Raw genomic sequence first — 86,012 nt, forward strand, 5'->3', positions numbered from 1 at the left:
CGCGACTCATCGGGCATCGACACAGGTGTAACCCATGACGCGACTCATGTGTCACCTATGTCGTGAACTCACACACCCTTAGCTCCACCCGAGAAATCGCCGCTAACCCGGCTTCGGCGGGTTGGGGTAATCGCCGTCCACGCGTAAGCGTGGGTGGAACAACTCGGCTTGCCGCTCCGCGGCGCCCGCTCACATCAGCGGGGGAAACGGCAGCAGCCAGATCACCGAAGGATCGACGCAGCCCCGGTATTGCGGACAATACGATGCCACCGAAGCGCCGACGAAGAAGCCGGCTTGCCGCCTTGTCGAAACGTTCAGCTGCGTATCCTTCATCACCTTCAACGCCAGCACGCTGGAGTCTTGGCCTCTATCAAGTCCGGTGCATACCGCGTGGCCGTGCGCAATCGTGGTGCCCGGGTCATCGACGGCGATCCCGTAATTCTCAAGGGCCGCGATGAAGGCATCATCGGCTGGATCTGCCGATGCTGAGGCTGCGGGAAGCAGCATCGCGGCGGCCAGCACGAACGCGCCGACTTTCGACCACTTCCCAGGACCGACGTTCATCTGGTCGAGGCATCCTCTCGGTGTGAGGCGAATCGGCTACTACGCAGTCGTGCGATCTCACTGTCCGCTCCGCGCTGAAGCGCGTGGTAGGGCCCAAAGTCCTCCGCCGCCGGACCCTCCGTCGCATTCCGGCACCTCGGCAACGACTGTAAACAACAGGCTTTGGTTGACTCGAGCCAACCCGGCCGCGTGCCGATATGCGCTTCTCCTATGGACGGCACTCGACGCGTTTTTGGGGAGGGCTGAACGGGGAACGCCTCGCGCTACAGCCCACTTCTTGAGCGGTGCGGTCTGGCGTCGGGTTGTTCCTACAGGACTCGGTTCAGCCCCTCCAACGTCGAGTCTGCTCCGCGGGCGGCCGCCGACCGTAGACGGCGAGCGGGACCGTTCACTTTCTGGCGGATTCTTCGTTTCCTGGCCCCCGACGCAACGGGATGACGGCGCGGCACCTCGTCATGGGTGGGTGACCAGGTACGTTTCGTTGTCCAGGTCGGCGGTGAGTTCGTGGATGTCGAAGGGCCGGTCGAGCCGGGCGTGCAGCGCCTTCGGGTCGATCAGAAGGCTGATCTCGGCGGTCTGGCGGGCGAACATCCGTCCGACGAGGGGATAGATGCGGCGCATGATCGCCCGCTCGGCAGCGGTGCAGCGCGATGCGCAGTAGCCGACGTGTCCAATCTCGTCGGTCAGGATTTCGCTGTAGAGCAGTTCGATCCGCTCGGCGACTTCAGGTTCGTCGCTGAAAAGTTCGATGCCGACGCGGCGCAGTTCGTCGAACATGATGCAGCCCGCCATCTCGCCGGCCCCGACGAACAGAAAGCTCAGCCGTTCGGGTAGGAACACGCCGGTTTTGACGAACTGTCGCATGACGAACGGGGGCGGGGCGACCTGAAATGTCAGGTCGAAGATGTCGAGCGCATACGCGAGCAGCCGGGTGTGGTAATGCTCTTCGAGTTCGAGGTAGACGTTCTCGGGCGGCACGTCATGACCGCTGTTGCGCCCGTAGGTTTCGCCGAGTCCGACGCCGAACCGTTCCGCCTGATTCAGCTTGGCGGTTGCCAGCAGGAACAGCATCTTGCGGTCCAGGCCGGGCTCCGGCCGTCGGCGGCGCAGGTTGCGAAGGAATGTCTGTTGATCAATCGGGTGGGCCGACCGGACGGGGTTCGCTTCAAGTTGGTGGAAGAACCGCTCGCGATTGGCTAATCGTCGATTGAGTAGGTCGGCTTCACCGTCGCGCCTGGCCAGGAAATCCCGGTAGCCCTCGATGCCCGTGCTGTTCATCGTTTCTCCATTCCCTTGACAATCGTTGAAACGTAACGACTTAACAGCGCGGGGTCGTGTGACCCGGTCGCGAGGAGCGCGAACAGCCCGGTGAGAAAGAACACTGCGAGTTCCGTGGCATCCGCGCTCGCCGAGACTTGCCCCGCATCTCGCGCCCCGCTGATCACGTCGATCAGAAATTCCGCGAGCGGGTGTTGCGCCAACTCGTCTTCAACGGGACGTGACGACGAGAAATGCAGTCCGAGCATGTCCCGGAATATGGCTGCACCTAAACGACTTTCGGCATCGAGTACGTGCCTGACGATTTCCGAGAGTATCGACGCCAAATCACCCTCAGCGGCACCGAGTTCGCTGACGATTCGAGCCTCCTCGTCGCGCTCCAACTCGGCGAGCACGTGCTCCTTCGTCGGGAAGTGAAAATAAAACGTTCCCCGTGCCACGCCTGCCGTGGCTGCGATGGCACTGACGTCGGCGGCGGCCAAACCGCTCTGCCCGATTTCGGCCAGCGCGGCGTCGAACAAGCGCGCCCGGGTTTCGAGTCGGCGGGCCTCGCGAACGCCACCAGAAGGCGTTTCGGTCGCCGACGAGGCGGGCGATGACCCCATCGACGCACCCTATGTCTTTCGCTGACAACCGTCAATGACGACCGTCAGCGAATCGCGGGTGGGCGCTTCACTCGTCGGCAAACGCGGGCGCCAGGAACCGCTGCAAGACCGTTCGTTCGATGAGGCTGTCCGTGAGCGGCCAGTAGGCCAGGGACACGACCACGCGAACGATCCACTGGGCCGCCTCCGGATCGTCGGTGATCCCGGTGAGTTCCGCGGCGAGATGACTGAGCACCGGCGAGGAATGCAGCTCGCCCAAATCCGGCGTGCTCCCCGGGCTGAGCATCAGTCGCCGCAGCGGGTCCGAGCGGATCTGTTCGAGCGCGACCGTGACGGCGGTGAGCACGCGGTCGGGGCCGGTGAGCCCGTCCACGGCGTGCCGAACCGTCTCGATGATTCCGGCCGACAGGCGGATCAGCACCGCGTCGCGGATCTGGGCCTTGCCGCCCGCGTAGCGATAGATGGTCGCTCTCGAGCAGTGGACCCGCGCCGCCAGGGCGTCGATATCGAACGCATCCAGCCCCTCGCGCACCACGAGGTCGGTTGCGGCAGCGTAGATGCGGTCCGCGGCCGCGGACCGGCGGTCGCCACCGAGGACCCAATCATGGCCGGCCATGGGCCTCACTCCCTTGAGTTATCGGGACAGCGCGTTCTCACAAGTGAGACGATCTCGGCCCTATGTTCCAGCATTTGCGCAGCTACCTCAACGCCGGTGAGACGGCGGCCGTGCCATGCCAGCGCCTCGGATCGCAACTTTCGGCACGTCCATTGACGGCCGATGTCCCGGCGACTCAGCGTTGAGTCATGGATTCAAATGCCGGCGGTCTCGGGCTCGCGCTGTTCGACGAGCAGTTCATCCAGAACCCGGAGTTGCTCTACCAACGGATGCACGAATCCGGACATGTCCATCGCATCGGCGATTCACGGTTCTACGCGGTCAGCAGTTGGGCAGCCGTGAACGAGGCGGTCGCACGCTGCGCAGACTTCTCGTCCAACCTGACGGCGACGATGATGTATCAGCCCGGCGGCGCCGTCACCGCCTTCCACATCGGCGAGCTCGGCGGACCCACTCAAGCGTTGGCGACCGCTGACGAACCGGTTCATTCGGTGCATCGAAAGGCGCTACTGCCGCACCTCGCGGCGAAGCGCATCCGCGCCTTCGAGCCATTCATCGCCGACACCGCTGCCCGCCTCTGGGATCGCCACGCGCGAGGCGGGCGCATCGAATGGATGAGCGCGATGGCCAACCGGCTACCCATGATGATCGTCGGGAGGATTATCGGCGTCCCCGACGCCGACATCGACAAGATCATCCAATGGGGTTACTCCGCCACCCAGGTGGTCGAAGGGCTGGTCACCCAGGATCAGATGGATGCGGCCGGCGTAGCCGTGATGGAGCTCAGCGGCTACATCACCGAGCGGTTCCAGCACGCTGTAGGTGACCCACAGGACAATCTGCTGGGAGACCTCGCCGCCGCCTGCGCCTCCGGCGAACTGGACGACCTGGCGGCGCTGGCGATGATGATCACGCTGTTCAGTGCCGGCGGTGAATCGACGGCGTCCCTGATCGGTTCTGCCGCTTGGGTATTGGCGACGCGGCCGGATGTCCAGCAGCAGGTGCGCGAGCGACCGGATTTGCTCGGGGCGTTTCTCGAAGAGGTGCTGCGCTACGAACCGCCTTTCCGGGGCCACTACCGGCACGTCGTCCACGACACCGAACTGTGCGGCGTCGAATTGCCGTCGGGTTCGCGGCTGCTTCTGTTGTGGGGGGCGGCCAACAGGGATCCGTCCCACTTCGACAACCCCGAAGAGTTTCGACTGGATCGGGCTGCGGGTAAGGGCCATATCAGCTTCGGCAAGGGAATCCACTTCTGCGTCGGAGCGGCGCTCGCGCGCCTGGAGGCGAACATCGTGCTGAGCCAACTGCTCGCGCGGACGTCGAACATCACGGCCGCCGACGTCGGGAAGTGGCTCCCCAGTCTGCTGGTGCGGCGCCTCGAACGGCTGGAAGTCGCGTACGCGTAGGCGCGATTGCCCGTCACTTGACGCGGGTACTGATCCCTTCGAATCAGTCACGAACCCGGAAGGACCGCATGCCGACGCGCGAGGGCAACGCCACCGACGGCCTCCTGCAAGAACTTCTATGGGCCTACGGGCCGTGCGGACAGGAAGCCGAGGTGCGCGCGGTATGCGCGCGCGAGCTGCAGCCCGTCGTCGACGACATGTGGACCGACGACGCGGGCAACCTGATCGGGTACATCGCCGCCGACCCTCCGCGCGACGGCACGGGGCGCGGGCATCGGCACCGGGTGTCGTCGGCGGCCGAACCCGGCGTCGCGACCCGCGTCATGGCGCACCTGGACGAGCTGTCCATGCTGGTCAAGCGGGTGGAGCCGGACGGCACGCTGCACGTGACGCAGCTGGGCACGATGTATCCCGGCAACTTCGGTCTGGGGCCGGTCGCCGTGCTCGGCGAGCACGAGACGCTGACCGCGGTGTTGACGCTGGGCTCCGAGCACACCACCCAGGAGAGCCAGCGGATCTGGCAGACCAAGCCCGACAAGGGCGACCGCGCGCTGGACTGGGACCACGTCTACGTCTTCACGGGTCTGAGCACCGATGAGCTGGAGGTCGCCGGGGTGCGCGCGGGCACCCGCGTGTGCGTCGACCGCAGCAAGAGGACGCTGGTCGAGTTCGGTGGCTACCTGGGCTGCTACTTCCTCGACGACCGCGCCGCGGCGACCGCACTGCTGCGCGCCGCGCGCCTGTTGCACGAGCGCGGGCAACGGCCCGTCGACGACGTCTATTTCGTGTTCACCACCAACGAGGAGATCGGCGGGGTGGGGGGCACGTACGCCAGCGGGTCGTTGCCCGGCACGCTCACCCTGGCCCTCGAGGTCGGTCCCACCGAGCGCGAGTACGGCACCAGGGTCAGCGGCGGCCCGATCGTCGGCTACAGCGACGCCTTGTGCGTCTACGACAAGGACGTGGCCGACCGGCTGATGGGCATCGCCACCGAGTTGGGGCTCTCGCCGCAGCCGGCCGTGCTGGGCGCCTTCGAATCCGACGCGTCGCACTCGAAAGCCAACGGGCTGAGCCCGCGCGCGGGCCTGCTGTGCGTGCCCACGCTGAGCACGCACGGTTTCGAAGTGATCCCGCGCAGCGCGATCGACGACATGGCCTCGATCATCGTCGAGTTCGTGCGGCAGCCCGGCGCGCATGCCCGAGACGAAGACTAACGCGGCCCCAAGATTTGCCTGAACATTGCCTAAGAGGCGCGTGGCGGCGCCCGGCGCGTCGGGATGCCCGTCCTACGGTCGACGGATGAACATTGACTACTACCTGCAGAAGGTGCCGGTCGAGTCGGTGCGGCCGGGCTTCGCGCTCGCGATCGGCGACGGCGGTGACTACCGCCTCTTCCGGGTGGAATGCACGCAGATGACGCAGCGCAGCGGTCAGCCGGTGACGTTCACGCTCACCTCCGAGGCCCCGGACGGCGGCGCTCCCTTGGTGCTGGAGTGCGAGGCGGGCACGCCGGTGGTCCGGGTCCTCGGGGTGTGCAAGGCGGCCTCCTAGCCCTGCGCGCGGACAGCCGGCTTCGTCGCGGCGATGAACTGCAGCGCGCGCTGCGTCTGTTGCTCGATGTCGACCAGCCCGGCCGACGAGAACAGGTCGACGAAGGCGTGCCGGTCGAACATGGAGAGCCCGATGACGCGGGCGCCGGCGGTCATCGCGTGGCGGATGCCGGGCATGTCCGGGACGTAGCTGGTGAGGACCGCGATGCGGCCCCCGGGTTTGAGCACCCGCAGCATTTCGCGTGCCACGCGGAACGGTTCGGGCATCAGGTACAGCGCGCCGAAGCAGCAGACCGCGTCGAACGTCGCGTCGGCGAACGGCAACGCGCCGGCGTCGCCGCGCACATAGCAGGTCCGCGGCGTGCTGTTGTCCAGCACGGCCCGCGTGAGCATCGGCTCGGAGATGTCGAAGCCGACCGCGAGTCCGCCATCCGGTAGTTGCCCTGCCAGCGAGCCGGTGAAGTTGCCTGGGCCGCAGGCGACGTCGAGCAGTCTCGCGGCGGTGGACAGCCGAAGCGCCGATGCCGCGCGCCGCTGCTCGGCGCCCGTGGTGACGCCGCTGGCCACGTAGAACGCGGCGGGGCGCCACAGCCGCTCGTAGACCGTGGCGACCAGGGGGCTGTTCATGGCGCGCTGCGCGACCGTCGGAGCCGGGGAACTCGTCGATTCGCCCAGTACGTCCAGGAATCCGTGCCGTGCCGCGGCGGGCTCGGTGAGCAGACCCCGGGTCAATTCGACTGCATCCTGGCTCATTTCGTCGCTTTCGTTCGGGCGTGCACGGGTGGGGATAATCCGCAGGTGAATCCCCATTTTTTCGCCGATCTGGCTGCTACGCTAAGGCTCTTCGTGGGAGGCGACGCAGTGGGGGCCTGGGGCAGGCAACGGATGGGGTGAGCACGTGACGCACCTTTCGGCGACGATCGCGGGACGCGCGTCGGCCGGCTGAGCGGATTGCGTTGACAGTGCAACCCTTGCCCCGGCCCCGAATCCGCGCCCGTGCGCCGCTGCGGATCTCGTTCGCGGGGGGCGGCACCGACGTGCCGCCGTTCCCGACCACCGAGGGCGGCTGCGTCCTGTCCGCCACCATCGACCGCTACGCGCAGGGATCGCTCACCCCGCGCACCGACCGCATGGTCACGATCGAGTCGGTGGACTTCAAGACCACCACCGAAATGAGGCTCGACAGCGAGATCCTCTACGACGGCAGCCTGGATCTGATCAAGGCCGCCGTGCGCAGGTTCGGCAGGGAAGGCACGGACGGCTACGACCTGGTGCTGCGCTCGAGCGCTCCGCCGGGCTCGGGGCTGGGCTCCTCGTCGACGATGATGGTGGCGCTCACGGGCCTGCTGGCCGAGCACTACGGCGTGCCGATGGGTGAGTACGAGACCGCGCAGTTGGCCTGTGCCATCGAGCGTGAGGACTTGGGTATCACGGGCGGCATGCAGGACATGTACGCCGCGACGTTCGGGGGATTCAACTTCATCGAGTTCACCGACCGCGTGATCGTCAACCCGCTGCGCATCCGCGACGAGACCGCCTTCGAACTGGAACTGAGCCTGCTGCTGTGCTTTACGGGCATCACCCGGGACTCGGCCCGGGTCATCGAGGACCAGACCCGGCGGGCCACCACCGGCGCCGACGACACCCTGGCGGGCCTGCGCGCGCAGAAGGAGCTGGCGGTGGCGATGAAGGCCGCCCTGCTGACCAACAAGCTCAACGATTTCGGTGCGCTGCTGGGCGAGGCCTGGACGCAGAAGAAGCGCATGTCGCCCTACATCACCAACGAGCGCATCGACGAGCTCTATGACCTCGCCCTGAAAAACGGCGCGCTCGGCGGCAAGATCACCGGCGCGGGCGGCGGTGGCTACATCCTGCTGTTCTGCGACTTCGCGAAGAAGCACCGACTCATCGAAAGCCTGGAGTCGGCCGGGGCGACCATCACCGAATTCGCCTTTGAGAGCAAGGGATTGACCACATGGCAGGCATGAGCACCTCGGACGTCGTCGCGCCGAGCGTCGAACTGGTCCGGGAGCGATTGGCGGACACCATCGCGGTGAAGCAGCAAATGCTGTCGGGCGGGATCGCCGCGCAGACCGTCGAGATCGCGCGACGGATGGTCGAGTCGCTGCGCTCCGGTGGAAAGGTGATCTTCTTCGGCAACGGCGGATCGGCGCAAGACGCGGGACATCTGGCCGCGGAGCTGATGGGCCGCTTCGCCTTCGACCGCCCGGGCCTGGCCGCGATCAGCCTGCCGGACGCCACGGCGGCGATGACGGCGATCGGCAACGACTATTCCTACGACGAGGTGTTCGCCCGGCAGGTGCTCGCCGCCGGCCGCGCGGGCGATGTCGTGGTAGGCCTCACCACGTCGGGCAACTCACCGAACGTCGTCCGCGCGCTCGAGGCGGCCGCCGGCGCCGGGATGACGACCGTGGCGCTCACCGGTGCGCGTGGCGGGAAGGTGGCCGAGGTCGCCGAGTTCTGCATCCGGGTCCCGAGCGAGGACACCGGGCGGGTCCAGGAAGCCTGCCTGCACCTGGGCCACTCGATCTGCGAGATGGTCGAGGCGGCGCTGTTTCCCCGGCCCCGCTGAGGCCGTCGCGGTATGGCCGACTTCCGGAACGTCCGCACCGTCTTCCTGGACCGGGACGGCACCCTCAACGTCAAGGCCGCCGACGGCGAATACATCAGGGCGCCCGGGGAATTGGTACTGCTGCCCGGCGCGGCGAAGGCGGTGGCCGCCCTGAACGCGGCGGGCCTGCGCACGGTCCTGGTGACCAATCAGCGTTGGTTGTCCGAACCGGCCGCGGACGCGGCGCGGTTCGCCGCCGTCGAGGACCGGCTGGAAGAGCTCCTGGCGGACGAGGGCGCCCGCCTGGACGCGGTGTACCACTGCCCGCACGCGGCGGCCAGCTGCGACTGCCGCAAGCCCGGCGCGGGCATGTTGCTGCGGGCGGCGCGCGAGCTGGGTTTCGCGCTGGCCGAGTCGGTGATGATCGGGGACAGCGAGACCGACATGCAGGCGGGCCGGGCGGCCGGCACGGCCACCGTCCTGCTCCGCGCCGGTGACGCGGACGCGGAGGGTGCCGACGCGGTCGCCGACGATCTGGCCGCCGCCGTGCGACTCATCTTGCGCGCCAAGAGTTCTCGTTTCGCCTGAACCGTTGCGCCACCGAGCGAATCAGCAACGCGAGCGCGAACGGCAGGTCGTCCCGAAGGTACCTGCGGGCGAGGCGCCGCGGCTCGAGCGCCAGCCGGTGTACCCACTCCAGTCCCAGCCGTTGCAGCACGGGCGATGCGCGGCGGACGATCCCGGCGGTCATCGCGATGCCGCCACCGCAGGCGAGGCACCAAGCGCCCGGAAGTTCCTCGCGCAGCAGCTCGATGAGGCGCTCCTGCCGGGGGAAGCCCAAGCCCACGAACACCAGATCTGGTGCGGCGGCCGCGACGGCGGCGACCACGCGGCGGGCCCCAACGTCGGTCTGGTCGAAGCCGAACTCCGGCGAGCACGTCCCGGCGACGCGCAGGTTGTCCGACCGCGCCACGAGCGTCGCGGCCGCCCGCTCCGGCACCCCCTCCGCGCCGCCGAGGAGGTACACCGACTTGCCTTCGGCGGCCGCCGCGGCACACAGCGGAAAGATCAACGACGACCCGGCGACGCGCTCCGGCAGCCGGTCACCCTGGGCGCGCGCCGCCCACACCAGCGGCATCCCGTCCGCGACCACGACGGACGCGCGGGCGATCAGGTCGGCGAGTTCGGGGCTGCGGGCGGCCGCACGGGCCACATCCACGTTCACCGGCACGATCGAGCCGCCCCGGCCGGCGGCCCAGGCCGCCCGCACACCGTCGACGACCTGTTGTTCGGTCACGGCATCGAACCAGAGTCCGCCCACCCGGACCCTGCGCGGCCCCGCGCCGGTCGGCCGCGGTGAACTCCGGTGGGGTCGGTTCACCCGCTCATCATGCCCCGCGGCCGCGGGGACCGGCACGGCCGACGCGCGCTCCTTGCCGCAGCCGGAACCCAGCCCATAACCTGGGCAACATCCGACCGCGGCCGGGGGAGTCGGGCCCGTCGCGGTAGACGACGGCGACGCAGGCGGGCAGGTCATGGCACAGCGGCGGTCACCGGGGCGCGCAGGCCCGCGCCGCGACGGCGTGAGCGGCGGACTATCGCGGTGGCCTTGACCGGCGCGCGCGCGGACGAGCTGGCGGCGATGGACGTCTTCGAGGGATGTCCGATCGCCGATCTGGAGCCGCTGGCGGCGTCGCTGCAACCGCTGAGCGCCGCGGGCGGCCAGGTACTGATGCAGCAGGGCGAGCAGGCCGTCTCCTTCCTGCTCATCTCCTCGGGCATCGTCGAGATCACCCACGTGGGCGACGACGGCGTGATCATCGTGGAGCACGCCTTTCCGGGGATGCTGATCGGGGAGATCGCGCTGCTGCGTCACATCCCGCGGACCGCGACGGTCACCACCGCCGGGCCGCTGACCGGGTGGATCGGCGACAACGACGCCTTCGTCCGCATGGTCCACATACCCGGGGTCATGGAGCGGCTGCTGCGCACTGTGCGCCAGCGTCTCGCCGCGTTCATCACGCCGATCCCCATCCAGGTCCGCGATGGGACCGACCTGATGCTGCGACCGGTGCTGCCCGGCGACACCGAGCGAACGGTGCACGGGCACATCCAATTCTCCAGCGAGACGCTCTACCGGCGGTTCATGACACCGCGACTTCCCACTCCGGCGCTGATGCACTACCTCTCGGAGGTGGACTACGTCGACCACTTCGTCTGGGTGGTGATCGACGGCGGCGACCCGGTCGCCGACGCGCGCTTCGTGCGCGACGAAGGCGACCGCAGCGTCGCCGAGATCGCGTTCACCGTCGCCGACGCCTACCAGGGCCGCGGTATCGGCAGCTTCCTGATCAACGCGCTGTCCATCGCCGCCCATGTCGCCGGCGTCGAAAGGTTCTCGGCGCGAATGCTTTCCGACAACCTGCCGATGCGCACGATCATGGACCACTACGGCGCGATCTGGCAGCGCGAGGACATCGGCGTCATCACCACCGTCATCGACGTGCCGCACCGGCGTGACCACGGTTTTCGGCGCGACGTGGCCGCCCAGATCGAGCACGTCGCCCGCCAGATGATCGAGGTGGTCGGCTGAGCCGGCGCCTTGTGCTACCAACGAGCATGCGGCCGTTGCGGTTTGGTGCCGCGACCGGTCCCGCGCTGGCGTTGCTGCTGCTGGCCGCGTGCGCTCACCCGCCCGCGCCGGCCCCACCGCCGACGCCCACCACGGCGCCGGCGCCGACGGCGGTCAACCCGGCCAACATCAAGCGGGTGGTGCGCGAGCTGCCGCCCGGTTACGAGGCGACCACGGGGATCCCCGGCGGGGCGTCCCCGCAGGTGATCTGGAGCCTGGGGCCCGATGCTTCGGACAGCAAGGTGAGGCCGCCGCAATGCGGGGTGCTGGCCGACCCCGGGCAGGGACATGACGGGTCGGCGCAGGGGGTGTCCGCCTCGGGCAGCGGTGGCATCGTCGACGCGGTGGTGGTGGCTTTGCCGGCGCCGGTGGTCCGGCCCGACGACGTGGTCGCCGGGTGCGGCCAGTGGACCATGACCGCCGGACGCAGCACGGCGAGCGTGCATCTCATCGACGCCCCACAGGTCGAGGGCGCCCAAACCCTCGGCATGGTGGCCGACGTCAAGTCGTCCGTCGAATCGGGCACTCAGATCGATTCGCGCACATACACCTTCATCGCCTACCTGGGCAACTTCTACGCGTTCACCACGCTGACCACCGATCCGGGTTCGGTGGTGCCCGCGCTGCCGCCGCACGTCGCCGCCGATCTGCTCGTCAAAACGGTGTCCACGTTGCGCAGCTGACGCGTCGGCCTTGGGTAGATTGGCCACGGTGTTCAAGGTGGCGGTCACGGTCGCGGCGGTGGGTGTGCTCGCCGGATGCTCGTCGGGGGACGCTACCTCGGCGAAAGTCGACATCAAGAAGGTCGCCGACGTGAAGTCGAGCTTCGGGCAGGATTTCAAGGTCACCGACATCGGTGAGCGGGGGATCGACCCCAAGGTGCTGTCCGGCCGCAAGCTGCCCGAGGGCCTCACCTTCGACCCGGCCAACTGTGCCAAGGCCGCGATGGGGCCGCAGATGCCCCCGGACCTGCAGGGCAACATGGCCGCGGTTTCCGCCGAGGGCAAGGGCAACCGATTCGTCGTCATCGCCGTGGAGACGTCAAAAGCCTTGCCGGTCAACGACCCCGGTAAGGAGTGCGCCAAGGTGGCGTTCACCGGCCCGCAACTGCGCGGCGGCATCGAGGTGGTCGACGCGCCGCGGATCGACGGGGCCCGCACGCTGGGGGTGCACCGCGTCCTGCAGGCGCTGGTCCCCGGCGGGCCCCGCACCGGCGAGCTCTACGACTATTCGGCGCAGTTCGGTGACTACCAGGTGATCGTGACCGCCAATCCGCTGGTGGTCCCCGGGCAGCCGGTCGCGCCGGTCGACACCCAGCGGGCCCGCGACTTGCTCGTCAGCGCGGTGAAGTCGGTCCGCGGCTAGGCCCTAACGCACACCGCGGGGCCGGAACTGGATGCTGACGCGCGGGCCCACCGGCGCCGACGTCTTGGGCACGGCATGCTCCCAGGTGCGCTGGCACGAGCCGCCCATCACCAGCAGGTCGCCGTGCGCCTGCGGCAGCCGCAACGACGGGCCCCTAGAAGGACGTGCGCGCCGCCGCATGGCGAAGGTGCGGGTGGCGCCGAGGCTGACGATCGCCACCATGGTGTCCTCGGAGCTGCTGCGGCCGATGGTGTCGCCGTGCCAGGCGACGCTGTCGGAGCCGTCGCGGTAGCAGCACAATCCGACCGTGGTGAACGGCTCGCCGAGCTCGCCGGCGTAGATGTCGTTGAGCCGGCGCCGCAGCCTGGCCAGCAGCGGATGCGGCGGGTCGTCGACGGTCAGGTCGTGAAAGCTCACCAGCCGCGGGACGTCGACGAACCGGTCGTACATCTGGCGGCGCTCCTCCCGCCAGGGCACGGCCGACAGCAGGCCGTCGAGCAGGTCGTCGGCGTCGGTGAGCCAGCCCGCGCGGATCTCGATGAAGGCGCCGTCACCGAGTTCTCTGCGCTCGGTGTGTGCGAACAGGGAGCCTTGTACCGCGATCTCCACGGCGGCCAGTCTATCGCACATCCGTTCGATGAAGGCGGGACCGGCCGTCCGAGCGGCTACCGTTTTCACTGTGGGTGTGGTTGAGCTGGGCACCAATTCCGAGGTGGGCACGCTGCGGGTCGTGATCCTGCACCGACCGGGCGGCGAGCTGCGGCGGCTCAACCCGCGCAACATGGATCAGCTGCTCTTCGACGGGTTGCCCTGGGTCGCGCGCGCCCAGGACGAACACGACCAGTTCGCCGCGCTGCTGCGGTCACGGGGCGTCGAGGTGCTGCTGTTGTCGGACCTGCTGGCCGAGGCGCTGACCCACAGCGGGGCGGCGCGGATGCAGGGCGTTGCCGCCGCGGTCGACGCGCGGCGGCTCGGAGCGCCGCTGGCGCAAGCACTTTCGGGCTACCTGCGCGGACTGGACCCGGGCAGGCTGGCGCAGGTGCTGATGGCCGGCATGACGTTCAACGAACTGCCGTCGGACATCCGGACCGACGTGTCGCTGGTGCTGCGCATGCACCATGGGGCGGACTTCGTCATCGAGCCGCTGCCCAACCTGGTGTTCACCCGCGACTCCTCGATCTGGATCGGCCCGCGGGTGGTCATCCCCACGCTGGCGCTGCGGGCCCGGATGCGCGAGGCGTCGTTGACCGATCTGATCTACGCGCATCACCCGCGGTTCACCGGGGTGCGGCGCGCCTACGAGTCGCGCACCGCTCCGGTGGAGGGCGGCGACGTGCTGCTGCTCGCTCCCGGTGTGGTCGCGGTCGGCGTGGGCGAACGGACCACCCCGGCGGGCGCGGAAGCGTTGGCCCGCAGCCTGTTCGACGACGACCTCGCGCACAAGGTGCTCGCCGTGCCGATCGCGCAGCGGCGTGCGCAGATGCACCTGGACACGGTGTGCACGATGGTCGACACCGACACCGTGGTGATGTACGCCAACGTCGTCGACACGCTCTCGGCGTTCACCATCGAACGCACGCCCGCCGGCGTGGCCATCAGCGACGAGGCGCCGTTCCTGGAGGCCGCCGCCAAGGCGATGGAGATCGACCGGCTGCGCGTGATCGACACGGGGCTGGACCCCGTCGTCGCCGAGCGGGAGCAGTGGGACGACGGCAACAACACGCTGGCGCTGGCACCCGGCGTCGTGGTCGCCTACGAGCGCAATGTCCAGACCAACGCCCGCCTGCAGGACGCGGGCATCGAGGTGCTGACCATCGCGGGGTCCGAACTGGGCACCGGCCGCGGCGGCCCCCGCTGCATGTCCTGTCCGGTCGCCCGCGACCCGCTGCGTTAGATCGCTTGCGGCGCCGAGATTGCCGCCATGGTCGTCGCCGGGGGTCGAACCACAACCCTCACGGCAATCTCGGTGACGAACGGCGGGCCAGCGCCTCGCGGGCCCGTTGGACGATGGCGCTGGGACGGTCCTCGTTGATGACCCTGATCACGGTCCAGCCGAGGCTTCCCACGATCTCGGCCCGGCGAATGTCTTTCACGTACTGGCCGCGCGTCAGCGAACCGCCCGCTATCGCTTCGCTTCCGATAAGGGCCCCCGCCATGCGCTCATCATCGACGTCACGACCGATGGCGCGTCCACATTGCCGCCAGGGTTGTGGACAGCGCGCAAAGCACAGCCATAGGGTCAATCTCGGCGGTGAACGGCGCAGGATCAGCGCCAGCTGGGCAGCCAGATCTCCATGTCCCAGGTCTGCTGGGAGATCGGCAGCCCGGTGAGCACCGGGAACAGCCAGGCGAAATTGGTCACCACCAGCGCGACGTAGCAGCAGACGGCGATCAGCCCCAGTGTGCGTCGTTCCGGGCTCAGACCGCGGGCCCGGCCCGGCGGGTAGAGGACGTCCCCACAGATCAGGGCGATCCCCATCACCAGGAACGGCGCCATCGTCGACGCGTAGAAGAAGTACATCTGCCGGTCGATGTCGGCGAACCACGGCAGCCACCCGGCGCAATAACCGGTCAGCACAACGGCATAACGCCAGTCGCGGCGGACGAACGCCCGCCAGCAGGCGTAGAGCAGGACCGGCACGGCCAGCCACCACATGGCCGGCGTGCCGACCAGCATCTCCGCCTTGACGCACGACTGCCCGCCGCACCCGGAAACGTTCTGCTGATCGATCGCGTACAGCACCGGCCGCAACGACATCGGCCAGCTCCACGGCTTGGACTCCCACGGGTGGTGATTGCCGGCGGCGTTGGTCAGGCTCTTGTGGAATTGAAAGGCCTTGGCGGTGTAGTGCCACAACGAGCGGATGGCGTCGGGGAGCGGGACCACCGAATGGGGGCCGATCGACTGACCGACCTCGTGCCGATCGATCGCCGTCTCCGACGCGAACCACGGCGCGTAACTGGCCAGGTACACCGCGAACGGGATGAGCACCAGCGCGTACCCGGTGGGGATCAGATCCCGCCGCAACACCCCGGCCCACGGCCGGGTCACCTGGTACTGACGCCGCGCCGCGACGTCGAACGCCAACGACATGGCGCCGAAGAACAGCACGAAGTACAGCCCGGACCACTTTGTCCCGCAAGCCAATCCAAGCAGGACGCCCGCCGAGAAGCGCCACCAGCGCACCCCGAGTCGCGGACCCCACACCGTCTCGGCGGCGCGCCCCTCGAGCAGCGCGACGTGCATGCGCCGGCGCACCTCGTCCCGGTCGACGATCAGCGCGCCGAACGCCGCGATCACGAAGAAAGTGAGGATGCCGTCGAGCAGCGCGGTCCGGGCGGTGACGAAGCTGACGCCGTCGCAGATCACCAGCACGCCGGCGATGGCGCCGACCAGCGTCGAGCGGCTGATCCGCCGGACGATCCGCGTCACCAGCACGACCAGCACCACGCCGAGCAGGGCGCCGGTGAACCGCCAGCCCACGCCGTTGTAGCCGAAGATCGCCTCGCCGATCGCGATCAGCTGCTTGCCGACCGGCGGGTGGACCACCAGGCCGAAGCCGGGGTTGTCCTCCACCCCGTGGTTGTGCAGCGCCTGCCAGGCCTGCGGCGCGTAATGCTTCTCGTCGAAGATGGGCGTGCCGGCATCGGTGGGCGAACCCAGGTTGAGGAACCGGCTGATCGCGGCCAGCACGGCGATCACACCCGTGACGACCCAGCCGCGGATCTGGTCGGTCGGCCCGAAGTCGGCCACCGGAATCATCGGTCCCGGGCTGACGACGGGCACGACGCGCTCCTGGCCGGCGACCGGGGGTTCGCGGGGCGGGGCGGACATCGGTGTCGATCGTAGGCTGTCCGTCATGACCACTGGCCGCCTGTTGCTGGGCGCGACCCCGTTGGGCCGGCCGTCGGACGCCTCGCCCCGCCTGATCGACGCGCTCGCCCACGCCGACGTGGTGGCGGCCGAGGACACCCGGCGGGTGCGGACCCTGGCGAAGGCTCTGGACGTCACCATCGGCGGCCGGGTGGTCAGCCTGTTCGACCGGGTCGAGGCGGCCCGGGTGGAGCCCCTGATCGCCGCCGTCAAGGCCGGCGCGATCGTGCTGGTGGTCAGCGACGCCGGGATGCCGCTGGTCAGCGACCCCGGCTTCCGGCTGGTCGCGGCGTGCGTGGAGGCCGGCCTGCCGCTGACGTGCCTGCCCGGGCCGTCGGCGGTCATGACCGCGCTGGCCGTGTCCGGCCTGCCGGCGGAGAAGTTCTGCTTCGAGGGATTCGCCCCCCGCAAGCAGGCCGCGCGGCGGGCCTGGCTGGACTCGCTGGCCGACGAGCGGCGCACCTGCGTGTTCTTCGAATCGCCGCGCCGGCTGGCCGCGTGCCTGCGGGACGCCGTCGACCGGCTCGGCGGCGGACGCCGGGCGGCGATCTGCCGGGAACTGACCAAGGTGCACGAGGAGGTGGTGCGCGGATCGCTCGACGAGCTGGCGGCGTGGGCGGACGACGGGGTGCTCGGCGAGATCACCGTGGTGCTGGCCGGTGCCACCCCGCGTGCCGACCTGCCGGCGCTGGTGGGGCGGGTGCAGGAGCTGGTCGCCGGCGGCGCGCGGGTCAAGGACGCCTGCGGCGAGGTGGCCGCCGCCAACCCGGGGGTGCGCTCGCGCCAGCTCTACGACGCCGTCCTGCGGTCGCGCCAGGCGTGAGGGGTCAGCCCGCCGAGAACGCGGCCGCGATCCGCGGCTGTCCCACGATCGGAGAGGCCTTGTGCAGGCATTCGGCCCATTCCGCGTCCGGATCGGAGTCGGCGGTGATCCCGCCGCCGACACCCAGCACCGCGCCGCCCGCGGCGTCGAACTCGACCGTGCGGATGGCCACGTTCAGCTCGCACCCCGCTACCGGTGAAGCCAGACCGATTGCGCCGCAGTAGATTCCGCGACGGTGGGGCTCCCATTGGGAGAGCAGCTGGCGGGCGCGGTGTTTGGGTGTCCCGGTGACCGAGGCGGGTGGGAAGGCGGCGTCCAGCAGCGCGGACGTCGGCAGCTCGACGGGGACGCGCGCCGACACGGTGGACACCAGGTGCCACACTCCCGGGGCGCGTCGCACCACCAGCAGCTCGGGCACGGTCACGGTGCCCACGACGGCTACCCGGCCGAGGTCGTTGCGCACCAGGTCCACGATCATGATGTTCTCGGCTACCTCTTTGGCCGACGCCCGCAGCGCCGACGGCCAGGCATCCAGGGGCAGGGTGCCCTTGATCGGGCTGGAGGTGACCAGCGTCCCGCGCCGCCGCAGGAAGAGCTCGGGGGACAGCGACGCCACCGCCCCCCACGCCCCGGCCAGGTAGGCCGCCCGCGCCGGGGAGGTGCGGGCGATGCCGTCGGCGAAGAAGTCCAGGGGGGTGCCACCGGTCGTCCCGGTGAATTGCGTGCACACGCAGGCCTGGTAGATCTCGCCGGCGCGGATGGCCTCCAGGCAGTTCAGCACGCCGTCGCGGTGGGCCGCCCGGTCGGCCGGGCCCCAGTCGATGCGGCAGTCGCGCGCCGGCGGCGGCCCCGCCGCAAGGGCGGCGGCCAGCCAGTCCGGCATCGGTGCGCCGGACAGGCTCTCGTACCACCACCGGCCGTCCCGGTCGCGCCGCAGCACGCAGTCGGTCCAGCCGCCCGCGGCTTCGGGGATCCGGTTGGGCTCGCCGTCGGCGCCGGGATCGGGATAGGAAAGGTAACCGATCCAGCCGCCACCCACGGCTTGCGAGTCGATCGATTGCGGGCCGAGCTGGGCCGCGAAGGCGGCGTCGGGATCGACCGGCTGCACCGGCACGCTCGGCGCGATCACCGCCAGGGCGCCGAACCATTCGCCGGTCAGCGCGGCCGGCGGCGGCAGACCGAGCCGGGCGGTGGCGTCGCCCACGGCGCGCAGCACCGCGGGTGCGGCGCCAAGGTCGCCGAGCCGGTCGATACGCACCGCCCTAGCTTGACAGAAGGGCGCCCGCCTAGCCGCGGCTGACGTCGCGGGCGGTCGCCAGGGCCGCCAGCTTGTCCGGATTGCGCGTCACGTAGAAGTTGGTGATCTTGTCCTCGACGATCTCCAGCGTGATCACCCCTTCGAGGCGGTCGCCCAGGTAGAGCAGCACGGCCGGCGCGCCGTTGCAGGTCACCATGTCGATGCGGAACTCCGCGAACTCGCTCGCCTTGCGGAGCAGGCCGACGATGGCCCTGGCCACCCGGTCGGCGCCCACCACCGGCCGGCGCGCCGCGGACACCTTGCCGCCGCTGTCGGCCGTCCACGTGGCGTCGGGGGCCAGCATCGTCATCAGCGTCTGCACGTCACCGCTGGCCGCCGTCTCGAGGAATTGGGCGGTGAGCCGCGCGTTGCGCCGGGGGTCGGTCGCCTCGAACCGCTTCCGCCGCGCCCGGACGTGTTCGCGCGCCCGGTGCGCCACCTGCCGCACCGTGGGCGCCGGTTTGCCGACCGCGTCGGCGATCTCGCCGTAGTCGAAGCCGAACACCTCGCGCAACACGAACACCGCCCGCTCGTCGGGGCTCAGCGTTTCCAGCAGAACCAACATTGCCATCGAAATCGATTCCGCCAGAACCACATCCGTTGAGGCGTCCCGCTCGTCGAGCAGCAGCGGCTCCGGCAGCCACGGCCCCACGTACTCCTCGCGCCGGCGCGCGCCGGCGCGCAGCGCGTTGAGCGCCTGGCGGGTCACCAGCTGAGCCAGGTAGGACTTGGTGTCGCGCACCGTCGACAGGTCGACCGCCGCCCACCGCAGATAGCTGTCCTGCAGGACATCGTCGGCCTCGGTGGCCGAGCCGAGCATCTCGTAGGCGATGGTGAACAGCAGCGGCCGCAGCACGGTGAACCGTTCGGCGTGCTCTTTGCCGGCGGGCGCGCGCGTCATCGCAGCGCGATCTCGGCGGGCGCCTGCGCGGGCCGCCTGCCGCCCTTGAGCCAGCGGTAGGAGCCGGGCTTGGCGGCCTCGCGCCGGATGCCCCACAGCGTGGCCTTGCAGATGGCCTCCTTGATGGACGCGGCTGTCCGCCCGCCCAGGGCCATGTTCACCGGTGTGTCGTCGGTGCGCGCCAGCTGCACCGTGCCGTAGGTGCGGCCCAGGCTGATGCACTGGCCGACGAACGCCTGGTTGAGCCGGGCCGGAGCGGTCCCGGTGAGGCGGCTGAGCACGGTGTCGGCGGCTTGGGCGCCCAGCGGTCCGGCGGCCTGGCAGCTCATCCGCAGGGGCTGGCCCGACGGTGCGGCCGCATCGCCGGCCGCGACGACGTAGGGGTTGTCGATGCTGGTCAGCGTCTCGTCGGTGAGCAGTCGGCCCAGCGCGTCGGTGCTCAGCCCGCTGCGCGCGGCCAGGTCCGGCACGGCGAATCCCGCCGTCCACACGGTCGCCGCGCTCGGCAGCACGGCTCCGTCGCCGAGCACCACCGCGTCCCACCGCACCTCGGCCACCGTCGCCGATTCCAGCACGTTGACGCCGAAACGGCGCAGGCGCTTGGCGACGGAACGCCGGCCGCGCCGGCTCAGCGACGGGCCGAGCGCGGCGCCGCACACCAGGGTCACCTGCCGGCCCCGTTCGGCCAGCTCGGCGGCCGTTTCGATGCCGGTCAGGCCGCCGCCGACGACGGTGACGGGCGCGGCCAGCGGCAGGTCGGCGAGCGCGTAGCGCAACCGCTGGGCGCTTTCCAGGTCGGCCGTGGAGTGCGCGAACTCGGCGAACCCGGGCACCGCGGCCGGTGCGGCGCCGGTGCTGCCGACCGCGTAGATGAGGTAGTCGTAGCCGAGCTCGCGGCCCGAGGACAGCAGGACGCGCCGGTCGGCCGTCTCGATGCGGTCCACGGTGTCGACGACCAACCGGATCCCGTCGCCGAGCAGGGTCGCGTAGTCGGCGGTCGCGGCGCCGGTGTCGGCGACCAACTGGTGCAGGCGTATCCGCTCCACGAAGAGGGGGCGGGGGTTCACCAGGGTGACCTCGACGTCGGGACGCTGCCGCAACCGGTTTGCGGCCAGGGTCCCGGCGTATCCGCCGCCGACCACGACGACATGAGTTTTCTGGGCGGCCACCTCGGTCATTGCTGTCTCCTGTTCTCACGGGTCTGATGCCCTTGAGACACCGCGGCCCGGTCGAGCGTGACAGGCCCGCAAACATTGTGACGCGCCTCACGGGCGCCGCCAGCCGGGTCGGCCGCGCTGCGCCGGAGCGGGGAAGGGGCGGGTCGTGCGTGCTACGCTGCGCTACGCCAATTCGTGACCAGCCCCGCGTCGGATACACGCACCAGATAACCCAGGCAGTACGGGGCCACTTCAGTGTGCAACGGTGTGTGTTGGGAGAAGCAACCGTGAGGACGAGGAAAAGCGCGCTGGCCGCTGTCGTGTGCGCGGCGGTGGTGCTGAGCGGATGCGGTGGCAAGAGCGATCCCGGGCCACTGTCGGCGATGGTCAGCCCGGCCATCCCGCCGAGCGCTCAAGAGATCCCCAACCCGCTGCGCGGCCAATACGAGGAAGGCTTGAATCCGCTTTTCCCGCAAGGTAATTCCGCGCAGCAGCGGTACGCGGCCTGGCCCGCCTCCTACGACGCCAGCCTGCGGGTCTCGTGGCGCCAGTTGCAGCCCGTCGACCCGCGCACGCTGCCCCCCGACGCGCCCGACGACCGCAAGTTCGACTTCAGCGCGATCGACGACGCGCTGGCGAAGGTCGGCAGCCGGAACATGCGGCTGATCCTCGGCGTGTACACCTACAAATCCTGTTGCAACGATTCGTATCCGAACGCCACCAACATCGCGATCCCGGACTGGATCCGCTCCGCCGCCACCACCTACCCCGCGACGTCGAACAGCTCCACACCCGGTGTCGTGCAGGTGGTCCCGAATTGGAATGACGCCGACTACCTCAACAACTTCACCCAGCTGCTCGCCGCGCTGGGCCGGCGCTACGACGGCGACGAGCGCCTCAGCGTGTTCGAGTTCTCCGGGTACGGCGACTCCGGCAGGACCAGCCTCACGTACCTGCGCGACGCGCTCGGCGCGCCCGGACCGGCGCCGGACGACAGCGTCTCGAAGTTGGGCTACTACAGCCAGTTTCGCGATCAAAGCATCACCAAGGCGTCCATCGGGCAGCTGGTCGCGGCGAACGTCGCCGCGTTCGGCCATACGCAGTTGGTGGTGACCGGGGAGAATCCGGAGATCGTCCGCGAGTTGTTCGCCGACGACGTGACGAAGAAACTCTCCGCACCGGTCGGCATCCGCGCGGACTGCCTTGGCGTGCAGGCCCCCCTGCCGGAATGGGCGGAGTCCGGCGACTCGCACTACGTGCGGTTCAACGACGCCGTCGTCAGCGCGATCAAGCAGCGGTTGGCCTCGGCGCTGGTGGTCAGCGAGTGGTGCCCGCTGCCGAACGGGACCGACCCGCGGTCGTACTACGAGAAGGCCCTGCACGACGTCGTCCGGTACCACGTCTCGATGACGTCGAGCGCCAACTTCCCCGACCGGGATGCGACGTCGGCGATGGACCCCAAGCTGTATCTCCTGTGGGCCAAGGCGAACACCTCGGCCGGCTACCGGTACTCGGTGGAGGCCAAGCCGGGCTCGCAGTCGATCCAGGGCAAGGTGGCGGCCATCTCCGTCGTCTGGACCAACTACGGTTCGGCGGCCACCACCGAACGATGGGCACCCGGCTACAAGCTGGTCGACTTCTCCGGAGCTGTGGTCCGCACGATTCCGGCGACGGTCAACCTCAAGACCCTGGTCCACGACGACTCCAGCTCGTCGCGCGAGGAGGCGGTTCCCGAGTCGTCCACCGAGTCCGTGCACGTCGACGTGACCGGCCTGGTGCCCGGGCACTACACGCTGCGCGCGTCGGTGGACTGGCAACAGCACAAGCCCGGCGCCTCCCACGTGGTGAACTACACGCCGATGGCGCTGGCCCGCGACGGGCGCGACGGTTCCGGCCTGTACCCGATCGCCACCCTCGACATCGCGAGCGACGCGGCGGCCGGCGGGCCGTAGCCCCCGATGACGGGCCGGTGACCGTCGCGACCGCCCGTTCGCGCCGCAGTTGGGCCCCGCCGGAAGTTGTTCGTTAGCCCGGTTGGGACGGGTGCCGCGTGGTAGGTTTTGCTGACCAAAACCGATCGTGACCTGCCCCGGTCCGAATCCATCCGACAGCCACACCCGCGAATCGAAGGGGTCCGTCGGCGCGCATGGGCGCGCCTCCGGCGGGGTTCGTCATCACGACCGTCCCCCGATCGGGCAACCGTCACCACGGTCGCCGCCCGGTGGGATGTATGCCCGTATCGGAGGAGACCGTGTCACGCAGCCTGGACCTGGTCGTCACCTCCGTCGCCACCCAGTTGATGGAGGCCACGGCCGCGACGGCCATCCTGGTGAGCGAGAAGATCCTCGCGCAACTCGTCCAACAGTTCGACGTGGACGCCAGCTTCCTGCAGCACCTCGACCCGCACACCCGGACCCCCGCGCTGGTGGCCGAGTGGCCGCCCCGCTCGGACGCCGCGGACCCGGATCCGACGGGCTTCGCTCAGCTGGACCTCGCCGAGTCGGTCCTCGCCCAGTGCGGGCACGGGCACAAACCGGTGGTGATCCGCCCCGCGCAGTCCAAACGCTATGTCCGGCGCCGGCTCGGCGGGGCGAAAGCGGCCGCCTCCCCCTCCGTGGCGGCCGCACCGCTGGTCTCGGGCGAGACAACCATCGGCTTGCTCGGCTTCGTGAAGTTCGGTGCCCGCAAGTGGGAGCAGGAAGAGATCAACACGCTCGAGGCGGTCGCGGCGCTGTTCGCACAGCTGCAGGCCCGCATCGCGGCGGAAGAAAAGCTGCGTTATCTCGCCGAGCACGACGATCTGACCGGCCTCTACAACCGTCGCGCGCTGGTCGCGCACCTGTCCGGACGGCTGGCCACGGGATGCCCCGGGCCCGTCGCGGTGATGTACCTCGACCTCGACCGGCTCAAGCCGATCAACGACTACCTCGGCCACACCGCAGGTGACTGGTTCATCCGCATCTTCGCGCAACGCATCCGGATCTGCGCCCCCAACAGCACGATCGCCCGGTTGGGCGGTGACGAGTTCGTCGTCGTCCCCGACCAGCCGATGTCGCCGGAGGCCGCGGAGTCGTTCGCCCGGCGCCTCTCGGGGATGCTGTGCGAGCGGCTGGCCATCGGCGGCCACGTGATCAGCCGCACGGTCAGCATCGGCCTGGCGGTCGGCGAGCCGGGAAAAGACAACTGCACCGACCTGCTCCGCCGCGCCGACGAGGCGGTGCTGACGGCCAAACGCGGCGGCGGCAACCAGATCGCGGTGTCCACCGACGACATGTCGCTCAAACGCGCGTTCCGCAACGACATCGAGCTGCACCTGCAAGGCGACATCGGCAGCGAGGCGTTGCTCCTGCACTACCTGCCCGAGGTCGACCTGTCGACGGGCGCCATCGTGGGCGCGGAGGCGCTGGTGCGCTGGCGGCACCCGATCTGGGGTCTGCTGCTGCCCGACTCCTTCATCGGCATCGCCGAGTCGACCAACCTGGCGGCGGAGTTGGGCCGCTGGGTGATGCGCACCGCGTGCGCCGAGTTCAGCAGCTGGCGGGCCAAGGGCGTCGGCCAAGGGGCGGTCATGCGCATCAACGTGTCACCTCTCCAGCTCATCACCCGGGGTTTCGTGCGCGACGTCGCCGACACCATCGACGAGTTCGGGCTCGACGCCGGCTCGGTGTGCCTGGAGATCACCGAGCGCGCCGTTGTGCACGACATCGACACCACTCGAAAGACGTTGGCGGAGCTCAAGGAAGTGGGTGTCCAGCTGGCCATCGACGACTTCGGCACCGGCTACGCGGTGTTGTCGCACCTGAAGTCCCTGCCGGTCGACATGCTCAAGATCGACACCGGGTTCGTGCGCGACCTGGGTAACAACGCCGGCGACCTGGCGATCGTTCGCGCCATCATCGGCCTGGCCGAGGCCTTCGGTCTGGAAGTCGTTGCCGAGGGTGTGGAAACACCTTTGGCGGCAACGACTTTGATTCAGCACGGGTGCCGCCGGGCGCAGGGTTTCCTGTTGTCGCGTCCGGTTCCCGGCGATGCGATGGAAGCCCTATTCGCCGCGCGCTGGCTGTCGATGCCTTTTTTGGCCGACCGCAAGGCGTTGCCGACGGGCGGCATCTAGCATCGCACCGATGGTCGCAACATGGAGAACGGGCGCGGCGCTGCTCGTCGCGTGCGCGGTGACGCTGTTGAGCGGATGCGGCGGCCACAGCGAGCCCAATCCGTTGTCCCCGGTGGCCAGTCCCGCCATACCGCTGGGCGTGCAGGAGGTGGCCAATCCCCTGCGGGGCCAATACGAAGACCTCCTGATGCCGCTGTTCCCGCAGGGCAATCCCGCGCAGCGACGCTATCCGCCGTGGCCCGCGTCCTACGACGCCAGCCTGCGGGTTTCGTGGCGGCAGCTGCAGCCCACCGATCCGAACACCCTGCCCCCCGACGCTCCCGACGAGCGCAAGTTCGACTTCAGCGTGATCGACGACGCGCTGGCGAAGCTGGCCGCACGCAACATGCGGCTCACCCTTCGCGTGTTCGCCTACAGCTCCTGCTGCGACGTCACCTACGCGAACAACACCAACATCGCCATCCCCGATTGGATGCGCCCCGCATCCACCACCTACACCGGGCCGCAACGATACTGGTGGACCCCCGGGGTGGCGCAGGTGGTGCCGAACTGGAACGACCCCGGCTACCTGAACGCCTTCGGACAGCTGCTTGCCGCGCTCGGCCGCCGTTACGACGGCGACGAGCGGCTCAGCGTTTTCGAGTTCTCCGGCTACGGGGACTTCAGTGAGAACCACATCGCCTATCTGCGTGACACGCTGGGCGCACCGGGCCCCTCACCCGAGCAGAGCATCGCAAAGCTGGGTTACTACAGCCAGTTTCGCGATCAGAGCATCACCAAGGCGGCCATCGGCCAGCTCGTCGCGGCGAACGTGAGCGCCTTTCCCCACACCCGGTTGGTGACCACCGCGCTGAACCCGGAAATCGTGCGTGAGCTGCTCGCCGACGATGTCACCAAGAAGGTGTCGGCGCCAGTCGGCATCCGCTCGGATTGCCTCGGTGTATACGCGCCGTTGCCCGTTTGGGCAGAATCCGACGGCTCGTACTACGTGCACACCAAGGACCCACTTGTCGACCGGCTGAAGGACCGGCTGGCGTCGGCCCCGGTGATCAGCGAGTGGTGCCAGTTGCCCGACGGCACCACTGCGCGCTCCTACTACGAAAAGGGCCTGCGCGACGTCGTGAAGTACCACGTGTCGATGACGTCGAGTTTCAACTTCCCGGCCGTGGATTCTGCCACCCCGATGGACCCGGCCCTGTACCTGTTGTGGGCGCGAGCCAACGTCTCGGCCGGTTATCGGTACTCGGTGGAGGCGCGACCGGGATCGGAATCGTTTCGCGATCGCGCCGTGACGATATCGGTGGTGTGGACCAACTACGGCTCGGCCGCCGCGGTCGAGAAATGGGTGCCCAGCTACCGACTCGTCGATTTCTCCGGCGCGGTGGTCCGCACGCTGCCGACCGCCGTGGCGCTGAGCAAGCTGGTCCCGTCCGGGGAGGGCGCCGGCGATCACCCCGCCCCGGCGTCGTTCACCGAATCGGTGACCGTCGACCTGGCCGGGTTGGCGCCAGGGCACTACACGCTGCGCGCTTCCGTGGATTGGCAGCAACACAAGCCGGACGCGTCGCACGTGGTGAACTATCCGCCCATGCGGCTGGCGCGCTCCGGACGCGACGAATCCGGGGGGTATCCGCTGGCAACCCTGGACATACCACGCGACGCCCTGACTCCTGCCCCGCCCCGATGATCATGGTCGCCAGCAAACGTATCGACAACGCGTTGCAATCGGGACAACGCCGCGTGGCCATCCTGCATAATGTGCACTGGGCTTTGCGCGGCGAGTGTAAAGCAAATCAATTCGGCGCTATTCGCGTGGCGTCGGCCCAGAAAGGTTAGTGGATGGATTTCCGCACCTTTGTCCGCACTCTCGTCACCCACTGGAAGCTCGCCTTGGGGGCGTTACTGGCGTGCACGATCGGAGCCGCGGCCGTTACGGCGTTGCAGACGAAGCATTACCAGTCGACGGCCACTATCCTCATTTCCTTTCCGGGCGCCACCGACCTCACCGAGTTGTACAACGGCACGCTGACCGCGCAGGAACGGTTGTCGTCCTATGCGCAGATCGCCGGCGGACGGACGGTGGCCGAGCGTGCGATCAATCAGCTTCAGGCCCCGATGAGCGCCGACGCCCTGGTGAGCCAGACCCAGGTGAAATACACCGCCAAATCCATGCTTTTCACGATCACCGTCAAGGACACCGACCCCAACCGTGCCGCGGCGCTCGCGGGAGCGATGGCCGACCAGTTCGCCGCGCTGGTGCCGACTCTCGGTGCGACCACGGGCCCCAACGGCCGGACCGTGCCCGCGCTCCCCGGCTCGCGGCCCGACGTCGGCGAGCCGAATCCGCCTACCACACCACCGTCGGAAACCCCGGGCCAACCGGTGGTCAAACCCATGCCGTTGGCCAGGGCGAGGGTGGTGGAGGCGCCCCGGGTGCCCGATCACCCGGTGACGCCGGTGCCCGTGCGCAACATGGCGATGGGGTTCATCGCCGGGATACTGCTGGCCATCGCGGTGGCGGTGGCCCGCGAGGCCAACGACCGCACCGTGCGTTCTCGGGCGAAGCTGGAACAGCTTTCGGGACTGCCCACCTTGGCCGAGCTCCCCGGCAGGCGCGGAAACACCCCGCGGTTCGGTGTGGACTCCGCCCTCGACGACGCCGTGCGGGGGCTGCGCGCCCGGCTGCTCAGGGCGGTGGGGCCGCAGGCCCGCCGGATCCTGGTCACGGCGCCGTTCGGTGGGGAGGGAACCACGACCACGGCGCTGAACCTGTCGCTGGCACTGGCCGAGATCGACGAAGACGTCTTGCTCGTCGAGGGCGATACGCGCCGGCGTGTGATCGCCGGTCTGCTGCGGGTCGAATCGGGAGAGGGGCTGGCGAACGCGCTGGCCAATCCCGACAGCGCCGCTGAGGTGGTGAAGCCGACGCCGATTCCCAAGCTGTTCACCCTCGCGTCGCGCTCCGCCCGCCGCGAAACCCCGCCCTGCAGCGCGTTTCTGCCCGAGGTGATCGACCGCGTGCTGCTGGATCTGTCGTCACGTTTCGACCGGGTCGTGGTCGACGGCCCGCCGGTGCTGGCGACGCCGGACAGCGGACTGCTCGCCGGCGCCGTCTCGGCCACCGTGCTGGTGGTGCGGGCACGCCGGACCACCGCCGACGAACTCACCGACGCGCTGACCGCTCTGCGCGCGGCCGGCGCGGAGGTGGTCGGCACCGTGCTGACCGATGCCCGGCCGGCCCTGCACATCAGGGCCGCGGCCAAGACCTACCGGGCGAAGGTCAGCGGGCCGGCGTGATCCCGTATCTGCCCGGTCGCCATCGCCTCGCGGTGGATGGCGTGCTGCTGGCGGTGTTCCTGTTCGGGTGCTTCGTCTTTGGCGTGCTCGCGGTGCGGCGAACCACCGAGGGCGCGTTGCTGATCGCCGCGACGTTCTGCCTGGTGCTGTACTGGGTGAAGCGCGAGGGGATGGCGGGGGTGACGTTGTTCTTGGCGTTCGCGGCGCTGCCCGAAGGCCTGCACGTCGGCAAAGTCATTGGGCCGGTGGCGATCTACGCGTATCAGGTGCTCGCGGTGCTGGCCATCGGCTACCTGATCCCGGTCGTCAAACCCCGGTTCGGGGACTTCTGGCTGCCGGCGATGTTCGTGTTCACCGTCCTGTACTTCACCGTGGTCGGCTTCCAGCTGGGGCACGACCCCACGATGATCCTGCACGAATCGACCACCCTGATCGAGATGGTGATCGGGTTCGTGCTGGCGCTGTTGATCGTGTACGGCGGGTACCTGCGGTTCTGCGTGCGCGTCATGGTGGTGACGCTGTGGTTTTCGGCGGCCATGGCGATTTTCAGCTCCCTGCACGCGATCCGGCTGGCCGGGCGGGCCGAGAGCCTGGAGGAGGCGACGGGCGCCGGCCAGGCCCTGCGCATCGTCCTGTCCACCCAGACGCCGGCCACCGCCACGCTGACCGCTCTGGTTGCCGCGTCGATCGTCGGCCGCGTCCGGCCGATGGCGTACCTCGCCTTCGGCCCGCCGGCGCTGATCATTTCGCTGCTGGCCTTCTCGCGGAACACGCTGATCGCCGTGGCGGTGGGCGCCACCGTCGCGTTGTTCGCCAATTTCGGTTGGCCGGCCCTGCGGCGTTCGGCCGCCGTCGCCGCGATCAGCTTGGGCGTCTTCGCGCTGACGGTGCCGCTGTCGCTGTTCGTGCTGCAGCATTCGGAGGCCGGGTCCTGGCTCAGCGACCAATTCACCGCTTTCAACCAGCGGGTGCTCGGCGGCGTCTCGGCGAGCGCGCTCGCCACCGACGAGTCGACGCTGGACAGGCTGCGGGAAAACGCCCGCCTCAACGCCGCGATCGCGCAGGCGCCGCTGTTCGGCCACGGCCTCGGGTATGCCTACCAGCTGCCGTCGGGCAACGATCCGAAGGCGTTCGCCTGGACGCTGGGACCGACCTACTCGCACCTGTTCTACCAATGGTGGGTGGCCAAGGCCGGGGCAGTGGGCATGGCGGCGTTCGCCTGGCTCGCGCTGACGCCGGTCGTCAAGGCGCTGCGCTGCGCGTCGGCCCCGGCGAAGATCAGCGCGGCGGTCTGCGCCGGCCTGCTCGCGATATCCGCCCTGTGGCCGCTGCCCGAAATGCCCATGGACGCCCTGGCTTTGGGTATGGCGCTGGGGACGGCCATGGGATTCGCCGGGCTGCGGCGCAGGAACTCCGAAGCGGGCCACCCGGGCGACCGCAGCGTGCCGGAGCCGGCCGCCGACCGAAAATGATTGCGGTCATTCACGTCGGGCCCGACATGTACAGCTTCGGCGGGACGCAGTCCGTGATCCGGGTCATCCGCGACAACATGATCGGCGCCGACCAGATCCGCGTGCTGTCCACGTGGAACGGGCGCCACCACGCCAGGAACCTCGTGCTCACCGTGCGCGCGGGGGCGGCGCTGGCCCGGGCGCCGCGCGCGAGCATCGTGCACTTCCACTTGTCCAACGGTGGCGCCTGGTTGCGCGAAGGACCGCTGATCCGGCTGGCGCGGGCGCGCGGCTTCCGGATCATCGTCACCATCCACGGCTCGGACTTCGCCGAGTTCGCCCGGTCGCGCCCGCGTTTCGTGCGGTCCACGCTGAGCAAGGCGGACCACATCATCGTCTTGTCGGAGGAGGCGCGCGCGGCCGCGAAACGGGTGGCGCCCGCGGTGCCGGTGTCGATCGTGGCGAACCCGGTCGCCATCGACCGGGACGCGCCCGGCGCCGGTTCGACACCGCCGGTGGTGCTGTTCGCCGGCACCATCGGGCGGCGCAAGGGTGTCGACACGCTGGTTGCGGCCTGGCGGCAGCTGCTCGCCGAGGGCATCGAAGGCCGTTGCCGCATAGTCGGTGTCGTCGACGACTACACGCCGCCGCCCACGGAGCGCCTGACCGTCGAGCCGCCGGTGCATCCGGACCGGGTCCGCGAGCTGATCCGGTCGGTCCGGGTGGTGACGCTCCCGTCGTTCGCCGAGGGCATGCCGATGATCCTGACCGAGGCCCTCGCCGGCGCGCGACCGTTCGTGGCGACCCCCGTCGGCGGTACGGCCGAGATCGCCTCGGACCCGGGCATGCTCGTACCCGTGGGCGACGCGCCCGCCCTGGCGGCGGCGATCGGCCGGTACCTGCGCGATGCGGACCTCGCCGAGCGTGACGGGCGCCGGGGTCAGGAACACATCGCGGCGACGCGGAGTCCGCGCGTCATCGACGCGGAGCTGCGCCGGATCTATGAGGGCTGCAGTGTTGGGGCGGGTTGAGCTCGCCGGGCCCCGGCTGAGCATCAGCGCGATGGGCTTCGGATGCGGCGGTCTGATGCAGTCACCGTCGCGCAAGGAACGGATGGCCGTGCTGGGTGCCGCGGTGGACAACGGGATCACCCACTTCGACACCGCACGCATGTACGGGCTCGGGATGGCCGAGGCGGAGCTCGGGGTGTTCCTGCGCACGGTGCCACGCGACAGCGTCACCGTGGCAACCAAATTCGGCATCGATGTGGGCGGCCTGGCCCGGCGGCTCGGCCGGTTTCAGGCCCCGGCGCGTGCGCTGCTGCGCCAGGCGCCGGCGCTGCGGCGCGCGGTCAAGCGCCGGCAGGCGACGCCCGGGACCGCCCGCGTGTACGACGCGGCCGGCGCGGCGCGCAGCCTCGACGAGAGTCTCGCGGCGCTGGCCGTCGACTACGTCGACATCTTGTTCCTGCACGGTCCCCGCCCGGGGGACACCGTCGCCGGTGCCGAGCTCCGTGACTTCTTCGAACGCGCCCACCGGCAGGGCAAGATCCGCGCCTGGGGTGTCTCGCAGGACGAGGGGCTGGACACGGATTTCGCCGCGGCGTTCGCGCCCGCGGGCGTGAGCCAGGTTCGCGCCGACCTGCTCCACCCCCCGCCGCGCCCGGCGGATCTCGCGTTCGGGGTGCTGCAGAGGTCATACGTCGCGCTCTCGGCGGCGCTGCGCTCCGACCCGGCGTTGGCGCAACGCTGGCGCGAGGCCCTCCAGCTCGACCCACTGGCTCCCGGGGCGCTGCCCAAACTGATCCTCGGATCGTCAGCCGCCGCAACCGGTTGCCGCGCAATACTTTACAGCACCACCAACCCGGGACGGGTCGCCGAAGCGGCGGGCGCCGTCGCGTCGCCGCCGGACGCCGCGACGGTGGCGCGGTTCCTGGCGCTGGCGGCGGAGGTGGGCGGGGGTGCCACCGCGTGATCCGTGGGCCCCGCGAGTTCGCCCCGAACGCGACGATCGAGACCGACGTCGTGGTCGTCGGGGCCGGCGCGATCGGCATCGCGACGGCGCTCGAGCTCGCGCGGTCCGGTGTCCAAGTGGCGCTGATCGAAAGTGGGCTGGAGCGCAAAAGCCAAGCGGCGCAGGAGTTGTCGACCCTCGCGTCACTGCAGGACGACGAGCTCCATGCGCACAGCGAGCTGATGATCCGTCGGCAAGTGGGCGGGACCACGGCATTGTGGGGCGGCCGATGCGTCATGTTCGATCCGATCGATTTCGAGGACCGCCCGCTCACCGCGCAGGCGCCCTGGCCGATCCGCTATGAGGACGTCGAGCCGTACCTGCAACGCGCGTGCGATTGGGCCGCGTGCGGGAGGGCGGAGTTCAACGCGCGCGACGTCCCGGAGCTGGCGCAGACCGACATGGTCGCCGGGCTGCCCGATGGGGACGTGCGCACCACCGACCTCGAGCGCTGGGCGCTGCCGACGCGTTTCGGCCGCGAGTACCGGACCGAGCTGCGCGACGCCCCCTGCCTCACCTTGTGGACCGGCCTCACCTGCACCGAAATCGTGACGACGCCGGCCGGTGACCGCGTCGACCACCTCGTGATCAAGACGCTCGACGGGCGCCAGGGCAGGGTGGTCGCCGCGGACTACGTCATCGCGACCGGCGGTCTGGAGGCCACTCGCCTGCTGCTCGCGTCGGACCGCCACCATCCGGCGGGCCTGGGAAACGGGGGCGGCCATCTCGGACGCTGGTACATGTCCCACGTCGAAGGCAGGGTCGCGCGCGTGCAGTTCACCACCGATCGCGTCCTCTACGCCTACGAGCGGGACAACGACGGGGTGTACGTCCGTCGGCGCTTCACCCTGGACCCGCGGCTGCAGCGCGAGGCGGCCATGCTGAATGCCGCTGTCTGGCTGGTCAACCCGCCGATCAGCGACCCCGGCCACGGAAGCGGGATCCTGTCCGGCGTTTACCTCACGCTGATCTCCCCGGTCGGCCGTTTCCTGCTCGCGGAGGCGATCCGCGCAAAGCACACCGAGACGGACGGCCCGCCGCGGATCCTCGCGCACCTGCGCAACATCGTGCGGGACCTGTTCCCGTCGCTGCGGTTCGCGCTCACCTTCTCCTACGCCCGGTTCCTGCGCAGGGGCCGTAAGGCGCCGGGCTTCTTCGTGAAGAGCGCCGACAGCCGGTATCTGCTGCACTACCACGGCGAGCACCTTCCGCACTGGGAGAGCCGGGTCGAGCTCGCCGACGACCGCGACGCCCTCGGCATGCGCAGGCTGCGCACCCACATCCACTTCTCGGACGCCGACTACCGGAGCGTGCGCGCGGCCATCGCCACGATCGATGAACACCTCCGCCGGCACGGCGTGGGACGCGTGGAATGGCTGACCGACGACGTCGAGGGGTCGGTGCGCGGGTTCTTGGGCGGCCACGCCGGTTACCACCAGGCCGGAACGACGCGCATGTCGACCACCGAAGAGGGCGGCGTCGTGGACCCGCACCTACAGGTTCACGGGGTGCGCGGGTTGTACGTCGCGAGCACATCGGTCCTGCCGACGTCGAGCCAGGCGAACCCGACACTGCTCGGGATCGCGCTGGGCGTGCGGCTCGCCGAACGCCTCGCCCGCGCCCGAACCCCTTGCGCCGGTCCGGATTCCAGGACCGCATGAGCCGTCAGCGCCGGCCGGCCAGCACCTCGGCGATGACGTCCAGGAAGCGCTGCGCGACGATGTCGACGTCGCAGTGCTGCGCGTAGTGGCCCGCCGCCTGGGCGCCGAGCCGCGCCGCGACCGACGGGTCGGCCAACAGGTCGAAAGCGGCCGCCAGTCCGGCGACATCGTCGACACCGATCGGGGGGAAGCCCGGTGGCTGGTACTCGGGCAGGGCGCCGGCGGTGGACACGATCGGCATCACACCCAGTTGCATCGAGAGCACCTGCACGCCGCTCTGTGACGCCCGCCGGTAATGGCACACCGAACCCTTCGCCGCGGCCAGCGTCGGAATGACGTCGGCGTAGCGGTAGCTGCCGTTGCGCCAGCGCGTGTGTTCGGGCAGGGCGCCGGCGTCCAGCGGCCCGTCACCGATGAGCACCAGGTCGTCGCCGCGCCAGCCGCCGCCGGCGAGATGGCGTCGCCACGCCTCGAGCACCACGTCGACGTTCTTGTACGGGTTGAGCCGGCCGAACATGACGAAGTCGCGGCGCCCTTCGGGCCCGACGAACGGTGGAATCCTATGCGGGTCAACATCACTGGCGAGCGGCACCACATGCACCGGTGTGCCGGCGACGTCGCGCCGCGCGGAGACGGCCGTCGCGACGTAGCGGCTGTAGGTGACGGTGGCCGCCGAGCGGGCGCCCCAGCGGTCGAATACCGCGCGTTCGTAGGGGGGGACCTGCTCGCCGGGATCGTGCGGCTGGTCGTCGTGCACCACCTGGATGCGTGGTGCCCGCCCGGCCAGCACGATCCAGCGCGGGTCGCGCACGATCTCGGCGATCACGACGTCGGGCGCAAAGCGGCGGATGCGGCGCCACGCCTTCACGGTGGGGAGCCAGGTCGCGGCGGTCTTGAAGCGCGGATCGAGTACCAACTCGTAGTCGCGGGCGGCATCGGACTCGGGGTGCCGATCCGAGGTCACCAGCAACACCTCGGCGCCCCGCCGCAACAACCCCTCGGCCTGCACGCGCACCGCCGGTCGCGTCCAGGGCGAAAGCCACAGCACCCGGGGAGATTTCATAGCTCGTCGTCGGCCTCAAGGAAGATGTCGGCGTCGCTCCACATCCGGGTCTGCAGCGCGCGTCGCGGCACGCCGGCGAGCAGGGCGGTGACACGGGGCGAGGCAAGCAGCCGCCACGCCAGCGGGTTGACCTTCGCGCGGGTCCAGATGTGCAGCCCCATGCCGCCGAGTTGCCACCACCGCGTCTTCGAGGTGTGGAACTGCATGCCGAATCGCTTCCCGATGAACTCCAGCGTCGATCTCTGGTAGAAGGTGATGTGCTGGCCGGTGGCAAAGGCGTAGTACATCCAGTCCTGCGGGGGCGGGGGCCCATCGAACAATTCGGTTGTGAAAACGATGGTGTCGGTGCCCGTGGTCTGAAGCAGCTCGGCGACGAAGCCGATCGGGTCCGTCAGGTGCTCCATCACCTCGAAGGCGGTGACGACGGTGTACGGGGGTCCGGGGCCGGCGTCCGCGTCGAAGCCCTGCGCGGTCAGGTTGGGGGAGTGTTTGTCGGCCCAGTAGTAGTCGAAGCCGATGTCCCGCATCAGTCGCGTGTAGACGCCGTAACCCCCGGCCGCGTCGAGAAACCGGCCGCGGTGATCGAAGAAGAAGTACAGCAGCACCGACATGGCCCGGGCGAGATACTGATTGCGCCACAGCATGGTGGTGTCGGCCGCCGCGATGGGACTCGCATAAGCCTCGTCGAGCCAATACGGTTCCTCGGTCTGCAGGCCGCCGCAGTTGTCGCAGAAGTAGTACTTGCAGTCGTATTTGGTGAGGACTTTGTGGGTGAACGCCAGGGTGGTGCCGGAACTGCAGATGCGGCACAGCACGCCCATCAAATCCTCCCGCGCATGTCCCGCGCCTCGAGCAAACACCAGGACAATGCAGAACCTACGGCACTTTCGGTGCTGCGGGCAAGCGAATCGGCAGCCGATTTCGGTGCGGACCGCCGTTGTGCACCACCGTTATTCAGCGAACGTGGGGAATGCTCGGCTATCGCCGTGATAGTTTCTATCTCCCATGGCCAGAAGCGCTACACCGCCACCGAAAGAGACGCTCCGGCAGAAGATCCGGCGCATCCTCGGCACTGAAACGCGGGACCAGCTCAAGGATCTGATCCTTTTCGACCATTCCCAGTCGCTGAAGGCGAACCATCCCAACCCGCTCAACCGCGCGGGCAAGAAATGCTTTTCGGCGACCGACGAGGACGGAATAACGCTGGAGATCCTGCGCCGGATCGGCCGGCTCGACGACGGCGTGTTCGCCGAGTTCGGCGTCGGCGACGGGACCGAGAACAACACACTGATCCTTGCCGCACTGGGCTGGAAGGGCTTCTGGGTGGGGGGACAGGACCTGGCCGTCACCGTCGAAGACCACCCGCGGTTCACCTACCAGAAGGCGTGGATCACCGCGGACAACATCCTTGCGCTGACCCGCTCCTGCCAGCAGAGGATCGACGCCACCGGAGTCGACGTGATCTCCCTCGACCTCGACGGCAACGACATCTACCTGGTCGAGAGGCTCTTGGCCGACGGCATCCGTCCCAAGCTGTTCATCGTCGAATACAACGGCAAGTTCCCGCCGCCGGTGCGGTTCCAGATCGCCTACGACCCCGATCATGTCTGGCAGTCCGACGACTACTTCGGGGCATCGCTGAGCAGCTATGCGGCGCTGTTCGCCCGCTTCGACTACCGCCTGGTGTGCTGCAACTCCCACTCCGGTTCCGACGCGTTCTTCATCGACACCGCCCTGTCCGGCTACTTCGCCGACGTGCCGACGGACATCGAGGAGATCTACACCGAGCCCAGGTACTTTCTCTACGGCGGCTTCGGTCAGCACAAGACGTCCCTCCGCACGGTGGCGCAGATCCTGCGCCCGCGTCCCGAACGATGACGCGTCGGGACGAAAGCCGCGGCCTGCGAAGCGTGTTCACAGCACCGCGTTGATCGCTTCCACATAGGCGTCGGTCATCGCCTCCACCGTGTAGTGCTTGCGCATCCGCTCGAAGCCACGGCGCCCGACCGACGGCAGCGCGTCGGGGTTCGCCAGTATCCGGGCCAGGCTATCCCGCCATCCCGACACCGACACGGGCTCGACCAGGAAGCCCGCCCTGCCGAAGTCGAGCATTTCGGGCACCGCGCAAACCGCCGATGCCGCAACGGGAACCGCGCGTGCCATCGCTTCGAGAATCACCAGCGGGAACGCCTCGGACCGGCTCGGGACGCACAGCAGGTCCGCATCCGCCAGCGCGGGACCGGGGCCCGCCGACCAGCCCCGCCACTGCACCCGATCGCGCAACCCGGCGGGTGTCTGCCGTTGCAGCCTTTCCCGATCCGGGCCGTCACCGAAAATCGAGAGCCGCCAGGGCATGTCGGGAAGGTCACCGAGCGCCTCGATCAGCAGGTGCGGGTTCTTGTGCTCGACGATGCGCGAGAGCATCACCAGGTGCAGGGGTTCACCGGCGGCCCGGACGTGCGGGGCCGGGTCGCCGGTGAGGGCGACACCGTTGGGCGCGACGAATCGCCGTCCCCGCAGCCGATGCTGGGCGACCAGCATGTCCCAGTGCCGTTGCGCCAGAACGATGAATCCGTCGGAGCGGCGCATGGCGGCGGTGAGCGGCCGCGAGTAGATCGGCCGATCCTCCTCGGGCGGAACGTGCGGCGCGACCAACCAGCGCCGGCCGGCGGCGGCCGCGCGCCACAGTGTCGCGAAGCCCGCCTCGGTGTTGGTGTCGGCGGTGATGAGCACCGCCGGATCCCCGGGGATGTCGACGGCCGGCGCCCACCACGGCTGGCGCACCACCCGCACGGTATCCGGGATCTCGGAGATCATCGGGCCGAACCGCTGCACGCAGACGATGGTGACGGGGTAGCCGCGACGATCCAATTCCGCTGCCAGCAAAGCCTTTTGCCGCTCGGCGCCGCCATAGACCAGGCGGTTGGTGGTGATCACGATCGAGGGCAGGTCGTCGCGCCGCCCGGCGTCAGCGGCCCGTCGCGTCCCGCGTCGCGCCCTCCCCGGCAGCGTGGTGCCGGCCAGGTACGCGTCCGCGTGGTGCACGCTGTGCTGGTGCTCGAGCAGCAGCGCGGTGTTGGCTCGCACCAGGTCGCTCACCCGCCGGCGGTGGGCGGCGGTGCCCGCGGCGTCGTCGAGGCCCGAGCGGTCGACGCCGACTTCGTCGGCCAGCAGCAGCCGCCAGCCCGCCGCGCGGGCCCGGGCCTGCCAGTCGGCTGCCGCACCGAAGCAACAGAATTCCTCGTCGAAGCCGCCGACGGCATCCCACGCCGCGCGGTTGATCGCCAGGCAGCCGGCGTCCAATTCGCCCTCGACGGACTGCGATTCGGCAGGCTGGCGGGCGTACAGGCGCGCGATCGGCGTGCCGCGCCGCGCGTACCGGTGACCCGCGGCCAGCTCGCGAACCAGCGTCCGGCGGCGGGTCGCAACGTCCCACGGCGCCCAGCCGGGTGCCGTGTCGTCGCGGGCCATCGGCGAAACCGCCGCCACCCCGGGCCGGCTCAGCAGCGCGCGGGTGCGGGTCAACGGTCCCAGCAGGCGCGCTCTCGCGTCGAGCAGCAGCAGATCGGCGCCGCCCGGGGCGTGCTGCACCAACGCGTTAAATGCTTCGGCGCAGCCGAGTTTCACCGCCCCCGACACCCGGTGGACTCGCGGGTGCCGGGCGGCCGGCCCCGTCACGTCGCCGCAGTCGTGGACGTAGACCGGCAGGTCGGGCAGCCACTCGGCGACGCCGGCCAGGCACGACTCCAGCGCGTCGTGGCCGCCGGTGGCCACGATCAGCACGGCCAGGGGCCGCTCGGGCGGCAGCTCCGTCGTGCCGCCGGCCGGAACCTTCAGGTACTGCCGATCCAGTTCACGCTTCATGCCGCCAACTGATTCCGGCGCAGGGCGGCCAGATCCGACCAGCGCAGCGGGCCCGCCGCGGCGCTGGTGAGCAGGTAGGCGACGGCGGCGGCGGCGAGGACGAGGACCACGTGGTGACCCCAGAGCAGCAGCGTCACCGCGACACTCGCCGCCGTCGGGATCGACACCCGCAGCAAGAACGTCACCGGTGTGCGGTAACCGCAGTGGCGGCGCAGCCACCAGCTGCTGACCACCATGTTGAAGAACTCGGTGCACACCAGCGCGACGCCGGGTCCGACGGCGCCGAACCGCCCGGCGAGGGCGAGGTTGAGCCCGACGTTGAGGACCAGGGTGGCGATCGTCAACCAGAACAGGATCCGCTGGTGATGGCTGGCGACCAATCCCTGACCCAGCGTGCCGCTGACGAATCGCAGGGCCGCCGCGACGAACAACAGCGCCAACGTCGGCGTCCCGCGGGCGACGAACGCCTTGTCACCGAACAGCGAGATCAGCGGTCCGGCCAACAAGGCGCCGACGACCGCGACGGGAACGGCCACGAAGTACATCAGCTCCACGCTGCGGCGCAGGAACCGGGCGAACGCGGCGACGTCGCGTGCGAACAGCTCGGTGGCCGTCGACAGCGTGGACTTGAGGAACACCAGTGACACCACGATGGTGTTGAACGCGATCGTGAAGGCCAACCCGTACACCCCCACCTCGGAGTGGGTGCTCAGCAGCGACAGGATGACCCCGTCGGCCCGGCAGTACAGGAGCCCGACCACCAGAAACCCGATCAGCGGCAGGCTTTCCCGCAACAGGTCGGCGGCCTCGCGCGCTGCGAAGACCGGTCGCACCGAGATGTGCCGCATCGCCGCGGTGCCCTGGATGAGCAGCGCCACGGCGGGCGGGATGAGTTGGGCGACAGCGAACCAGATGACGTCCGCCCGCGTCGCGACCAGGAACGCGACCATGACCAGTGCGCCCAGCCGGCCGGAGAAGTCGGAGATGGCCACCGCGGAAAACCGTACGGTGGCAAGGAACACCGGTTCGAACCGCGTCACCATGGTCTGCATCAGCAGCGCGCCCGACAGCACCACGAGCATCACGCGGACGTCGGCGTCCCGGTAGATGAGCAACCCCGACCCGGCCGCCAGCAACGCCAGCGGAACGCAATAGATCAGGGCCAGGCCGCTGTTCACGCGCACCAGGCGCTCGAGGTCACCCTGACCGGACGTCACGCGGCGCACGATGACCGTGGCGATGCCGAGATCGGCCAGGCTGGTCCACATGGCGATGAAGAGCACCGCGATGGAAAGTTGGCCGTAACGGCCCGGGCCCAGGTAGCGGGCGGTCATCGCGACCGACACCACCGAGGCCAGCATCCCCAGTGCGCGGGAGACCAGTTGAATCGAGAAGGCGTGAGCCATTCGCGAGAGCGGCACCGACGGGACGACCGCCTCGGGCGTCGTCGGCTCAGTCATGACTCCCTAGTATGCGCCGTGACTGGTGAGAACGGCCTTGATCGTCTTGGCGATGATCATGAGATCACCCGACATCGACCAGTTGTCGACATACGACAGGTCCAGTCGCACCGACTCTTCCCAGGAAAGGTCTGAGCGGCCGCTCACCTGCCACAGTCCGCTGACGCCCGGCTTCACCAGGAGCCGGCGCCGCACATCGCCGTCGTAGTTCTCGACCTCGCGCCGCAGCGGGGGGCGCGGCCCGACGACGCTCATGTCGCCCCTGAGCACGTTGATGAACTGGGGCAGTTCGTCGATGCTGAACCGGCGCAAGATCCGGCCGACCGGCGTGACCCGCGGGTCCTGGCGCATCTTGAACAGCACCCCGCCGGCGCCTTCGTTGAGCGCCAGCAGCTGATCGAGCTGGGCGTCGGCGCCGACGGTCATCGTCCGGAACTTGAGCATCGTGAAGGGCTTTCCGTCGATGCCGATCCGTTCGGACGGGTAGAACACCGGCCCCTTGCTGGTGAGCTTGATCGCGAGAGCGGCCGCGATGAGGATCGGCGCGGTGGCGATCAGCGCCGCCAGTGAGAAGACGAAATCGAAGACCTGCTTCTGGAAGCGTTGCGTCCCTTCGTATTGCGGCTTCTCCACGTGCAGCAGCGGCATGCCCGCGGTGGGGCGCAGCGTCAGGCGCGTTTCGGCGACGTCCATCACCCCGGGCGACACGACGACGTCGACGTCCATCGTCTCGAGCTGCCACATCAGCTCCCGGATCCCGTGCATCCCGAAGTGATCGGTCTGCGTGACCGCCACGGTGTCCGCGCCGCAGCTGCGAATCGCGTCCGCCACGTGGGCGACGTCACCGAGGATCGGGACCTCGCGGCCACCGATGGTGAGGGTGCTGCCACGCGGTCGCCCATAGCCCGGAATGCAGACTCCCACCACGACATAGCCGTCCAGCGGGTTGCGGGTCAGTTCGCGGGCCAGGTGGGTGACCGCCTGGCGATCCCCGATCGCCAGGACCGCCGTCTGGCATTGGCCGCGCCCCCGCAGGCGGCCGACGTGCTTGCGCCACAGGCTGCGGCTCGCCAACAGGCCGATGGTCCCGACCGGAAGCGCGATCGCCAGATACCCGCGGGCCAGGTCGACCTTGGCGAGCAGCGTGACCATCGCGATGATCCCGAACGTCCAGAATGATGCGCTGCCGATCCGCCGGTACTCGTCGATGCCGGCGCCGATGACCCGCGGCGAGCGGGTTTGGAAGACCGTCAGCGACGACAACCACAGCGCCGCGAACAGGAACGAGAACAGCGTCATGACCACGTCCGAGTAGCCCGAAGTGTTGGCGATCTCCCCGAAGCGGACGTACTGGGCCAGCAGCACCGACGCGCACACGATCAGCGCGTCGGTGATGCGCAGATGCTGCGAATACCGGTGCTGCCAGCGCCGGATGGGATTCGCGACGGGGGAGGGCGCCGGGGCGGCGGCGACCGGCACTGGGCTCGGCCGGTGGTGAGTCCACGACGTCATGGCGGCCGGTCTGCGCTCGAGCGGTCCCGGTTCGACGTGCACGACGTCCACCAATTCCTGGGTCATCAACTGGTTAGACATGACGCTGCTCTCCCGATCGGCGTGAAGCTCGGCGTTCGCGCGGGCCAACTGGCGTCCCGCTCGGAGATGACGGTCACCGGCAGCGGCCACGCGATCCCGAATTCGGGGTCGTTCCAGTGGAATCCCTGCTCATCTGACGGCGCGGGCTGGCCGCTGACCTGATAGCTGACTTCGGTGTTGTCGATCAGGGTCTGGAAACCGTGCGCGACGAACGGCGGCAGGAACAGCGCCCGGTAGTTGTCCGCGCTCAACTCGACCATGACGTGGTCGCCGTAGGTCTGCGACCCGGGCCGGATGTCCACGGCGACGGCGGCGATGGCGCCGCGGGTACAGCGGACCAGCTGGGTCTGCGCGTAGGGCGGGGTCCGATGGTGCAGACCCCGCACGGTGCCGCGGGTGTAGTTGAAGAAGATGTTCGTCTGGGTGACGTCGAAAGTCAGCCCCCGGCTGGCGAATTCGTCTGCGCAGAAGGACCGCGACGAGAACCCGCGGTGGTCGCGTTGGGGCTCCAGGTCGATGATCGTCACGCCGGCGATCTGGGTGGGCGTGTACTTCACTTGCCGATCCTTCCGCAACGGGCCGCGCCCATGGACTGGTCTGCGTTCATGCGATGGCCTACGCGTATCCACCGGACGGCGGGCGCGTCATCACGGTCGGGATGACCCCGTACCGCGGCCCGAGGTTCTTGCCCGACGCGGCGACCAGGCGCGGCAGCGAGCCCATGATGCTGGGCGGCGTGTTGGCGCTGGCGAGGCTGATCGTCGGCAATGCGGACGCGGCGCTCTGGGCCGCCGGGATCACGCTGGTCCAACTCGCCGGCACCGCCAGCGGGCCCAGCGAGGCCGCGCTGCCCAGGCTGCCTATCACGCCCGACCCGAGTGATCCGATGGATCCGAGCGCGCCCGCGCCCGTGCTCGCCGCGCTCGCCGCCCCCGCGGCAGCAGTGCCCGCGGCCTGCATCGCCCCGTTCGCCAGGCCCTGCGCGGTCTGGGCCATGCCGAGGATGGAGGACATCCCGTATAGCGGCGTCGCGCCCGCCATGAAGTAGGTGGGAAGCGAGCTGGGCAGACTGGACACCAGGCTGTTCATCAGCGACGAAGCGGCCGAACTGGTCGCCGTGCCGGCCGTGCCGGCCGCGCTGCCCGCACCGGCACCCGCCTCGCCCAGCGTGACGGTCCCGGCGGTCATCGGCGACGAAAGCCCTTGCAGGGTGGTGGGCACCGACGACATCACGTGCGAGAGGGACGTGTGCGTCGCCGCCAACGTTTCCGCCTGGGCGACCGCGCTGCTCTGGCTGGCAACGCCCGCTGGGTTGGTGACGTCCGGCGCCGGGCTGAACGGGGTCACTTCGCAAGCGACCGCCGAGCCCGCGGCGTACTCGTACATCGCCGCGGCGTCCTGCGCCCACATCTCGCCGTATTCGGCCTCGGTGGCCGCGATCGCCGCGGCGTTCTGGCCGAAGAAGTTGGTGGCGACCAGCGTCGCGAGCTGAACCCGGTTGGCGGCGATGGCCGGTGGGGGGACGGTCATCGCGAAGGCGGCTTCATACACTTCGACGGCGAGTCGGGCCTGACCGGCCGCCTCCGCCGCCCGTGCGGCCGCCCCGGCGGTCCACGCCATGTAGGGGGCGTAGGCGGATGCCATGGCCAACGACGACGGGCCCATCCAGCGCCCGGTCGTCAGGCCCGCGATCACCGTCCGGTAACAACTTGCGGCGGAATGTAATTCGGCGGCAAGGCTGTCCCAGGCCACGGCGGCGGCCACCAGGGAAATCGGGCCGGGGCCGGCGTACATCCGCGCGGAGTTGAACTCCGGCGGGAAGGCACCGAAATCGATCACGTCACGCCCCGGCCTTGCGGGCGGCGCGAGTCGCCGCGCCCGAACGTCCGCACACTGGGGCAGGGGCGTGAGCGGACGTGGCAGCGGCGGCGTACTCCACCGCAGGTAACCCGGGATTAAACATACTAAAAGTATGCTCTGGTTGGCCGTTGCTTGCTAAGAGTATTTGGCCCGCGACCAGGAAGGCACATGGTCCCTTCCTGGGTGTTCTACCTGCTGGCGCCGCCAGCCCGCGTGGCCTCGTGGTCACGACCGGCATGTGCCTCTCCTTACGCCCTACAGGTGGCCCGGCATCGGGGTGTATCGGCTGCTCAGATGGTCGAACGGGGGAGTCTGTGCAGCGCTCGCCTACAAACTGACACCTTGATAATAGCGCAGAAAACATACTAATAGTCTGCAAAGATCCTGTGATCCGCACTACAGGTATTTGCGGCCGCGTCAAGCGGGAGCCTCCGGCTGCTAATCTCGGACTTGGCCAAGAACTGCCGGGGGTGGCCGGTCGGTGTCGTTTCAGACCGTCTGAGAACCGAGGTGTATGCCCTGCTCATCAACCTGATGGGGAACGACCGGGTCAGGGTCGTTACCCCTGGCAAGATCGCTCGCGACAGCCACGGTGTCGGCGCGCGAACCGGCATCACTGCCGGATTCGAGTCTCCGCCCCACCCTCGCGGCCTGGCGGCCGAACCAGAGTTGAGCCGGCACGTCCGATGACGACCCACTCGGGCGACGGGCGCGCCGACGCGACGCGCCGACAGATACTGCGGGCCGCCTCGCATCAGTTCGCGCGCCGGCCATACCACGAGGTCGGTCTCGACGACATTCTCGCGGAAGCGCAGCTGACCAAGGGCGCGATGTATTTCCACTTCAAGTCCAAACACGCCCTCGCGGCCGAACTCATCGACAAGCAGATCGCCGCGGCCACCGTCGCGGTGGGAGACCTGATGACCAGGGGGCTTTCCGGTCTGGAAACCCTGATCGACTTCTCGTATCTGATCGCCGTCCAGGACATCAAGACCGATCTGGTCAGGGCCGGCCTGAACCTGATCGAGTCGGTCGGGTCGGCGGAGGGACTGCGGGACACCTTGATGAACGGATGGGTGAACGCGCTGTCGGGGGTGGTTCAGCAGGCCATTGACGAGGGGGACATCGACGGCCAATGCGAGCCCCACGACGTGGGACGCCTGATGGTGTCCCTGCACATGGGGCTGCGGAAGACCAGCAATCTCGACGAGCCGGAACGATTCCTGCTCGACCTGGAGAGATGCTGGATGCTCATCCTGGGCGGAATCCTGCGACCGGACCGAGCCGATTACTTCCGCCAATTCCTAAGGCGGCGTGCGGCGCTCGCCGTCAATGCCGGATCGACCGGGGAAGATTCGCCGTAATTCACGCGGTTGGCCACACCGCCCGCCCGCCCTCGCGTCGGCTGCTAACCTTGGACGCCTTGGCGGTCGATGTGAGGCCCAGACCGACGGCTACGCGCATCCGACGCGACTCCGGAGGTGTAGAGACAGTGGCGCGCCAGATCCGATCCGAGGCCACTCGGCGCAAGATCCTCGATGCCGCGATGGAGGTGTTCGGCGAAGTCGGATATGCCGCCGCCGGCTGGGGCTCGATCATCGAGCGGACGGGGATGACCAAGGGCGCCCTCTACCACCACTTCGATTCCAAGGAATCGCTGGCGTCCGAGATCCTCAAGGAGGGCTCCGACAACCTTCTCACCGCATTCCGCAACGTATGCGGGTCGTCGTCCCCGGGACTGGAGAATCTGCTGCACGGCGCCTTCACCATCGTGGAAGTGCTGAACTCGGACGAGATGGTTCGCACGGCCGAGCAATTGGCCTCTGCGTTAAGCGGATTGAACGACGCCGCCGCGAGCTTCTATGCGAACCTGGCGGCGTCGATCGAAGAGCAGGCCCGGCGGGCGATCGGCGAGGGTGACCTTCGCAACGACGTCGACCCCCAAGTGCTCTCCGAGTTCCTCGTCGGAGCCATGTTCGGAACGCGGTTGGTATTCAACGCGATAGCTCGCCGCGACGCCGGCCGGCCCATCGCCGGCGACATCGCCGGGCGCCTGCGTCAGATCCTGGAACTGCTGCTGCCCGGCACCGTCACCGACGCGTCGCTTCCCTACTTCCGGCAATACCTCGGTCGAGAAGTGATGCGCCATGCCCCGAGCGCCGCGCCGCGCGCAGACGCCGACACCGAGCCCCTCATCGGATAGACCATCCAACCGCCGAGGTTCGGGCCGGATGTGCCGCATCCTCTTTCGCGGTCGTCCAGACGGTGGTTCGATAACCGGGCTTGACGCGCTTTTGACGATGCATACTGTTCCGGTGATGTACCCGAGACGCCTGGGCAAAGCGGTGGCGCTGGCCGCCGTCTCCGGATTTTTGGTGATGAGCGCCCCGGCGTCGTGGGCCGCGCCCGGCGACCCGGTTACGGCGGCGGACTCGCCGACCCTGTCGCTGACCGACATCGGGTCCGCCCCCATGCTGGAGTTCTGGGGCCTGACGAGCAGCCAGCAGCTGACCGTGCCGGTCTTGCACGGGCTGACACCGACAGCGCTGAACGCCACCGTCGAACTGCCGATCAATCTGCGGTCCGGGTTGCTCACCGTGACGCAGGGGGAGCGCACCATCGCGCGACTGAATCTGCCGTCGGCCGATCAGACGCCGATCGTCATCCCGCTGGCGGGCGCGGAGATCAACGACAACTGGCTGTCGGTGACCCTGCGTTCCTACCTGGTGCCGTTGGACGGATACTGCCTGTACCCGGAGAGCCCGCTGCGCCTGACCAACGGATCGATCACCTACACCGGGGTCGAACTGCCGCCCACCACCGTGGCCCATTTCCTGCCCCCGGTGCTGCGGAAGCTGTCCATCTATCTGCCGCAATCGCCGTCGCCGAACGAGTCGGACACGGCGATCCAACTGGCCGCGGCCGCGGCCAGTCACTACGGCAGACAGACGCCCGACATAGCCGTGATCCCGCTGGCGGACGGGCAGGCGGCGCCCCCGGGGCCGCCGCAATCACTGGAACGCCAGATCGTCGTCAAAGAGGGCCCCGACAACGGCCTTTCGCTTCAGGGTCCCGCCGGGGTGCCCTGGTTGCTGATGTCGGGACCGCTCGGGCAGTCCGACGAATCGAACACGGCCGTGCTGTTCAACGACGTGTCGCAGCTCGCCATGTCTTCCAAGGCGGCGGTGGAACAATTGAAGCCGCGCCCGCAGCAACTGGGTAACTCCGTCACGCTGCGTGAACTCGGGCAGCCGGTCGTCAACGCCACGTCGCTGCAGCCGCGGGTGTCGATCGGACTGGACCAGACCAAGTTCGGGCGGTCCGTGCACGACGTGCGCGTGCACCTGCAGGGGTCCTACACCCCGACCCCAGGCAACATCGGCGGCCAGATCGCCGTGACGATCGGCCCGGAGACCGTCGATCACTGGCCCACCGACGGCCACGGCACCATCGATCGCTGGCTCGACGTGCCCGATCGCCTCCTGCAGCGATACACCAGCCTCGACCTGGTCTTGGACGTTGCGGCCAACACGGGGCATTGCGGCGACTTCTACACCGCCGGGCCCGGCAACCAGCTCCTCACGTTGAACATCAACGGCGACAGCACGATTCAGACCAGCCCGGCCGCCCCGCCGGTGCCGGACGGCTTCCAGTCGGTGCCGCAGTCCCTGATGCCGCGGGTGCAGGTGGGCATCGAGCCCCACTCGTTGAGCGACACGGTCCGGGCGGTCAACCTCGTGGTGGGCCTGCAGCGAATCAGCTCCGTGCCGCTCTACACCACGGTCACCGGTGTGCAACAGGCGATCGACTCGTCGGATCCCGCGATATTGATCGCCGCCGACGGCTGGAATCACTCCAATGTCACGCTGCCGGTGTCCGCGGGGCCCAGCGGACCGATCACCGTCAACGCCGTCGAATCCGACGGCAGGCCCGCCAAGCTCACGCTCGACCCCGGGCTTCGGTTTGCCTCTCTCCAAACGGTTTTCAACCGGGGCAGGTCGCTGTTGGTGGCGACGTCCAACGGGGCGCCCGGGCAGCTCGACGAGCTGATCCGCTGGCTCAACGGCGATAACAAGCGCTGGCAACGGCTCAAAGGTGTCGCGGTGGTCTCCGCCCCGGGCGGGCAGGACCCGGTCACCGTCGAGCAATCGCCCGCGGCCGGGCCGGCCGCGGGATCGCAGGGCCACTCGGGTGACTCTGACTGGCTGTGGTGGTTCGGCGCGGGCTGGGTCGCCGTGGCCATCGTCGGCGCAGGCGTGATCGTGTGGCGGGTCCGGCGCGAATCCTGGCGGCGCCGTTAGGTTTCGGCGCCTGATGGCACGAGTCAGGAATCTCGTGGCGGTGCTGCTCTGCGCGGTGGGCGTTCCGGCGTTCACCCGGGCGCGACACCGCCACAAGCTTGCCATCGTGATGTTCCACGGGGTCGAAGACCAACCGCTGTCGCCGGCCTGCCGGCACGTGCTCGACGCGGCGCTGTACCGCCGCCAAATCGCATATCTCCACAGGCATTTCAATGTCCTGCCGCTCGAGGAGGCTCTGGAGCGGCTCGCCGACGGGACGTTGCCGCCCCGTGCGGTGGCGATCACGTTCGACGACGGCACGCGCAACCTCGCCACGCGCGCGGTCCCGGTGCTGCGCGAACTGGGACTTCCCGCGGCGGTGTTCCTGGCGACCGGCGCGATCGGCAGCGGCGAAACGTTGTGGCCCGACCGGCTCTGGCTGGCGATCGCCCGCACCGCGGCGACCGAGGTCGATCTGACCGCGTTGGGACTGGGCGTGCACTCCCTCGTCGGCATGGCGCACCGCGCGAAGGCCTATGCCGCCGCGGTGGAGGGGTTGAAAGGCCTGCCCGACGCCGACCGGCTCGGGGCGCTGGACGACGTTCTGGGCGCGCTGGGGCACCGCGACGACGGCGACGGCGGCCCATTCCGGATGCTGTCCTGGGAAGAGGCGCGCGCGATGGCCGGCGACGGCCTGGTGACGCTGCATCCGCACTCGGTGACCCACCCGATCCTCGCCCGCTGCGACGACGACAAGGTGAAGCGCGAGATCGCCGATTCGTGCGCTGCGCTCGAACGCGAGACCGGGCGCCGGCCAAGGGTTTTCGCGTATCCCAACGGTCGCCCGCGCGACTTCGACGACCGCGCCAGGGACGCGCTGCGCGACCGTGGCATCCGCTGGGCGTTGTCGACCAGGCCGGGGTTCGCCGACCCCCGCTGCGACCCGCTGGCGTTGCCGCGGCTGGCGGTCTCGAGCGATGCGTCTTTCGGCCACTTCCGGTTGCTGGTCTCCGGCGGCCTGCCGCGCCGCCCGGGAAGACGCGGCTAGCGGTCTTCCTTCCACAGCTGTTCGGTCAGGTCCTGGAAAGCTGCGAGGACGAACTGGTCGTCGGCCCGCATCGCCGCCGACTTGCTCATCAGGGCGCGCACCACCGAACCGTCCTTGTGCTGCAGTTCGACAACCATATTGGCCAGCGAATGAACGACGGATAACACATCCGAGTCCGGCGCGTGATGGAAGATCTCATGAAACCGAAGCGACAAGACCTCCTCCGGCTCGTAACCCATCATCTCGGCGAACGCGGCGTTGGAAAAAAGGATGCGGCCGTCATTCTCGATGGCCAGCACGGGAATCGGGATCCGCTCTAGCACAACCAGTGCCGGCAACTGCTTCAAGGCCGTCATCGGCGAGTCCCCGTGTTGCCGATTACGTCGTCGCTCCACCGGCCGATTATGGCGCATAACATAGGCAATACACGAGGCCTTTGCGCAGATGCTGATGCGGCGCTTCGCGGGCCCTTGCTTTTCCGGCCGCCTCGCCGGCGGGTCCCGGCGGCTCATTCCCCTTCGGGAGGCTGGTAACGGGGGAACACCCCGGCCGGTGGCGGCAGCTTCGTGCCGGGGGCCAGGCGCGCGGCGACGGCGTCGAACGCCCGCCGGTCCCCAGCCTGCCCGAGCAGGTCGAGCAGCTTGCCGGCGGAGTCGGGCATCACCGGCTGGACGAGCAGAGCGGCGACGCGGACCGCCTCGCAGGTGACATAGAGGACCGTGCGGAACCGCAGCTGGTCGGCCTCGGACTCGCTCTTGCGCAACACCCACGGCTGTTGGGCCGAGAAGTATCTGTTCGCCTCGCCGAGCATCAGCCAGATCGCCTCCAACGCCAGATGCATGGCTTGGCCGTCGAAGCTGGCGCGCACCCGGTCCAGCAATCCGTCGGCCGTCGCCAACAGATCCGCGTCCGCGGCCGTCAGCTCGCCCGGTTCGGGGACGACCCCACCCAGGTTCTTGGCCACCATGGACAACGACCGCTGGGCCAGGTTGCCGAGCTCGTTGGCCAGATCGGCGTTGATCCGGGCGATGATCGCGTCTTCGCTGTAGCTGCCGTCCTGACCGAACGGCACCTCCCGCAACAGGAAGTAGCGGAGCTGGTCGACGCCGAACGTGTCGATCAGGGCGACCGGGTCGACGATGTTGCCCACCGACTTGCTCATCTTCTGCCCGCGGTTGAGCAGGAACCCGTGCGCGAACACCCTGCGCGGCAGTTCGATGCCGGCCGACATCAGGAATGCCGGCCAGTACACGGTGTGGAACCGGATGATGTCCTTGCCGATCATGTGCAGGTCGGCCGGCCAGTAGCGGCGGAACAGCTCGGATTCGGTGTCGGGATAGCCGACGCCGGTCAGGTAATTGGTGAGCGCGTCGACCCAGACGTACATGACGTGATCGGGATGCTCGGGCACCTGCACACCCCAGTCGAACGAGGTGCGCGAGATGGACAAGTCGCGCAGCCCGCCGGAGACGAAGCTGACAACCTCGTTGCGGCGCACCTCGGGCCCGATGAAATCCGGGTTGGCTTCGTAGTGGGCCAGCAGCTTGTCGGCGTATGCCGACAGCCGGAAGAAGTAGGTCTGCTCTTCGGTCCAGGTCACCGGGGCACCGGTTTCGACGGCGATCCGGGTGCCGTCGACCAGCGCGGTCTCGGATTCGACGAAGAACCGTTCGTCGCGCACCGAATACCAGCCCGCGTAGGTGTCGAGGTAGATGTCGCCGGCGGCCCGCATCCGCCGCCAGATCGCCTTGGAGGCCTCAAGGTGGTCGGGGTCGGTGGTGCGGATGAACCGGTCGAAGGAGATGTTCAGCCTCTCCTGCAGGCGCTGGAACGCGTCGGAGTTGCGCCGGGCCAGCTCGGCGGTGGGAATGCCCTGCGCCGCCGCCGTCTCGACCATCTTGAGACCGTGCTCGTCGGTCCCGGTCAGGAATCGCACGTCGAACCCGTCGAGGCGCTTGAACCGGGCGATGGCGTCGGTGGCGATGTATTCGTAGGCATGCCCGACGTGCGGATCACCGTTGGGGTACGTGATCGCCGTGGTGACGTAGTAGGGCCTCATCGAGAGTCCACCCTATTGTGTGGCCGTGAGTTCCAACCGGTCTGGTAAACGAGAAGCGCCGCCCCCGCCCGAACCGCTGGCTCCGCTGGTCGACGCCCACACCCACCTGGACGCCTGCGGCGCCCGGGACGCCGAGGGTGTGCGCGCCATCGTCGACCGCGCCGCGGCGGTCGGGGTGGGCGCGGTGGTCACCATCGCCGACGACCTGGATTCGGCGCGCTGGGTGACCCGGGCCGCCGACTGGGACCCGCGGGTGTACGCCGCGGTGGGACTGCATCCCACCCGCGCCGACGCGCTGGACGACGACGCACGCACCGAGATCGAGCGGCTCGCGGCGCATCCGCGGGTGGTGGCCGTCGGCGAGACCGGCCTGGACCTGTATTGGCCCGGGCGCCTCGACGGGTGCGCGCAGCCGGGCACGCAGCGCGACGCCTTCGCCTGGCACATCGACCTGGCCAAGCGGTGCGGAAAACCGCTGATGATCCACAACCGCGAGGCCGACGCCGAGGTCCTCGACGTGCTGGCGGCCGAGGGCGCCCCCGACGTGGTGATCTTCCACTGCTTCTCGTCGGGCCCCGCGACGGCCCGGCGCTGCGTGGACGCGGGGTGGTTGCTCAGCCTGTCCGGGACGGCGAGCTTCCGCAACGCGCGCGAGCTGCGGGAAGCCGTTCCGCTGATACCGCTGCAGCAGCTGCTGGTGGAGACCGATGCGCCGTTCCTGACGCCGCATCCCTACCGCGGGTCGCCCAACGAGCCGTACTGCCTTCCTTATACTGTCCGGGCGGTCGCTGAACTGGTAGGTCGTCCCGCCGAAGAGCTGGCGCTGGCCTCCACGAACAACGCCCGGCGGGTCTACGGACTGCCTCCCGGTTGACCCGCGGACTGCGCGATTGCGTTCACAAAGTCGCGCAGGAGTTGCTCAACATTGGCCGGTTCGTTACCGTCTTGTGATCGAAAGGGTGGGGCCTGCGGGCCCTAATTTGTCGTTTGGTGCTGATTAGGTCGTTGGGGTGCTTGCTGTGGTCGGGATAGACGCACGTTGACTGTATTAACAAAACTTCATCAGAACCCGTCGCCGATGTTGCGGCTCGTCGTCGGAGGGCTCCTGGTAGTCCTGGCGTTCGCGGGCGGATTCGCGGTCTCCGCGTGCAAGACGGTGACGCTGACCGTCGACGGAATCGCCATGCGGGTCACCACGATGAAGTCGCGGGTGATCGACATCGTGCAGGAGAACGGCTTCTCCGTCGACGAGCGTGACGACCTGTACCCCGCCGGAGACGTCACGGTGCACGACGCCGCCAACATCGTGTTGCGCCGCAGCCGGCCGTTGCAGATCTCGCTGGACGGCCGCGACACCAAACAGGTGTGGACGACGGCATCCACCGTCGACGAGGCGCTGGCCCAACTCGCCATGACCGACACCGCCCCGGCCGCGGCCTCCCGCGGCAGCCGGGTCCCGCTGGCCGGGATGGCCCTGCCCGTCGTCAGCGCCAAGACCGTGCGCATCACCGACGGCGGCACCGCCCGCATGGTCCATCTGCCCGCGCCCAATGTCGCGGGGCTGCTGAGCGCCGCCGGCGCGCCGCTCCTCGAAGGCGACCAGGCGGTGCCCAGCGCGTCGTCGCCCATCGTCGACGGCATGGAAATCCAGGTGACCCGCAACCGGATCCAGCGCGTCACCGAGCGGATGCCGTTGCCGCCGAACGCCCGCCGGGTCGAGGACCCGGACATGAACATGAGCCGCCAGGTGGTCGAGGACCCGGGCGCCCCGGGCACCCAGGACGTCACCTTCGCCGTGGCGACCGTCAACGGCGTCGAGACCGGGCGGTTGCCCATCGCCAACACCGTGATCACCCCGGCACGTGAGGCCGTGGTGCGGATCGGGACCAAGCCCGGAACCGACGTGCCGCCGGTGACCAACGGATCCGTCTGGGACGCGATCGCGGGTTGCGAGGCCGGCGGGAACTGGGCGATCAACACCGGCAACGGCTACTACGGCGGTGTGCAGTTCGACCAGGGCACCTGGGAGCGCAACGGCGGGCTGCGGTTCGCCGCGCGCGCGGACCTGGCAACTCGGGAAGAGCAGATCGCGGTCGCCGAGGTGACCCGGCAGCGCCAGGGCTGGGGCGCCTGGCCGGTGTGCAGCGGAAGAGCTGGTGCGAGCTGACCATCCGGCTGCTGGGTCGGACCGAGATCAGGCGGCTTGCCAAAGAACTTGATTTTCGGCCACGCAAATCCCTCGGTCAGAACTTCGTCCACGACGCCAACACGGTCCGCCGGATCGTCTCGACCGCCGGGGTGGGCCGGACCGATCACGTCCTCGAGGTCGGCCCCGGCCTGGGCTCACTGACGCTGGCTTTGCTGGACCGCGGCGCCACCGTCACGGCGGTCGAAATCGACCCGGTGCTGGCCGACCGCCTGCCGCAGACCGTCGCCGAGCACTCACACAGCGAGATCCAGCGGCTCACCGTGCTCAACCGCGACGTGCTGACCCTGCGCCCCGACGAGCTGGCCGCCGAGCCCAACGCGGTCGTGGCCAACCTGCCCTACAACGTGGCGGTGCCCGCGCTGCTGCACCTGCTCGCCGAGTTTCCGTCCATCAAGACCGTGACCGTGATGGTGCAGGCGGAGGTAGCCGAACGCCTTGCCGCCGAGCCCGGCGGCAAGGACTACGGCGTGCCCAGCGTCAAGGTCCGCTTCTTCGGAACGGTCCGGCGGTGCGGCATGGTGTCGCCGACGGTTTTCTGGCCGATTCCGCGGGTCTATTCGGGGCTGGTTCGCATCGACCGCTACGCCAGTTCGCAGTGGCCCACCGACGAAGCCTTCCGGCGCCAGGTGTTCCACTTGGTGGACATCGCGTTCGCGCAGCGGCGCAAGACGGTCCGCAACGCGTTCGCGGAGTGGGCCGGCTCGGGCAATGAGTCCGCGAACCGGCTGCTGGCCGCCAGCATCGACCCGGCCCGTCGCGGCGAGACGCTGTCCATCGACGACTTCGTGCGGCTGTTGCGGCGATCGGCCGCGTCCGGTACCGCGCCCGCGGCCGATCAGCAGCCGTCCGCGAACTGACTGCGGCGGCGCTGCGTGTAGTTGCCCGGTCGCAGCGATAGTCTGCTGCGGTGGGTGACAATGTCTGACGGCAACACCGCCGCCCAGTGGGTGCCCACCGGGTCGGTCACCGTCCGGGTGCCCGGAAAGGTCAACCTGTATCTGGCGGTCGGCGACCGCCGCGAGGACGGCTACCACGAGCTGACGACCGTGTTTCAGGCCGTCTCCCTGCTCGACGAGGTGACGGTCCGCAACGCCGATGTGCTCTCGCTCGAGGTCGTCGGGGAGGGTGCCGACAAGCTGCCCACCGATGAGCGCAACCTCGCCTGGCAGGCCGCCGAACTCATGGCCGAGCACGTGGGCCGGGCGCCCGACGTCTCGATCATGATCGACAAATCCATTCCGGTGGCCGGCGGGATGGCCGGCGGCAGCGCCGACGCCGCGGCCGTGCTGGTCGCCATGAACTCGCTGTGGGAGCTCAACGTGCCCCGCCGCGACCTGCGGATGCTCGCCGCGCGGCTGGGCAGTGACGTGCCCTTCGCGCTGCACGGTGGCACCGCGCTGGGGACCGGCCGCGGCGAGGAACTGGCCACCGTGCTGTCCCGCAACACCTTCCACTGGGTGCTGGCGTTCGCCGACGGCGAGCTGCTCACGCCGGCGGTCTTCAGCGAGCTGGACCGGCTGCGGGAGGCCGGGGATCCGCCGCGGCTTGCCGGGCCCGGGCCGGTGCTGGCGGCCCTGGCCGCGGGCGACCCGCAGCAGCTGGCGTCCTTGCTGGGCAACGAGATGCAGGCCGCCGCGGTAAGCCTGAATCCGCGGCTGCGCCGCACCCTGCGCGCCGGGGTCGAGGCCGGCGCCCTGGCGGGCATCGTGTCCGGCTCGGGCCCGACCTGCGCCTTCCTGTGCTCCTCGGCGGCCTCGGCGGTCGACGTCGGCACCGAGGTGTCCGGTGCGGGCGTCTGCCGCACGGTGCGCGTCGCGAGCGGGCCGGTGGCCGGTGCCCGCGTGGTGCCGGCCCCCACCGAGGTGTGAAAATTCCCCCAAATCGCGCATTCGTTTGGGCTGTTCCCTAAGAGGAGCTTAAGATAATGCGCGGTGACGGGTAGCGCTGAGCAAGAACACTTATCTTCGTCGTCCGCCGGGGTCCCCGGCGGACGACTGATAATTCGGGCTCACCGGCGTTTCCGGGGCCCGATTGGCGCCGATCCGGTGGCCGCATGCCGGGCCGCCTACTCATCGCCGATTCGAGACCTAACTGCAGCCCGACTGTGTTTGCGTGCCAGCTCCCAAGCGTTACCCAGGGAGCGGAATATCAAATCCCGGGCGTCGTGGCGAGCGCCGGAACCGAGGAGGTTTGTGTGAGCAGGTTTACCGAGAAGATGTACCGCAATGCCCGCAACGCGACGACGGGCATGGTCACCGGTGAACCCCACGAGCCGGTCCGCCACACCTGGGGCGAGGTCCACGAGCGCGCGCGCCGCGTCGCGGGCGGCCTGGCCGCCGCCGGGATCGGGCTGGGCGACGCGGTGGGCGTGCTGGCCGGCTTCCCGGTGGAGATCGCCCCGACGGCGCAGGGCCTGTGGATGCGCGGCGCCAGCCTGACGATGCTGCACCAGCCCACGCCGCGCACCGACCTGGCCGTGTGGGCCGAGGACACCATGAACGTCATCGGCATGATCGAGGCCAAGGCCGTCGTCGTCTCCGAGCCCTTCCTGGTGGCCGTCCCCGTGCTGGAGGAGAAGGGCATCAAGGTCCTCACCGTCGCCGACCTGCTGGCCGCGGATCCGATCGACCCCGTCGAGGTCGGCGAGGACGACCTGGCGCTGATGCAGCTGACCAGCGGCTCCACCGGATCTCCGAAGGCCGTCCAGATCACCCACCGCAACATCTACTCCAACGCCGAGGCGATGTTCATCGGCGCGCAGTACGACGTCGACAAGGACGTCATGGTCAGCTGGCTGCCCTGCTTCCACGACATGGGCATGGTCGGCTTCCTGACCATCCCGATGTACTTCGGCGCGGAGCTGGTCAAGGTCACGCCGATGGACTTCCTGCGCGACACCCTGCTGTGGGCCAAGCTCATCGACAAGTACAAGGGCACCATGACCGCGGCGCCCAACTTCGCCTACGCGCTGCTCGCCAAGCGGTTGCGCCGCAACGCCAAGCCGGGCGACTTCGACCTGTCGACCCTGCGGTTCGCGCTGTCCGGCGCCGAGCCGGTCGAACCCGCCGACGTCGAGGACCTGCTCGACGCGGGCAAGCCGTTCGGCCTGCGTCCGTCGGCGATCCTGCCGGCCTACGGCATGGCCGAGACGACGCTGGCCGTGTCGTTCTCGGAGTGCAACGCCGGCCTGGTCGTCGACGAGGTCGACGCCGACCTGCTGGCCGCGCTGCGCCGGGCGGTGCCCGCCACCAAGGGCAACACCCGCCGGCTGGCCACGCTCGGCCCGCTGCTGCAGGACCTGGAGGCGCGCATCATCGACGAGAACGGCGACGTGATGCCGCCGCGCGGCGTCGGGGTGATCGAGCTGCGCGGGGAGTCGCTGACGCCCGGCTACCTGACCATGGGCGGCTTCCTCCCGGCGCAGGACGAGAACGGCTGGTATGACACCGGCGACCTCGGCTACCTGACCGAGGAGGGCCACATCGTGGTGTGCGGCCGCGTCAAGGACGTCATCATCATGGCGGGCCGCAACATCTATCCCACCGACATCGAGCGGGCCGCGGGCCGCGTCGAGGGGGTGCGGCCCGGGTGCGCTGTCGCGGTGCGCCTCGACGCCGGGCACTCCCGGGAGACGTTCGCCGTCGCCGTCGAGTCCAACGCCTGGCAGGACCCGGCCGAGGTGCGCCGGATCGAGCACCAGGTCGCCCGCGAGGTGGTGGCCGAGGTCGACATGCGGCCGCGCAACGTCGTGGTGCTCGGGCCGGGCACCATCCCGAAGACACCATCGGGCAAGCTGCGCCGCTCGCACTCCGCGACCCTGGTCACCTAGGCCGCGCCGCATCGATCGCCCCACGGCGGGCGCCTACCAGGCGTGCACCTGGTTCTGCGCGGGCTCCAGCCCCAGCTCGATGAGTAACTCGGTGGCGTCCGCGGCCTGCTCGCAGATGGTGGGAACCTCGCCGCGCTCAGCGGCGGAGAAGTTCTCCAGCACGAACGCCGCCGGGTCCTTGCGCCCCGGCGGCCGGCCGATGCCGATGCGGACCCGCTGAAACTCCTTGGTGCCCAGCGCCGACGCCACCGACCGCAGCCCGTTGTGGCCGCCCTCGCCGCCGTCGATCTTGAGCCGAATCCGGCCGAAGTCGAGGTCGAGGTCGTCGTGGACGACGACGATGTCGGCCGGCGGCACCGAATAGAACTTCGCCAACGGCCCCACCTGCCGGCCGGACTCGTTCATGTAGCAGCGCGGCTTGGCCACCAGTACCGAGTGCCCGGCCAGTCGGCCGCTGACCACGTCGGCCCCGGACCGCTTGTGCACCTTGAACTTCGAACCCAACCGGTCGGCGAGCAGGTCGGCGACCATGAACCCGAGGTTGTGCCGGGTGCGCGCGTAGTTGTCTCCGGGGTTGCCCAGGCCGACCACCAGCAACGGCTCGGCCACGTTGCGGTCCGCCTACTCGGACTCGCCCGCGGGCGCCTCGGCCTCGCCGGCTTCCGCCTCCGCCGGGGCGGCTCCGCCCTCGGCGGCGGCGCCCGCGCCCTCTTCCTCGAGGTCCTCGGCGCTCGGCGCGACCACCACGTTGACCACCAGGGTCTCCGGGTCGGAGATCAGGTTGACGCCGCGCGGCAGCTCGATCTGCCCGGCGGTGAACTGGGTGCCGGGCTCGGCATCCTCCACCGATACGGTCAGCTGCTCGGGGATCGACAGCGCCTCGGCCTCGATCTCGATGGTGTTGGTGTCCTGGGTGACCAGGGTGCCGGGCGCGGCGTCGCCCTCGACGACGACGGTGACCTCCACGACCACCTTCTCGCCGCGACGCACGACCAGCAGGTCGGCGTGCTGGATGGTGCGGCGGATCGGGTGGATGTCGAGCGCCTTGGTCAGCGCCAGTTGTTCCTTGCCGTCGATGTCCAGGCTCAGCACCGCGTTCGTGCCCGCGTGGCGCAGCACCGCCGCGAAGTCGTGGCCGGGCAACTCCAGGTGCTGCGGTTGGGCGCCGTGGCCGTAGAGCACGGCGGGAATCCTGCCTTCGCGGCGGGCGCGGCGGGACGCGCCCTTGCCGGTCTCGGTTCGTACCGTCGCGGTGAGTTGGTTGCCTGCGGACTTGGCCATCGTGTCGCTCCTGTGTGCTCGGTGCCTGAGTGTGGGGGCACGGCCAGGGTCGCGACAGTTCGTCGGTCTCCGTCGATAACGGTGCTGGCTGGCCAGCCACCCTCGCCGTGACGCCCGGTCAGGTTAGCGCATCCGCACCTCAGAGCGGAAATTTGGTGCCGGTGAGCTGCTCGGACAGCTCCCACAGCGCCGCCGCCATCGCCGGGTCTTGCGCCCGCCGGCTGCGCCGGACCGGTTGGGTGCGGCCGGTCTGCCCGAATCGCGGCCCGACGAACGTGTCACCCGGCAGGTCCTGCGACGCCGCGTACAGCGTCTGGCGGGCGCCGAAGTCGGCGTCGGTGGCCACCACGCGGGTGACCGCCGACATCATCGCGTCGCCGAGCTTGCGGCCGGAGGCGCCCTGCAGGTTGGTGTGCGAGTAGCCGGGGTGGGCGGCCAGCGCGCGCAGCGTGGAACCGGCCCCGTCCAGGCGTCGCTGCAGCTCGCTGGTGAACAGCAGGTTGGCGAGCTTGGACTGGCTGTAGGCCAGCCACGGCGAGTACCGCCGCGTCTTCCAGTTCAGGTCATCGAGGCTGATCCGGCCGGCCCAGTGCGCCATCGACGACACGGTGACCACGCGATCGGTGAGCTTGGGCAGCAGCAGGTTGGTGAGCGCGAAATGCCCGAGGTGGTTGGTGCCGATCTGGCTCTCGAAGCCGTCGACGGTCTGCTGGTACGGGGCGGCCATGATGCCGGCGTTGTTGATCAGCACGTCGACGCTGTCGACCCCGTCGGCGAATTCGCGCACGGACGACAGGTTTTGCAGGTCGAGCGCGCGGACCTCGACCGGGCCGGTGTGGGAGCCCCTGATCTGCAGCGCGGCCTTCTCGCCCTTGCGGGTGTCGCGGACCGCCATGACGAGCGTCGCGCCCCGTCGCGCCAGCTCGCGGGCGGTGACCGCGCCCAGCCCGCTGTTGGCGCCCGTGACGATGACGGTGCGCCCGGCGAATGAGGGCAGGTCCGCGGCGGTCCAGTTGGTCATGGTTGTCGAGCCTAATCGGGATCGCTCACCGCCCGGCGAACCGCAAGGGCATTCACTTCGCGGCGACGACGAACCCCCGCATGATCGCCTCGATGTCGGACGACTGCGCGACGGCCTGGTTGGCCAGCCCGGTGATGGTGAGCTGCACCAGGTAGCGCTGCTTGGTGGGCGGCGAACCGGTGGCGATGACGATCCGGTTGAAGCTGTGCAGCCGCGTACCGTCCAGGTCGTAGCTGCCCTGGATCATCGACGAGGGGAAGCCGTAGTAGGGCGTCGTCGAGGCATCCAGCTGCTTGAAGTCCTCGAACAGCTGGGCGTCGTCGTTGCCGTGCTGGATCACCTGGGCCGGATCGAAATCGCCGTGCAACGCGAACACCACCAGCCGCGCGGTCGGGTACTTGCCGCCCTTGGAGATCATCACGGTCTCGGGCGCGATGTGCGGATTGTGCGCCGCCGTCCAGCCCGGGGGCGTCGGGATCGACACCGTCAGGTCGGGCAGGTTGCCCGGCGCGACCTGCTGTCCGGTCACGCCGATGTTCTGCAGATACTGCGACAGCGGGACGGGCTTGGCGACCCTCGTCGTGGTGGTCGTGGTCGTCGGGGTTGTCGACCAGATCGATTGGTAGTCAGGCGTTTTCGGCCCGCAAGCCGTCACGGGCAGGGTCAGCGCGATGGCCGTGGCCGCACACGCGCGTCTCACAGAATCTCGCGGGCCTTCTCGACCGGCCGGGCCAGCCGGGTGCCCTTCGTCGTCACGACGAACGGCCGCTCGATCAGGATCGGGTGTTCGGCCATGGCGTCGAGCAACTGGTCGTCGGTCGCATCGGCGAGATCGAGTTCGGCGTACAGCGGTTCCCGCTTGCGCACCGCGGTGCGCACGTCGATCCCGGCGTCGCTGATCATCTTCACCAGTTCGGCGCGCGACGGCGGGGTCTTCAGGTACTCGACGATCGTCGGCTCGAGGCCGTTGTCGCGCAACAGATCCAACGTCTTGCGGGAGGTGCTGCACCGGGGATTGTGGTAGATGACAGCCTCGCCGGGCTTTGCAGCCATCTAGGCGTCCCCGTCGAAAAGCCCCGTCACGGAGCCGTTTTCGAAGACGGCGCGAATGGTGCTGGCCAACAGCGGCGCGATGGACAAGACGGTGAGCTGGGGGAAGCGCTTCTCCTCGCCGATCGGCAGCGTGTTGGTGACGATCACCTCCCGCGCGCCGGACGCCGCGAGCCGCTGGGCGGCCGGGTCGGACAGCACGCCGTGGGTGGCCGCGATGATGACGTCGGCGGCGCCGTCGTCGCGCAGCAGCTGCACCGCGCCGGCGATGGTGCCGCCGGTGTCGATCATGTCGTCGATGAGCACACAGGTCCTGCCCTGCACCTCGCCCACCACGCGGTTGGACACTACCTGGTTGGGCACGCGCGGGTCGCGGGTCTTGTGGATGAAGGCGAGCGGAACGCCACCCAATGCGTCGGCCCACTTCTCGGCGATGCGCACCCGGCCCGAGTCGGGGGAGACGACCACCATGTTGCCGTCGGGGTAGTTGTCGCGGATGTAGCCGGTCAGCAGGTTTTGGGCGCGCATGTGGTCGACCGGCCCGTCGAAGAACCCCTGGATCTGGTCGGTGTGCAGGTCGACGGTCACGATCCGGTCGGCGCCCGCGGTCTTGAGCAGGTCGGCGACCAGCCGCGCCGAGATCGGTTCGCGGCCGCGATGCTTCTTGTCCTGCCGGGCGTAGGGGTAGAACGGCATGACCGCGGTGATCCGTTTGGCGCTGCCGCGCTTGAGCGCGTCGATCATGATCAGCTGTTCCATCAGCCAGTCATTGACCGGTGCCGGGGCCGACTGCAGGACGAACGCGTCGCACCCGCGCACCGACTCGTGGAACCGCACGAAGATCTCGCCGTTGGCGAACTCGCGCGCCGTCTGAGCGGTGACGTGGACGTCGAGCTCTTTTGCCACCTGCTCGGCCAGCTCCGGATGCGCGCGGCCGGAGAAGAGCATCAGGTTCTTGCGGTTGTCGGTCCAGTCGTGGCTCAACGCACTGCCCTCACCGTTGTCGAGAATGGAACGCCCCATCGTACGTAGCGAATCGTACGGAAAGTGGCCGGGTTACCAGAAACCGACATCACGGTGTCTGTTCGGGCTCGGACGCCGGGTCGGCGGCCTGTGTCGCCTTCGCGGCCGCCTCGGCGGCCGCGCTGCCCGGTCGTTTGCGCTGCACCCAGCCCTCGATGTTGCGCTGCGGGCCCGCGGACACCGCCAGCGCGCCCGGCGGGACGTCGTCGCGGACCACGGTTCCCGCGCCGGTGTAGGCCCCGTCGCCGACGGTCACCGGGGCGACGAACATGGTGTCCGAGCCGGTCCGCACGTGCGATCCGACCGTGGTGCGCCGCTTGGTGGCGCCGTCGTAGTTGACGAAGACGCTCGACGCGCCGATGTTGCTGTGTTCGCCGATGTCGGCATCCCCGACGTAGGTCAGGTGCGGAACCTTGGTGCCGGTGCCGATCGTGGAGTTCTTGGTCTCGACGAACGCCCCGAGCTTGCCTTCGTCGCCCAGCACGGTGCCGGGCCGCAGGTAGGTGAAGGGGCCGACCGTGGCGCCGGCGCCGATGGACGACGACGTGCCGTGCGTGCGCACCACCGATGCGCCCTCACCCACGGTGACGTCGGTGAGCGTGGTGTCGGGGCCGACGACGCAGTGGCTCCCGACCTGGCTGCGGCCCAGCAGCTGCGTGCCCGGGTGGATGACGGTGTCGCGCCCGATCGTGACCTCGACGTCGATCCAGGTGGTCGCCGGATCCACGATGGTGACCCCGGCCATCTGGTGGGCGGCGACGATCCGGCGGTTGAGCTCGGCGCCCAGCTGCGCCAGCTGCACGCGGTTGTTGACGCCGGCGACCAGGGCACTGTCGTCGACGTGCCGGGCCTGGACGGCCTGCCCGTCGCCCCGAAAGATCGAGATGACGTCGGTCAGGTAGAGCTCCTGCTGGGCGTTGTCGGAGCTCAGCCGGCTCAGCGCGGAGCGCAGCGCCGCGACGTCGAAGGCGTAGACCCCGGCGTTGACCTCGTGGATCTCCCGCTGGACGGGTGTCGCGTCGGCGTGTTCCACGATCGCGGTGACCTCGTTGTCCTGGGTGCGCAGGATCCGGCCGTAGCCGGTGGGGTCGTCGAGCGTCGTGGTGAGCACGGTCGCGGCGGCCGAGGCCGCGTGGTGGGTCGCGATCAGGTCGGCCAGGGTGTCGGGGTCCAGCAGCGGCGTATCGCCGGAGGTGACGACGACCACGCCGGCGTAGTCGTCGGGCAGCGCGGACAGGCCGCAACGGACCGCGTGACCGGTGCCCAGCGGCCGGTCCTGCAGCGCGACCTCGATGCCGCGTCCCAGGGCGTCGGCCGATTCGGCGACCAGCGGCGCGATGCGCTGATGATCGTGGCCCAGGACCACGACCAGGTGCTGCGGCGCGACCTTGGTGACGGCGTGCAGCAGGTGGGACAGCATGCTGCGACCGGCGATCTCGTGCAGCACCTTGGGGGTGTCGGACCGCATCCGGGTGCCGGGCCCGGCCGCGAGCACCAGGACCGCGGTATCACCACGAGACGCCATCAACTCTCCTCAACCCCGGCGCGACCGTCGTGTCCGTAGACGACACGCCGTCAAGCGTGGCACTTGATGCACACCCGAGGCAAAGAGCCGTGCTCCGTCGCCAGGACTCGAACCTGAACTATCTGAACCAAAATCAGAGGTGCTGCCGATTACACCACGACGGATCGCAAGCGCCGTAGGCCCGCGCCACCAACAGACTTTAGACGGTGTGCGGGCCGATCGCGGCTCCGAGGGAAAGACGGACGGTTCGGCGCGGGCGACGCTATACGCTGATTGACGTGGCTGTTCTCGACAAGGAACCGGACAAGGAGGTGCGCGCGCCGCGCGCCCGCATGACCGGTAGCGAGCGCCGACAGCAACTCATCGGCATCGCGCGCTCGCTGTTCGCCGAACGCGGCTACGAGGGCACCTCGATCGAGGAGATCGCGTTGCGTGCCAACGTGTCCAAGCCAGTCGTCTACGAACATTTCGGCGGCAAGGAGGGGCTGTACGCCGTGGTCGTCGACCGCGAGATGTCGGCGCTGCTGGACGGCATCACCTCGTCGCTGACCAACAACCGCTCCCGGGTGCGGGTCGAGCGGGTCGCGCTGGCGTTGCTCACCTACGTCGAGGAGCGCACCGACGGCTTCCGCATCATGATCCGCGACTCGCCGGCCGCGATCAGCTCCGGCACCTACTCCAGCCTGCTCAACGACGCCGTCAGCCAGGTCAGCTCCATCCTGGCCGGCGACTTCGCGCGTCGCGGCCTGGATCCGGAGCTGGCGCCGTTGTACGCCCAGGCGCTGGTGGGCTCGGTGTCGATGACGGCGCAGTGGTGGCTCGACACCCGCGAGCCCAAGAAAGAAGTGGTCGCCGCGCACCTGGTCAACTTGATGTGGAACGGGCTGACCCATCTGGAGGCCGACCCCAGGCTGCAGGACGGCTAGACCGCCGGGCTTGGTTACGCGCGGCGGCCTGGCTCCCGGTGTCCTGACGATCCCTTCGCGGCGCCGGCTCGAAATTGACGAATCTTGGCGCCCCTAGAATGGATTCATCATGACCGCACCGGGGCCTGCTCGCCCAGAACCCCCGATCGCGGGGCTCGTTGAATTGGCGCTCACCGCGCCGACCTTCCAGCAGTTGATCGAAAGCGCGGCCGAACGACCGGGCGAGCTTCACCTGGTGGGTCCAGCCAGCGCACGGGTGTTCGTCGCCAGCGCGCTGGCGCGGTCGGGTCCATTGCTGGTAGTCACCGCGACCGGGCGGGAAGCCGATGACCTGACCGCCGAACTGCGCGGCGTCTTCGGCGACGCCGTGGCGGCCTTCCCGTCCTGGGAGACCCTGCCGCACGAGCGGCTTTCACCCGGCGTCGACACCGTCGGCACCCGGTTGACGGTGCTGCGCCGGCTGGCCCACCCCGATGACGCGCGGTTGGGTCCGCCGCTGCGGGTCGTGGTGACCGCGGTGCGCTCACTGCTGCAGCCGATGACGCCGCAGCTGGGGCTGGTCGAGCCGGTCACCTTCAGCGTCGGCCAGGAGATCGCGTTCTCCGACGTCGTCGCCCGGCTGGTCGAGCTGGCCTACACCCGGGTCGACATGGTGGGCCGGCGCGGCGAGTTCGCCGTGCGCGGCGGAATCCTCGACGTCTTCCCGCCGACCGCCGAGCACCCCGTGCGCATCGAGTTCTGGGGCGACGAGGTCAGCGAGATGCGGATGTTCGCCGTCGCCGACCAGCGCTCCATCCCCGAGGTCGAAGTCGAGACGGTGATCGCGGTGGCCTGCCGTGAGCTGCTGCTGACCGAAGACGTGCGGGAACGCGCCGCCGCGCTGGCCGCCCGGCACTCCGGGGCCGAGCCCGCGATCACCGGCAGCGTGACCGACATGCTGGCCAAGCTGGCCGAGGGCATCGCGGTCGACGGCATGGAGGCGCTGCTGCCGGTGCTGCGGCCCGGCGAACACGTGCTGCTGACCGATCAGCTGGCCCAGGACACGCCGGTGCTGCTGTGCGACCCGGAAAAGGTGCGGACCCGGGCCGCCGACCTGATCAAGACCGGCAGCGAATTCCTCGAGGCGTCCTGGTCGGTCGCCGCGCTGGGCACCGACGCACCCGTGGACGTGACGCAGTTCGGCGGATCGGGGTTCGCGGAGCTACAGGACGTGCACGCCGCGGCGGTGCGGTCGGGTCATCCCTGGTGGACGCTGAGCCAGCTGTCCGACGAGTCCGCGGTGGAACTGGACGTCCGGGCGGCGCCGTCGGCCCGCGGGCATCAGCACGACATCGACGAGATCTTCGCCATGCTGCGCGCCCACGTCTCGACCGGTGGCTACGCCGCGGTGGTCGCGCCCGGCGTCGGGACCGCGCACCGGGTCGTCGAGCGGCTCGCCGACTCCGACACCCCCGCCGCCATGCTGGAACCGGGCGCGGCGGACACCACGCTCAAACCGGGGATCGTCAGCGTCCTCAAGGGCCCGCTGCACGACGGTGTCATCGTTCCCGGCGCCAACCTGGTCGTCATCACCGAGACCGACCTGACCGGCAGCCGGGCCACCGCCGTCGAGGGCAAGCGGCTGGCGGCCAAGCGGCGCAACACCGTGGACCCGCTGGCGCTGACGGCCGGCGACCTGGTGGTGCACGACCAGCACGGCATCGGCCGGTTCGTCGAGATGGTCGAACGCACCGTCGGCGGGGCGCGCAGGGAGTACCTCGTTCTCGAGTACGCGTCCAGCAAGCGGGGCGGCGGATCGGACAAGCTCTACGTCCCGATGGATTCGCTGGACCAGCTGTCGCGCTACGTCGGCGGTCAGGCGCCCGCCCTCTCCAAGCTGGGCGGCAGCGACTGGGCCAACACCAAGACCAAGGCCCGCCGCGCCGTGCGCGAGATCGCCGGCGAGCTGGTGGCGCTGTACGCCAAGCGGCAGGCCAGCCCCGGGCACGCGTTCGCGCCGGACACCCCGTGGCAGGCCGAGATGGAGGACGCGTTCGGCTTCACCGAGACCGTCGACCAGCTCACCGCCATCACCGAGGTCAAGGCCGACATGGAAAAACCGATCCCGATGGACCGGGTGATCTGCGGCGACGTCGGCTACGGCAAGACCGAGATCGCCGTGCGGGCCGCGTTCAAGGCCGTCCAGGACGGCAAGCAGGCCGCGGTGCTGGTGCCCACCACGCTGCTGGCCGACCAGCACCTGCAGACGTTCACCGACCGGATGGCCGGCTTCCCGGTGACCGTCAAGGGTCTGTCGCGGTTCACCGACCCCGCCGACTCCCGCGCCGTGATCGAGGGCATGGCCGACGGGTCGGTCGACATCGTGATCGGCACGCACCGGCTGCTGCAGACCGGGGTGCGCTGGAAGGACCTGGGCCTGGTGATCGTCGACGAGGAGCAGCGCTTCGGCGTCGAACACAAGGAGCACATCAAGTCGCTGCGCACCCACGTCGACGTGCTGACCATGAGCGCCACCCCGATCCCGCGCACCCTGGAGATGAGCCTGGCCGGCATCCGCGAGATGTCGACGATCCTGACCCCGCCCGAAGAGCGCTACCCGGTGCTGACCTACGTCGGCCCGCACGACGACAAGCAGGTCGCCGCCGCCCTGCGGCGCGAGTTGCTGCGCGACGGGCAGGCCTTCTACGTGCACAACCGGGTCAGTTCCATCGATCGGGCGGCGGCCCACGTGCGCGAGCTGGTCCCGGAGGCGCGGGTGGTCGTCGCGCACGGGCAGATGCCCGAGGAGCGGCTGGAACGCACCGTGCAGGGCTTCTGGAACCGCGAGTACGACATCCTGGTGTGCACCACGATCGTGGAGACCGGGCTGGACATCTCGAACGCCAACACGCTGATCGTCGAGCGCGCCGACACCTTCGGGCTCTCGCAGCTGCACCAGCTGCGCGGCCGGGTGGGGCGCAGCCGTGAGCGTGGCTACGCCTACTTCCTGTATCCGCCGCAGGCGCCGTTGACCGAGACGGCCTACGACCGGTTGGCGACCATCGCGCAGAACAACGAGCTGGGCGCGGGGATGGCCGTGGCGCTCAAGGACCTGGAGATCCGCGGGGCGGGCAACGTGCTGGGCGTCGAGCAGTCCGGGCACGTCGCCGGGGTCGGCTTCGACCTGTACGTGCGGCTGGTGGGCGAGGCCGTGGAGGCCTATCGGGCCGCCGCCGACGGGCAGACGGTGACCACCGCCGAGGAGCCCAAGGACGTGCGCATCGACCTGCCGGTGGACGCGCACCTGCCGCCGGACTACATCGCCAGCGACCGGCTCCGGCTGGAGGCCTACCGGCGCCTGGCGGCCGCTTCGGACGACGCGGCCGTCGGGGCCGTGGTCGAGGAACTCGTCGACCGCTACGGTGCGCTGCCCGAGCCCGCCCTGCGCCTGGTGGCGGTCGCGCGGTTGCGGCTGCTGTGCCGCGCTGCCGGCATCACCGAGGTGTCGGCCCCGTCGGCGGCGACGGTGCGGTTGTCGCCGATGACGCTGCTCGATTCGGCCCAGGTGCGGCTCAAGCGGATGTATCCGGCCGCCAGCTACCGCGCCACGACGTCCACCGTGCAGGTGCCCATCCCGCGGGCCGGCGGGGTCGGTGCGGCACGCATCCGCGACGTCGAATTGCTGCAGATGGTGGCCAACCTGGTCACGGCGCTGGAAGGTAAGCCCCAGATCGATATTGGTATAACGGGGTCACCTGCAGCGATGTCCAGTGAGGAGCGGCAAGCGCGATGATTCGCGCCGGCGACGATGCAGAGCCAAGCGATGTGGGGGCACCACCCGCATGCGGGGGAGAGGAGCGGCGCCAATGATTGTCGTGATGTGCGACCCGCGCCGCCCGTCGCTGGTGCCCGTCGAGGCCATTGAGCACCTCGGCGGGGAGGTGCAGTACACCGAGGAGATGCCCGTCGCGGTGCCGTGGTCGCTGCCCGCGGCGCGCCCGGTGCACTCGGGCGACGACGCTCCGGTGTTGCTGTCGTCGGACCCCGACCATCCCGCCGTCACCGCCCGGCTGTCGGCGGGCGCCCGGCTGATCTCCGCGCCGGAGACCCCGCGCGGCGAACGCCTGGTCGACGTGGTCGCGATGATGGACAAGCTGCGCACCGCCGGACCGTGGGAGAGCGAGCAAACCCACGACTCTCTGCGCCGATTCCTGCTGGAGGAGACCTACGAACTGCTGGACGCGGTGCGCAGCGGCAGCGCCGACCAGTTGCGGGAAGAACTCGGCGACGTGTTGCTGCAGGTGCTCTTTCACGCGCGCATCGCCGAGGACGCCCCGCAGCTGCCCTTCACCATCGACGACGTCGCCGTCACGTTGATGCGGAAGTTGGGCAACCGGGTCCCGGGTGTGCTTGCCGGGCAGACGATTTCGCTGGAAGAGCAGCTGGCCCAGTGGGAAGAGCGCAAGGCGGCCGAAAAGCCGCGGAAATCGGTGATGGACGACGTGCACACCGGACAACCGGCGCTGGCTCTGGCGCAGAAGGTGATCGAGCGGGCCCAGAAGGCCGGGGTGCCCGCCGACCTCGTCCCCGCCGAGGTCACCTCCGTTTCCGTGTCGGCCGGGGGTGACGCGGAAAGCGCGCTGCGCACGGCGGTGCTGGGGTTCGTGGATACGGTCCGGCGGGCCGAGCGGGCGATCGCCGCGACGCGCCGCGGCGTCGGCGTGCCGGAGGAGTTCGACGTGGCCCCCCTCGGGGAGATCACGGAAGACGAGTGGCGCGAGCACTGGCCGTCGGGCGAGTCCGACGAGGAGCCCGCCGCGCCGGACGAGGCGGTCGACGAGTCCGCGGTGGACGCCGCGGGCGACGACGCCTGATCGTGTGCCGGAGCCCGAACGCGGCCGGGCACACCGTAACCCATGGGACGATGGTGGGGCGGAAGTTGGTGCAGGCGAGTCCGAGGGAGCTTTGACCAGCATGGTGTCGCCGAGGCGTTGGTTGCGCGCGGCCGCCGTGATAGGCGCGACCGCGATGCTGCTGGCCTCCAGCTGCACGTGGCAGCTCAGCCTGTTCATTCCGGAGGGTGTCCCGCCGCCGGCCGGGGCTCCGGTACCGCCGGTGAACACGCACGCCAGCGGCCGGCCCGCGGACCAGCTTCGGGCCTGGGCCGAACAGCGGTCGGCCACCTTGGAGATTCCCGTGATCGCATTGGAGGCGTACGCGTACGCCGCCCGGGTCGCCGAGGTCGAGAACCCGAAGTGTCATATCGCGTGGACCACGTTGGCGGGCATCGGGCAGGTCGAGAGCCACCACGGCACCTACCGCGGCGCGCAGCTGGCGCCCAACGGGGACGTGAGCCCCCCGATTCGCGGTGTCCGCCTGGACGGCAGCGGCGGCACCCTGCGCATCGTCGACAGCGAGGAACCGGTGACCGACGACGACGGGGTGGTGCGGGCCATGGGGCCGATGCAGTTCATCCCGGAGACCTGGCGGTTGTACGGCGTGGACGCCCACAACGACGGCCGCGTCAGCCCGGACAACATCGACGATGCCGCGCTCGCGGCGGCCGGTTACCTGTGTTGGCGGGGAAAGGATCTGGCCACACCTCGCGGCTGGATCACCGCGCTGCGGGCCTACAACAACTCCGGCGTCTACGCGCGGGCGGTGCGCGACTGGGCGACCGCCTACGCGGCGGGTCACCCGCTGTAGCAGGATGTATCAGGCTTTACGCTAACGGCGGCGAGGCCGGCACCAGCTACGAAACACAAGGAGAAACTCAGTGCCGATTATCGAGCAGGTCGGGGCCCGCGAGATCCTCGATTCCCGCGGCAATCCGACGGTCGAGGTGGAGATCGCCCTGGCCGACGGGACGTTTGCCCGCGCGGCGGTGCCGTCCGGCGCGTCGACCGGTGAGCACGAGGCCGTCGAGTTGCGCGACGGCGGTGAGCGTTACGGCGGCAAGGGCGTGCACAAGGCCGTAGAGGCCGTGCTCGACGAGATCGGTCCCGCCGTGATCGGGCTCAACGCCGACGACCAGCGGTTGGTGGATCAGGCGCTGGTCGACCTCGACGGCACCCCCGACAAGTCCCGGCTGGGCGGCAACGCCATCCTGGGCGTTTCGCTGGCCGTCGCCAAGGGCGCCGCCGACTCCGCGGAGCTGCCGCTGTTCCGCTACATCGGCGGGCCGAACGCGCACATCCTGCCGGTGCCGATGATGAACATCCTCAACGGCGGCGCGCACGCCGACACCGCCGTCGACATCCAGGAATTCATGGTGGCACCGATCGGCGCGCCCAGCTTCGCCGAAGCGTTGCGCTGGGGCGCCGAGGTGTACCACTCGCTCAAGTCGGTGCTGAAGAAGGAGGGCCTGAGCACCGGCCTGGGGGACGAGGGCGGTTTCGCGCCCGACGTGGCCGGCACCACCGCGGCGCTGGACCTGATCGGCCGGGCGATCGAATCGGCCGGTTTCAAGCTGGGCGTGGATGTGGCGCTGGCCCTGGACGCCGCCGCCACCGAGTTCTACACCGACGGCAGCGGATACGCGTTCGAGGGCAGCACCCGCAGCGCCGAGCAGATGGCGGAGTTCTACGCCGGGCTGCTCGACTCCTACCCGCTGGTGTCCCTCGAAGACCCGCTTTCCGAGGACGATTGGGCCGGCTGGGCTGCGCTGACGGCGGCGATCGGTGACCGGGTGCAGATCGTCGGCGACGACATCTTCGTCACCAATCCCGAGCGCATCGAGGAAGGCATCGAGAAGGGCGTCGCGAATGCGTTGCTGGTCAAGGTGAATCAGATCGGCACGCTGACCGAGACGCTCGACGCCGTCGCGCTCGCCCACCACAGCGGGTACCGCACCATGATCAGCCATCGCAGTGGGGAGACCGAGGACACCACGATCGCCGATCTCGCGGTGGCCGTCGGCAGCGGGCAGATCAAGACCGGTGCGCCCGCCCGCAGCGAGCGGGTCGCCAAATACAACCAGCTGCTGAGGATCGAGGAGGCGCTGGGCGACGCCGCCCGCTACGCCGGCGACCTGGCGTTCCCGCGGTATGCGCCGGAGGCCAAATAGCTTGCCCGCCAAGCCGGATCCGAAACGGCGCTCCCCGGCATCGCGTCCGGGGAAGGCCGGGGATCCGGTTCGGCGCCCCCGCACGACCAAGCCGGCCTCCAAGCCCTCGCAGACCGCGAAGCAGGCCGGCGCGCGGTCGGCTTTCGAGCATGTGGTGGAGCCGATCAAGCGGCAGGTCGCCGAGTCCGTCGAGCAGCGCTCCGAGCAACGGCTGGGCTTCACCGCGCGGCGCGCGGCGGTGCTGGCCGCGGTCGTCTGCGTGCTGACGCTGACGATCGCCGGCCCGGTGCGCACCTACTTCGCACAGCGCACCGAGATGAATCAGTTGACGGCGAGCGAAGCCGCGCTGCGCCGGCAGATCGCCGACCTCGAGCAGCGGAAGGCCAAGCTGGGCGACCCGGCCTACATCGCGGCGCAGGCGCGCGAGCGGCTCGGTTTCGTCAAGCCGGGCGACATCCCGTTCCAGGTGCAGCTTCCGCCCTCGGGGGCGGCCCCGTCCGAGCCGGGGGGTCAGGCGGCCAAACCCGCCAGCACCGATCCCTGGTACACCGCGCTGTGGCACACCATCGCCGACACGCCGCACCTGCCGCCGGCCAGCGTGCCGCCGCCGGAAACCCTGCCGGGGCAACCCAACCCGGGTGGTCCCGTTCCGCCGGCCGCACCGAACCCCACGGCGCCCGGTGGTTGACCGTGCCGACCTGGAAGCGGTGGCGCGTCAGCTCGGACGTGAGCCGCGCGGCGTGCTCGAGGTCGCCTACCGCTGCCCCAACGGTGAGCCCGCTGTGGTGAAGACCGCACCGAAACTGCCTGACGGCACGCCGTTTCCGACGTTGTACTACCTGACGCATCCGGTGCTGACCGCGGCGGCGAGCCGGCTGGAGACGACGGGATTGATGCGCGAGATGTCCGAGCGATTGCGGCATGACCCCGCATTGGCGGCCGCGTACCGGCGGGCCCACGAGTCGTATCTGGCCGAGCGGGACGCGATCGAGCCGTTGGGCACCACGTTCTCCGGGGGCGGAATGCCCGATCGGGTCAAGTGCCTGCACGTGCTGATCGCGCACTCGCTGGCCAAGGGGCCGGGCTGCAACCCGCTCGGGGACGAGGCGCTGGCCATTCTGGCGCCCGAGCCCGCGATGGCCGGCATTCTGGTGGCCGGCCAGTGGTGAGCAGGCTCGCCGGAATCGACTGCGGCACCAATTCGATTCGGTTGCTGATCGCCGATGTCGTGGACGGCCGCCTGCGCGACGTGCATCGGGAGACGCGGATCGTGCGGCTGGGTCAGGGTGTCGACGCGACCGGGCAGTTCGCTCCGGAGGCGATCGGCCGGACCCGGGAGGCGCTGACCGACTACGCCGCTCTGCTGAGGCGCCACCGCGTCGAGCGGGTGCGGATGGTGGCCACGTCGGCCGCTCGCGACGTCGCCAATCGTGACGTCTTCTTCGCGATGACGGCCGAGGTGCTGGGCGCGGCGGTGCCGGGCGCGGTGGCGGAGGTGATCACCGGCGCCGAGGAGGCCGCCCTGTCGTTCCGCGGTGCCGTCGGCGAATTAGACCCTGCGGCAGGACCGTTCGTCGTGGTGGACCTGGGGGGTGGATCCACCGAGATCGTGGTGGGCGGTGACTCGGTGGCGGCGAGCTACTCGGCCGACATCGGCTGCGTGCGGCTGACCGAACGCTGCCTGCACTCGGACCCGCCGACGCCCGGGGAGGTGGCCGCGGCCCGCGCGGTGGTGCGCGAACGGCTGGACGTCGCGCTCGGGGTGGTGCCCGTCGAGGGGGCGCGGACCTGGGTCGGACTGGCCGGGACGATGACGACGCTGTCCGCGCTGGCCCACAACATGACGACGTATGACTCTGCGGCGATTCACCTTTCGCGCGTGCCCGGCGGCGACCTGCTGGCGGTCTGCGAGCGGCTGATCGGGATGACCCGGGCCGAGCGCGCGGCGCTGCCGCCGATGCACGAGGGGCGGGCCGACGTGATCGGTGGGGGCGCGATCGTGGTCGAGGAGTTGGCCCGCGAGCTGCGCGCGCGCGCCGGCATCGACGAACTGACCGTCAGCGAGCACGACATCCTCGACGGCATCGTGTGGTCGATCGCGGGGTAAGTCACAGCGGCCACACAAGTCGCTGGCGCCCGTGACGCGCGACTGTGCGCTCGGGGCTTCGACTGTGCGCTGAGGGCGAAGAATCGGCGAAATTCACGCCGTGGGCGCACACTCGAAGCCGTGTGCGCACACAGTCGCTCACGCCTCGAAGCGGTAGCCCATCCCCGACTCGGTCACCAAGTGCTTGGGGTGCGACGGGTCGTCCTCCAGTTTGCGTCGCAGCTGCGCCAAATACACACGCAGATAATGCGTTTCGGTAGCGTACGCCGGACCCCACACCTCTTTGAGCAGCTCTTCGCGGCCGACCAGCTTGCCGCGATTGCGGACCAGCACCTCCAGCATCCCCCACTCGGTGGGCGTGAGGTGCACTTCGGCGCCGTTCTTGGTGACCTTCTTGGCGGCCAGGTCGACGGTGAAAGCGTCCGTCTCGATCACCGGCTGATCCAGCTCGGACGCCGCGGTGTTGCGGCGGATGGCCGCCCGCAGCCTCGCCAAGAACTCGTCCATCCCAAACGGTTTCGTGACATAGTCGTCCGCCCCGGCGTCGAGGGCCTCGACCTTGTCCGAGGAGTCGGTGCGCGCCGACAACACGATCACCGGTGCGGTGAGCCAGCCCCGCAACCCGGCCAGCACCTCGATTCCGGAGATGTCGGGCAGGCCCAGGTCGAGGACCACCACGTCGGGTTTGTGCTCGGCGGCGGCGCGCAGCGCCCCGGCTCCGCTGGACGCGGTGATCACCTCGTAGCCCCGCACGGACAGGTTGATGCGCAGCGCGCGCAGGATCTGGGGCTCGTCGTCGATCACCAACACCCGGGTCATCGCGCCCCCACCATTTCCGGTGCGGCCAATTCCACCGTCACGGTCAGGCCGCCGCCGGGAGTGTCGCCGGCCGTGATCGTGCCGCCCATGGCCTCGACGAAGCCGCGCGCGACCGACATGCCCAGGCCCACTCCCGTGGTGTTGTCGTGGTCGCCGAGGCGCTGAAACGCTTCGAAGATCTGGTCTTCGGTCCCGTGCGGGATGCCGGGCCCCTCGTCGATGACGTTGATCAGGACACGGTCGCCCACGCGGCCCGCGTTGACCCGGACCACACAGTCGGGTGCGTACCGCAGCGCGTTGTCGATCAGGTTGGCAAGCACGCGCTCGAGTAGCCCCGCGTCGGCCAACACCACCGCGTCACCCACATCGACCTTGACCCGATCGATCGCGGATCGGTAGAAGCCGGTGGCGCCCTTGCCGATACTGATCAGCGCCCGCTGCACGCTCTCCTCCAGATACACCCGGCGCGTGTCCGGGTGCACCACGCCGGCGGCCAGGCGCGACGAATCGAGCAGGTTGCCGACCAGCGCCGTCAGCTGGTCGATCGACTCCTCGATGGTCGCCAGCAGTTCCGCCGTGTCCGCCGGGGAGAAGGCGACGTCCTCGGCGCGCAGGCTGGACACCGCGACCTTGGCGGCCGCCAGCGGCGTGCGCAGGTCGTGGCTGACCGCCGACAGCAGGGAGCGCCGCAACTCGTCGGCCCGCACGATCGCCTCGGCCCGGCTGGCCTCCTCGGCCAGCTCACGCTGCCGGATCAGCCCCGCGGCCTGCTTGGCCACCGCGCTCAGCACCCGGCGATCGCGGGCCGAAAGCTTCCTGCCGGCCAACAACATCCAGAACTCGTCGTCGCCGACCTCGATCGCGGTGTCAGCGGAGGCGACGGTGGCACACGGGTCCCTGCCCACGCACGCGACGACGTCGGCCTTCTTGCCCTCGGCGCGGTCCTCCTCGCCGGGTTCGCGCAGCATGCTGACCGCGCGCTGCGAGTAGGTCTCGCGCACGCGCTCGAGCAGCGTCTCGAGGTCGGCCCCGCGCAGCACGGAGCCGGCGAACAAGATCAGCAGCTCAGCCTCCTGGGAGGCGCGACGGGCTTCCCGGGTGCGTTTGGTCGCGCCGTCGACGAGGACCGCGACCGCGACCGCGACCAGCAGCAGCACCAGTTCGGTGACGGCCGCATCGGGTTCGGCGATGGTGAACGTGTGCCGGGGGGCGGTCAGGAAGTAGTTCAGCAACAGGCTGGACAACACCGCCGAGGCCACCGCCGGGGCGACGCCGCCCAACAGTCCGACCAGCAGCACCCCGACGAAGAACAGTGCGCTGTCGCCGCTGGTGCCCAGATACGGGTCGAGCGCTGTGACGATCACCGCGCAGATGGCCGACGGCACGATGACGGCCGCCAGCCAAGACGCCACCCGCCGCTCGTTGGGACCCAGCGACGCCGCGCGGAATCCCCGTTTGGACTCCTCGTGGGTGACCAGGTGCACGTCGATCTTGCCCGACAACTCGACGATCCTCGCCCCGATGCCCTCCTCGAAGACACGCGCCCACCGCGACCGCCGCGAGGTGCCAATCACCAGCTGGGTGGCGTTCATCTCGCGGGCGAAATCGAGCAGAGCGGCGGGCACGTCGTCACCGACCACGGTATGCAGCGACGCGTCCAAACTGCTTGCCAGGTCCCGGATCTTGGCCATCCGCGCCTCCGAGAGGCCGGCCAGCCCGTCACCGCGGATGACATGCACCACCATCAGCTCGGCGGTCGACTTCGACGCGATCCGCGACGCCCGTCGCACCAACGTCTCCGACTCCGGGCCGCCGGTGACCGCCACGACCACCCGCTCGCGGGCCTCCCACATGTCGGTGATCTTGTTCTCGGCGCGGTACTTGGCCAGGGCGGTATCCACCTGGTCGGCGAGCCACAGCAGGGCGAGTTCCCTTAGCGCGGTGAGGTTTCCGCGGCGGAAGTAATTCGACAGCGCCGCGTCGATGCGCTCGGGGGCATAGACGTTGCCGTGAGAAAGCCTGCGGCGCAACGCCTCCGGAGTGATATCGATCAGCTCGACCTGCGAAGCCTGCCGGACAATGGAATCCGGAATGGTCTCTTTCTGCTCGATGCCGGTGATCTGGGCGACGACGTCGTTGAGGCTTTCCAGGTGCTGGACATTGACGGTCGAGATCACCGTGATCCCGGCGTCGAGCAATTCCTCGACATCCTGCCAGCGTTTGGCGTTCTTGCTGCCCGGCGTGTTCGTGTGTGCGAGCTCGTCGACGAGCACCACCTGCGGTCTGCGCGCCAGGACGGCCGGCACGTCGAGTTCGGGGAAGGTGCTACCGCGATAGTCGATAAATCGCGGCGGAATGATCTCGATGTCCTCAAGCAGCTCAGCGGTTTTCGCCCTGCCGTGGGTCTCGATCACGCCGGCCACGAGGTCGGTGCCGCGCTCCAGCCGGCGATGCGCCTCGCCGAGCATCGCGTACGTCTTGCCGACCCCGGGTGCCGAGCCGAGGTAAATTCGCAGCTCGCCGCGCTTGGGGCGGTGGTCAACGACACTCACGTCAACCATCATCCCCCTATCGCGCTAGCTCGAGACTGGATATTTGTGATCGAGTTGCAGGTTGAGCTGCAACACGTTGACACATGGTTCGCCGAAAAATCCAAGCGTGCGGCCGTTCGTGTACTGCGCTACGACAGCCCGGATCTGATCCGGGCTGACGTGCCGGGCCTTGGCCACCCTGGCGACCTGCAGGTCGGCGTAGGCCGGTGAGATGTCCGGATCCAGACCGCTGCCGCTGGCGGTGACCGCGTCGGCGGGCACGGCGGGGTTGGCGGGCGCGGCGCCGCGGATCGGAACCATCTGGCCGATCGCATAGTCCTCGCCGTCCTTGGCGCACTCGACGCGGACACCTTCGTAGAGGGGGAGGAACGGTGCCGGCGTCGCTCGGCACGGCTCGTTGACGCTGACCACCCGGGTGGGGTGGACGACGTTTCCGCGGGCGTCGCGCGGCCCGATCACCGAAAGGACGGCGCCCACACCGCCGCCCGTGCAGAACGGTCGCGATCCGTCCACGCCCTCGAGCTTGCCCACCGCCACGCTGCGCGTGCACACCTGGGTGAGCAGGCTCGGCTTGAAGCCCGCGTCCGTAGCGGACTTGCCCGCCGCCAGCTGCGCCGGATCCGCGGGTGTGTCGACGATGCTTTCCGGCCCGAGGTTGCTCGCGCTCGTCGACAGGGGGTCGTAGCCGTTGCCGGCCGCCGAGGGCCGGCTCTGAAAGTACTGGGGCAGCGGGTTACCGGCTGAGTCGGTGAACAGCTGACCGATCAGCCGGCTGCCGACCGGTTTGCCGTTGGCGGTGAGGATCGACCCCTCCGCCTTGTCGTGCAGACCCGGTAGCTGCGCGATCAGCCAGATGGAGAGCGGGTAGGCGATGCCGGTGATCACGGTCAGCACCAGCAACGCGCGGAACGCCGCCCAGTGCATGCGGACGAAAGTCGAGAAGCTCATGGTCAGGACATCCCCGGGACGAATTGGACGATCAGGTCGATCAGCTTGATTCCGACGAAGGGGGCCACGATGCCGCCCAGGCCATAGATGTAGAGGTTGCGGCTCAACAGCTTTGACGCGCTGCTCGGTGTGTAGCGGACGCCGCGCAGCGACAACGGGATCAGCGCCACGATGATGATCGCGTTGAAGATCACCGCGGACAGGATCGCCGACTCCGGGCTGTGCAGCCGCATGATATTGATCGTGTCCAGCCCCGGGAACAGCGCTACGAACATGGCCGGGATGATCGCGAAGTACTTTGCGATGTCGTTGGCGATCGAGAAGGTGGTCAACGCGCCGCGGGTGATCAGCAACTGCTTGCCGATCTCGACGATCTCGATGAGCTTGGTCGGGTCGGAGTCGAGGTCGACCATGTTGCCCGCCTCTTTGGCGGCCGAGGTACCGGTGTTCATCGCCACGCCCACGTCGGCCTGGGCCAGGGCCGGCGCGTCGTTGGTGCCGTCGCCGGTCATCGCCACCAGCTTGCCGCCCTCCTGCTCCCGCTTGATCAACTCGAGCTTGTCCTCGGGCGTCGCCTCGGCGAGGAAGTCGTCAACGCCGGCCTCGTCGGCAATCGCTCTGGCGGTCAACGGGTTGTCGCCGGTGATCATCACCGTGCGGATGCCCATCCTGCGCATCTCGTCGAATCGATCGCGCATTCCCTGCTTGACGACGTCCTTGAGGTGGATCACGCCGAGCACCGCCGCGTTGCCGTCGCGGCGTTCCCCGACCACCAACGGGGTGCCGCCGGCGGCGGAGATGCCGTCCACGAGCTCGCCGAGCTGGTGGGGGACCTGGCCGCCCTGGCCGCGCACCCAGTCCGCCACCGAGCTGGCCGCGCCCTTGCGCAGCTGGTGTCCGTCGAGGTCGACCCCCGACATGCGCGTGGTGGCCGAGAACTCCACCCAGTGGGCGTGGGCGAGTTCGCCCGGTGTTCGTGCGCGCAGCCCGAAGTGCTGCTTGGCGTAGACGACGATCGAGCGCCCCTCGGGGGTTTCGTCGGCGAGGCTGGACAGCTGTGCGGCGTCGGCCAATTGCTCGTTGGTGACACCGTCAAGGGGGACGAAGGCCGCGGCCTGCCGGTTGCCGAGCGTGATGGTCCCCGTCTTGTCGAGCAGCAACGTGTTGACGTCGCCGGCGGCTTCCACCGCCCGCCCGGACATCGCGAGCACGTTGCGTTGTACCAGCCGGTCCATGCCGGCGATACCGATCGCGGAGAGCAGTGCGCCGATGGTGGTGGGGATGAGGCACACCAGCAGCGACACCATGACGATCCCGGTGACGCCGTTGGCGTTGAGCGCCTGGGTGTCTGGGACGCCGGGATTGTTCATCTTCGAATAGATCGCCAGCGGCTGCAGGGTGGCGACCGCGAAGACGAAGATGGTGGTCAGCGCGGCCAACAGGATGTTGAGCGCGATCTCGTTGGGGGTCTTCTGCCGGTTGGCGCCCTCGACAAGCGCGATCATCCGGTCGATGAAGCTCTCGCCGGGCTTCTGGGTGATTCGCACGACGATGCGGTCACTGAGCACGGTGGTGCCACCGGTGACCGCCGAGCGGTCGCCACCGGACTCGCGGATGACCGGCGCCGATTCGCCGGTGATGGCCGATTCGTCCACGGAGGCAATGCCTTCGACGACGTCGCCATCGCCCGGTATCACCTGCCCGGCCTCGACCACCACGACGTCACCCTGTTGCAGCAGCGGTGCGGCAACCTCTTCCTCGACGGCGGGCGCGCCGGGTTGCCAGTTCTTGAGCCGCCGGGCCAGCGTCTGGGTTTTGGCCCGGCGCAGGGTTTCGGCCTGAGCCTTGCCGCGGCCTTCCGCCACCGCCTCGGCCACATTTGCGAAAAATACTGTGAGCCAGAGCCATACCACGGTGAGCCAGGCGAACCAGGTCGGGTTGATGATCGCCAGCACCGTGCTCCAGGTGGCGCCGATCTCGACGATGAACATGACCGGGTTGCGCCACAACGTGCGGGGGTTGAGTTTTGCCAGCGCGTCCGGCGTCGAGCGCCACAGCATCTTCGGATCGAGCAATCCGCCCTGCACCCGTTTCTTGCTCGCGTGGTCGGTCGGCTGAGCCTCTTCAGCCGTGTCGATGGTGGAGGCGGTCATCAGTGGATTCCTTCGGCGAGAGGTCCGAGCGCCAGCATGGGCAGGAAGGTGAGGGCCACCAGGATCAGGGTGACGCCGGCGACCATGCCCACGAATTGCGGTCGATGGGTGGGCAGGGTGCCCGCCGATTCGGGCGTCTGGCCCTGCCTGGCCAGTGAGCCGGCCAAAGCCAGGACGAGCACGATCGGCAGGAATCGGCCGAACACCATGGCCAGGCCGAGGGCGGTGTTGTACCAATTGGTGTTGACGCTGATGCCGGCGAAGGCCGACCCGTTGTTGTTGGCCGCGGAGGTGAACGCGTAGAGCACCTCGGACAGCCCGTGCGGGCCGGTGTTCAGCATCCCGGCGCGCTCGCCCGGCAGCGCCATCGCGATCGCGGTGCCGGTCAAGACGATCAGCGGCGTGACGAGGAAGTAGCTTGCGGCGAGCTTGATTTCGCGCGGGTTGATCTTCTTGCCGAGGTATTCGGGGGTACGGCCGACCATCAGCCCCGCGACGAATACGGTGATCACGGCCAGGATCAGCATGCCGTACAGGCCCGAGCCGGTGCCACCGGGCGCGACCTCGCCGAGCTGCATGTTGAACATGGTCATCATCCCGCCGAGGCTGGTGTAGGAGTCGTGGAAGGAGTCGACGGCGCCGGTGGAGGTGAGCGTCGTCGAGTCGGCGAACACCGCGGAGTTGGCCACGCCGAACCGCTGCTCGACGCCCTCCATCGCCGAGCCGACCGCGGTCGGGACCGTGCCGTGGTGCTGCAGCTGGAACCACATCATGAAGGTCACGCTGATCGCGTAGAGCGAGGCCATCACTGATGCGATCGCGTAACCCTGCTTCGTGCTGCCCACCATGCGCCCGAACGTGCGAGGCAGCGAGAAGCTAATCACCAGTAACAGAAAGATTTCCAGCCAGTTGGTCCACCTGGTCGGATTCTCGAACGGGTGGGCTGAGTTCGCGTTGTAGAAGCCGCCGCCGTTGGTGCCCAGCTCCTTGATGACTTCTTGACTGGCCACCGGGCCGCCGGTGATGGTCTGCGGCGTGCCGCCGAGGGTGGTGACTACTTGGTCGTTGAGGTGGAAGTTCTGGATGGCCCCGCCCGCGATCAGCAGGATCGCACCCAGGACCGCTATGGGCAGCAGGATACGAAGCGTGCCTCGCACCAGGTCGACCCAGAAGTTCCCCAGCTCGCCGGTGCGCGTGCGCGCGAACCCGCGCACCAGCGCGATCGCGACCGCCATGCCGACGGCGGCGGAGACGAAGTTCTGCACCGCGAGGCCGGCCATCTGCACCAGGTGGCCCTGCGTGGACTCGCCCGAGTAGGCCTGCCAGTTGGTATTGGTGACGAAGCTGACCGCGGTGTTCCACGCCAGCCCCGGGGTCATTTTGGTGGCCGGGTCGTGCAGATGCAGCGGCAGCTTGCCCTGCAAGAGCTGGAAGATGAACAGGAACAGGATGCTGATCGACGAGAACGCCAACACGCTTCGGGCGTAGGCGCCCCACGTTTGCTCCGAGCGGGAATCGACACCGATCAACCGGTAGATCGCCCGCTCGACATACGAATCCTTGTCTGCCGTGTAAACGCGGTACATGTAGTCGCCGAGGGGCACGTGCACCAGAACCAAAGCCGCGATGAGAACGACGAGGAAGACGACTCCCGCTGTGGTTGTGCTCACTAGAACCTCTCCGGGAACAGCAAGGCGCACCCAAGGAACAGGGCAAGGACGACAGAAAGCACCAAACCGACGATGTTTTCGTAGTTCACAGCCGCTCGACCAGCTTCTGCACCAAGCCCAGCACGGCGAACACCGCCACCGTGAGCGCGACGAACGCCACTACGCCCATTCCGAGCCCATCTCGTCTCCGTTCAGCACCAACCGTGTGCACGCGAAAGCCCCCCATCGAGTCAGCCACACGCTGCGTCTGGAGGCAAGGTCAGCTTGAAATTAACCGGCACCTTCGGGCTAGGGCCTTTGGTTGACACTTCCCTAACGGGCTCGCGCTCCTCCTTTACGGTTTGTTTACGCACGCCAGTTCGAACACCCTGCGCTGTGAGCGGACTTCAATGGGCGCCCCTGGCAAGGGCTTTGAGAAGGCGCTCGACGTCAGAGGCGTGCTGACCGGCGATTCGATCCAGACTCCCGCGAATGATCAGCGGTCCGAAAAGGATCCGTAAACATTGGCGCCTCGGGCATATGGATGCTGTCCGTATCGCAGCGAGCGTCATGAGCTCGGCGTAGACCCGAAACCATGCCTGAGCCTCAACACCGAACCGTTGAACGCGTAGTTGCCCCGCCCGCCCAGGTGCCAATTTCCGGACCGGGTTGGTTGTCGCGCCTGCTGGACGGCGCCCACCCCTGGGGATCGTACGAGGCCGTGGTCGGCCGGTACGGTGTGCGCCGCTACAGCCTGACCATCTACCCGCCCGGAGCCACTACCACTGACCGGCGGCTGGCGCGGCTCTGGCGTGCTTGGCCGATAACTGCCGCCACGCTCATGCTGCTGTGCGTCATGGTGTTCGGCACTGCGATGACCTCGCCCGACACCGTTCTGACAGTTGCTGCGACCGGCTACCTGGGGATCAGCATGTTCCTCTTCCTACGGGCCGGGCCCCGCCGCGTTCGAGGCAGGTCGATGTCGATCATCCTCATGCCCAACACCGCCGACGTGCAGGAGCTGCGCAGGTACATGCAATGGCGAACGCTGGTCGAAATGCTCGTCGATGCCGACCGCATGTTGACGGCTCGTGCCATCTCACCTGTCCAGCATGAGGCCACCTGGTGGGAGGCCTATGACGGTTTGACGGCGATCCCGGATGTCGGGAAGCGGCCGGCGTCGGGCAGGCACGGATGAAGATCACGCCGTTGGGGCACCCGGGCCGGCGATCATCGGGATTCTGACCCGGAAAACCGTTCTGCCCTGCGTGGATTCGGCGGTGACGGACCCGTGGTGGGCCTTGACGATCGAATCGACGATGGCCAGGCCCAGCCCGGTGCCCGAGCTGTTGAGCCTCGAGTTGTGCGCCCGGGCGAACCGTTCGAACAAGCGGGGGAGAAGCTCGGGGTCTATGCCCGGCCCGTCGTCGGTGACGGTCAGTTCCGCGAACGGGGGCTCGGACCCGTCGCGGCGGCTGGTGATCGCCGTCGTGACGGTGACCCCGGGCGGGGTGTGCACCCGGGCGTTGTTGAGCAGGTTGCTGACCAGCTGGTGCAGCCGGGCGCGATCGCCGCGGACCCACACCGGTTCGTCGGGTAGGTCCTTCACCCAATTGTGCGTGGGCGCCGCGACCGCCGCGTCGTTCACGGCGTCGACCACCAGGTCCGCGAGGTCGACGTCCTCGCTCTGCAGGTCTTGCCCCTCGCCGAGGCGGGAGAGCAGCAGCAGCTCGTCGACCAGCAGCGTCATCCGCTGCGCTTCGGACTCGATGCGGGCCAGCGCGTATTCGGTGGTCGGCGGCAACTGCGAGCTGTCCTGGCGGGTGAGTTCGGCGTATCCCTGAATCGCCGCCAGCGGCGTTCGCAGCTCGTGGCTGGCGTCGGTGATGAATTGCCGCATGCGCAGGTCGGATTCGGCGCGCTGCGCCAGCGCGCTGTCGACGTTGTCCAGCAGCCGGTTCAGGGTGTGGCCAACGATGCCGACCTCGTTCTGCTGGTTGGTGTCCCGCGGCCGCACCCGGACGCTGATTCGGTGGTCGTCGTTGGTGAGCGGCATGGCGGCGACTTCCGCGGCGACACCGGCCAACCGGCGCAGCGGTCGGAGGGTGTAGCCGACGACCCACACGGTGAGCCCGGCGGTGACCGCCAGAGCGGCGGCGATGAGCACGGTGGTGGTGAGTTGCTTGCGGGCGATGATCTGGTCGGCGAGATTCAGGGACACCCCGGCGACCAGCACGTCGGGTCCCTCGACGTGGCTGTTGACCCGGTAGAACCCGAGGCTGCCAAGGTTTTCGGTTCGTGGCGGTCCCTCGCCCCATGACTGCGCTTCGATCGCCCGAATCACGTCGGCGGGCGCGGGCCGTGCTTCGGCCTCCGAGAACACCGCCGATCCGATGACGGCGCCGTTGTGCAGCACCACGATCAGGTTTCCCGGCGTCTGGTCGGGGAACTGCAGCATCGCCTGGCCCAGCGGCTTGGCGGTGCCGGGCGAATCCCGTTGATTGTCAAGGTATTTGCCGTAAGAGTGGCCCAGCGCATCCAACGAACCGGCGACGTCGGCGTCGCTCATCGAGGTGACGTAGCCGCGCAGGCTCAGCACGGAGACGATTCCCACCGTCATCAGCACCACGCTGACCACGGCCAGTACGCCCAACAGCAATTGGCGCCGTAACGAACGGGGTAGCCACCGCGGAAGGTCTCCGGCCAGGGCGTCCCGGTTCCGGCTCATTCCGGGGGCCGCAGCATGTATCCAACACCACGCACGGTGTGGATCATCGGATCCCGGCCGGAGTCGATCTTCTTCCTCAGATATGAGATGTACAGGTCGACGATGCTGGTACGGCCGGCGAAGTCGTAGTTCCAGACGCGGTCCAGGATTTCGGTTCGGCTCAGCGCCCGGCGGGGATTGCGCATGAGGAACCGCAGCAGCTCGAACTCGGTCGAGGAAAGCGATATCTGGGTTCCGTCGCGGGTCACCTCGCGGCTGGCGGTGTCGAGGCGCAGATCGCCGACTTTGAGGGTTTCGGCGGCCGGCGGCGTCTGCTGGCCGGAACGGCGCAGCAACCCCCGCAGCCGGGCGACGAGCTCCTCGAGGCTGAACGGCTTGGTCATGTAGTCGTCGGCGCCGGCGGTCAGGCCGGTGACCCGGTCCATGACCGAGTCGCGCGCGGTCAGGAACAGCGTCGGGGTGTAGGCATCGGACTGGCGGACACGTTCCAGGATTCGGAGCCCGTCGACGTCGGGAAGCATGATGTCGAGCACGAGGACGTCGGGGTTGACCTTGTCGTACTTCGCCAGTGCCTCGCGCCCGTTGTGGGCGATGTCGACGACCCAGCCCTCGTAGTGCAACGCCATCTTCACCAGGTTCGTCAGCGCCGGCTCGTCATCGACCAGTAGGACCCTGATCGGCGATCCATCGGCGCGGTAGATCCTGGGCAACTGCCCGAGAATGGCCTGGCGGGGGCGCTGACCCCCCGCGTAGCCCGACATTGCGGTCATGTTCTTCCATTCTGGCAAACACACACCTAACTGTCACGGGACTCATAGAAACCTCAAATGTCGAGTTGTCGGCCGCGTCACATCACATGCCGTTCAAATATGAGTTTTCTATGTGTCGCATCAGCCAACTTGAGATGAGCGGATTCCCCAAAAATACTGGGCTACAGCGTTGTTGGTCTGGCGGGCCGGAGCATTTCCGGGGTTAGGCTGTCCAAATCATCAGCGCAAGAGCGGATTTCGGTGACTGAAACCCATGTCATTGCGACGAGTACCGTCGGTGCCGAACACGTACGCACGACGGCCGGAGACGACGACGTCTCCAATCGTCGTTAATGGCACGTTACGTGCTGTTACGAATCTTGGTTACCCGAAACGGTTTTCAGATGCATTTCGGGTCGGCGGAACGCCGCGGCGACTGCGGTCACGCCACTAGCGAAGGAAAGCAATGGATTTTGGAGCGTTGCCTCCGGAAGTCAACTCCGGTCGGATGTATGTGGGGCCCGGGCCCGCGACGCTGCTGGCCGCTTCAGCGGGATGGGACGCGCTGGCCCTGGAGCTGAACTCGACCGCCGGCGGCTATGAGTCGGTGATCACCACCCTGATGGACGAATGGCTGGGCCCGACTTCGGCGTCGATGGCCGCCGCCGTCGCACCCTACGTGGTGTGGCTGCGTGCCACCGCCGAACTCTGCGAGCAGTCGGCGACCCAGGCCACGTCCGCGGCGGCGGCCTACGAGGCGGCGTACGCCATGACCGTGCCACCGCCGCTCATCGCGGCCAACCGTGCCCGGCTCATGGCGTTGATCGCGACCAACGTCCTGGGGCAGAACACGCCGGCGATCATGGCCACCGAGGCCGAGTACAGCGAGATGTGGGCCCAGGACGCGACCGCGATGTACGGCTACGCCGCCAGCTCTGCCTCCGCGTCGACCTTCAGCGCTTTCGCGCCGCCCCCGCAGACCACCAATCCGGCCGGGGCCGCCGGCCAGGCCGGCGCGGTGACCCAGGCCACCGGCACCCAGGCCGGTAGTGCGGCACAGACCGCGTCATCGCAGGTGATGTCCACCGTCCCGCAAGCGCTGCAGGGCATGTCGACACCCGGGTCCACGTCCGGTGCGGGGCTGTCGCAGGCGGCGGTGGGTACCGGGGCGTCGTTGGGAACGTCCGGGGCCTCGAGCCCGCTCGGTGCGCTCTCGAGCCTGACCGGCACGTCCAAGAGCGCGACGAAGACGGCCAGCACCGGCCTGGGCGCGGCGTCGGGTCTGGGGACCGCTCTCGGCGGCACCGCCGGCACGGGAAATGCGGCCGGGCTGGCCTCGGACGCGATCGGTGTGGGATCGGATTTCGCCGGTTTCGGCGGGGATGGCGCAGGATTGGGCGCCGACGGCGCAGGGATTGGCATGGACGTGTACGGCCTGGGCATCGACATGGAGGGCGCGGGCTCGATCATCGGTGCGGAGGGCGGCACGGTCCCCGGCATAGGCGGCCTCGGGGAGGTGGGTGGCCTGGGAACCCTCGGGCCGATCGGTGGACTCGGCGAAGGCGCGTCGGCGGGCGTGGGCCAGGCGGCCTCGTTGGGGACGTTGTCGGTGCCGCCGACCTGGGCCGACACCGTGTCGTCGGTGACACCGCTGCCCGCCGCCCTCGACGCCGGCGCCACGCCGGCCGGGTGGGGCGCGGCGCCGGCGCCGTCGCAAGCCACCGGGATCTCCAAGCTGCCGCTGGGCGCCATGGTCGGGCGTGAGTCCGACGGCGGGGTTCAGCGGATAGGGTTCCGCCCCTCACTCATCCCGCGTTCACCGGTGGCGGGGTAACGCCGGGCCGAAAGCTGTTCGGGAAACCGAAAGGGCCCGCACACCGTGGTGTGCGGGCCCTTCGAGTGGAGACGCGGTGTCAGGCCCAGCTGGACCCAACGGCGCTGTCGGTGCTGGCCATGTTGCTGCCGGCGCTTTGCACCTTCTGCCCGTGGGCG

General features: G+C 69.2%; 76 protein-coding genes, 1 tRNA gene and 1 pseudogene. 39 read left to right on the forward strand and 39 right to left on the reverse strand.

Features of this window, described 5'->3' with window-relative positions:
• Positions 1–189: 189 nt before the first annotated feature.
• From AWC03_RS06140 to AWC03_RS06155, 4 genes are all read right to left on the reverse strand, one after another.
• The gene (locus AWC03_RS06140) at positions 190–564 is read right to left on the reverse strand and encodes a DUF732 domain-containing protein (protein ID WP_085239638.1); all 375 of its coding nucleotides are present in this window, start codon (positions 562–564) and stop codon (positions 190–192) included.
• A gap of 453 nt (positions 565–1,017) precedes the next feature.
• Positions 1,018–1,842, reverse strand: coding sequence for a hypothetical protein (locus AWC03_RS06145; RefSeq protein WP_085239639.1), 825 nt, complete (start codon positions 1,840–1,842; stop codon positions 1,018–1,020).
• Positions 1,839–2,447: a TetR/AcrR family transcriptional regulator gene (locus AWC03_RS06150; RefSeq protein WP_085239640.1), complete on the reverse strand. Its 609-nt coding sequence runs from the start codon at positions 2,445–2,447 to the stop codon at positions 1,839–1,841. The genes AWC03_RS06145 and AWC03_RS06150 overlap by 4 nt, the downstream gene beginning before the upstream one ends.
• Positions 2,448–2,514: 67 nt before the next feature.
• The gene (locus AWC03_RS06155) at positions 2,515–3,063 is read right to left on the reverse strand and encodes a TetR/AcrR family transcriptional regulator (protein ID WP_085239641.1); all 549 of its coding nucleotides are present in this window, start codon (positions 3,061–3,063) and stop codon (positions 2,515–2,517) included.
• A gap of 188 nt (positions 3,064–3,251) precedes the next feature.
• On the opposite strand from AWC03_RS06155, the gene AWC03_RS06160 reads away from it, so the two are divergent.
• The 3 genes from AWC03_RS06160 to AWC03_RS06170 all read left to right on the forward strand — a co-directional run bounded on the left by AWC03_RS06160 (position 3,252) and on the right by AWC03_RS06170 (position 6,023).
• Positions 3,252–4,472, forward strand: a complete 1,221-nt coding sequence (locus tag AWC03_RS06160) for a cytochrome P450 (protein WP_085239642.1) — start codon at positions 3,252–3,254, stop codon at positions 4,470–4,472.
• A gap of 68 nt (positions 4,473–4,540) precedes the next feature.
• Positions 4,541–5,686: a M20/M25/M40 family metallo-hydrolase gene (locus AWC03_RS06165; RefSeq protein ID WP_085239643.1), complete on the forward strand. Its 1,146-nt coding sequence runs from the start codon at positions 4,541–4,543 to the stop codon at positions 5,684–5,686.
• A gap of 85 nt (positions 5,687–5,771) precedes the next feature.
• Positions 5,772–6,023, forward strand: a complete 252-nt coding sequence (locus AWC03_RS06170) for a hypothetical protein (protein WP_085239644.1) — start codon at positions 5,772–5,774, stop codon at positions 6,021–6,023.
• Here AWC03_RS06170 and AWC03_RS06175 read toward each other — a convergent pair.
• Positions 6,020–6,775, reverse strand: a complete 756-nt coding sequence (locus AWC03_RS06175) for a class I SAM-dependent methyltransferase (RefSeq protein WP_085239701.1) — start codon at positions 6,773–6,775, stop codon at positions 6,020–6,022. The two genes, AWC03_RS06170 and AWC03_RS06175, sit on opposite strands and share 4 nt — an antisense overlap.
• Positions 6,776–6,993: 218 nt before the next feature.
• On the opposite strand from AWC03_RS06175, the gene AWC03_RS06180 reads away from it, so the two are divergent.
• Genes AWC03_RS06180 through AWC03_RS06190 form a run of 3 tightly spaced genes read left to right on the forward strand, consistent with a single transcriptional unit; the run spans position 6,994 to position 9,182 of the window.
• Positions 6,994–8,010: a GHMP family kinase ATP-binding protein gene (locus AWC03_RS06180; RefSeq protein WP_085239702.1), complete on the forward strand. Its 1,017-nt coding sequence runs from the start codon at positions 6,994–6,996 to the stop codon at positions 8,008–8,010.
• Positions 7,998–8,615 (forward strand): D-sedoheptulose-7-phosphate isomerase, encoded by a 618-nt coding sequence (locus AWC03_RS06185; RefSeq protein ID WP_211279212.1) that lies wholly within the window; start codon positions 7,998–8,000, stop codon positions 8,613–8,615. Before AWC03_RS06180 ends, AWC03_RS06185 begins: the two co-directional genes overlap by 13 nt.
• Positions 8,616–8,627: 12 nt before the next feature.
• On the forward strand, positions 8,628–9,182 hold the full coding sequence (locus tag AWC03_RS06190; RefSeq protein WP_085239646.1) for a D-glycero-alpha-D-manno-heptose-1,7-bisphosphate 7-phosphatase: 555 nt from the start codon (positions 8,628–8,630) through the stop codon (positions 9,180–9,182).
• Here AWC03_RS06190 and AWC03_RS06195 read toward each other — a convergent pair.
• Positions 9,148–9,975: a WecB/TagA/CpsF family glycosyltransferase gene (locus tag AWC03_RS06195; protein ID WP_085239703.1), complete on the reverse strand. Its 828-nt coding sequence runs from the start codon at positions 9,973–9,975 to the stop codon at positions 9,148–9,150. The two genes, AWC03_RS06190 and AWC03_RS06195, sit on opposite strands and share 35 nt — an antisense overlap.
• Positions 9,976–10,236: 261 nt before the next feature.
• Here AWC03_RS06195 and AWC03_RS06200 point away from each other — a divergent pair, with 261 nt between their 5' ends.
• The 3 genes from AWC03_RS06200 to AWC03_RS06210 are packed head-to-tail and all read left to right on the forward strand — an operon-like array spanning position 10,237 to position 12,591.
• Complete coding sequence (locus tag AWC03_RS06200) at positions 10,237–11,187, forward strand: GNAT family N-acetyltransferase (RefSeq protein ID WP_085239704.1); 951 nt, start codon at positions 10,237–10,239, stop codon at positions 11,185–11,187.
• 26 nt (positions 11,188–11,213) lie between these two features.
• Entirely contained in the window at positions 11,214–11,909 is a 696-nt protein-coding gene (locus AWC03_RS06205; RefSeq protein WP_085239647.1) for a DUF5642 family protein, read from the forward strand.
• Positions 11,910–11,937: 28 nt separating this feature from the next.
• The gene (locus AWC03_RS06210) at positions 11,938–12,591 is read left to right on the forward strand and encodes a DUF5642 family protein (RefSeq protein WP_085239648.1); all 654 of its coding nucleotides are present in this window, start codon (positions 11,938–11,940) and stop codon (positions 12,589–12,591) included.
• A 3-nt stretch (positions 12,592–12,594) separates the two neighbouring features.
• Here AWC03_RS06210 and AWC03_RS06215 read toward each other — a convergent pair whose 3' ends face one another.
• Entirely contained in the window at positions 12,595–13,200 is a 606-nt protein-coding gene (locus AWC03_RS06215) for an alpha-ketoglutarate-dependent dioxygenase AlkB (RefSeq protein WP_208859287.1), read from the reverse strand.
• A 70-nt stretch (positions 13,201–13,270) separates the two neighbouring features.
• Between AWC03_RS06215 and arcA the strand changes: the two genes are divergently transcribed.
• Positions 13,271–14,485 (forward strand): arginine deiminase, encoded by a 1,215-nt coding sequence (gene arcA, locus AWC03_RS06220; RefSeq protein ID WP_085239649.1) that lies wholly within the window; start codon positions 13,271–13,273, stop codon positions 14,483–14,485.
• Positions 14,486–14,543: 58 nt separating this feature from the next.
• Here the strand turns inward: arcA and AWC03_RS06225 are convergent, their stop codons facing one another.
• Together AWC03_RS06225 and AWC03_RS06230 are read right to left on the reverse strand one after the other, a co-directional pair.
• Positions 14,544–14,747 (reverse strand): hypothetical protein, encoded by a 204-nt coding sequence (locus AWC03_RS06225; protein WP_085239650.1) that lies wholly within the window; start codon positions 14,745–14,747, stop codon positions 14,544–14,546.
• A 110-nt stretch (positions 14,748–14,857) separates the two neighbouring features.
• Entirely contained in the window at positions 14,858–16,426 is a 1,569-nt protein-coding gene (locus tag AWC03_RS06230; RefSeq protein ID WP_085239651.1) for a dolichyl-phosphate-mannose--protein mannosyltransferase, read from the reverse strand.
• 25 nt (positions 16,427–16,451) lie between these two features.
• On the opposite strand from AWC03_RS06230, the gene rsmI reads away from it, so the two are divergent.
• Positions 16,452–17,288 carry a 16S rRNA (cytidine(1402)-2'-O)-methyltransferase gene (rsmI, locus tag AWC03_RS06235; RefSeq protein WP_085239652.1) on the forward strand — a complete coding sequence of 279 codons (837 nt, stop codon included), beginning with the start codon at positions 16,452–16,454 and terminating at the stop codon, positions 17,286–17,288.
• Positions 17,289–17,292: 4 nt separating this feature from the next.
• Here rsmI and AWC03_RS06240 read toward each other — a convergent pair whose 3' ends face one another.
• From AWC03_RS06240 to AWC03_RS06250, 3 genes are read right to left on the reverse strand one after another with little or no spacing between them, the layout of a single operon-like run.
• The gene (locus AWC03_RS06240; protein WP_085239653.1) at positions 17,293–18,546 is read right to left on the reverse strand and encodes an aminodeoxychorismate synthase component I; all 1,254 of its coding nucleotides are present in this window, start codon (positions 18,544–18,546) and stop codon (positions 17,293–17,295) included.
• Positions 18,547–18,574: 28 nt separating this feature from the next.
• Entirely contained in the window at positions 18,575–19,486 is a 912-nt protein-coding gene (locus tag AWC03_RS06245; protein WP_085239654.1) for an RNA polymerase sigma-70 factor, read from the reverse strand.
• A complete protein-coding gene (locus AWC03_RS06250; protein WP_085239655.1) occupies positions 19,483–20,664 on the reverse strand; it encodes an NAD(P)/FAD-dependent oxidoreductase in 1,182 nt (393 codons plus the stop codon). The genes AWC03_RS06245 and AWC03_RS06250 overlap by 4 nt, the downstream gene beginning before the upstream one ends.
• A 266-nt stretch (positions 20,665–20,930) precedes the next feature.
• On the opposite strand from AWC03_RS06250, the gene AWC03_RS06255 reads away from it, so the two are divergent.
• From AWC03_RS06255 to AWC03_RS06290, 8 genes are all read left to right on the forward strand, one after another.
• Complete coding sequence (locus AWC03_RS06255) at positions 20,931–22,595, forward strand: hypothetical protein (protein WP_249025831.1); 1,665 nt, start codon at positions 20,931–20,933, stop codon at positions 22,593–22,595.
• Between the two features lie 299 nt (positions 22,596–22,894).
• The gene (locus tag AWC03_RS06260) at positions 22,895–24,757 is read left to right on the forward strand and encodes a putative bifunctional diguanylate cyclase/phosphodiesterase (RefSeq protein ID WP_085239706.1); all 1,863 of its coding nucleotides are present in this window, start codon (positions 22,895–22,897) and stop codon (positions 24,755–24,757) included.
• Positions 24,758–24,767: 10 nt separating this feature from the next.
• Positions 24,768–26,444: a copper resistance CopC family protein gene (locus AWC03_RS06265; protein WP_085239657.1), complete on the forward strand. Its 1,677-nt coding sequence runs from the start codon at positions 24,768–24,770 to the stop codon at positions 26,442–26,444.
• A gap of 152 nt (positions 26,445–26,596) precedes the next feature.
• Positions 26,597–28,054 (forward strand): tyrosine-protein kinase domain-containing protein, encoded by a 1,458-nt coding sequence (locus AWC03_RS06270; protein ID WP_085239658.1) that lies wholly within the window; start codon positions 26,597–26,599, stop codon positions 28,052–28,054.
• Complete coding sequence (locus AWC03_RS06275) at positions 28,051–29,526, forward strand: O-antigen ligase family protein (protein ID WP_085239659.1); 1,476 nt, start codon at positions 28,051–28,053, stop codon at positions 29,524–29,526. The genes AWC03_RS06270 and AWC03_RS06275 overlap by 4 nt, the downstream gene beginning before the upstream one ends.
• A complete protein-coding gene (locus AWC03_RS06280; RefSeq protein WP_085239660.1) occupies positions 29,523–30,536 on the forward strand; it encodes a glycosyltransferase family 4 protein in 1,014 nt (337 codons plus the stop codon). The genes AWC03_RS06275 and AWC03_RS06280 overlap by 4 nt, the downstream gene beginning before the upstream one ends.
• A 31-nt stretch (positions 30,537–30,567) precedes the next feature.
• Entirely contained in the window at positions 30,568–31,479 is a 912-nt protein-coding gene (locus tag AWC03_RS06285) for an aldo/keto reductase (RefSeq protein ID WP_208859364.1), read from the forward strand.
• Entirely contained in the window at positions 31,476–33,179 is a 1,704-nt protein-coding gene (locus AWC03_RS06290) for an FAD-dependent oxidoreductase (RefSeq protein ID WP_085239661.1), read from the forward strand. The genes AWC03_RS06285 and AWC03_RS06290 overlap by 4 nt, the downstream gene beginning before the upstream one ends.
• Positions 33,180–33,183: 4 nt before the next feature.
• Here the strand turns inward: AWC03_RS06290 and AWC03_RS06295 are convergent, their stop codons facing one another.
• On the reverse strand, positions 33,184–34,227 hold the full coding sequence (locus AWC03_RS06295) for a glycosyltransferase family 4 protein (RefSeq protein WP_211279213.1): 1,044 nt from the start codon (positions 34,225–34,227) through the stop codon (positions 33,184–33,186).
• 11 nt (positions 34,228–34,238) lie between these two features.
• On the reverse strand, positions 34,239–35,063 hold the full coding sequence (locus AWC03_RS06300) for a class I SAM-dependent methyltransferase (RefSeq protein WP_085239663.1): 825 nt from the start codon (positions 35,061–35,063) through the stop codon (positions 34,239–34,241).
• Positions 35,064–35,247: 184 nt separating this feature from the next.
• Here AWC03_RS06300 and AWC03_RS06305 point away from each other — a divergent pair, with 184 nt between their 5' ends.
• Positions 35,248–36,120 carry a hypothetical protein gene (locus AWC03_RS06305; protein WP_085239664.1) on the forward strand — a complete coding sequence of 291 codons (873 nt, stop codon included), beginning with the start codon at positions 35,248–35,250 and terminating at the stop codon, positions 36,118–36,120.
• Between the two features lie 36 nt (positions 36,121–36,156).
• Here the strand turns inward: AWC03_RS06305 and AWC03_RS06310 are convergent, their stop codons facing one another.
• The 5 genes from AWC03_RS06310 to AWC03_RS06330 form a co-directional block, all read right to left on the reverse strand.
• Positions 36,157–38,106: a glycosyltransferase gene (locus AWC03_RS06310; protein ID WP_085239665.1), complete on the reverse strand. Its 1,950-nt coding sequence runs from the start codon at positions 38,104–38,106 to the stop codon at positions 36,157–36,159.
• Positions 38,103–39,566: an oligosaccharide flippase family protein gene (locus tag AWC03_RS06315; RefSeq protein ID WP_085239666.1), complete on the reverse strand. Its 1,464-nt coding sequence runs from the start codon at positions 39,564–39,566 to the stop codon at positions 38,103–38,105. The genes AWC03_RS06310 and AWC03_RS06315 overlap by 4 nt, the downstream gene beginning before the upstream one ends.
• Positions 39,567–39,572: 6 nt before the next feature.
• On the reverse strand, positions 39,573–41,078 hold the full coding sequence (locus tag AWC03_RS06320) for a sugar transferase (RefSeq protein ID WP_249025833.1): 1,506 nt from the start codon (positions 41,076–41,078) through the stop codon (positions 39,573–39,575).
• A gap of 65 nt (positions 41,079–41,143) precedes the next feature.
• Positions 41,144–41,716, reverse strand: a complete 573-nt coding sequence (locus tag AWC03_RS06325; RefSeq protein WP_085239668.1) for a dTDP-4-dehydrorhamnose 3,5-epimerase family protein — start codon at positions 41,714–41,716, stop codon at positions 41,144–41,146.
• Positions 41,717–41,774: 58 nt separating this feature from the next.
• Positions 41,775–42,998: a PPE family protein gene (locus AWC03_RS06330; protein WP_085239669.1), complete on the reverse strand. Its 1,224-nt coding sequence runs from the start codon at positions 42,996–42,998 to the stop codon at positions 41,775–41,777.
• Between the two features lie 707 nt (positions 42,999–43,705).
• Between AWC03_RS06330 and AWC03_RS06335 the strand changes: the two genes are divergently transcribed.
• From AWC03_RS06335 to AWC03_RS06350, 4 genes are all read left to right on the forward strand, one after another.
• Complete coding sequence (locus AWC03_RS06335; RefSeq protein ID WP_085239670.1) at positions 43,706–44,383, forward strand: TetR/AcrR family transcriptional regulator; 678 nt, start codon at positions 43,706–43,708, stop codon at positions 44,381–44,383.
• 128 nt (positions 44,384–44,511) lie between these two features.
• Positions 44,512–45,222, forward strand: coding sequence for a TetR/AcrR family transcriptional regulator (locus AWC03_RS06340; RefSeq protein ID WP_085239671.1), 711 nt, complete (start codon positions 44,512–44,514; stop codon positions 45,220–45,222).
• Between the two features lie 97 nt (positions 45,223–45,319).
• On the forward strand, positions 45,320–47,320 hold the full coding sequence (locus tag AWC03_RS06345; protein WP_085239672.1) for a hypothetical protein: 2,001 nt from the start codon (positions 45,320–45,322) through the stop codon (positions 47,318–47,320).
• A gap of 13 nt (positions 47,321–47,333) precedes the next feature.
• Entirely contained in the window at positions 47,334–48,347 is a 1,014-nt protein-coding gene (locus AWC03_RS06350) for a polysaccharide deacetylase family protein (RefSeq protein WP_085239673.1), read from the forward strand.
• Here the strand turns inward: AWC03_RS06350 and AWC03_RS06355 are convergent.
• Both AWC03_RS06355 and metG read right to left on the reverse strand, forming a co-directional pair.
• A complete protein-coding gene (locus AWC03_RS06355) occupies positions 48,344–48,703 on the reverse strand; it encodes a PAS domain S-box protein (protein WP_085239674.1) in 360 nt (119 codons plus the stop codon). The genes AWC03_RS06350 and AWC03_RS06355 overlap by 4 nt on opposite strands.
• A 152-nt stretch (positions 48,704–48,855) precedes the next feature.
• Positions 48,856–50,406, reverse strand: a complete 1,551-nt coding sequence (gene metG, locus AWC03_RS06360) for a methionine--tRNA ligase (protein WP_085239675.1) — start codon at positions 50,404–50,406, stop codon at positions 48,856–48,858.
• A gap of 19 nt (positions 50,407–50,425) precedes the next feature.
• Here metG and AWC03_RS06365 point away from each other — a divergent pair, with 19 nt between their 5' ends.
• From AWC03_RS06365 to AWC03_RS06390, 5 genes are all read left to right on the forward strand, one after another.
• On the forward strand, positions 50,426–51,280 hold the full coding sequence (locus AWC03_RS06365; RefSeq protein WP_085239676.1) for a TatD family hydrolase: 855 nt from the start codon (positions 50,426–50,428) through the stop codon (positions 51,278–51,280).
• A gap of 165 nt (positions 51,281–51,445) precedes the next feature.
• The gene (locus AWC03_RS06370; protein WP_208859286.1) at positions 51,446–52,573 is read left to right on the forward strand and encodes a resuscitation-promoting factor; all 1,128 of its coding nucleotides are present in this window, start codon (positions 51,446–51,448) and stop codon (positions 52,571–52,573) included.
• Entirely contained in the window at positions 52,537–53,472 is a 936-nt protein-coding gene (gene rsmA / locus AWC03_RS06375; protein ID WP_085239708.1) for a 16S rRNA (adenine(1518)-N(6)/adenine(1519)-N(6))-dimethyltransferase RsmA, read from the forward strand. Before AWC03_RS06370 ends, rsmA begins: the two co-directional genes overlap by 37 nt.
• Positions 53,473–53,526: 54 nt before the next feature.
• Entirely contained in the window at positions 53,527–54,483 is a 957-nt protein-coding gene (locus AWC03_RS06380) for a 4-(cytidine 5'-diphospho)-2-C-methyl-D-erythritol kinase (RefSeq protein ID WP_208859285.1), read from the forward strand.
• A gap of 326 nt (positions 54,484–54,809) precedes the next feature.
• A complete protein-coding gene (locus AWC03_RS06390; RefSeq protein ID WP_085239709.1) occupies positions 54,810–56,444 on the forward strand; it encodes a fatty acyl-AMP ligase in 1,635 nt (544 codons plus the stop codon).
• A 33-nt stretch (positions 56,445–56,477) separates the two neighbouring features.
• Here the strand turns inward: AWC03_RS06390 and pth are convergent, their stop codons facing one another.
• The 8 genes from pth to AWC03_RS06430 all read right to left on the reverse strand — a co-directional run bounded on the left by pth (position 56,478) and on the right by AWC03_RS06430 (position 62,508).
• A complete protein-coding gene (gene pth, locus AWC03_RS06395; RefSeq protein ID WP_085239680.1) occupies positions 56,478–57,053 on the reverse strand; it encodes an aminoacyl-tRNA hydrolase in 576 nt (191 codons plus the stop codon).
• Between the two features lie 12 nt (positions 57,054–57,065).
• Positions 57,066–57,725 (reverse strand): 50S ribosomal protein L25/general stress protein Ctc, encoded by a 660-nt coding sequence (locus tag AWC03_RS06400; protein WP_085239681.1) that lies wholly within the window; start codon positions 57,723–57,725, stop codon positions 57,066–57,068.
• 139 nt (positions 57,726–57,864) lie between these two features.
• Positions 57,865–58,746 (reverse strand): oxidoreductase, encoded by an 882-nt coding sequence (locus tag AWC03_RS06405; RefSeq protein WP_085239682.1) that lies wholly within the window; start codon positions 58,744–58,746, stop codon positions 57,865–57,867.
• Between the two features lie 52 nt (positions 58,747–58,798).
• Positions 58,799–59,446 (reverse strand): LpqN/LpqT family lipoprotein, encoded by a 648-nt coding sequence (locus tag AWC03_RS06410; RefSeq protein WP_085239683.1) that lies wholly within the window; start codon positions 59,444–59,446, stop codon positions 58,799–58,801.
• On the reverse strand, positions 59,443–59,799 hold the full coding sequence (gene arsC / locus AWC03_RS06415; protein ID WP_085239684.1) for an arsenate reductase (glutaredoxin): 357 nt from the start codon (positions 59,797–59,799) through the stop codon (positions 59,443–59,445). Before arsC ends, AWC03_RS06410 begins: the two co-directional genes overlap by 4 nt.
• Positions 59,800–60,780, reverse strand: a complete 981-nt coding sequence (locus AWC03_RS06420) for a ribose-phosphate diphosphokinase (RefSeq protein ID WP_085239710.1) — start codon at positions 60,778–60,780, stop codon at positions 59,800–59,802.
• Positions 60,781–60,868: 88 nt separating this feature from the next.
• Positions 60,869–62,344, reverse strand: a complete 1,476-nt coding sequence (glmU, locus tag AWC03_RS06425) for a bifunctional UDP-N-acetylglucosamine diphosphorylase/glucosamine-1-phosphate N-acetyltransferase GlmU (protein ID WP_085239685.1) — start codon at positions 62,342–62,344, stop codon at positions 60,869–60,871.
• A 92-nt stretch (positions 62,345–62,436) separates the two neighbouring features.
• A tRNA-Gln gene (locus AWC03_RS06430) sits at positions 62,437–62,508 on the reverse strand.
• Between the two features lie 168 nt (positions 62,509–62,676).
• Here AWC03_RS06430 and AWC03_RS06435 point away from each other — a divergent pair.
• The 8 genes from AWC03_RS06435 to AWC03_RS06470 all read left to right on the forward strand — a co-directional run bounded on the left by AWC03_RS06435 (position 62,677) and on the right by AWC03_RS06470 (position 72,422).
• Positions 62,677–63,270, forward strand: coding sequence for a TetR/AcrR family transcriptional regulator (locus tag AWC03_RS06435; protein WP_141659210.1), 594 nt, complete (start codon positions 62,677–62,679; stop codon positions 63,268–63,270).
• Positions 63,271–63,379: 109 nt separating this feature from the next.
• On the forward strand, positions 63,380–67,042 hold the full coding sequence (gene mfd, locus AWC03_RS06440) for a transcription-repair coupling factor (protein ID WP_085239686.1): 3,663 nt from the start codon (positions 63,380–63,382) through the stop codon (positions 67,040–67,042).
• A gap of 73 nt (positions 67,043–67,115) precedes the next feature.
• Positions 67,116–68,123 (forward strand): nucleoside triphosphate pyrophosphohydrolase, encoded by a 1,008-nt coding sequence (locus tag AWC03_RS06445; RefSeq protein WP_085239687.1) that lies wholly within the window; start codon positions 67,116–67,118, stop codon positions 68,121–68,123.
• Between the two features lie 103 nt (positions 68,124–68,226).
• The gene (locus AWC03_RS06450) at positions 68,227–68,955 is read left to right on the forward strand and encodes a lytic transglycosylase domain-containing protein (protein ID WP_090421246.1); all 729 of its coding nucleotides are present in this window, start codon (positions 68,227–68,229) and stop codon (positions 68,953–68,955) included.
• 70 nt (positions 68,956–69,025) lie between these two features.
• Positions 69,026–70,315, forward strand: coding sequence for a phosphopyruvate hydratase (gene eno, locus AWC03_RS06455; protein ID WP_085239689.1), 1,290 nt, complete (start codon positions 69,026–69,028; stop codon positions 70,313–70,315).
• Entirely contained in the window at positions 70,296–71,003 is a 708-nt protein-coding gene (locus AWC03_RS06460; protein ID WP_249025832.1) for an FtsB family cell division protein, read from the forward strand. Before eno ends, AWC03_RS06460 begins: the two co-directional genes overlap by 20 nt.
• Positions 70,996–71,484 (forward strand): DUF501 domain-containing protein, encoded by a 489-nt coding sequence (locus tag AWC03_RS06465; RefSeq protein ID WP_085239691.1) that lies wholly within the window; start codon positions 70,996–70,998, stop codon positions 71,482–71,484. The genes AWC03_RS06460 and AWC03_RS06465 overlap by 8 nt, the downstream gene beginning before the upstream one ends.
• Positions 71,478–72,422, forward strand: coding sequence for a Ppx/GppA phosphatase family protein (locus AWC03_RS06470; RefSeq protein WP_090417789.1), 945 nt, complete (start codon positions 71,478–71,480; stop codon positions 72,420–72,422). Before AWC03_RS06465 ends, AWC03_RS06470 begins: the two co-directional genes overlap by 7 nt.
• A gap of 138 nt (positions 72,423–72,560) precedes the next feature.
• On the opposite strand, the gene AWC03_RS06475 is transcribed toward AWC03_RS06470, so the two are convergent.
• From AWC03_RS06475 to AWC03_RS27600, 7 genes are read right to left on the reverse strand one after another with little or no spacing between them, the layout of a single operon-like run.
• Positions 72,561–73,241: a response regulator gene (locus AWC03_RS06475; RefSeq protein ID WP_085239692.1), complete on the reverse strand. Its 681-nt coding sequence runs from the start codon at positions 73,239–73,241 to the stop codon at positions 72,561–72,563.
• The gene (locus AWC03_RS06480) at positions 73,238–75,805 is read right to left on the reverse strand and encodes a sensor histidine kinase (protein WP_085239693.1); all 2,568 of its coding nucleotides are present in this window, start codon (positions 75,803–75,805) and stop codon (positions 73,238–73,240) included. Before AWC03_RS06480 ends, AWC03_RS06475 begins: the two co-directional genes overlap by 4 nt.
• A 12-nt stretch (positions 75,806–75,817) precedes the next feature.
• Positions 75,818–76,741, reverse strand: a complete 924-nt coding sequence (locus AWC03_RS06485; RefSeq protein WP_085239694.1) for a potassium-transporting ATPase subunit C — start codon at positions 76,739–76,741, stop codon at positions 75,818–75,820.
• 2 nt (positions 76,742–76,743) lie between these two features.
• Complete coding sequence (gene kdpB, locus AWC03_RS06490; RefSeq protein WP_085239695.1) at positions 76,744–78,894, reverse strand: potassium-transporting ATPase subunit KdpB; 2,151 nt, start codon at positions 78,892–78,894, stop codon at positions 76,744–76,746.
• The gene (kdpA, locus tag AWC03_RS06495) at positions 78,894–80,564 is read right to left on the reverse strand and encodes a potassium-transporting ATPase subunit KdpA (RefSeq protein ID WP_085239696.1); all 1,671 of its coding nucleotides are present in this window, start codon (positions 80,562–80,564) and stop codon (positions 78,894–78,896) included. The genes kdpB and kdpA overlap by 1 nt, the downstream gene beginning before the upstream one ends.
• On the reverse strand, positions 80,564–80,653 hold the full coding sequence (kdpF, locus tag AWC03_RS28200; RefSeq protein WP_102419760.1) for a K(+)-transporting ATPase subunit F: 90 nt from the start codon (positions 80,651–80,653) through the stop codon (positions 80,564–80,566). The genes kdpA and kdpF overlap by 1 nt, the downstream gene beginning before the upstream one ends.
• Positions 80,650–80,802: a hypothetical protein gene (locus AWC03_RS27600; protein WP_208859284.1), complete on the reverse strand. Its 153-nt coding sequence runs from the start codon at positions 80,800–80,802 to the stop codon at positions 80,650–80,652. Before AWC03_RS27600 ends, kdpF begins: the two co-directional genes overlap by 4 nt.
• 414 nt (positions 80,803–81,216) lie before the next feature.
• Here AWC03_RS27600 and AWC03_RS06505 point away from each other — a divergent pair, with 414 nt between their 5' ends.
• Positions 81,217–81,741 carry a DUF6611 family protein gene (locus tag AWC03_RS06505; RefSeq protein ID WP_142278334.1) on the forward strand — a complete coding sequence of 175 codons (525 nt, stop codon included), beginning with the start codon at positions 81,217–81,219 and terminating at the stop codon, positions 81,739–81,741.
• A 3-nt stretch (positions 81,742–81,744) separates the two neighbouring features.
• On the opposite strand, the gene AWC03_RS06510 is transcribed toward AWC03_RS06505, so the two are convergent.
• Complete coding sequence (locus AWC03_RS06510; protein WP_085239698.1) at positions 81,745–83,271, reverse strand: sensor histidine kinase; 1,527 nt, start codon at positions 83,269–83,271, stop codon at positions 81,745–81,747.
• Complete coding sequence (locus AWC03_RS06515) at positions 83,268–84,041, reverse strand: response regulator transcription factor (protein WP_085239699.1); 774 nt, start codon at positions 84,039–84,041, stop codon at positions 83,268–83,270. The genes AWC03_RS06510 and AWC03_RS06515 overlap by 4 nt, the downstream gene beginning before the upstream one ends.
• A gap of 445 nt (positions 84,042–84,486) precedes the next feature.
• Here AWC03_RS06515 and AWC03_RS06520 point away from each other — a divergent pair, with 445 nt between their 5' ends.
• The gene (locus AWC03_RS06520; protein ID WP_085239700.1) at positions 84,487–85,854 is read left to right on the forward strand and encodes a PPE family protein; all 1,368 of its coding nucleotides are present in this window, start codon (positions 84,487–84,489) and stop codon (positions 85,852–85,854) included.
• A 79-nt stretch (positions 85,855–85,933) separates the two neighbouring features.
• Here AWC03_RS06520 and AWC03_RS06525 read toward each other — a convergent pair.
• Positions 85,934–86,012: pseudogene (locus AWC03_RS06525) on the reverse strand (type VII secretion protein EsxI); the annotation flags it as partial.

It is taken from the genome of Mycobacterium europaeum (genome assembly GCF_002102155.1).
GTDB lineage: Bacteria > Actinomycetota > Actinomycetes > Mycobacteriales > Mycobacteriaceae > Mycobacterium > Mycobacterium europaeum.

Coding starts and splice junctions, on each gene's coding strand:
- AWC03_RS06140 (WP_085239638.1), bottom strand. CDS start 564: ATGAACGTCGGTCCTGGGAAGTGGTCGAAAGTCGGCGCGTTCGTGCTG.
- AWC03_RS06145 (WP_085239639.1), bottom strand. CDS start 1,842: ATGAACAGCACGGGCATCGAGGGCTACCGGGATTTCCTGGCCAGGCGC.
- AWC03_RS06150 (WP_085239640.1), bottom strand. CDS start 2,447: ATGGGGTCATCGCCCGCCTCGTCGGCGACCGAAACGCCTTCTGGTGGC.
- AWC03_RS06155 (WP_085239641.1), bottom strand. CDS start 3,063: ATGGCCGGCCATGATTGGGTCCTCGGTGGCGACCGCCGGTCCGCGGCC.
- AWC03_RS06160 (WP_085239642.1), top strand. CDS start 3,252: ATGGATTCAAATGCCGGCGGTCTCGGGCTCGCGCTGTTCGACGAGCAG.
- AWC03_RS06165 (WP_085239643.1), top strand. CDS start 4,541: ATGCCGACGCGCGAGGGCAACGCCACCGACGGCCTCCTGCAAGAACTT.
- AWC03_RS06170 (WP_085239644.1), top strand. CDS start 5,772: ATGAACATTGACTACTACCTGCAGAAGGTGCCGGTCGAGTCGGTGCGG.
- AWC03_RS06175 (WP_085239701.1), bottom strand. CDS start 6,775: ATGAGCCAGGATGCAGTCGAATTGACCCGGGGTCTGCTCACCGAGCCC.
- AWC03_RS06185 (WP_211279212.1), top strand. CDS start 7,998: ATGGCAGGCATGAGCACCTCGGACGTCGTCGCGCCGAGCGTCGAACTG.
- AWC03_RS06190 (WP_085239646.1), top strand. CDS start 8,628: ATGGCCGACTTCCGGAACGTCCGCACCGTCTTCCTGGACCGGGACGGC.
- AWC03_RS06200 (WP_085239704.1), top strand. CDS start 10,237: ATGGACGTCTTCGAGGGATGTCCGATCGCCGATCTGGAGCCGCTGGCG.
- AWC03_RS06205 (WP_085239647.1), top strand. CDS start 11,214: ATGCGGCCGTTGCGGTTTGGTGCCGCGACCGGTCCCGCGCTGGCGTTG.
- AWC03_RS06225 (WP_085239650.1), bottom strand. CDS start 14,747: ATGGCGGGGGCCCTTATCGGAAGCGAAGCGATAGCGGGCGGTTCGCTG.
- AWC03_RS06230 (WP_085239651.1), bottom strand. CDS start 16,426: ATGTCCGCCCCGCCCCGCGAACCCCCGGTCGCCGGCCAGGAGCGCGTC.
- rsmI (WP_085239652.1), top strand. CDS start 16,452: ATGACCACTGGCCGCCTGTTGCTGGGCGCGACCCCGTTGGGCCGGCCG.
- AWC03_RS06245 (WP_085239654.1), bottom strand. CDS start 19,486: ATGACGCGCGCGCCCGCCGGCAAAGAGCACGCCGAACGGTTCACCGTG.
- AWC03_RS06250 (WP_085239655.1), bottom strand. CDS start 20,664: ATGACCGAGGTGGCCGCCCAGAAAACTCATGTCGTCGTGGTCGGCGGC.
- AWC03_RS06265 (WP_085239657.1), top strand. CDS start 24,768: ATGGTCGCAACATGGAGAACGGGCGCGGCGCTGCTCGTCGCGTGCGCG.
- AWC03_RS06270 (WP_085239658.1), top strand. CDS start 26,597: ATGGATTTCCGCACCTTTGTCCGCACTCTCGTCACCCACTGGAAGCTC.
- AWC03_RS06280 (WP_085239660.1), top strand. CDS start 29,523: ATGATTGCGGTCATTCACGTCGGGCCCGACATGTACAGCTTCGGCGGG.
- AWC03_RS06285 (WP_208859364.1), top strand. CDS start 30,568: ATGGGCTTCGGATGCGGCGGTCTGATGCAGTCACCGTCGCGCAAGGAA.
- AWC03_RS06300 (WP_085239663.1), bottom strand. CDS start 35,063: ATGGGCGTGCTGTGCCGCATCTGCAGTTCCGGCACCACCCTGGCGTTC.
- AWC03_RS06305 (WP_085239664.1), top strand. CDS start 35,248: ATGGCCAGAAGCGCTACACCGCCACCGAAAGAGACGCTCCGGCAGAAG.
- AWC03_RS06310 (WP_085239665.1), bottom strand. CDS start 38,106: ATGAAGCGTGAACTGGATCGGCAGTACCTGAAGGTTCCGGCCGGCGGC.
- AWC03_RS06315 (WP_085239666.1), bottom strand. CDS start 39,566: ATGACTGAGCCGACGACGCCCGAGGCGGTCGTCCCGTCGGTGCCGCTC.
- AWC03_RS06320 (WP_249025833.1), bottom strand. CDS start 41,078: ATGACGTCGTGGACTCACCACCGGCCGAGCCCAGTGCCGGTCGCCGCC.
- AWC03_RS06335 (WP_085239670.1), top strand. CDS start 43,706: ATGACGACCCACTCGGGCGACGGGCGCGCCGACGCGACGCGCCGACAG.
- AWC03_RS06345 (WP_085239672.1), top strand. CDS start 45,320: ATGCATACTGTTCCGGTGATGTACCCGAGACGCCTGGGCAAAGCGGTG.
- AWC03_RS06350 (WP_085239673.1), top strand. CDS start 47,334: ATGGCACGAGTCAGGAATCTCGTGGCGGTGCTGCTCTGCGCGGTGGGC.
- AWC03_RS06355 (WP_085239674.1), bottom strand. CDS start 48,703: ATGACGGCCTTGAAGCAGTTGCCGGCACTGGTTGTGCTAGAGCGGATC.
- metG (WP_085239675.1), bottom strand. CDS start 50,406: ATGAGGCCCTACTACGTCACCACGGCGATCACGTACCCCAACGGTGAT.
- AWC03_RS06400 (WP_085239681.1), bottom strand. CDS start 57,725: ATGGCCAAGTCCGCAGGCAACCAACTCACCGCGACGGTACGAACCGAG.
- AWC03_RS06405 (WP_085239682.1), bottom strand. CDS start 58,746: ATGACCAACTGGACCGCCGCGGACCTGCCCTCATTCGCCGGGCGCACC.
- arsC (WP_085239684.1), bottom strand. CDS start 59,799: ATGGCTGCAAAGCCCGGCGAGGCTGTCATCTACCACAATCCCCGGTGC.
- glmU (WP_085239685.1), bottom strand. CDS start 62,344: ATGGCGTCTCGTGGTGATACCGCGGTCCTGGTGCTCGCGGCCGGGCCC.
- AWC03_RS06435 (WP_141659210.1), top strand. CDS start 62,677: ATGACCGGTAGCGAGCGCCGACAGCAACTCATCGGCATCGCGCGCTCG.
- mfd (WP_085239686.1), top strand. CDS start 63,380: ATGACCGCACCGGGGCCTGCTCGCCCAGAACCCCCGATCGCGGGGCTC.
- AWC03_RS06445 (WP_085239687.1), top strand. CDS start 67,116: ATGATTGTCGTGATGTGCGACCCGCGCCGCCCGTCGCTGGTGCCCGTC.
- AWC03_RS06460 (WP_249025832.1), top strand. CDS start 70,296: ATGCGCCGGAGGCCAAATAGCTTGCCCGCCAAGCCGGATCCGAAACGG.
- AWC03_RS06475 (WP_085239692.1), bottom strand. CDS start 73,241: ATGACCCGGGTGTTGGTGATCGACGACGAGCCCCAGATCCTGCGCGCG.
- AWC03_RS06480 (WP_085239693.1), bottom strand. CDS start 75,805: ATGATGGTTGACGTGAGTGTCGTTGACCACCGCCCCAAGCGCGGCGAG.
- AWC03_RS06485 (WP_085239694.1), bottom strand. CDS start 76,741: ATGAGCTTCTCGACTTTCGTCCGCATGCACTGGGCGGCGTTCCGCGCG.
- kdpB (WP_085239695.1), bottom strand. CDS start 78,894: ATGACCGCCTCCACCATCGACACGGCTGAAGAGGCTCAGCCGACCGAC.
- AWC03_RS06510 (WP_085239698.1), bottom strand. CDS start 83,271: ATGAGCCGGAACCGGGACGCCCTGGCCGGAGACCTTCCGCGGTGGCTA.
- AWC03_RS06515 (WP_085239699.1), bottom strand. CDS start 84,041: ATGACCGCAATGTCGGGCTACGCGGGGGGTCAGCGCCCCCGCCAGGCC.
- AWC03_RS06520 (WP_085239700.1), top strand. CDS start 84,487: ATGGATTTTGGAGCGTTGCCTCCGGAAGTCAACTCCGGTCGGATGTAT.